This is a genomic window from Clostridioides sp. GD02404 (assembly GCF_045898275.1).
Classification (GTDB): domain Bacteria; phylum Bacillota; class Clostridia; order Peptostreptococcales; family Peptostreptococcaceae; genus Clostridioides; species Clostridioides difficile_A.
The window spans coordinates 57,672-173,014 of sequence record NZ_JBJOCA010000001.1; the positions used below are offsets into that span (position 1 = coordinate 57,672).

Annotated in this window: 93 protein-coding genes and 1 pseudogene (1 of these 94 only partly in view); 80 read left to right on the plus strand and 14 right to left on the minus strand. The window is 27.2% G+C overall.

Annotated features, from left to right (window positions below; translation table 11 throughout):
• The first annotated feature begins 374 nt into the window (after positions 1–374).
• From Q3287_RS00275 to Q3287_RS00285, 3 genes are all read left to right on the plus strand, one after another.
• The gene (locus Q3287_RS00275) at positions 375–2,495 is read left to right on the plus strand and encodes a DNA topoisomerase III (RefSeq protein ID WP_074178359.1); all 2,121 of its coding nucleotides are present in this window, start codon (positions 375–377) and stop codon (positions 2,493–2,495) included.
• Between the two features lie 103 nt (positions 2,496–2,598).
• Positions 2,599–3,048, plus strand: coding sequence for a hypothetical protein (locus tag Q3287_RS00280; RefSeq protein WP_407963296.1), 450 nt, complete (start codon positions 2,599–2,601; stop codon positions 3,046–3,048).
• A 62-nt stretch (positions 3,049–3,110) separates the two neighbouring features.
• Positions 3,111–3,749: a hypothetical protein gene (locus Q3287_RS00285; RefSeq protein WP_407963297.1), complete on the plus strand. Its 639-nt coding sequence runs from the start codon at positions 3,111–3,113 to the stop codon at positions 3,747–3,749.
• A 64-nt stretch (positions 3,750–3,813) separates the two neighbouring features.
• On the opposite strand, the gene ytvI is transcribed toward Q3287_RS00285, so the two are convergent.
• The gene (ytvI, locus tag Q3287_RS00290; protein ID WP_074178357.1) at positions 3,814–4,875 is read right to left on the minus strand and encodes a sporulation integral membrane protein YtvI; all 1,062 of its coding nucleotides are present in this window, start codon (positions 4,873–4,875) and stop codon (positions 3,814–3,816) included.
• A 276-nt stretch (positions 4,876–5,151) separates the two neighbouring features.
• On the opposite strand from ytvI, the gene Q3287_RS00295 reads away from it, so the two are divergent.
• From Q3287_RS00295 to Q3287_RS00585, 59 genes are all read left to right on the plus strand, one after another.
• Positions 5,152–5,892, plus strand: a complete 741-nt coding sequence (locus Q3287_RS00295) for a tyrosine-protein phosphatase (RefSeq protein WP_074178356.1) — start codon at positions 5,152–5,154, stop codon at positions 5,890–5,892.
• 11 nt (positions 5,893–5,903) lie between these two features.
• Positions 5,904–7,682 (plus strand): BglG family transcription antiterminator, encoded by a 1,779-nt coding sequence (locus Q3287_RS00300; protein ID WP_074178355.1) that lies wholly within the window; start codon positions 5,904–5,906, stop codon positions 7,680–7,682.
• Positions 7,683–7,854: 172 nt separating this feature from the next.
• On the plus strand, positions 7,855–8,772 hold the full coding sequence (pfkB, locus tag Q3287_RS00305; RefSeq protein ID WP_054270824.1) for a 1-phosphofructokinase: 918 nt from the start codon (positions 7,855–7,857) through the stop codon (positions 8,770–8,772).
• A gap of 36 nt (positions 8,773–8,808) precedes the next feature.
• On the plus strand, positions 8,809–10,728 hold the full coding sequence (locus Q3287_RS00310; protein WP_407814756.1) for a fructose-specific PTS transporter subunit EIIC: 1,920 nt from the start codon (positions 8,809–8,811) through the stop codon (positions 10,726–10,728).
• A 375-nt stretch (positions 10,729–11,103) separates the two neighbouring features.
• Complete coding sequence (locus Q3287_RS00315; protein ID WP_407963298.1) at positions 11,104–11,925, plus strand: transporter substrate-binding domain-containing protein; 822 nt, start codon at positions 11,104–11,106, stop codon at positions 11,923–11,925.
• Between the two features lie 13 nt (positions 11,926–11,938).
• Positions 11,939–12,607: an amino acid ABC transporter permease gene (locus Q3287_RS00320; RefSeq protein ID WP_223153156.1), complete on the plus strand. Its 669-nt coding sequence runs from the start codon at positions 11,939–11,941 to the stop codon at positions 12,605–12,607.
• A gap of 330 nt (positions 12,608–12,937) precedes the next feature.
• Complete coding sequence (locus Q3287_RS00325; protein ID WP_054277069.1) at positions 12,938–14,464, plus strand: FAD-dependent oxidoreductase; 1,527 nt, start codon at positions 12,938–12,940, stop codon at positions 14,462–14,464.
• A 26-nt stretch (positions 14,465–14,490) separates the two neighbouring features.
• Entirely contained in the window at positions 14,491–15,048 is a 558-nt protein-coding gene (locus Q3287_RS00330; RefSeq protein ID WP_407963299.1) for a hypothetical protein, read from the plus strand.
• Positions 15,049–15,522: 474 nt separating this feature from the next.
• The gene (locus tag Q3287_RS00335) at positions 15,523–15,792 is read left to right on the plus strand and encodes a hypothetical protein (protein WP_054270819.1); all 270 of its coding nucleotides are present in this window, start codon (positions 15,523–15,525) and stop codon (positions 15,790–15,792) included.
• A gap of 201 nt (positions 15,793–15,993) precedes the next feature.
• The gene (locus tag Q3287_RS00340) at positions 15,994–16,980 is read left to right on the plus strand and encodes a hypothetical protein (protein ID WP_407963300.1); all 987 of its coding nucleotides are present in this window, start codon (positions 15,994–15,996) and stop codon (positions 16,978–16,980) included.
• A 36-nt stretch (positions 16,981–17,016) separates the two neighbouring features.
• Entirely contained in the window at positions 17,017–17,253 is a 237-nt protein-coding gene (locus Q3287_RS00345; protein WP_065388404.1) for a hypothetical protein, read from the plus strand.
• Between the two features lie 16 nt (positions 17,254–17,269).
• Positions 17,270–17,482: a phage holin gene (locus Q3287_RS00350; RefSeq protein ID WP_054270816.1), complete on the plus strand. Its 213-nt coding sequence runs from the start codon at positions 17,270–17,272 to the stop codon at positions 17,480–17,482.
• Positions 17,483–17,565: 83 nt separating this feature from the next.
• Entirely contained in the window at positions 17,566–18,564 is a 999-nt protein-coding gene (locus tag Q3287_RS00355; RefSeq protein WP_407963301.1) for an immunoglobulin-like domain-containing protein, read from the plus strand.
• Positions 18,565–18,589: 25 nt separating this feature from the next.
• Positions 18,590–19,210: a hypothetical protein gene (locus tag Q3287_RS00360; RefSeq protein WP_407963302.1), complete on the plus strand. Its 621-nt coding sequence runs from the start codon at positions 18,590–18,592 to the stop codon at positions 19,208–19,210.
• Between the two features lie 21 nt (positions 19,211–19,231).
• Positions 19,232–21,823, plus strand: a complete 2,592-nt coding sequence (locus Q3287_RS00365) for an Ig-like domain-containing protein (protein WP_407963303.1) — start codon at positions 19,232–19,234, stop codon at positions 21,821–21,823.
• Between the two features lie 32 nt (positions 21,824–21,855).
• Positions 21,856–22,914, plus strand: a complete 1,059-nt coding sequence (locus tag Q3287_RS00370; protein WP_407963304.1) for an immunoglobulin-like domain-containing protein — start codon at positions 21,856–21,858, stop codon at positions 22,912–22,914.
• Complete coding sequence (locus Q3287_RS00375; RefSeq protein ID WP_407963305.1) at positions 22,915–25,809, plus strand: hypothetical protein; 2,895 nt, start codon at positions 22,915–22,917, stop codon at positions 25,807–25,809.
• A 52-nt stretch (positions 25,810–25,861) separates the two neighbouring features.
• Entirely contained in the window at positions 25,862–26,077 is a 216-nt protein-coding gene (locus Q3287_RS00380; protein WP_054270811.1) for a hypothetical protein, read from the plus strand.
• Positions 26,067–27,146, plus strand: a complete 1,080-nt coding sequence (locus Q3287_RS00385; RefSeq protein ID WP_054270810.1) for a hypothetical protein — start codon at positions 26,067–26,069, stop codon at positions 27,144–27,146. Before Q3287_RS00380 ends, Q3287_RS00385 begins: the two co-directional genes overlap by 11 nt.
• Before the next feature lie 13 nt (positions 27,147–27,159).
• Entirely contained in the window at positions 27,160–27,681 is a 522-nt protein-coding gene (locus Q3287_RS00390; protein WP_407963306.1) for a hypothetical protein, read from the plus strand.
• Positions 27,682–27,695: 14 nt separating this feature from the next.
• Positions 27,696–30,053: a LamG-like jellyroll fold domain-containing protein gene (locus Q3287_RS00395; protein WP_407963307.1), complete on the plus strand. Its 2,358-nt coding sequence runs from the start codon at positions 27,696–27,698 to the stop codon at positions 30,051–30,053.
• Between the two features lie 15 nt (positions 30,054–30,068).
• Positions 30,069–32,315: a LamG-like jellyroll fold domain-containing protein gene (locus tag Q3287_RS00400; protein ID WP_407963308.1), complete on the plus strand. Its 2,247-nt coding sequence runs from the start codon at positions 30,069–30,071 to the stop codon at positions 32,313–32,315.
• A complete protein-coding gene (locus Q3287_RS00405; RefSeq protein WP_407963309.1) occupies positions 32,308–34,134 on the plus strand; it encodes a hypothetical protein in 1,827 nt (608 codons plus the stop codon). Before Q3287_RS00400 ends, Q3287_RS00405 begins: the two co-directional genes overlap by 8 nt.
• Before the next feature lies 1 nt (position 34,135).
• On the plus strand, positions 34,136–36,148 hold the full coding sequence (locus Q3287_RS00410) for a discoidin domain-containing protein (protein ID WP_407963310.1): 2,013 nt from the start codon (positions 34,136–34,138) through the stop codon (positions 36,146–36,148).
• Positions 36,148–37,644, plus strand: coding sequence for a hypothetical protein (locus tag Q3287_RS00415; protein WP_407963311.1), 1,497 nt, complete (start codon positions 36,148–36,150; stop codon positions 37,642–37,644). The genes Q3287_RS00410 and Q3287_RS00415 overlap by 1 nt, the downstream gene beginning before the upstream one ends.
• 195 nt (positions 37,645–37,839) lie before the next feature.
• Positions 37,840–39,351, plus strand: coding sequence for a hypothetical protein (locus Q3287_RS00420; protein WP_407963312.1), 1,512 nt, complete (start codon positions 37,840–37,842; stop codon positions 39,349–39,351).
• Positions 39,352–39,355: 4 nt separating this feature from the next.
• The gene (locus Q3287_RS00425; protein WP_407963313.1) at positions 39,356–39,961 is read left to right on the plus strand and encodes a hypothetical protein; all 606 of its coding nucleotides are present in this window, start codon (positions 39,356–39,358) and stop codon (positions 39,959–39,961) included.
• Positions 39,962–40,032: 71 nt separating this feature from the next.
• A complete protein-coding gene (locus Q3287_RS00430) occupies positions 40,033–42,339 on the plus strand; it encodes a hypothetical protein (protein ID WP_407963314.1) in 2,307 nt (768 codons plus the stop codon).
• Positions 42,340–42,386: 47 nt separating this feature from the next.
• Positions 42,387–43,067 carry a hypothetical protein gene (locus tag Q3287_RS00435; RefSeq protein ID WP_054270800.1) on the plus strand — a complete coding sequence of 227 codons (681 nt, stop codon included), beginning with the start codon at positions 42,387–42,389 and terminating at the stop codon, positions 43,065–43,067.
• A gap of 114 nt (positions 43,068–43,181) precedes the next feature.
• On the plus strand, positions 43,182–43,799 hold the full coding sequence (locus tag Q3287_RS00440) for a hypothetical protein (RefSeq protein ID WP_407963315.1): 618 nt from the start codon (positions 43,182–43,184) through the stop codon (positions 43,797–43,799).
• Entirely contained in the window at positions 43,780–44,904 is a 1,125-nt protein-coding gene (locus Q3287_RS00445; protein ID WP_407963316.1) for a hypothetical protein, read from the plus strand. The genes Q3287_RS00440 and Q3287_RS00445 overlap by 20 nt, the downstream gene beginning before the upstream one ends.
• Before the next feature lie 21 nt (positions 44,905–44,925).
• Positions 44,926–45,408: a hypothetical protein gene (locus Q3287_RS00450; RefSeq protein ID WP_054277050.1), complete on the plus strand. Its 483-nt coding sequence runs from the start codon at positions 44,926–44,928 to the stop codon at positions 45,406–45,408.
• Position 45,409: 1 nt separating this feature from the next.
• Positions 45,410–46,477 carry a hypothetical protein gene (locus tag Q3287_RS00455; RefSeq protein ID WP_407963317.1) on the plus strand — a complete coding sequence of 356 codons (1,068 nt, stop codon included), beginning with the start codon at positions 45,410–45,412 and terminating at the stop codon, positions 46,475–46,477.
• Positions 46,470–46,835, plus strand: a complete 366-nt coding sequence (locus Q3287_RS00460; RefSeq protein ID WP_407963318.1) for a hypothetical protein — start codon at positions 46,470–46,472, stop codon at positions 46,833–46,835. The genes Q3287_RS00455 and Q3287_RS00460 overlap by 8 nt, the downstream gene beginning before the upstream one ends.
• A 38-nt stretch (positions 46,836–46,873) precedes the next feature.
• Complete coding sequence (locus Q3287_RS00465) at positions 46,874–50,515, plus strand: hypothetical protein (RefSeq protein ID WP_407963319.1); 3,642 nt, start codon at positions 46,874–46,876, stop codon at positions 50,513–50,515.
• A 38-nt stretch (positions 50,516–50,553) separates the two neighbouring features.
• Positions 50,554–51,330, plus strand: coding sequence for a hypothetical protein (locus Q3287_RS00470; RefSeq protein ID WP_054277047.1), 777 nt, complete (start codon positions 50,554–50,556; stop codon positions 51,328–51,330).
• Complete coding sequence (locus tag Q3287_RS00475; protein WP_054270754.1) at positions 51,323–51,736, plus strand: hypothetical protein; 414 nt, start codon at positions 51,323–51,325, stop codon at positions 51,734–51,736. The genes Q3287_RS00470 and Q3287_RS00475 overlap by 8 nt, the downstream gene beginning before the upstream one ends.
• The gene (locus tag Q3287_RS00480) at positions 51,717–52,532 is read left to right on the plus strand and encodes a baseplate J/gp47 family protein (RefSeq protein WP_054277046.1); all 816 of its coding nucleotides are present in this window, start codon (positions 51,717–51,719) and stop codon (positions 52,530–52,532) included. Before Q3287_RS00475 ends, Q3287_RS00480 begins: the two co-directional genes overlap by 20 nt.
• Positions 52,533–52,540: 8 nt before the next feature.
• Positions 52,541–53,215, plus strand: coding sequence for a hypothetical protein (locus Q3287_RS00485; protein ID WP_054277045.1), 675 nt, complete (start codon positions 52,541–52,543; stop codon positions 53,213–53,215).
• Positions 53,216–54,334, plus strand: coding sequence for a hypothetical protein (locus Q3287_RS00490; protein ID WP_407963320.1), 1,119 nt, complete (start codon positions 53,216–53,218; stop codon positions 54,332–54,334).
• A gap of 15 nt (positions 54,335–54,349) precedes the next feature.
• Complete coding sequence (locus Q3287_RS00495) at positions 54,350–57,721, plus strand: Ig-like domain-containing protein (RefSeq protein WP_407963321.1); 3,372 nt, start codon at positions 54,350–54,352, stop codon at positions 57,719–57,721.
• Between the two features lie 25 nt (positions 57,722–57,746).
• Positions 57,747–58,214, plus strand: a complete 468-nt coding sequence (locus Q3287_RS00500) for a hypothetical protein (RefSeq protein ID WP_407963322.1) — start codon at positions 57,747–57,749, stop codon at positions 58,212–58,214.
• Positions 58,215–58,780: 566 nt separating this feature from the next.
• Positions 58,781–59,188 carry an IS200/IS605 family transposase gene (gene tnpA / locus Q3287_RS00505; RefSeq protein ID WP_223153174.1) on the plus strand — a complete coding sequence of 136 codons (408 nt, stop codon included), beginning with the start codon at positions 58,781–58,783 and terminating at the stop codon, positions 59,186–59,188.
• Position 59,189: 1 nt separating this feature from the next.
• Positions 59,190–60,308 carry an IS200/IS605 family element RNA-guided endonuclease TnpB gene (gene tnpB, locus Q3287_RS00510; RefSeq protein ID WP_407963323.1) on the plus strand — a complete coding sequence of 373 codons (1,119 nt, stop codon included), beginning with the start codon at positions 59,190–59,192 and terminating at the stop codon, positions 60,306–60,308.
• A 194-nt stretch (positions 60,309–60,502) separates the two neighbouring features.
• Positions 60,503–63,637 (plus strand): hypothetical protein, encoded by a 3,135-nt coding sequence (locus Q3287_RS00515; protein WP_407963324.1) that lies wholly within the window; start codon positions 60,503–60,505, stop codon positions 63,635–63,637.
• Positions 63,638–63,755: 118 nt separating this feature from the next.
• A complete protein-coding gene (locus Q3287_RS00520; RefSeq protein ID WP_407963325.1) occupies positions 63,756–65,987 on the plus strand; it encodes a hypothetical protein in 2,232 nt (743 codons plus the stop codon).
• A 218-nt stretch (positions 65,988–66,205) separates the two neighbouring features.
• Positions 66,206–67,573 carry a hypothetical protein gene (locus tag Q3287_RS00525; protein WP_407963326.1) on the plus strand — a complete coding sequence of 456 codons (1,368 nt, stop codon included), beginning with the start codon at positions 66,206–66,208 and terminating at the stop codon, positions 67,571–67,573.
• A gap of 8 nt (positions 67,574–67,581) precedes the next feature.
• Positions 67,582–68,067 (plus strand): hypothetical protein, encoded by a 486-nt coding sequence (locus tag Q3287_RS00530; protein WP_054270746.1) that lies wholly within the window; start codon positions 67,582–67,584, stop codon positions 68,065–68,067.
• Between the two features lie 7 nt (positions 68,068–68,074).
• Complete coding sequence (locus tag Q3287_RS00535) at positions 68,075–68,953, plus strand: hypothetical protein (protein ID WP_054277039.1); 879 nt, start codon at positions 68,075–68,077, stop codon at positions 68,951–68,953.
• 35 nt (positions 68,954–68,988) lie between these two features.
• The gene (locus Q3287_RS00540) at positions 68,989–69,297 is read left to right on the plus strand and encodes a hypothetical protein (protein WP_074179676.1); all 309 of its coding nucleotides are present in this window, start codon (positions 68,989–68,991) and stop codon (positions 69,295–69,297) included.
• A 36-nt stretch (positions 69,298–69,333) separates the two neighbouring features.
• Positions 69,334–69,663, plus strand: coding sequence for a hypothetical protein (locus Q3287_RS00545; protein ID WP_169469974.1), 330 nt, complete (start codon positions 69,334–69,336; stop codon positions 69,661–69,663).
• Positions 69,653–71,845: a hypothetical protein gene (locus tag Q3287_RS00550; RefSeq protein WP_407963327.1), complete on the plus strand. Its 2,193-nt coding sequence runs from the start codon at positions 69,653–69,655 to the stop codon at positions 71,843–71,845. Before Q3287_RS00545 ends, Q3287_RS00550 begins: the two co-directional genes overlap by 11 nt.
• Before the next feature lie 10 nt (positions 71,846–71,855).
• A complete protein-coding gene (locus tag Q3287_RS00555) occupies positions 71,856–73,619 on the plus strand; it encodes a hypothetical protein (RefSeq protein ID WP_407963328.1) in 1,764 nt (587 codons plus the stop codon).
• A complete protein-coding gene (locus Q3287_RS00560; RefSeq protein ID WP_054277035.1) occupies positions 73,616–75,742 on the plus strand; it encodes a hypothetical protein in 2,127 nt (708 codons plus the stop codon). Before Q3287_RS00555 ends, Q3287_RS00560 begins: the two co-directional genes overlap by 4 nt.
• Positions 75,742–77,451, plus strand: coding sequence for a hypothetical protein (locus Q3287_RS00565; protein WP_407963329.1), 1,710 nt, complete (start codon positions 75,742–75,744; stop codon positions 77,449–77,451). Before Q3287_RS00560 ends, Q3287_RS00565 begins: the two co-directional genes overlap by 1 nt.
• On the plus strand, positions 77,452–78,690 hold the full coding sequence (locus Q3287_RS00570; RefSeq protein WP_407963330.1) for a hypothetical protein: 1,239 nt from the start codon (positions 77,452–77,454) through the stop codon (positions 78,688–78,690).
• Positions 78,691–78,932: 242 nt separating this feature from the next.
• Positions 78,933–79,295, plus strand: a complete 363-nt coding sequence (locus Q3287_RS00575) for a hypothetical protein (protein ID WP_054270737.1) — start codon at positions 78,933–78,935, stop codon at positions 79,293–79,295.
• 26 nt (positions 79,296–79,321) lie between these two features.
• Positions 79,322–79,582: a hypothetical protein gene (locus Q3287_RS00580; RefSeq protein ID WP_054270736.1), complete on the plus strand. Its 261-nt coding sequence runs from the start codon at positions 79,322–79,324 to the stop codon at positions 79,580–79,582.
• Between the two features lie 78 nt (positions 79,583–79,660).
• Entirely contained in the window at positions 79,661–80,572 is a 912-nt protein-coding gene (locus Q3287_RS00585; RefSeq protein ID WP_054277032.1) for a sigma-70 family RNA polymerase sigma factor, read from the plus strand.
• A 59-nt stretch (positions 80,573–80,631) separates the two neighbouring features.
• Here the strand turns inward: Q3287_RS00585 and Q3287_RS00590 are convergent, their stop codons facing one another.
• Positions 80,632–81,009 (minus strand): PadR family transcriptional regulator, encoded by a 378-nt coding sequence (locus Q3287_RS00590; RefSeq protein ID WP_054270734.1) that lies wholly within the window; start codon positions 81,007–81,009, stop codon positions 80,632–80,634.
• A 265-nt stretch (positions 81,010–81,274) separates the two neighbouring features.
• Between Q3287_RS00590 and Q3287_RS00595 the strand changes: the two genes are divergently transcribed.
• From Q3287_RS00595 to Q3287_RS00615, 5 genes are all read left to right on the plus strand, one after another.
• Entirely contained in the window at positions 81,275–81,709 is a 435-nt protein-coding gene (locus Q3287_RS00595; RefSeq protein ID WP_054277031.1) for a hypothetical protein, read from the plus strand.
• Between the two features lie 82 nt (positions 81,710–81,791).
• Positions 81,792–82,898 carry a hypothetical protein gene (locus Q3287_RS00600; protein ID WP_407811644.1) on the plus strand — a complete coding sequence of 369 codons (1,107 nt, stop codon included), beginning with the start codon at positions 81,792–81,794 and terminating at the stop codon, positions 82,896–82,898.
• A gap of 110 nt (positions 82,899–83,008) precedes the next feature.
• Positions 83,009–84,151 carry a peptidylprolyl isomerase gene (locus Q3287_RS00605; protein WP_054270731.1) on the plus strand — a complete coding sequence of 381 codons (1,143 nt, stop codon included), beginning with the start codon at positions 83,009–83,011 and terminating at the stop codon, positions 84,149–84,151.
• 454 nt (positions 84,152–84,605) lie between these two features.
• Entirely contained in the window at positions 84,606–85,997 is a 1,392-nt protein-coding gene (locus Q3287_RS00610; protein ID WP_054270730.1) for a peptide MFS transporter, read from the plus strand.
• Between the two features lie 235 nt (positions 85,998–86,232).
• A complete protein-coding gene (locus Q3287_RS00615) occupies positions 86,233–88,026 on the plus strand; it encodes an aminopeptidase P family protein (protein ID WP_054270729.1) in 1,794 nt (597 codons plus the stop codon).
• An 83-nt stretch (positions 88,027–88,109) separates the two neighbouring features.
• Here Q3287_RS00615 and Q3287_RS00620 read toward each other — a convergent pair whose 3' ends face one another.
• Positions 88,110–89,492 (minus strand): peptide MFS transporter, encoded by a 1,383-nt coding sequence (locus Q3287_RS00620; protein WP_054277028.1) that lies wholly within the window; start codon positions 89,490–89,492, stop codon positions 88,110–88,112.
• Positions 89,493–89,747: 255 nt separating this feature from the next.
• Between Q3287_RS00620 and Q3287_RS00625 the strand changes: the two genes are divergently transcribed.
• The gene (locus tag Q3287_RS00625; protein ID WP_054270727.1) at positions 89,748–90,095 is read left to right on the plus strand and encodes a cupin domain-containing protein; all 348 of its coding nucleotides are present in this window, start codon (positions 89,748–89,750) and stop codon (positions 90,093–90,095) included.
• A gap of 17 nt (positions 90,096–90,112) precedes the next feature.
• Positions 90,113–91,147, plus strand: coding sequence for a DUF6398 domain-containing protein (locus Q3287_RS00630; protein WP_407963331.1), 1,035 nt, complete (start codon positions 90,113–90,115; stop codon positions 91,145–91,147).
• A 48-nt stretch (positions 91,148–91,195) separates the two neighbouring features.
• Here Q3287_RS00630 and Q3287_RS00635 read toward each other — a convergent pair whose 3' ends face one another.
• Positions 91,196–92,245 carry a PTS transporter subunit IIC gene (locus Q3287_RS00635; protein ID WP_054270725.1) on the minus strand — a complete coding sequence of 350 codons (1,050 nt, stop codon included), beginning with the start codon at positions 92,243–92,245 and terminating at the stop codon, positions 91,196–91,198.
• A gap of 274 nt (positions 92,246–92,519) precedes the next feature.
• Here Q3287_RS00635 and Q3287_RS00640 point away from each other — a divergent pair, with 274 nt between their 5' ends.
• A complete protein-coding gene (locus Q3287_RS00640; protein WP_407963332.1) occupies positions 92,520–94,055 on the plus strand; it encodes a hypothetical protein in 1,536 nt (511 codons plus the stop codon).
• Positions 94,056–94,189: 134 nt separating this feature from the next.
• Here the strand turns inward: Q3287_RS00640 and Q3287_RS00645 are convergent, their stop codons facing one another.
• Positions 94,190–94,891 carry an aspartate/glutamate racemase family protein gene (locus Q3287_RS00645; protein WP_407963333.1) on the minus strand — a complete coding sequence of 234 codons (702 nt, stop codon included), beginning with the start codon at positions 94,889–94,891 and terminating at the stop codon, positions 94,190–94,192.
• 125 nt (positions 94,892–95,016) lie between these two features.
• Here Q3287_RS00645 and Q3287_RS00650 point away from each other — a divergent pair, with 125 nt between their 5' ends.
• Both Q3287_RS00650 and eam read left to right on the plus strand, forming a co-directional pair.
• On the plus strand, positions 95,017–96,420 hold the full coding sequence (locus Q3287_RS00650; protein ID WP_407963334.1) for a PLP-dependent aminotransferase family protein: 1,404 nt from the start codon (positions 95,017–95,019) through the stop codon (positions 96,418–96,420).
• A 379-nt stretch (positions 96,421–96,799) separates the two neighbouring features.
• Positions 96,800–98,068 carry a glutamate 2,3-aminomutase gene (gene eam / locus Q3287_RS00655; RefSeq protein WP_054277022.1) on the plus strand — a complete coding sequence of 423 codons (1,269 nt, stop codon included), beginning with the start codon at positions 96,800–96,802 and terminating at the stop codon, positions 98,066–98,068.
• A gap of 92 nt (positions 98,069–98,160) precedes the next feature.
• Here eam and Q3287_RS00660 read toward each other — a convergent pair whose 3' ends face one another.
• Together Q3287_RS00660 and Q3287_RS00665 are read right to left on the minus strand one after the other, a co-directional pair.
• Entirely contained in the window at positions 98,161–98,517 is a 357-nt protein-coding gene (locus Q3287_RS00660) for a hypothetical protein (RefSeq protein WP_054270721.1), read from the minus strand.
• Positions 98,518–98,667: 150 nt separating this feature from the next.
• On the minus strand, positions 98,668–99,762 hold the full coding sequence (locus Q3287_RS00665; protein ID WP_054270720.1) for an AI-2E family transporter: 1,095 nt from the start codon (positions 99,760–99,762) through the stop codon (positions 98,668–98,670).
• 467 nt (positions 99,763–100,229) lie between these two features.
• Between Q3287_RS00665 and Q3287_RS00670 the strand changes: the two genes are divergently transcribed.
• The 4 genes from Q3287_RS00670 to cspC all read left to right on the plus strand — a co-directional run bounded on the left by Q3287_RS00670 (position 100,230) and on the right by cspC (position 107,588).
• The gene (locus Q3287_RS00670) at positions 100,230–101,051 is read left to right on the plus strand and encodes a MoxR family ATPase (RefSeq protein WP_054270719.1); all 822 of its coding nucleotides are present in this window, start codon (positions 100,230–100,232) and stop codon (positions 101,049–101,051) included.
• 20 nt (positions 101,052–101,071) lie between these two features.
• Positions 101,072–102,268: a vWA domain-containing protein gene (locus tag Q3287_RS00675; protein ID WP_407963335.1), complete on the plus strand. Its 1,197-nt coding sequence runs from the start codon at positions 101,072–101,074 to the stop codon at positions 102,266–102,268.
• 241 nt (positions 102,269–102,509) lie between these two features.
• A complete protein-coding gene (gene cspBA / locus Q3287_RS00680; RefSeq protein ID WP_407963336.1) occupies positions 102,510–105,905 on the plus strand; it encodes a bifunctional germination protease/germinant receptor pseudoprotease CspBA in 3,396 nt (1,131 codons plus the stop codon).
• Positions 105,906–105,914: 9 nt separating this feature from the next.
• The gene (gene cspC, locus Q3287_RS00685) at positions 105,915–107,588 is read left to right on the plus strand and encodes a bile acid germinant receptor pseudoprotease CspC (RefSeq protein ID WP_054277019.1); all 1,674 of its coding nucleotides are present in this window, start codon (positions 105,915–105,917) and stop codon (positions 107,586–107,588) included.
• Between the two features lie 108 nt (positions 107,589–107,696).
• Here the strand turns inward: cspC and Q3287_RS00690 are convergent, their stop codons facing one another.
• From Q3287_RS00690 to Q3287_RS00715, 6 genes are all read right to left on the minus strand, one after another.
• A complete protein-coding gene (locus tag Q3287_RS00690) occupies positions 107,697–108,188 on the minus strand; it encodes a GNAT family N-acetyltransferase (RefSeq protein WP_407963337.1) in 492 nt (163 codons plus the stop codon).
• A gap of 13 nt (positions 108,189–108,201) precedes the next feature.
• Positions 108,202–109,128, minus strand: coding sequence for a hypothetical protein (locus tag Q3287_RS00695; protein WP_054277017.1), 927 nt, complete (start codon positions 109,126–109,128; stop codon positions 108,202–108,204).
• A 58-nt stretch (positions 109,129–109,186) separates the two neighbouring features.
• Positions 109,187–109,969 (minus strand): aminoglycoside 6-adenylyltransferase, encoded by a 783-nt coding sequence (locus Q3287_RS00700; RefSeq protein ID WP_407963338.1) that lies wholly within the window; start codon positions 109,967–109,969, stop codon positions 109,187–109,189.
• 155 nt (positions 109,970–110,124) lie between these two features.
• Entirely contained in the window at positions 110,125–110,745 is a 621-nt protein-coding gene (locus Q3287_RS00705; RefSeq protein WP_009897384.1) for a Crp/Fnr family transcriptional regulator, read from the minus strand.
• 87 nt (positions 110,746–110,832) lie between these two features.
• Entirely contained in the window at positions 110,833–111,732 is a 900-nt protein-coding gene (locus Q3287_RS00710; protein WP_407963339.1) for a conjugal transfer protein, read from the minus strand.
• Positions 111,729–111,899 (minus strand): prealbumin-like fold domain-containing protein, encoded by a 171-nt coding sequence (locus tag Q3287_RS00715; protein WP_407963406.1) that lies wholly within the window; start codon positions 111,897–111,899, stop codon positions 111,729–111,731. The genes Q3287_RS00710 and Q3287_RS00715 overlap by 4 nt, the downstream gene beginning before the upstream one ends.
• Between Q3287_RS00715 and Q3287_RS00720 the strand changes: the two are divergent.
• Positions 111,890–111,991, plus strand: a pseudogene (locus Q3287_RS00720) (zinc ribbon domain-containing protein); the annotation flags it as partial. The gene Q3287_RS00715 and the pseudogene Q3287_RS00720 sit on opposite strands and share 10 nt — an antisense overlap.
• Before the next feature lie 183 nt (positions 111,992–112,174).
• Positions 112,175–112,297: a hypothetical protein gene (locus Q3287_RS00725; protein WP_407963340.1), complete on the plus strand. Its 123-nt coding sequence runs from the start codon at positions 112,175–112,177 to the stop codon at positions 112,295–112,297.
• 83 nt (positions 112,298–112,380) lie between these two features.
• Here Q3287_RS00725 and Q3287_RS00730 read toward each other — a convergent pair whose 3' ends face one another.
• Positions 112,381–113,577: a pyridoxal phosphate-dependent aminotransferase gene (locus Q3287_RS00730; protein WP_054269822.1), complete on the minus strand. Its 1,197-nt coding sequence runs from the start codon at positions 113,575–113,577 to the stop codon at positions 112,381–112,383.
• A gap of 384 nt (positions 113,578–113,961) precedes the next feature.
• Between Q3287_RS00730 and galT the strand changes: the two genes are divergently transcribed.
• Positions 113,962–114,912 (plus strand): galactose-1-phosphate uridylyltransferase, encoded by a 951-nt coding sequence (gene galT, locus Q3287_RS00735; protein WP_407963341.1) that lies wholly within the window; start codon positions 113,962–113,964, stop codon positions 114,910–114,912.
• 123 nt (positions 114,913–115,035) lie between these two features.
• Positions 115,036–115,343: the 5' end (the start) of an exodeoxyribonuclease III gene (locus Q3287_RS00740; protein ID WP_407963342.1), read on the plus strand. 445 nt of this gene lie beyond the right edge of the window; 308 of the gene's 753 nt are visible here — the first part of the coding sequence; its start codon is at positions 115,036–115,038; its stop codon lies off the right edge, out of view.

Below are 115,343 nucleotides of genomic sequence, written 5' to 3' on the forward strand. Positions count from 1 at the left end.
TAGATAGCAACTCTTCTATAAAATCTTAACCGGATATTGATTTGTCATAGCTTATTGTATTAATAATATTAATATAAGTTTTTATGTTTTGTCAACTAAAAAATTAAAAAACAGTAAGAAAATATAAAAATGTAAGTCTAATTACGAATTATAAATTTAAAAATATAAGTAATATACGTGAAGTTTGATGTAATAATAAGCATATAAATTAGGTATAAAATAAGTTTTAGATAAAAAAATAAGAAAATCTTAAATAATTAATTAGATACCATTAAATTATGGTAATATTATAGTTACGATATTAAGAAAAGTTCTATTTATTTAGATTTTAAGTGCAATATGAGATTGAACATAGAGAAAGGAAGTATTTTTAGATGGGAAAAATATTAGTACTAGCAGAAAAACCTTCTGTTGGAAGAGATATAGCAAAAGTTTTGGGGTCGAAAAATGAAAAAAGTGGATATATAGAGGGGCCAAAGTATGTAGTTACTTGGGCATTAGGTCATTTAGTTACACTTGCAGACCCTGAAAGTTATGGAGAAAGATATAAATCATGGAACTTAGAAGACTTACCAATTCTTCCTAAGTATCTAAAGACTGTTGTAATAAAAAAGAGTGGAAAGCAATTTAATACAGTCAAGGCTCAAATGAATAGGAATGATATAGATGAAATAGTTATAGCAACAGATGCAGGTCGTGAAGGAGAACTTGTGGCAAGATGGATAATAGAAAAATCACAAGTAAAAAAGCCTTTAAAACGTCTTTGGATTTCTTCAAGTACAGATAAAGCAATAAAAGAAGGTTTTGCAAAATTAAAAAGTGGAAAAGAATATGAAAATTTATATTATTCAGCAATAGCACGAGCAGAAGCTGATTGGATTATTGGAATAAATGCAACTAGAGCTTTGACAACAAAGTATAATGCGCAACTTTCTTGTGGAAGAGTTCAAACACCTACTCTTGCCATGTTACTAAAGAGAGAGGAAGAAATAAGAAATTTTAAACCTAAAGAGTACTATGGATTGGAGTTAATTGCTACAAAGGGAAGTTCAGACATAAAATTTATTTGGAGTGATAAGAACAACAATTCTTCAACATTCAGTAAAGAAAAGATAGATTCTACATTAAAAAAGGTGAAAAATTTAGATATAAAAATATCTGAGGTAAGTAAATCATATAAGAAAAAATATTCTCCTGCACTATATGATTTAACAGAGTTGCAAAGAGATGCAAATAAAATGTTTGGATTTTCAGCAAAAGAAACATTGTCTATAATGCAAAAGTTATATGAGCATCATAAAGTGCTTACTTATCCTAGAACTGATTCTAGATATTTAACATCAGATATTGTTGGGACATTAAAAGACAGGATAAAAGCTGTAAATGTTAGTGATTATTCAAAGATTTGCAACAAATTATTAAAAAGCAATATTACAGCTAATAAATCTTTTGTTGATAATTCAAAGGTAACAGACCATCATGCAATAATACCAACAGAGCAGAAGGTATTTATGAGTGATTTTAGTGATAAAGAGCGAAAAATATATAATCTTGTAGTAAAAAGATTTTTAGCAGTATTATCTCCTCCATTTGAATATGAGCAGACAACTATAAATGCAAGTATAGAAGGAGAAACATTCAAAGCAAAGGGAAATAAAGTAATAAATTTAGGATGGAAGGAAAGCTATAAAGATATTGATGATGAAGATGAATATGAAAGTATACCAAATGTTTTAGAAAAAGACATACTTAAAGTTAAGGAATTAAAGGTAACTTCAGGTAAAACAAATCCGCCACCATATTTGAATGAGGGCACATTATTAACAGCTATGGAAAAAAATGGTCTTGGAACAGTTGCTACAAGAGCAGATATAATAGAAAAATTGTTCAATTCATTTTTGATGGAAAAGAAAAATAAAGATATATATATAACATCAAAAGGGAGACAATTATTGGATTTGGTTCCAGTAGATTTGAAAACACCAGAACTTACAGCTTCATGGGAAAAAAAATTATTGGAGATTTCAAATGGAAAACTTAATAAAAACACATTTATAAATGATATGAAAGCTTATTCAAAAGACATTGTCTTAGAAGTGAAAAATAGTGATAATAAATTTAAACATGATAATTTAACTAAAAATAGATGTCCAGAGTGTGGTAAATTCATGCTGGAGGTAAATGGTAAAAAAGGTAAAATGCTGATTTGTGAAGATAGAGAGTGTAATACTAGAAAAACTATATCACAAGTAACTAATTCAAGATGCCCTAATTGTCATAAGAAATTAGAACTTCGTGGAGAAGGTGAAGGAAGAATTTTCACTTGTAGCTGTGGATATAGAGAGAAATTGTCATCTTTCAATAAAAGAAAGCAAGAGGAAAAAAAGAAGGCATCAAAAAAAGATGTTAATCAATACTTAAAAAATCAAAACAAAACTCAAGAAACATTTAATAATCCATTTGCAGAAGCACTAGCTAAATTGAAAAATAAATAGTTTTTAAATTATTATTATACACAATTAGAAGTTTAACTATATATTAGTTATATGTACTGATATAATATAGTGTATAATTTAGGCATGAAAGTAGGGCTGTTAAATGGATTTAAATATTATATTTGAATATTATTGTAAAAAATGTGAGGATACATGGAATAATTCAAGTGTTGAATTATCTGAGAATATAGAAACATATAGTAAAAATTCACAAAAAAAGAGTGAAAAAGAATTGGATAAATTGATAGATACATTATCAACTCACTTAAAAAAATATCCAAGTGATTTTGTATTGAGAAGAATGTGGGTAAAAAAAGGCGAGGTCTTTTTACAAAATACATTAGAAAAAGACAATATTTTCAAGTTAGAAAAAATGGATGTTGAAGATAGAAAAAAGTTTTTAGGTATAACAAAACAGTTTATTAGAGATGCCAGAAAATTTGATGATGATTTGCCTATAAGTGATATTATGCAGGCAATGAGGAATGTATGGATTTCAAATGCATTACAATTATTATTTGATAAAGAAGTTTATTATTTAATAGCTGGTTAGAAAAAAGACTCTTGGGAGAACAAATTAAACCTAATAACTACCATGAAAGTAAAGTATCCCAAATGATTGATTATATTGAAAGTGTTTATCCTAGAGAACAATTTAAAGAAGTCTATGAGTCACTATTATTGATATTTAAAAGTCAAGTAAAGAGCTTAAAGCAACAAGATAGAAAAAGTAATTTGTGTAAAGAAGAATTATTATCTATTTCTATTGAAAAAGGTGGTTCATCTGTTTTAGTAGATGGACACTTAATAAGTGGTTTGATGACAAAGGAAGAAATAGAGTTTTGCATTGGTTATGGATTTTTATTGCAAGTATCTGACGATTTGCAGGATATAAAAGAAGATTTAAAATTCAATCATGAAACTGTTATGACAGAAACGATAAAAAATGGAACTTTAGATAAAATCACAAATAAATTAATAAATTTTACTATTGAATTGATAGATGGTTTTAAAATTAATAATAAAAACGAATCTGTAATAACTATGATAAAGAATGATTGCTTGATGTTAATCTTATTTTCTGTAGTGTATAATGCTGAATTTTTTTCTAAGGAATATATAAAAGTAATAGAAAAATTTATTCCATATACAATATCTTACTCATTAGAAATTAAAGAAAAATTTAAAAATGTAGATGTTTTAAATAATGAAGACGAATATAAAGAAATGATTGATATTATTTGTAAAGAGTAGCAAAAATAGTGAGATGTACAATACATCTCACTATTTTAAGTTTAAATAAAATGTAAAAGCTAATCTATTTAAATGCAGTGATAATACCATTATCGTGTAGATTTTTTATGATTGTAGCTGCTATGGGAAATCCAAATAATCCAGCTATTCCAAATAGTTGAGCTCCAACAAACATACACATTAGAGTTATTAAAGGGTATAGACCAATTTGGTGTCCTACTACCTTTGGTTCTAGTATCTGTCTAACTACAGTTATAATGATATATAGTATTAGAAGCCCTATTGCTAAGTTGATATTGCCATTAATTAATGAAATAATCATCCAAGGTGTCAAAATACTTCCTGTACCTAAGACTGGTAAAATATCAACAAGTGCTATGATGACAGATATAGCAAATGCATTTTCAACTCTTAGGATATTAAGTCCAATAAGTAGCTCTATAAATGTCACTGATAGTAGTATTGCATATGCTTTTAGCAGTTTTAAAAGAGCATTAATACTACTATTTTTTATATTTATTATCATCAGCTGACTTTTTTCTGGAAATTGTTTTAAGATAAAGTTTACTATTTTTTGATAGTCAAAAGTAAAGAAAAAAGAAGCAATCAAGGTAATAATAAGTTTTAGCATAAATGCAGGTGTTTTACTTGCAATACTTGCAATAGCATTAAGTGCATTTGTTGAAACAGAGGCGACTAAAGACATCATCGATTGACTTATATTATCCCAACCAAGTATCAATGCTAGGTTAACATTAGGTGTACTAGCATCTATTTTAGAAAACAGAGTATTTAGTGTTGGTTGTATATTTGATTTATATATTTCAGGAAGTCTAAAGAATATGTCACTTACACTCGTAAATATTTTTGCACCAAAACTAATTAATAAAAATATGCATAATCCATAAAAGGCTAAAAGTACTGTTACAGAAATAAATGTACGATTTAAATTCGTATTATTTGTAATAAGTCTTATAATAGGTCTTAAGATGGATGCAATTATAAAACTGATGACAAAAGGCATCAACAATGGTAATAAGAATTTTAACGCAATATATACAATACTTCCTATTAAGACAACATATGTAAACTTAATTATAAAATTCTTTTGCTTTTGAATGTCCATAATATAAATCCTCCAATGTATTTGATATTATTCTAAATATGGTCTTTTTACATAAAATATACTACTGTATATTGATTATAAACTATAAAGCTTCTACAAAGTAAATAAATTATGTAAAATTTAGGTTAATTTTGTATAAAGATATACTTTTATATTTTACAATTGCTAACTAAATACTAAAAAATATTTTAAATAAACAATATGAAATTGTGATAAAATTAATTTATAAATATTATTAAATATAAGTACAATAGATAGCTTTTAAGAGGTGGTAAGATGAAAAATTTTAGAGATTTAGGTGGTAATAAAACTGAAGATGGTAGGACTGTAAAGTATGGTTTATTTTATAGGTCTGCAAAATTATCAAATCTAAGTAAAAATGATATAAAAATTTTAAAAGAATTAAATATTAAATATATATTTGATTATAGAAGTGACGAAGAAGCTCGTAAACATCCATCAACAATAATATCAAATATAAAAAACATAAGAATTCCAGCTATGAGAGAGTTAGAAGAATCAGAAGGAAATTTTGGTTCTATTGAAGATATGATTGATGGTTTGTTTGAAAAAGATGGTGCATTTAATATGTTAAACAATAGTTATTATAATTTACCAATAAGAAATCCATCTTATAAAAAATTAGTAGAGCTTGTAAAGGATTATTCTAATTTACCAATATTAAATCATTGTACAGCAGGGAAAGATAGAACTGGTGTAGGGAGTGCTATAATTCTTATGATTTTAGGTGTATCAAGAGAGAACATAATGAAAGATTATTTGAAAAGTAATGAATTTGCAGATAAGGAAATAGAAAGGTTTGTTGAATATAAGCCTAAATTTAAGGGAATTCCAAAAGAAAAATTAAATTATATATTTGGTGTGAATGAAGAATATATGAAGACTGCTTTTAGAAGAATTGATGAAGAATACAGTAGTGTGGAAAAATATTTATATGGAGAATTTAGTTTAGATAAAGAAGAAATAAAAAAATTGAGAAATCAATATTTAGAGTAAAAGGTGATTTTATGAGTTTAAATATAACAGCAAGACAGATAAGTATAATAAAAATCCTGTTAAATTCTGAAGATACAATTAGTGGTCTTGCCTTGAGTCAAGAAATAGGATGCTCTTCAAAAACTATACAAAGTGAAATAAAAGATATTAATAAACAACTTAAAAAAAGTAAAATTCTATCAATACGAGGAGTTGGTTATAAGCTAGAGGGGAGCTTTGATGAGGTGAACCTAAATAGCAATCTATATGATGATGTAGATAGAGTAGAGTATATAATCAGAAAAGTGTTAACCTTGAGTAATGAAGAAAAAAATACCATAAGGCTTGAAGATTTAGCAGATTCCATGTATGTGAGTGTTTCAACAGTAAAAAATGACTTAAAAGAAGTAAAAAGAATATTAGAAAAGTATTCCATTTCGATTAAGTCCAAGCATAAGCAAGGTATCTGTATTTCTGAAAATGAAGATAGAATAGTAAATTGTATAATTGATTTGAGTAATAAGAGAGATAATCAATTGACTCTAAATGATTTTTTAAATGATGATATAAGAGAAAAAAAATTAATAATAAAAAAAATTTTATTAGATGTATTAAATGAAAATGGCTTGGTATTAACTGACATAGAATTTAAAAATGTGTTGAATAATATACTAGTTATGTTAAGTCGACACAAGTGCGATGAAAAAGAATTTATAGAAAGTTTTGTAGAAAATTATAGCAATAAAAGAAGTTCAATTTTGGAAAATGAACAAAATAAAGAAATTATAATAAGCTCAATAAAAACCTTTTGTAAAAATTTAAAATTAGCTACCTCAATAGATATAAGTCATGATGAGATATTTGAAGAATTTTTATATAAGCATATTAGTAGTCTGTGTAAAAAAATAAAGCTAGGTATAAATCAATCACCTATAATAGCTCAAGACATTAAAATAAAATATCCATTTGCTTTTGAGCTAGCTAGTATAGCTAAAAAAACAATAGAAAAAGACTTAAACATAGAAATTAATGAGGATGAGGTTGCAAACATAGCTCTACATATAGGCGGAGCTGTTGAAAGGGCTTCTTATAATAATAAAGATAAGGTTTTCAAGACTATAATAGTTTGCACATCAGGTATAGGGACATCAATGTTAATAAAGGCTAAATTGGAAAATGTATTTAAAGAAAAACTAGAAATATTAAAAGTTATTCCTTCATACTTAGTTGAATATATAAAAGTTATAGATGTTGATTTTGTAATATCTACTGTTCCTATTGAAATAGCAGATATACCAGTAATAAATATATCTCCTATTTTAAGTGAAAAAGAAATCAAATTAATTGAAAAATATATAGAAACAGGAAATATATATTTAGATTTAGATATAAAAAATCTTCTTGATAATGAATTATTTTTTACTGATTTAGATTTTAAAAGGAAAGAAGACGTTATAAATTTTATGGCAAGTAAACTTGTGCAAAAAGGTTACATAGATGATGATATGAAAAATTCTTACTTTGAGAGAGAAAAAATAGCTACAACTGAAATAGGAAATATGGTAACCATACCACATGGAGCAATTGGAAAAGTTTTTGAAAACAAAATAGCAATTGGAATATTGAAGACTCCTATTGCTTGGGAAATATCAGATGTTCGTTTGATAATAATGTTAGCTCTTGATAAGGATAAAATATTGGATTATGAAGTTATATTTTCAAATATATATAAAAGAGTAGATTCTATAGCAAAAGTTATAAGTATATGTGAAAATAGCAATTTTGAAAAGTTTGTAAACTTATTTAAGTAGAGAGATATCATATAGTATTGCATATACACTTGTAAGTTTGGATAATATAAAACTAAATAAAATAAAAACGATAAATTTCTCTTTTAATTAAGAGAAATTTTTTGACTTTCAGAGATATTAATATGAAGTTAAGATATAAACATAAAGTAAATAAATAAAAAGAGGTGGCAAGATGATTTATACAGTGACATTAAATCCATCAATAGATTATATAGTTAAACTAGATAAATTAAAGACTGGAAATACAAATCGTGTAAATGAAGAATACGTTTATCCAGGAGGAAAAGGTATAAATGTATCTCGTATACTAAAAGAACTTGGAAATGATAATACATCTTTAGGTTTTATAAGTGGCTTTACTGGAGAATATATAATAAAAACATTAGAAGAAAAGAATTTGAAGACAGATTTTATAAGGTTAAAAAGTGGTTTTACAAGAATAAATGTAAAAATAAAAGAATTGGAAGAAACTGAGATTAATGGGCAAGGACCAAATATAGCTGATGAATATATTGACTTGTTGTATAAAAAACTTGATAAATTAAATCAAGATGATATTTTAATATTGGCAGGAAGTATACCTTCTACTTTAGATGAAAAACTATATGAGAATATAATGTCTAGACTAGAAGAAAAAAATATAAGAGTTGTAGTAGATGCAACTAAAAATCTTCTTCTTAATGTTTTAAAATACAAGCCTTTTCTAATTAAACCTAATAGTGATGAATTAGAAGAACTGTTTAATGTTAAATTAAACTCAAATGAAGATATAGTAAAATATGCTAAGAAATTAAAGCAACTAGGGGCTAAAAATGTTTTAGTCTCAATGGGTAAAGATGGAGCACTGCTAGTTACAGAAGAAGATGAGGTACTTATAAGTAATGTACCTAAAGGGAAAGTTAAGAATTCTGTAGGAGCAGGTGATTCAATGGTGGCTGGATTTATATCTGGATATTTGAATACTGGCAAATATGATTATGCTCTTAAATTAGGAGCAGCATCAGGTAGTGCAACTGCTTTTTCATATGACTTAGCTAAAAGAGAATACATTGATGAGTTGGTAAATGAAATATCTGTAAATAGATTCTAAAATATCTAAAAATATATAGAAAGGAAGTTAGGAATTATGAAAATTATAGATTTACTAGATGAAAAATCAATTAAGTTGAATTTAAAGTCAAAAAACAAATCAGAAGCAATAGAAGAATTAGTTGAATTAGTTGCAAACAGTGGTAATTTAAAGGACAAAGAAACTTATAAAAAAGCTATTTTAGCTCGTGAGGAAATGAGTACAACAGGAATTGGAGAAGGTGTAGCTATTCCTCATGCTAAGAACACATCAGTTACTAAAGCTTGTATAGCAGCAGCAATATCAAAAGAAGGTATAGATTATGAATCATTTGATGGAAGCTTATCAAATCTATTTTTTATGATAGCTGCACCAGAAGGAGCTAATAATACACATCTGGAAGTGCTATCAAGATTATCTACAATACTTATGGATGAAGATTTTAGAAATAAACTTATAAATTCAACTTCTGAGAAAGAATTTAAGGAAATAATAGATAAAAAAGAAAGAGAAAAGTTCAGTGAGGAATATCAAGATGAAATAATTAAAAAAGAAAATATAGTAGATACTAAGGATAAAGATATTAATAAATATCCTCAAATTTTGGCAGTAACAGCATGCCCAACTGGAATAGCACATACATTTATGGCAGCTGAAAGTTTAAACAAAATGGCTGAAAGCAAAGGAATATCAATAAAAGTGGAAACTAATGGTTCAGCAGGCATCAAAAATAGACTTACAAAAGAAGAAATAGAAAATGCAACATGTATAATAGTGGCAGCAGATAAGAATGTTGAGATGGCTAGATTCAATGGGAAGAAAGTCATAAAGACTAAAGTTGCTGATGGTATACACAAAGCGGAGGAACTTATAGATAAAGCTGTAAATGGTGATGCTCCAGTTTATCATGGAGGAGAGGCAAATCACAACGAATCAAATGAAGAAAGTGAAAGTGGATTTAGAAAAGTGTATAAACATTTAATGAATGGTGTATCTAATATGTTACCATTTGTTATTGGTGGAGGAATACTTATAGCAATAGCATTTTTACTTGATGATTATTCTATTAATCCTTCAAATTTTGGTTCAAATACTCCAACAGCAGCATTTTTTAAGGGAATAGGAGATAAAGCTTTTGGATTTATGCTACCTGTACTTGCAGGATATATAGCATACTCTATATCTGATAGACCAGCATTTGTTGTAGGTTTTGTAGGAGGAGCCCTTGCAGGTGATGGTGGTTCAGGGTTTTTAGGTGCATTACTTGCAGGTTTTATAGCAGGTTATTTAGTAGAAGGACTTAAGAAGGTATTTAGTGTGTTACCAACCTCATTGGAAGGAATAAAACCCGTATTATTATATCCTTTATTTGGAACGCTTTTGATGGGGATTATAATGACATTTTTAGTAATACCTCCAGTTACAGCAATTAATAATGCAATGGTTGGATTTTTAAATGGCTTAGGAGGAACTTCAAAAATAGTTTTAGGATTGGTTTTGGGTGGAATGATGGCTGTAGATATGGGTGGACCTGTAAATAAAGCAGCATATGTATTTGGGGTTGCATCACTTGAATCAGGGCAATTTGAAATAATGGCAGCGGTAATGGCTGGAGGTATGGTTCCACCTCTTGCGATAGCACTTGCAACTACATTCTTTAAAAATAGATTTACAAAAGAAGAAAGAGATTCTGGTAAAGTTAACTATGTAATGGGATTATCTTTTGTAACTGAAGGAGCTATACCTTTTGCAGCTGGAGACCCACTTCATGTTATACCAGCATGTATAGGAGGTTCAGCAGTAGCAGGAGCACTTAGTATGTTGTTCAATGCAGCTCTTCGTGCACCTCATGGAGGAGTATTTGTTATACCAGTAGTTACTCATCCACTTGGATATATATTAGCTATAGCTATAGGTGCTGTGGTTGGAATGATGCTTTTAGCATTACTTAAAAAACCACTAAATCAAGAAGCATAGTAAATAAAGGTTATTTAATAATTAAAAATACTTTATTTTATAAAAATTAATATATTACTGCATTATCCTAGAGCAAGGAATTCAAAAAAGTGAACTTTGATATACAAAGTTCACTTTTTGTGTAAAGTTATTTTAAGAGCTTATAATTTTTAACATGTAAATTAAATTTTATAACTAAATTGTTAATTATTGATAGAAAATAAAAATAAATATAAATTTAACAAAATAGTATTAATTTCAAAAATAAATTACAAAGAAAGTATAGAAAAGAAGAATATCAGTGTCGAATTATATAGAGAAAAGCAATAAAAAACCTTTTCAAATTATGATATTATGTTTGAGTACACAAATATATAGAAAGAGGGAGTGTTATTTTTGAAATTAAAAAGTAAAAAAGTATTATCATTATTATTGACATTAGTTTTAGGGACAACAATGTTAGTTGGCTGTTCAAGTAAAGATGGTGAAGCTACAACACAAGATGATTCTCAAAAAGATAAAGGAATTTTAAATGTAGGAGTATCGGTAGAATATGCACCATGGTGTTATAAAGAAAATGATGAAAATAAAGGTTTTGAAATTGATGTATGGAAAGAAATATCAAAAAGAACAGGTTATAAAATAGAGTTTAAAACTGCTAAATTTAGTGGACTTATGGGTATGTTAGATGCTGGTAAAGTTGATACAGTAGCACACCAAATGTCAACTACTCCTGAAAGAGTAGAAAAATATGATTTTTCGGATACTTATGCATATAGTAAATATAAATTTATAGTGCCAGAGGATAGCACTATAAGTAAGATAGAAGACATAAAAGGTAAAAAGGTAGGTTGTGTTCTAGGTGGTAATGGAGAAAAAACTATAAGAGATTTAAATGAAAAACATAACTTAGGACTTGATATAGTTACATATGATGGAGTACCTATGGAAAAAGATGTAGAGAATGGAAGAATTGATATTGCATGGCTTTCAGAGGTTAAAGCTAAAACAACTATAGAACAAGGTAAACTTAAATTAAAAGTTGCAGATATAGATACTGGTGTATATGAAGTAAATCAATATCCATTTAGAAAAGAAGAAAAAAGTAAAGTTATAATAGAGGATGTAAATAAAGCTATAAAAGCAATGCATGAAGATGGAACATTTACAAAACTATCTGAAAAATGGTTTGGCTTAGATACAACTAAGGAAAATTAATTGGAGGTTAATGATGCAAGTATTTGATTTTGGATTTGCAGCAGGTATATTTCCGTTAATATTAAAATATTTGACAGTAACATTCAAAATGTCTCTGTTATCTTTGGTATTGGGAATTGTTGTAGCTTTACTCATAGCATTAATTGTAGATGCTAAAGTTCCTATTTTAAAAACAGTATCAAGAATATACATTTCATTTTTTAGAGGTACTCCTCTTGCTGCTCAACTTTTTTTCATATACTTTGGTCTAATACAATTAGTACCAGAACTTAAAACATTGGAAGCATTTTCAGCAGCAGTAATAGTAATTGGTTTAAATTCTTCTGCCTACTTTGCAGAAAGTTTAAGAGGTGCTATAACATCTGTAGATAAAGGTCAAATAGAAGCAAGTTTGGCATTTGGAATGACGTATGTACAAACAATGAAAAGAGTTGTCTTGCCACAAGCTATAAGAGTTGCAATTCCTCCCTTTACAAATACTTTTGCAGATATTATAAAAGGAACTTCTCTTGCTTTTACTATTGGGGTTACAGAAATTATGGCAGTTGCTCAATCAGAAGCAGCAGCAAGTTATAAATATTTGGAAGCTTTTACTTGTGTAATAGTAGTATATTGGATTGTAAATCTTATATTAGGCTTTGTTCAGACTAAGCTAGAAGAAAGGCTTAGTGAGGTATATTAATTTTATAGAAAGACTTATAAATTTGTATAGATATGTTTTGTTATTAAATATTACTGGAAAATTTGATTTCTAGTAATATTTTTTTGTAACTATAAAATGCTAATCAGAGATGTATTAGTTTTTATTTTGTAAAATTTGTAGATTCTATAAACTAAATTTTGGTATGTGTTATTAATTGCGTTGACTTAATTATATAGTTATTTCTATTTATACTAAGTAATATAACAGAGTACTCATTACAAAGAGATATTTATTTTTTATTCTATTTATAATAAATAGACTTGATGATGGGAAAACTACTATTATTTAATATGTAAAGGAGTATTTTATATGAACGAGTCGTATTGGTTTTCAAATTCAAATCCAAAGGAATATAAAAAATTAGGCGAAAATATAAAAGTGGAGTGTCTTATAGTAGGTGGAGGTATAACTGGATTAACAACTGCATATTTATTAGCAAAAGAGGGTAAAAAAGTAGCGCTTGTCGAAGCTGATAAAATAGGATATGGAACTTCAGGAAGAAATACTGGTAAAGTAACTTGTCAGCATGACATATTTTATTCTAAGATAGAGAAAAAATATGGATTAGAGAAAGCAAAATCATATTATAATGCAAATAATGAAGCTCTAAACTTAATTGAACAAATAATAAAAGAGAATAATATCAAATGTGATTTTAAAAGAGAACCATCTTTTGTGTTTACAGAAAAAGAAGATACTATAAAGGATATAAAGGATGAATATCGCACATGTAAAAAAATAGGAATAGAGTGTGAATATCATGAAACTATAGAAGATATTCCATTAGATATAAAGGGAGCTATTAGTTTTACAAATCAAGGTCAATTTAACCCCAAAAAGTATATTGATGGATTAGCAGAAATAGCAGTACACTTAGGTCTAAAAATATATGAAGATACACCAGTAGTGGATTTAGAAAAAGGGAAAATATGTAGAGTTAAGACAAGAGAAGATAATATAATAGAAGCTGAGAATGTTATAATTTCATCCCATAGTCCATGGTATGATGGATTGAATTTTTATTTTGCAAAAGAATACGCAGAACGTGCTTATTTAATGGCAGCAGTTTTAGAAAATAAATTGCCAGAAGGTATGTTTATAAGTATAGATGACCCATCCATAACTTTTAGACAATATAATGATGGAAATGAGAACTTACTAATCTTTGGAGGAGGAGACCATAAAGTTGGTCAAGGAGGAACTGAGAAAGAAATATTTAATGACTTAGAGCATTATGGAAAAAAGGTCTTTAAGGTAAAAGATTTTAAGTGTAAATGGTCAGCTCAAGATAATATGAGTTTTGATAATGTTCCTTATATAGGTTACATTAATAAAAGAGAAAACAATATTTATGTAGCTACAGGTTTCTCTAAATGGGGGATTACTAATGGTACTGTTGCAGGAATAATAATAAAGGATTTGATAGTAAATAATAATTCAGCTTATAAAGATACTTTTAATCCATCAAGATTAGGCAGTTATTTCTCGAAGGATTTTATAAAGGAAAATGCAAATGTAGCAATGAATTATGTAAGTGGAAAATTAAAAATAGGTAGTGGAGATATGCCTAAAAATAATGGAGAAGGAAAGATTGTTAATATCGATGGGAAAAGATATGGTGTGTATAAGGATGATATGGGGGAATTTTATATTGTAGATACTACATGTACTCATTTAGGATGTGAACTGAATTTTAATAGTGAAGAAAAAACATGGGACTGTCCATGTCATGGTTCTAGATTTGACTACAAGGGAAATATACTTGAAGGACCAGCTCTTAAACCACTAAATCTTTATGGTTATGGCGATAATGATGTTAATCCTAAGCTATTATAGACTTGTTTTAGAAAGGTAAAGTGTGTATGAATAAACTTTTAAAACCAATAACTATATTATTATATATAGTTTATATTTTTTCTGCTATATTTTTTGCAATCAACAAAGAATTAGGTAACATAGGATTAGTAGCAATAAGTTTAGTTGGTACTTTTATACTGAGTTTTATAAATAAGCAAAATCAAAGGTTGTTGAGTAAAGAGCTATATATAGTTCTTGCTTTATTTATAATGTTTTCAGCATTGTTAGGTACTTGTTTTAATTTTTATGATATAAATTATTATGATGATTTTTTACATTTATGGTCAGGAATAATATCTGCTATTGTGGCATTTTCTATAATCAAATATTTCTATACACAAAGAGATATAAGCAAAATGAGTAAAATATTTTTAATCATATTTGTATTTATGTTTAGTATGGGAGTAGCTAGTTTGTGGGAGATAGGTGAATTTTTAATGGATACTTTTATTGGTACTACTACACAAGCTGGTGGACTAGAAGATACTATGATTGATATGGTAGATGCTTTAATAGGTACAATTGTAACAATTCCTTTTATAATAAAAAAATCAAATGAATAGTTTCACAATTGATGATAATGGATTTAATTTTATTCATATTAGTTTTTAAGAAATTATATGATAAATTAAATCCATTTTTTGGTAGATATATTAGTATAAGAGATTGTATAATTTCTTATATTATGAAAATTAATTTGAAATATTTAAACAAGTATATAATTATAAAGACAATATTTTGCTCTAAATACATATATTCTACAAAAAGCATAATATAAATTTTGTTTTTTTGTTACAAAATGCAGAACTGTATAGGTATATATATAGATGATAAATATTCTTTGACATTTGACGAAAATTAAGCTCTTTTACTATTGTAATGTAAAAATTATATTTAATAATGTAAATTTTAATAAATTAAATAGTATGGTAGGTAGAATATTTTTTATATAATATTAATTTTGATGATACGAAAATTAATCATTGTATACATGTATATAAATAAATATAAAAAGTTAAACATAATAGGGGGAGAAAATGTTAAAAAAAATCAATTTAGAGAGTTGTTTTAAGCATGCCATAGAAAAAGGATATAACTATTTAGGTGTAGTTGTAAAAGTAGATGAAAATCATAGGGAGTTAATAATAAATACAAATAACAACTTTCAGAGTAAGCTTAAGTATTATAAGTTAGCTTATGATGAAAATTTGAATCATAATGTAGCAAATAATATGAGCATAACTGATTTTACATATGGAAATACTTTAGCAGATATTGAAAGTAAATTAAAAAAAAATTTTATATAAAAGAAAAAATATACTTTTTAATTTAACAAAGTATATTTTATATAGGGTATATTACCAAGTGAATAGAAAATATGTCCACTCAAAAAGCCACGCAATACCAACAAGTCTAATAACCTCAAATAAGCTTGTTAGCATTATTTAAATGCTAACAAGCTTAAGTATGCAAATCTAAGATATTTAAACAAGGGAGGTTTAAGGAATATGAATAAAAGTATAAATGAAGAAGATGTATTGAGCTATAGACCTAATTTAAAAGTAGGTAGATTTGATGATTTTGAATATAAATCAACAAAGTGTACAAGTGAATCTATTACAGCTGAGAATTATAAAACTAATATTTTAAAATCATTTGAAATGTATCATCCATCAATTGTAGTATCAAAATTAAGTAAACTTATATCATTATCAAAATCATATTTGAGTTTGATAGAGAATGATACATACCAAGGTAAAATTATGAAAAATTATTGTTTTTCCATTACAGAAAATGAACAAGACATACTAAAAGAAGAAAATTTTAATAATTTATATGGTGACTCTAAGTTTGAAAGTTACTTAGAAATTTTAAATATAAAAGATGAACTATTGAATATAAGAAAAGTCTTTATAAATGGAATTTATACAACCAAAAAGAATGATTATTTATTTGATGATGTAGATTATTCATTTATTGATAAATTGAATCAATATGAATATGAAGATATTAATCATAATATAAATTATTTTTCTTTATTTTATGATGTCCAAAGTGCATTTATTTTATTAGAATACTGTAATGATATAGAAAAAATAGTTAAAGAGTTATATTTGATTGAAAATAATAAAAAAAGGCAACCAATAAATTCAGAAACTTATACTATTCTAAGCAAAAAGTTTAATCTTATAAATAAAACTATGAAAAATGATTTATTTAATGACAAAAGTGTTTATGGGAATATAGAGACTTCTTTACATAATTTGTTTTTAGCTAAACATGATGTAAATACATTTATAAATGGTTTTATGAATTTAGATGTTTTGACAGATGATTCCAATTTAGTTAATGAAATAAAGGAAGATAATTTAAACGATATAGAAATTAGAATTGACGAACTGATAAGCGCTTGTATGTTATCTGTAATTTATAAAAGAGATATTTACAATTCATTATGGAATAAATCAAAAATAAGAGAATTTTTTACTAAATAACTTACAATAGAGAAAGATAGTTGGTATATTCAGAAAATGAAAAGTATTAATAAGGAAGGTGAATATGTGGCTGTTAAACAAAAAAATATTAAAAAGAAAGATAAAGAAGAACTTTATTCAAAAGCAGTAAGAATAAAATGTTGTTATTGTATTAAAAAAGAAGGTTGTTTGTATCAAGCAAGAAAGGAGTCTAGTGAAAGTTCAGGTTATATAACTTATTGTACATTAACTCCAAACATTCCTAGAAAACAACGTAAAAAAATAAAACGCTAGTCAAAGGAGAGAATATATGAAGAACTATTTAAAAAAGAGATTAAGAAACAGAGGGTTTTGGGTTTCTCTATCGGCGATGTTAGTACTTACAATTCAATCTTTTGGATATGTCGATATACTACCAAAAAATTATTCTGATACAGTAAATTGTTTTTTAGCTTTACTCACAGCACTTGGAATATTGAATGATAATTCTACAGAGAATAAGTGGTATTTAGATGACAAGTAATAGATTTTCTTAAATAGCTAATATATTTATATTCTAAAAAACTTTTCAAAAATATTTATAATAAAAATAAAGGAGAAAATATTATGATTTTTAATGATTTGAAGATACCAAGAGGTAGTTCTTTTGACCCAATGCAAGGAGTTAGATCTATAGACAATATAGATGGAGATGTTACAGAACTTGTCACAGTTGAAGGGGAAGTCAATGTCAATGTAATAGGGCAATATACTTTGAAGTATTCAGCCCCAGATAAATCTGGAAATGTAACAACAATAAATAGAACAATAACAGTTGTAGATACAGGTGCTCCTATAATAAGTGGTGCTGATGATAAGACTATAAATTTATTGGAAGAACTAGATTTAAGAGCTGGAGTTACAGCAATGGATGATATAGATGGGGATTTAACTGATTCTATAGTTATAGATGGAACAGTAGATAATGTTATACCTGGAGAGAATAATATTGTCTATACTGTAGAAGATAAATCTAAAAATAAAAGTGTAGTAAATAGAATAATAACAGTTGTTGATAATATAGCTCCTATATTATTTGGTGTTGAAGATTGTACTGTAGAATATGGCTCAACATTTGATTCAAAAGCTGGAGTTACTGCTAATGATAATATAGATGGAGATTTAACTTCAAAGATAGTAATAGAAGGAGTAATTAATACTTCTATTTTAGGAGAACAAATATTAACATACAAAGTTACAGATGTAGCAAATAATGAAGCAAGTGCTATAAGAAAAGTTACTGTTGTTGATACTGTTAAGCCAGTGTTTTCAGGTATAGATGACTTAACATTAAATTTAAATGAGAACTTTGACGCTTTAGAAGGGGTAACAGCTGTAGATGAAGTTGATGGAGATTTAACAGATTTAATAACTGTTGAAGGTGGAGATTTAGTTGATACATCTGTTGTAAAAGAATATCAAGTTACTTATAAAGTATCTGATAAATCATCAAATGAAACTATAGCAGTTAGGCTGATATCTGTAATAGATAATATACCTCCAGTATTAACTGGTGTTGAGGACAAGACTATAGAAGTAGAACCAGTGCCTAAAGAAGAAGTTTAATAAATAGTATGATAGAGGTGAAATTATGAGTAACTTTAATGTCGCTTATAGTGCTGGTGGGAATTTAGATAAAATAAAAAAAGTTGGAAATATAGAAGAAATAAATAACATAGAAAGTATAGATAAAATAGATAGCCTATCTGAAATAGAAAAAATAGAGACTCTTAAAAATATTGAAAACTTGGAGCAAGTTAAACGCGTAGAAAAACTTGAATCTGTTTCTAATATAGATAACCTCAATGAAGTTAATGTAGTAAAAGAAATAAAAGCGATAGGGAGTATACGAGGATTTGCATCAAAAACACAACCATATAATTATATGAGGCTAATAGAAGTTCCAGCACTTAGAGGAGTATTTGAAGAAGAGATAGTTTTATCTCCATCTGAGGTTGAGATTCTTGCTATATCTGTTACATGTAGTGGATATGGAGAAAATGACCACTATAATTTATATTTTAATGGACAATTGTGGTTTAAAGATTGGTATTTAGGAGAAGTAAAAGAAGGTCTTTTCTTAGGTTCATCTACATATGTATATCTAGCACCTCCAGATTCAAGAGTAGTTTTAAAATTTCATAATGATAGTGGAACTTCTAAGAAATTATGGTTTGGGATAAGAATGTTAAAAGACCCAGAACCAATTTAGGGATAGAAAGGAAAATTAAATATGTTAAGTAATGAAATAAAAGACTTTGTATTCCATGAGTTTAAAACAGATGCAGATAGTTTTGTAAAAGATTTAGCAAATGTTTTAGCCTTAGGAAATTATACTAAAGAAGTAAAAGATGTATCTGGAAATTTAATGAGAAAGTCATTGCCTTCAAAAGAAGATTGTTGGAATATAGTATATCCAAATCCAAACTTTAAACTTATAAAAGATAGAGAAGTCTCTTCTTTTGATGAGGTAAATGCAAGAGAATATGAGATAATAACTAAAGATCAAATTTCTAAAATAACTGATTCTGTTGTTGTAAGAGCTGTTACAAGACCAGTTGATAGAATTACTCAGCAAACAACAAAAGTTGGTTCTGATGAAGTTTCAAAATATGGACTTTTGGATGAAGCTATAGAAGAAAATGCAGTTATGTATATGGAAGTGTACTTTCCAAAGTATTTATGTGATACAGAATTGGATGACCCTACTCAACAACGAGATGGAAAAACTGTACCAAAAGTTGTAAATCTAAAAACTGGTGTAAAAGATGCACAAGCTAGAAACTATCATAACTGTTATATGAGAATTTTTGATAACCCAAATAAGGATTATTCTGGTCCAGCAGAAAATGTTATAGATATGGTAACTGGAGATATAGCTGAATTTAACTCTGCTTCATCTGAATGGTGTAAACTATCTTGGTTTACAGACTTTGATGAAAAGTTTAAATCTGAGCTTGGTATAACTGGATCAGATGCTCTTTTAAGAATTCCTATTACATCTTCCTTAAACAATAAGACTAAGATAAGAGTACTTGCTAATATACATCCAAATAGAGTACTTATAAATGTTACAGGTAATCCAAATGTAGATTATGAGGATAATAGATATTTAGTTGGTCAAGCATATATAGGCTCTATTGACAGTTTTGATTTTGCTAAAAAGGATATAGCTGGAAATTTTGGTATATTTGCAACTTCTTCATCTGTACCTTCTATACCAAAGTTTAATATTAAGTACAGTGAGCCTTTCAATGGAGTTAATACACTTGGCACTGATGGTGGCAAAACATCAGGAAAGGCTGTTATATCAAATGCAGGTGCTAAGTCAGCATGGGTAAATATAGGTACATTTCCTTGGTTAAATAATTCACTACTTAGTAATAGACCAGCAGATACTGTAATAAAATATACCTATAATAGAAGAGATATACCAAGAGATTTTGGATCAAATATTGCAGGTGGGAAAACGACTATATATGAACCTAGTTTACAAGTTACAATAGGTGCATCTGTAAACAATGAATTTGCATCTGAGTTTGGATTAATGAATCCAAACGTAAAATATAGTAACGGATATGGAACATCTTATATTACACCTAATGCAAGAACATCCATATCAAGAGAAAAAATTACTTTTCCATCTGAATTGCCAATAACTATAGATAAATCAATAGTAAAGGATATGACAGTGGAAGTTCAGGTAACTTATAATGAACAAGACTTATACAACTATATAAGAAAATATGTAGCACAAAATGATGGAAAAGGTCTCTTAAATGACTTAAGTTATTATATCTATGGTTCACAAGATGGAATGGTTGAAAAACCAATTTATTTTTATCTAGGTTTTGATGAGGTAGAAGAAAGAACTACTCAAGAAGGTGGTTCAAATAGAGATAAGTATGGAAATCTTGTAGATATAAAATACCATCAGACTTACGGTGTACATACAGCAAATGGAACAACAGATTTTGCAATGTATAAGACAGATTCTGCTGACTATTTCCAAAGTCACTATTTTATGTTCTCATCAACAGAGCAATTCATGAAAAAACATATGTATGGCAAATCAGTTTATACAAACGAATACTTCGCAGATAGAATAAAAATTGTCCATAGTGCAGAAGGTGTTCGTGGAGCTTTATCAGGTATGATAGTGATAGATGCTGAATCACTCTTCCCATTTGATGAATTAATAGTAAACAAATCTTTTGAGAAATACGAAGATAAACCAGAAGAAACATATATATACCTTCCATTAACTACTCCTTATACTCCTTTTGCAAATTCTCCAAATGAAAGATATGGTGTTGGAATATTAAAAGAACTTAAATATAATGAAAGTAATGATGATTCTAAGTGTGAAGCTGCATTAAGAGAAATACAAGATATGTATAAAGATATTTATTCTTGTACAAACAATACAGAATCAGTTTATTTTGCTGATAAAACAAATAATGGATTAGAAATAATCTGGGATTCTTCTGACATGAATATAGTAAGTTTTTCTAAAGGAGCAGATGTTGAAGAACCTACATTAGAATTAAAAATATCTCCTGAAAACCCAACTATAACAGTTGGAGCAAAAAAAGCTCTTTCCCTACTTGAAGGAGAAGAAGTAGTAGTGGATGATAAAGTAATTTGGATTTCATCAAATGAAAGTATAGTTACTGTTTCTCAAAATGGAGAATTGGCAGGAATAAAAATAGGTGGAGCCGTTATAACTGCTAGATATAAAAGCAGAAAAGTCCAAACTGAAGTAAATGTAAATTCTACAGATGAGTTGGATGAATCAGATTTACAAGAGGAACCTGTTATATAAAATATGATTAGAAATAGAAAGGATGAATATTAATGTTAGGTATAATTAATAGACCAGATTTCTATGAAGGAGATAAGGAAATATACTTATCTGCTAACGTAAAATCTGGAGAAGTCTCTAAAACTAAAAAATTTAAGGTGCTTGTAAAAGCATCAAAGCGAACTGATTTGCAAAGTATCCTAGAGGATATAGGAAACATATCTATACCAAGTATAGTTACAGAAAATCTAACATTCATACAAAAAGGTAGTTGTGGTTCAACTATAGTATGGTCATCTTCTAGTCCGAATATAATAGGACAATCAGGAAGAGTAACAAGACCTGTATTTGGAGAAGCAGATGCAAAAGTTACTATAAATGTTATTGTATCAAAGGGAAGTGTAAGTAGAAGTAAAGAATTTAAAGTTACAGTACCAGCATGGACTCAAGAAGGTGAAGTTGAATCTGCAGCTAATGCAATAACTTGGGAACTTATTAGAAATAAAAATTCTGATATAAATAAGGTTACAACTGATTTAATACTTCCAACTACTATAGGAAATGAAATAGCAATAACATGGACTACAAGTAATTCTGCTTGTCTAAGTGATAAAGGGGTAGTCACTAGACCTGCATATAAAGATGGCGATAGTATTGTATCTGTTACAGCAACTCTTACTAAGGGTGAACTTACATCTATTAAGACTATAACTAATATTAGAATACTTAAACAAGACCCTACTAATCAAGAAAAGGTTGATGATTTTGTAAAAACTTTTGATTTTGCTTCATATATTGCACCAAATAAATCATTAACAGAACTTAGCAATAATTTTACATTACCTGCTAAAGTTGAAAATATGTCATTAACTTTTTCAGCACTTGATAATGAAGGTGAAGATTTAACATCAGCAAATATAAAATTAGAACTTGATAGTCAGTCTCTTTCTTATAAAGCTATAATAGTAAGACCTAGTTCTAGCATTGGTGACTTTAGTTTTAATTTAAAAATAGAAGCTAAAATCACTGTCTTATCAGGAGAAGAAACTTCAGAAGAAATTAAGGCCTCTAAGATATATTCAGCTAAGATATTAGCTATGATTGAAGAATAGATGATTGCAACTTTTAAGTTTAGCACTGGCGTTTTCGTCAGTGCTAATTTTAAATATAATCTTTCTGGGGATGAAAACTCTATAAGTTTATTTTATAAGATAGAGTGTGAACACACAGAAAGCAATATAGGCAATACTTTGTTGAGGTTAAAAAATGATATAAAGTCAATGAATATTAGTAAAAAACAGAAATTTTTTATAAAAAGTAAGAAGTCTTTACAACCAGTATCAGTTAAGAATATCTGTATAAATAAAATATATAAAAAGCTATATGATAAAAATAGTGATGAATGTATAAGTTTTTATAAAGGTCTTAAGGAATTTAGAAATTTTAATGATGCATTGAAGTATTTAATTAGAGAAGAGCAATATTTAGATAAATCAATTATAGAATATCTACTATTTGTAGAATATAAAGATACTAGAAATAAAATTCAAATAAATAATGATTATAATACATTTCGGACGAATCAAAACACATTATCTTTCCAAGACAATATAACAGAAGTAAGTAATATTGATAAGTATCTAAAAAATTATGATTATGAGGATATGATAGGCACACCAAGTAAACAAATTTTTAGAGACAATATAGATGTAAATATAAGTGAAACAGAAAATGATACATACATACTTGATTTTGAAAAAAATATTAGAGATTTAGACAAAAAAATAAATATAAATGATTATATAAATCTTAAAAGTTCAATAAATAATAAAATCTTTATGGAAAAACCAAAGTTGGTTGAAGGTTATACTGAAAATCTATCTATAGATTTACAAAAACTTATAAAAGATGGAGATTTGAGGAATGTTTTTATTGAAGAAAATAAAACATCTACATCAAATTCTTCATCTAATATATATATTAATTTGCCCTATTTTATTGATATGCCAAACATGTCAGAGATTTTAATAAATGAGAATATAAAACTGAGAAATAATTTTAATAAACAAATACTTATAGAAGATAAAAAGTATTTATCAAAGGGATATTCAAGTAAAATACAAACATTTTTAGAATCTAAATATAAATTATATAAAGGTGAAGATTATATAGCGTTATATAATTTAATAGACAATATTGAAAAAAACATAGATGGTAGTCTTCATGTTGTAGATAATATTAAAATTTTTACACATGCAGGTTCAAATATTCAAATATATGAGATACTCGATAGTTATGATTTTATAAAAGGAAAACCTACATTTAATTTATATAACCTAGATATGAATACAAGAAAGGCTGACAATCGAAAAATTTATATTTCTAGTACAGATTTATTTTCCAAATACTACAATCCAAAGTTTGATTTTAAAAATGATGAATATAACTTATTAATATCAAAATCTAACAATAAGGAAACATCAATAACTAAGTATGAGTTGTTTGGAAAATATCAAGAGGGTAATTTGTATCTTATTGACTCAATTATATCACCAGAATATCTTTCAAAATCTTCATTGTATGTATTTGAAAACTATATATATAAGCTATTAGAAAGTAGCAAATATACACTTCTAATAAATAAAGAATTTGAAAAAGGAACAATACAAAAAAATGACTTTAAGATATTTTATGATTCAAATCTGACGAATTTTTATAAAGAGGGTAATTTATTAAGTATTCCAAGTTGTATAGACGAGTTATATAAATACAATACTAATCTCTATAATATGTATCAAATTCAATTTGGAATAATAAAAAAAATTAAAGGTGTATCATCTAATGAATCGCCAATTGAATTAAAATTTTCAAAGTTACCTACATATAAAAATAATGATGGCTTCTTTGGAGTTGCAACAGAATATTTTCCTGAATTTGTGGTTATTGATGGAAGTCAAGATGAATTGATTCTTCCTAAAAACGGTTTTGATTATAATATATATAAAGATAAGATATTTGGTGATAACCTCATAATATTAGATAAGGACAAGTATGTAAAAAAATATACACAAGCAGGAAACCAAGTAATTGAATTGCCTATAGAAAATCCAGTAGATTATTTTGCAAATATAGCAATAGATGTTATAAATATTGATGTTTCTGTTATGAAGTATGTTCTTGACACACTATACAACCAATGGAGGCATAATATTTATAGATATGCTGGTATAGAGCCTGAAAAAGCTATAAAAGATTTAATAGATTCAACCATGAAATATATAGGTGAAAAATACTATTGGGATAGATGCAAAATACCACATCTTGAAAGAACATTGAAACTTTTCTTGTGGTATGCAGAAATGAGTATATTATGTAATTCAGAGTATGAAGTTGTGTATATAAGAGAAGATTGTGAGATTGATTATTCTAAAAAAACGCTGGGAAATTTAGAAAAAAATATACTATATATTGATAACTTAGTATTGACTGATGATTTTGTTTTATCAAGTCAAGAAAAAGGTGTAAACTCTGGGTTAAAATTTAAAGTTAATCAAGAATTTGATTTACAATTAAAATTTAAAGCTTATATGGAAAATAGTGGCGTGTTAGAAATACATATAGGAGAAGCAATTTATACGTTTTTAGGAGATGAAAAGCCCTCTTATAATATAGATTTGACAATTCCAAAAGAAATTAAAGAAGTAGAAATTTTGTTTTTTTATGATAATGAGGAATCTTTCATAGATATAGCAGTTTTTAAAATAAAAGATATGTTCAATAAATCTGTTAATATAAAGTATCTTGGAAAGCTTGGAAAAACGAATAAAACTGTTGAATATTTGATAGATATGTTAACTATTGCAGGTGAATCTATAGAGGATACACAAGTTAAATTGGGAATTCAAAACTCAGTACAAGTTGCATATGCACTTGATACATTTAAAGATTACATGTTTAAACATCATGATAATAAAGAAAAAGGTAGACGAAGAGTAATCAGGAAATAACAAGTATAAATTACTAAGTAATTATCAAAAATGTTAGAAGGGAAGAGATATTATGGTAAATTATCAAATTCAATACAAAGAGAAAGTAAATCAAAATGTATTATCTGGACCACCAAATGAAGCAAATGAATTTTGGAGAGTAGTATGTGACATGCCAACTTTACAATCAGCAATAGCAACTACTAAATCACTAGTGAAAAAATATGGGTATGAAAATTTTCAGATATGTAAAGTAACTAGTATAAGGGTTGAAGTTCATGCAGAGTAAAAAAAAATTGAATAAAATATCTACAGGACATATATTTAGTGAGGAATTCAATGGTGCAATGAATCCTCTATGGGATATATTTCCAAGTGATAATAATAGAATCACCTTTACAGGTGATTCTATTAAAATACTTGAAAATGCTGACAAAACAGAATTATTGATACCATGTCCAAAAGAGTCTGGATATGTATTTCAAACACATATAAGATATGAACCAAAAGAATCTAATAATGGTGGCTGTATAGTAAAGTCTATTACAGAAAATTACATAGAATGTGAACTATCAGCAGAAATGGAATTAATATATTATTCATATTTAAAAGTAATATATTCTGAGAACTTTGTATTAAATCTTAGAGCATCAAAAGATGGATTAAATTGGGAAGATTTTGGAAGTACAAAATTACTTGATTCTAATTCTATAGGATATTATCTAAATGACAATAAAAATTCATTAGAAATATTTAATTGTGAAATGTATAAGAGTAATTTTATAACACTTATAGGAATTGATAAAACACAAAATATTAAAATATATGATGAAAATAATGAAGAAATAGTTACAAAGATAGATATGAAATATACTAAAGATTCTGTTGTAGTTGATTTATCATCAAAACTTTTTCCAATAAACAATGTAAGGATAGAAGTTGAAAGTGAAGGTAGATTATTTGACAGTGTAACTATAGATAAGTTGTATGGTGGAGATGTGTATTCATTTGAACCAGAAATTAAATTTATTGTAGATGAAGCTAATATAAATAATGGTGATTTTGATTTAGGATTAGTACAAGGTAAAGATAGAGTTTATGAGTTAAAAGTAGTAAATGAAGGAAATCTTACTAAAACTGGAATTTTAAAAATAGTAGGAGTTTCTAGTTATGATAAAGGCAATAGCATGGCTTATTTGATGCCATATGGGGATTCAAGTGGAAATTCTGATTTATTTAAAGAACTAGAGGTTAGTTTGTTGCCTGGAACTACAACTAAGTTTTTGATTAAAATAATAAAGGACTCTAGTTGCATAACAATTGATGATAAATATAGTTTTAATATTATATTCATGTAAGGTGGTAGGTGAGATGGGTGTAAAAATAAAAAGATATGGAAAAACAGAATATTTAAATGACCATAATCAATTAAAAAATACGGATATAGAAGATCAACATCCAATAAAAGCTATTACTGGATTGAATAAAAAATTAGATGATATAGACAACAATATAAATATTAATGTAAATAATATAAGAAGTAACAGAGAAGATATAGATATTATTAATAGAATGATAGAAAATGGGGAGATTGGTGGAGGTTCTGGTGGTGTAGCTGATATAACTCCCCTTATTGAAAGAGTAAAAGTGTTAGAACAAAATGTAATTATACTAAATGGTAATAATTTGGAACTAAAAGAGTTTGTAGTTAATGTATTGGGCGAAGTGAATCGTTTAGAAGATGAACTTGCAAAAACAAAACTTATTGTAGATGAGTATCATAAAAACACCAATTTGAATAAAAATAGTTTTACTGATACTTTGATAAATGATGACTATATACAAAATCTAATTGATTGTAAGATTGATATAAATAATGACAATGTTACATAAAGTGAGGTGATAAGATGCAAGGAATAGATAAATATACTTTGGTGTACTTAAAAGCAGAAGATTTTACTGATAGCAGTTTTAATAATATAGAGATAACTTCTGGTGGTGCTCAAATTATAGATGATGGTTGTTTTGGAAAATGTTTTGATTTTACAAATGTAAACCAACGATTGAGAGTCCCAGATGGTTCATATAAATTAAATGAGGAATGGACTATCGATTTTAGATTGTATATGAATTCATTGAACACTCCTACAACTTTTGATATTTTAGGTAAAGGATACTATCAGGGTGGAGTTAACAATGGATTTGTTATTAGAATAGAAGATAACGGTTCAATTCGTATTATGCTAACCAATGGTTCAACAGTAAGAAACCAATTATTTACTTCAACTAAAGCCATAAAGGTCAATTGTTGGCAACATGTGTGCTTTATATACAAAAACTATAATTTAAGCATTTATATTGATGGAAAATTCGCATGTTCTTTTATTGATTACAATGTAGATATAAATGGAACAGGTAGAGATTTAATCTTAGGTGGTGGATGGGAAAATGATTCTACTAGAACCTCAAACCATAGAATAGATGAATTTAGAATTTCTAATGTGGCAAGATGGACAAACGATTTTGAAGTGCCAATAGAGCCGTACGATTATTCTCCTAATATTGAGATAGTGGAACAAACAGAACATCATATAAGTTTTAATGTATTATCAAATACAACTACTGTAAATAAAGTTAAAGTTTATATAAATGATGAAGTAGAAAAAGAGTATATTGATATTTTTGAAAATCTAATATTTGATATTATATATGATGAAAAATATATAACTGGAGAAAATGAAATAACATTTGTTATTGAATACAATAATATTAAAACTGTAGAAGAAAAAATATATCATTATAGACAAAGAATTGATGAAAATACAGTGTTCTTCCTAAATGGAATAGATATAGTGGATAGCAGTTATAATCCAAAAGTTATAAATAATAATGGAGTAACAATGTCTGATGGCGGTAAATTTGATAAGTTTTATAATATGAGTTATGGGTATTTGCAAATACAAAATTTTAATCCTCACTTTAGAAACTTTTCAATAGAGTTTTATTTGAAGTTTAATGATAAAAGTACACAAGATATATTATTTGATACTAGAGTTTCTTCTTATAACAAAGGATATTTAATTTATACAGAATCTAAAAAATTAGCATTCTACCTTAGTGATCATTCATATTCTTCTATAGATTATTCAAACTTCGATAAAAATGTTTACCATCATTTCGCTTTTGAAATTAAAGACTACAAATATATAAAGATTTATCATAATGGTATACTTAAAAAAACAGATACTTTATCTGAAATACCACAAGAACATGCAAGCAATAACATATATATGTCAAAAAGATGTGATGGAGGTAATTATCGTTTTACTAATGAATTAAGCATGTTTAGAATTTCTAATGTGAATATATACAATGAAAATTTTACACCAACAAATATTCTCTATTGTTACGAACCTATATTGAAGGCAAACCAAGCATCTGAAAATCAATTAATATTATCAATAAATGATAAATCGAATGTAATGAATAAGCTTGAAATTTTTATAAATGATTCATTAAAAGAAACTATAGTAGATAATTTCAATAATATTTCTTTCAATTTATTGCTAGATGATTATAATAATGGCTTTAATGAATTTGAATTATTAATGACATTTAACAACGTTAGGCGTATTATAAAAAGATTTAAAATTTATAAAGCTGATCAAAGGTTAATACTTGCAAGTAAATGTTTTGAGGTAAATAATATTTTATTTGATAAAATATATACTCATTTTAAACCTTTCTTTTTGGGTCACGGTAGTATTAATATTTTATACTCAACAGATGATAATGAATTTACTTACTGCGATATTAATACTTTTACACAAATAAATTCAAATAATATAAAATTAATGTTCTTAATGGATTCGGGTGCTATAATTGATGCCTATAAAATTTATGTTAAAGATTGTATTGATACAAGTATCATTAACTTTGATAAAGTTTTACCTCCACCAAACAACATAGATAAATTCCCAATAGCTGGTGGAGGAGGACTTAGTGAAGAATTATTTGATGCAATAAAAAATAATTTTTATATTTTAAACAATAAAATAATGGAAGAACAAAAATATATAAAAGATATAAATGATAGAATTATCTCAGTAGAAGATAAAGTATATGATATTGAATTTGATGTGGACGAATATCATAAGAGCTCTGGTTTAAAATATAATCGACTAACTGATACTCTTATTGATGATAGATATATAAAACAATTAATAGATTGTGAATTAGATATTACTAATGACAGTGTTACATAGAAAGAAGGTGAATAAATGGCTACAGTTGGTGAACAATTACTGCAACCAGAAGAGGGCTGGAAAAGAATTGATAATATTAACAATAGTTTTAAATATATAGGGTTATGGAAAAAAGACACAAGTATAGGTCTTTATAATAACACAGGAATGTTCATACCAGAAAATGCTACTGTAGAAGAAGTAAATTCAAGCTATATCAAATTTGCTTTTTATGGCTCAAAAATAAGAATTTTTCATTCTAGATATCCCAGCCATTCCTCTAATATAAAATGCACTATAGATGATATTGAATATGAACTTTATTCTATTCATGGAGAAACTATAAGGCAATATCTTGCTTTTGAAAAAATGAACTTAGAAAAGAAAACTCATCTAGTAAGGATTGAAAGCAATGATAGTGTTAGGTTTGATTTTGATTGTATAGATATAGATACTGATGGACACATTTCAGAGTTAATTGAAGCTAAATTAACGAAAAAATCTACATTAGAATCTATGGAAATAGGAGATATAATTCCTTGTAAATATACATCCCCAATTTCTGGGAAAGTAGGATATTTTTCAGAACTTGGGATTTGTAATTGTGATGGAATAGATGTAGACACTTCATCAGATACACCAGATGGAAAGTTTTATTTTATAAAAGTTGACAATAATAAATTTATTGCTGATAGAAATGTTCAATCATCTATTTCATGGAATGAATTAAATAAAAGTAAATTAACTTGTAAAATGTTTTCTCCAAATGCGTTAGTATTTGATGGTAAATCATCATATGTAAGTATCCCTATAGAAAAAATTAAGACTACTAAAGAGATAACAATAAAAATAAGAGTATATTTAGAAGACTGGACAGTTGGAGAAGAACATAGGTTTTTTAGTTGTACACAACTTGGAGGTTATGCATGTTGTTATGTTCCAAAAGATAGATATCTTAGAATAGAGATTGCCACAGATCATCCTAATTCTCCAACTTTATATTTTATTTCTGGATTTAATATTGATTCATCTAACAATGGATGGAAGACTTTTTATATACTATATAATGGAGAATCAGTTAAAGTATATGACGAAATAACTTTAAAATTGGATGAAAAACGAAATGGTACTATCATATATGGAAGTACAAATCATTTGGTATTAGGTGCAGAACCAGGAAGAGGTTTTTCTGTAGAATCAGGTACTCGTTTGACTGGAAAAATATCAGAGTTTGCAATATGGGATAAAGCAATAGACCCAGCAACTATAGAATATAATCTGACTGGTAGTGAAGAAAATCTAATATGTCTACTAAAATCTACTAATGCAATTGGAGACAATCTTTATGATTTATCACCAACTAAAAATACTGCAACTATTAGTAATTGTGTGAAAGAATATGATTATATTAATAACTATTATTATACTATTCCAAATGGAGGTATAGCCTATAATGATGATACAGTTGTATCTTTTCCAAAAAAAGTTTTAACATCAAATGAAAGTGATGACTACATTCTAGAACAAAGTTCAACATACAGTGCAGGATACCTTGCGTATTTAGCTTTCAACAAAACAAATATAGATTCTTATGACTGTTGGCATAGTAATTCTGAAGCTAATCCATATATAAAAATATCATCAAAAAAAGAAAAAATACTAACTTGTGGATTTATGTTAACCAACAGAAATTGTCCTGGCTCCATCCAACCTCCATCCTCTTGTACTGTATATGGAAGTAATGATAATACAATTTTCGAAAAGATATGTGAAACATCAAATTTGCCTTCAGGAAATAAAGCAACTTCTTGTCATTATTTTAATTCGCAAGTAGAATATTTACATTATAAGTTTAATTTTCAACGTGTAGATTCATATGTAGCTATAGGTGAATTAGAACTATTTAAAGAAGATGAATATAAAAATACATCTCCAGGTCTAATTAATAAAAACCAAGGTGGTTGGCCAATGGAAAACGATTGGGATAAATACATAAGAAATAGTGATTTAAAAGAAAAGATAATAGCAGGTGATAATGACATATGGAACTATCACAATATAGTTTCTTTATGTAAAGAGAAAGTTATTACAGGATTAAAAGATATTAACAATGAAAATATAGAACCTACAAGTGGAAATATATTAATACCAATTCGTGGAAAAACTGAAGATGTTGATGATTTGTCAGCAAAAAGATTTAATATATGTTTATCTTCATCTGTCGCTAAAAATATAGGTTTCAGACCTATGTTAATTACAGAGAGAGGTGGAAAAAATGGCTAATATAGGAAGTTCTTTGTCACAACCAGAGCAAGGATGGAAACGATATGATAATGCAGATAGCAGAATAAAATATATAAATAAATGGACTATATATAATAATAATACATCTGCTTATAACAATACATCTTGCATATCCAATTATAAGCATAATGAGAATGGTGCATTAGAATTTAGATTTACTGGTACAAAACTAAGATTAATGGATGCTGCATCTGATGCTTCCCACACTAATAAATGTACTATAGAAATAGATGGAGAGAAATTTATAGCTAGTCAATGTACACCAAATCTTGTACATCCTAATTACATTTATCAAATGTTATTTTTTGAAAAGCTTGATTTAACTGACGGCATTCATACGGTTAAATTATATATAGAGCCTGGAACTCCTCCACCTCCAAGTGCTCCTTATGGAGATCACTACTTAAGTCTAGATTCAATTGATATTGATACAAGAGGACAATTACTACATTATAAACTAGAACCAAATAAAATAATCAATGATATTCAAGTTGGAGAATATATATCTTGTGATTATACTTATGATAATGGATTTTCAAATTTTGGTGATGGAAAAAGATTAAACTTTATCTGTGTTAAAAATAATTTTAATCAGCATATCTTAATTTCTGATATAGTAATTCCAAACTTAAGCTTTGATGAAATAAACAATAAAGGTTTTATTTATGGAAAAGAATTGGATAATAACCCATATAAAGGTTACTCATGTATTATAAAATCAATTACAGACAGTCCATATAATGACAGTTACTTACATTCAGAATATGATAAATATATTTTAAATTCTACTTTAAATGACTTAATTGTTTCTGGAAATAAAGATATATGGCATCACAATTTAGCATCTATAACTGACACTTTTTCTGATTCAGATAATACTAAAGTGATAATTAGAGGTGGTACAAGTTCAAATTTATATAATGTGGTAAATACATCTACTAAAAACGACACAATCGGGTTTAGACCAGTTTTAATTATAAATAATATATATTTATATCCAGAATTTGATATTGATTATACTTTTGGAGAATGTGATGGAATTATAAACTTAACAAATATATTATTAGATAAAACAATAGAAGTAACAAAAATAAAAGTGAAAATAACAAATAAAAATAATACAGAGATGTTATATACAAATTTATTAGATGTAAATGAAGGTAATTTAAATTTAGATATAAGTAATGCTGACTTGTCAAATGGATTAAATCTCTTAGAAATAATTATAGAAGATGAAAATGGCTATGTTTCAAATACTAAGAGTATAAGTGTATTTAAACACAATGAAGGTCTTATTCAATATTCTAAAATAATCTTGACTGAAAATATATCATTTGATAGAGAGTATAAAAATATGAAAGTTAAATTAAAATCTACTGGTGCAATTATTGGAATTTACACTATAGATAATATTAACTATAATGTCTTTGACATAAATTCTATTTTTAGTATAAATTCAAATAACGTTAATCTACTATTATTAATGGATAAAGATACTGTTTTAAATGCATATAAATTAATCTGTGATGATATTGAACCAATTAATTTTGATAATACTGAATTAAATCCACTTCCTCCATATGGCGAAGGAGGCTCAGAGTCTGTAAACAAAGAAGAGATAGTGAAAATAGTAAATGAAATTGTAAATCCGAAAATTGATTTAATAAATAAAAATCTAAATATATCTGATTTAAAAATTCAATTAAAATATGATAAAGAATTAAATCTTTCAGCTAATTATACATCTAACTATTATATAGACACTAAGCTCGATACATTAGAAAGAGAAGGTGAATAATATGACTAGCACTGGAAGTATACCTATTCAAACAAAAACTGGTTGGAAAAGATATGACGATAATCATATAAATATATTGTATTCTAAACATTACAAGAGAACATCTTTAGGTACATGTTATGGTGGTTCATGTTCATATGTTATTGATGCACCTCATGATGAAACTAATATTAATTTTACATTTATTGGAACAAAGATAAGATTGTTTTGTGTTAAGTTTAATGATAGGTCTGATGTAGTTGATATCGATATTGATGGTGCAATTGAACAATTCAGTACAAAAGACAATAGTGGCAATATTTCTACAGCGGTATATGAAAAGTTAGGATTAGAAAATAAAATACATAATGTTAAAATTTCTATAAATAAAAAAAGTCAATCTGTTCATTTCTTATTTGATTGTGTAGATATAGACGAAGATGGATATATCTTATCACCAATAGAAGGTAGATTAACTCAACGAACTTCAATAGAAAATATGGAAATAGGAGATATAATATCTTGTAGATATACTGTTTCTACTGCTGGAAAAATAGGAGATTTTTCAGAATTAGGAAATTGTAACTGTGAGGAAATTACAAGGGATGTATCAAGTTCAACTCCAGATGGAAAATTCTTTTTTGTTAAAGTAGATGATAATAAATTAATAGCAGATAGAAATATACAAAATAATATATCTTGGAATGAGATTAATGGTAATTTAGATATCTTTTATAGAGAAAAAATATTTCCTCTGAATATTTGTGAAAGTGATGAGACAGATGAATATGTTTTAAAAGCGAGTAGTGTATATGCAAATAGGTATGCTTACAATGCATTTGGTAACAAAATAGGATGGCACAGTGGATTATATAACTATCCACATATATTACAAGTTAGTTTCAAAAGAAAACCTCAAAGAATAAACTCATATAAGTTTCACTTTGGAAATAACGAACAGTTTCCACAGTCAGCAACAGAATGGACTATAGAGGCTAGTAATGATGAATTAAATTGGATTATTTTACATACAGTTAAAGAAAATCCAGCTCCAAAACATGATCAAATTAAAAATTATATCTTTAGAAATGAAATTTTTTATAATCATTATAGAATAAAAATAACAAATTCAAATTCTAACTCTGGATGTGTAACTATAAAATGTTTAGATTTTTTTTATAAAAAATTTTCTATGTGTTTACCAGATGGAGGAGTGGCTTACAATAATAATATAACAATATCTTTTCCTAAAAAAGCTTTAAATGCAAATGAGACTGATGAATATATACTTTATGCAAGTGGGTCTCTTAGTGACGCACTTCTTACGTATAAAGCATTTAATAAAACAAATATTGACTCTAATGATTGTTGGCATAGCCCTAATGAAGCAAATCCATATATAAAAATATTTTCAAAAAAAGAAAAAATAATTTCAAATGGATTTATATTCACTAATAGAAATAGTGATTCATTCCCTCAAGCTCCTAATTTATGTATCGTATATGGTAGCAATGATAACGAAAAGTTTGAAAAGATATATGAATCATCAAGCTTTCCTCAAAATGCTAGGGCTGTATCTTACCATTATTTCAATTCTCAGGTAGAATATTTATATTATCAATTTAATTTTAGTGGAGCAACAGGTTATGTAGCTATAGGAGAATTAGAAATACTTAAAGAGTACGAATATAAAAACTCTTCTTCAAGTTTAGTCAACAAGACTCAAGGAGGTTGGCCAACTATCAATGATTGGGATACATATATATGGAAAAATAACTTAAATGGAAAGATAGATACAGGTGATAATGACATATGGAATTATAAATATATTGCCTCTTTAGCAGATAACATTGCGATTTTATCAGTTGTAGGCACAAATGGACTAAGACCTTCTGGAATTTGGATTGTGGTTAGAGGGTATAAAGATGAATATATAGATGATTATAGCCCTAAAAGATTCGACATAGTTCCGCATAGCCACACATCTTCTATTTTAGGATTTAGACCCATGTTGGTTATAGGTGGTGACGAATAATGGCTATTATAGGTGAACAATTACTTCAACCAGAAGCAGGTTGGAAAAGATATGATGAATCAAAAATACGAGCTATAATAAAGGGAACATTTTGGGGTAAAGAAGATTTTAATGGTTTTTATGGAGGATCAAACATTTGGCTTAAAAGTATTGATAGTAGTTATAAATTTAAATTTTATGGAAACAAATTAAGACTTATATCAGATAGAAATACAAATAGACCTCAAAACAATACTAAATTAATAATAGATGGAGTTGAACATATTTGTAATACATATGGTCAAACAAGCGGTCAAATACTTGTTATTGAAGTAGTTAATTTAAAAGATTCTATACATGATGTCATAATATCTCCAGTTAAAGAGGGTCTTGTAACTATCGACTGTGTAGATATAAATGAAGATGGATATATTGCTGATTTACCTTTAGAAAAAAATAGAATTATTAATGTAATAAAAGTTGGAGAATACATTTCATGTAATTACACTTATAATAATGGTTTCACAGATTTTTATAGTGGGACAGACATGAATTTTATTTGTGTAAATCATACAGATAGAGAATCAATATTAATATCTGATAAAGTCTTTCCTAATTTGTCTTTTGATGAAATAAATCAAAAAGGATTTATATATGGTAATGAATTGGATAATCAGCCTTACAAACATAATTTATTAATAGTGCGTTCATTAACTGGTGGCTCTAACAATAATGGTTTATCTGAATATGATAAGTATATTGTAAATTCAGATTTAAATGGACTAATAACTCCAGGAGATAAAACTATTTGGAATTGGGACATTTGTAGTATAACAAGCTCTATATCAGCATCTGATAATTCTAAAATAATAACTAGAGGGTATTCTAGTTTAACAAACTATTCAACAAATAATACTTTTAATAACAAGGGACCAACATTTGGGTTTAGACCAGTATTAATTATTAAACATTCATATATATTTCCAATATTTGATATAAATTATTTTGGAGATTTTAATAATTGTTTTAATATAACTAATATAATTTTAGATGTCTCAATAAAAAAACCTAAAGCAATAATAGAGATAATAAATATAAATAATTCTCATACTTTAGTATCTACTGATTTAATAGATATTGTAAATGGTTCCTTAAGTGTAGACTATGCGTTTAATAAAAATGATTTTATATTAAATGAGAAAAATGAACTAAAGATTACTTTAATTGATGAAAATAATTTTAGTTCATTTATAAGAATAAATACATTCCCTACTGAAGATAAACTTTTTATATTTAATAACTCAATAACTTCTACTATTATTGAAAATAAATATAGCAAAGATAGAATGATTATTTGTGCAAATATAAAAGACAATTACAATGTTTTATATTTAAATAATGATAAATACATATCAGTAGATCTTGAAGAATTTATTGATGTAAGCGAAAGTACAAAGTTAAAATTCTTATTAGATAAAAATTCTAACTTAATTTCTTATGGAGTAGCATTTGTATAATAAGAAATGAACATTATAATGAATTAAGATTTAAATAAGAAAATAATTATTAATAGATAGTAAATAAAATTTAATCTAAAACTTACAAAATGGATATAAGTAAGAGTATATTAAATAATGTCAAGATACATAGTGTATTCAACTAATCTTAAAGAATCATAACAAATAAAGATGCTTAAAAGGAATTAAATAAATATGGACACATCAAAAAAGCTATTTAATGAACATGAATTTTATGGTAAAAATATTTATCTATTAGGAACTTCAGAATTTGGACCAGTGAACACTCCAATAAAAATAAACTCAATTTCTCATATGAATTCAAAATTTGGAAAAACAGGCTCTTTAGTTAAAGCATATAAAATTATAAAAGAATCTAAATTAGACTGTAAAGTTTATCTATGCAAAGTTACAGGAGCACATGCAGAAGTTTTTTTAGATGCAAAATGTACTAATGGTGAAGTAATAAAAAACTGTATACATATTAAATCAAAGTATGCGAATGAAATATATAATGATATAGAAATAATAGTAAATCAGGATGATTTGCAGGTAATCTATCCAAAAAGTTTAGGGGATTATGTATTAAAATATCCATATAAAAATTATCCTACACTATATGACCTATCAGAAGCTATAAATAAAGATTCTCAAAAACTAAAAGGGATGATAATTTGTAGTATTTATTGTGATTCTTATATAGAAACAAAGGAATCTATAAGTGAAGTAAATCAAAGTATATACAAACTTAGTGGAGGATATAGTGGATTAGATTGCAATAAAAATACAATGTACAATAATTTAGATAGCACATACACTATTTTGGAAGGGCTTGACATAGATATTATTATGCCTTTAGGAGTATACTATGATGATACATTTACAGATGATATAGAAAAAATAGATAAATATTATGACCTAACTAGAGAATATCTAACTCTGAAGGATGGAGAAAGATACGTAACTTTTTATGAACAATTACTTAATTTCTGCATAGTACAAATGAAAACAGGTATTATAACTCATGGTGTAATTGGCCTTAATCCAACTAATGAGATTTGGATAGATGAGAAAGAATATATTGGTAGATTAGAATATTTTAAAAAAATAAATGAAGTGTCAAAGTTTGATAAAAATTATGAACAATTGATAAGTGTAGTAGCTGGTGACATATATACCACATATGGTACTAATATTGTAAATGCAAGTATTGTATATGCTCCTCTTATAGCCAGTTTAAACATAATAGAAAATACTACAAATAAAGAAATTCCAGAGTCATTTTCATTATTTAATACTTTTGATATTTTAACAATAGAAAAAATGAATGAGCTTGGATATGTATCATTTAGATTCAGTCAGTTACTTAGAAGAGTAGTTGTATCAAACGGAATTACAATGAGTGAGCATACAGAATATAAGTATCTATGTAATGTAAGAATGATTCAATTGACTATGTGCTATATAAAAAAAATGATGTATTCATACATAGGTGAAAATATAGATGCTTTGCTATCATCTGGATATTTAAAAGAAAACTTAACACAATTGTTAGATGAATTAATAGATAAAGAAATTATAAGTGAATATATAATAAATGAATTGTTTAAACATAAGTCAGGAGAATTATTTTTAGATTTAAGTTTAAAGACAGTATATATGTTAGAGTATGTTAAAACCTATAGTGGATTAAGTATAGGTAGGTGAAAAAATGGATATGGAATTTATGCAAAATAATAAAAATATACTTACAACTGAAGAATATATTGATAATTTTGAAAAAATGGAAGAAATATTAGAAGACATTTTAAAGGTAGAGTTAGAGGATACTTGGGGAGCAATTTCCTTTGACACAATAAAAAAAGATGAAGCAAATAAAATTATACTTCCACAAATAAATTATATTGTAAAATTAAGAGAAACATCTAAAGGAAAAAGTCATAAACCAATGTTGACTGATGTAATAGATGAATCAAATGAAAATAAAGAAAAAACAGGTAAGGTCATTAAAGTATATAGACAAAGTTTTGATTGTATATTAGAATTTAGATTTCTAACTAAAACACAAAGAGAATGTAGAAAACTCATGGAAGATTTCGAAGATATAATAGTGTCTTATACAGGATTTCTAAAGAAAAAAGGTCTTGGAGAGATTTTCTTTTTAAAGGAGATGTCGACTGAAGATAACATAGGTTTTGATAAAGATATTTCAGTCAAAATATCTGAATATTTTATACGATTAGAGAAAGTAAAGACTTTAAACGTTAATAAACTAAAAGGTATAGAAATGAAATTTTCTATACAGGATAGAATTTAACCAAGAATAATGTGAATTTTACTTGGTATAAAATCTGTAAAATCTACAAGATTTAGAGGAGGAAAACCTTTATGGCAAATTTAGGAAATTTGTATCCTAATCTTCCAGGAATGTTAGTTGAATTTAAAGATGGTGGTTCTGCACTTAGATTTAGCTCAGATGAATACAATACTGATAGCATGTTGTTACTTGGTACAGCAGTTGATGGACCAGTAATGGAGCCAGTAGCTATAGATGATTCTTCTATAGAATTACTATTTGGCTCAGATATTAATTTAAATGGAATTCCAAATGGTGCAACATTAGTTCACTCATATAAGCAAGCTAGAGAGGCTGGATGCCAAGATATAAGAGTGATGAGAATATCTGGTACATGTTCAACATCAAATATAAGTGCACCATCACAAGTGGTTGAAAGAAATAAAAAAATAGATGAGGATTTATCCATTATTCAAGGTTGTGAGAAAACTGATATAAAACTAAGTGGAAAAGGAATTGTTCCAAGTTCGATTAGAGTGTATGTAAAAGGAATTGAGCTATTATCTGGATTTACATATAATGAATCTACAAAAAGTATATCAATAGAAAAAAATGCTTGTGATGCAGGAGTACCTGTTTCAGTATCTTATAGTTATAGATATTGGGTTGAGCAGAAACCAGAATATTTAACTTTAAATAAAGATAAAAAAATTTTTCTATCTAATATACCAAATGGAGCTGCTATAGTAGCTACTTATGATGGTAAACCTATAGAGGATGACATTGAAATGAATGATAATGTTATAACAATGCCATCTTTAAGTGAAGGAGAAAAAGTAGCTGTTGGTTATAGGGTAGAAGTTGTTGGAGAAGATATAGAAACTCAATTAGATGGAAATATTTTTATGACAGCTACAACAACTCAAAAACTACTTTTAAGCAATACTCCAGTAGATGGAACACTTATATTATATGTTGGTGGAAGTAAAGTACTCGATTTAAACTCTTTTTCAATAGATAAAAAATCAAAGACTATAACTCTTAAAAAAGAATGTTTTGAAATGGGGCAAGTAGTATCAGTAAGTTATTATATGCCATTTAAAGAAAATATAGAAAGAAAAATAAGATTAAAATCTAGGTTTGCTGGAGATATATATAATTTAGGTCAAGTGAAAGTAGAAGATTTGAGAGATACTTTTGGCAATTATATAGGAAAATATGTAAAAATAATTAAGCCAGAATCTAAAATGAGTATTGGTGAAGAACCATTGATATTGTCAACTCTTGACTACATAACCTTTGGAGAGTTAGTAGATGCAATAAATACTTTACAAACAACATATTTTGCAGAAACAGATATACCAGAAGTACTAACAAAAGACTTGATAAAATCAGCTACATATTTTATAGGAGGCTCTAATGGTTTAGACATGAATAAAGAAGATATGTTTAAGGCATTATCAGGAGAAAGGGATAGAAATGGATATATAGTAAAACAAGGTGCTTATCAGTTGCTTGAAAATTATAATGTAGATTGGATAGTACCCTTAGGTGTTTATGCTGATGATAAACTGTTTGACAGACATCAAAATTTTGCATATGAACTTGCTTTATTTTGTGCAGTCTTATCTTATAGAAATAAATCTACATATGGCGTGATATCAATGAAGCCATTAAAAGACACCTCTTTGTCAGGTGTTCAATTACACTCTAAATATTTAACACAATATAATAATGAGTTTTTAATGAAAGATGATAAAGGCTCTATAATTACTGATGGACAGGGAAATTGTATAGACCTTGGAAAGTTTATATCAGTGGTTGCAGGGCCTACACCTATAGTTGAACATAAGGTAAGTTCACTTAGAGAAGGAAGTGTGGCAGTGCTTTATGCTGCTTTAAATACGAATATCTTACCATATTCATCTCCAACAAATAAGATATTAAGTGGTGTAAAATCATTAAAGTACTCTTTTTCAAATGCACAATTAAATGATATAACAGGGAATAAATTTGTTTCATTCAATTCTAAAAAATTAAATAGCAGAACTTGTTTAAATAAGGTTTTTGTAGTGGATGCTCCAACAGCCGCAAAGAAAGATAGTGTATACTCAAAATTATCTACATTAAAGGTTATGAGAGCAGTAACTGATAATATAAGAGAAGTAGCAGACCCATTTATAGGGGAAGCAAATACAATAGAGCAGAGAAATGCATTAAGTGCAACAATTGCAAAGAGATTAGATACATTACTATTACAAGGAGCTATACTAGATTATAGTTTTAACCTAATAGCAACGCAACAAGATTTAATATTAGGACAGGCTAAGCTAGAAGTTGGTATAGTAGCACCACAAGAACTTAGAAAAATAATCACTATAGTAGGTTTAAAAAAATAAAATGGAAGAAAATATCCATTTAGATTTAATGGTTAGGAGATATCACTATGGCAAGCACGAATATAAACACACTAACAGCATTTTCTGGAGCTGATTTAATTGTAAGCTTTGCAAATCAAGTTATTGGAGAATTACAAAAAATATCATGGAGTATAGAACGTGAAAAAAAGCCAGTATATACATTAGGAAGTCCAGATGCACGAAGTTTTTCAAGTGGAAAAAGAGAGATTAAAGGGTCATTAGTATTTGCTATGTTTGACCAAGATTCTCTAATTAAATCTATGAAAAGCATTTTAAAATCATCAGAATCTACAGTATTTACAACTTCAGGAACTTTAGCTATAACTGAAGAGGAAAATTTTATAAATGCAGTAGAAATGTTGAAGTGGAATGTTACAGCACAAGATGCTATGAATATGAATAGTAAGTCTAAGTATAATGAAAATAATTCTAGAGTAAGTGATGAAAACTTTAAAGTACCTAATGGATTTAGTCCAATAAGAGATAATAGAATAGTTTATTTAGATTCTTTGCCACCATTTGATATAACAATGACATTTGGAAATGAACAAGGTCAATGTGCATTTCAAAAAATATATGATGTTGATATAGTAGATGAATCTAGTGAGGTATCTATTGATACAATCGTCTTAGAGAAAAAGCTAAATTATAGAGCTAGAAAAATATCACCACTTATACAAGGTGTGTACTCAAAAGATGAAAAATAAAAATAAATCATAAAATTAAAAAACTCATGTAGTTAAATCTTTGTAAGTATATTTTGTGTATTTAAAAACTACATGGGTTTTTTCTAAATATAAATAAAAAGAGAGGTAAATAAAATGGATTTAGATAATACTTTTTACAAAGCATTCTCAAGTACAGATTCTCTCGCATTTATTTTATTTCCAGAATCTAAGCCAATTCTTTTAGGTAGCTTGACAAGTATATCCTACTCAATTCAAAGAAATAAAAAGCCAGTAGCATCAATAGGAAGTACACATGTATCTGGATATACTCGAGGACCTAAGATGATTTCTGGGAAAATGGATTTTACTTTAATAAATCAGAATCTAATAAGTGATTTGACAAATAAAGTTTCAATTTTATCTAATAAAAAAAAGATTAGTTCAGATGAATTGCCCTTATTTGATGTGATGATAGTATCTTTAAATGAATACAAATATGCCACACAAATGATGATATATGGAATAGATATTACCAATGATAGTCAAATTATTTCTATTGAGGATGTTTTTATAAAAAATATAATTCACTTTGTAGCAATGGATTTGAAGGATTTTGCAAATTTAGAAACTCATAAAACAGTATCAAATAATATAAGTAATTCAAATATATACTCAAATTCAGTATTCTATTATGATTTTACGCTTGAAGGATATGAATATTCAAAAAAAAGCAAATTGAAAGGCGTTAAATATGACAAATTTAAACTTTGATGATGTAAATAAAAAAAGGAGAGATTATAGTACATATAAAGAAGAGTTTTATGGTAGTTCGGATGTATTGATTTATATAAATGGAAAACATAATAAACAAATATCTGCAATAAAATTTTATGTCAAAGAACAAAGTAAACCTATTTATGGATATACATCTAATACATTTGATAATATAGCTATTGGAAATAGGATAGTATTAGGTTATATAAAAATCCCTGTCAGCAATGCTTTAAAAAATTTCTCTAATTCTTTAGAACAAAATATAAATACTTATGATGAGTCTATTTCAAATAAAGAAGAAAAAATATCTATACCAGATTGGATATATGGATATGATTTAAGAAATCTAAATGATAAATGTATATATGGAGAATATGACAATGTCTTATATAAAAATCAATGTAATGTATATGACAATGATGTCTCATTTCTTTATGATAAATCTCTGTTCTATGTTAATTTTGGTAGCAAATATGATATTAGAGTACATTCTGTTCAAACAGCTTTAGTATATATGGGATATATGTATGAGGAACGAAGCTTTAGTGAATTAAAATATGGTTATTATTGTGTGTGTACATATGATATGATTAAGGTTTTTCAAAAAGAACATAAGATAATACCAACTGGAAGATTGTGTAAGAAGACCTGGAGTTTGATATTTAGAAAATTATATTCCAATTATAATATAATTATTTTGAAGAATAGTGAAAAAGAAATCTGTATTAAAGATAAACAAGAAGAGAATCAATATAAATCGCCTTGTAATCTAAAAGCTATAAATTCTTTTATATATAATGAAGTAGAATGTGATTATAATTTGATTGATGCTTTAATAGATGATTGTTATTATGGAAAGAATAAGCAAAAGTTTGACTTAGAAGATTCAGACTATCAACTTTCTTTTAATCCTAATAATATAAATACACTTAAAAAGAGTAAGTTTTCTATAAGTCTTATATATGGAGACAAAAAAGAAAAATATCGAAAAATTATTGGAGTATCACCTATATCAGTAAGTCAAGAAATAGATACAACAGGAAATCCTGTATACGATATTTATGAATTTATAGCAAAAGATGTAATTGAAATTAACAATTAAATAGTGTTTGGAGGAGATTAAATGAATTATGATGAAAAAGAAATAGATTTATTGGCAAAACAGGCTAAGTTGGATTTAGAATCTCAATATGGAAAAAATATAGATGAAATTGATTTATATGCAGATGTTTTTAATGATGGCAGTAAAAATGAAAAACTGAAAGATTTAGCGTTAGAAGATACACCATTATTTAAAGATGGACCAGGGACAATTCAATTACAAACATGGAAAAAGAAATGGTCTGATTATGATATATATATGATTGATATTTTAAAAAAAAGGTTTATATTTAGAACTATTAATAGATTTGAATATAAGCAGTTATTGTCTCTTCAAAATATTGATACTTTAGAACGTGAAGAAATTATATGCCAAACTGTGACATTATGGCCAGAAAACTATGATTGGAAAGATAATTCTAAGGCAGGATTAGCAACTTCATATTCTGAAGTTATTATGGAGAAGTCAGGTTTTACAAAAGATTTTGTAATAGAGGTAATATAGAATGCTTTCAATACAAGATATTATAAATATAAAAGAAAAAATGGGTTATAAAAAATTAATTCATATCAAATTTGGCACACATGAATATATATTTAAATTGATTAATCTAAATATATATATGAAAGCTAGTATTATTTCTAATACATACGAAGAGTTTAATGATTTTATATGTCAATCTGCATTAATATATCCTGAGGAATTTATTTTTTCAAAAAGTTCAGTGGCAGGATTAGCAGATGAAATTTCTAAAAAACTAATTTATGAATCTCATATTTTAGATGAAAGTTCAATAGTAAATTGTTTTGAGGAAAGTAGAGGAAAACTTAATACTTTTTTAGAACAAAGTAAGCTATTTGTAAAAGCAGCATTTCCAGATATTTCTTTTAAAGAAATATGTAATTGGGATTATGAGAAGCTTATGGATATGACAGCTAAGTCTGAATATATTCTTAAACTAAGAGGTGTAGATGTAAATCTTGAATATGACAAAGACTATTTAAATAATAAATCTAATAAAGAATATATGAATAGTCAAAATAAGATAAAAAGTTTAAACAAGAAAAACCTCAAAATTAATTATATAAAACCTAAATACTATCATCTAAATTCTAATAAATTTATAAATACAAAATGGGATACTCCAGATAAACTAAAAGTGATAGAGAATAAAAATATACAAAAACTAAATATAGAAACTAAATATATAGGCTCAAATGTTTTGAACATAGGGAATAAAAATAATAAAGATAATATTACTTATTCAATATATAAAAAAGATAAGAATAAAGACTCTACTGAAAATGAAGATGACTTTAAAAATGGTAATTATAGAATTAATTCTAAAATAAATAATTTTTATATCGACGAAAGTTTAAAAGATTATAACAACATATCAAAGATTCATTTAGAAATAAGAGATATTTTAAATAGAGCAGGATATAAAAATATTGATATAAATTATATTTTAGGTGGAAAAGATTCAAATATAGATTTAAATTTTTATGAAAACAGACTTGAAAAACTTAAAATAAAGATGTTAAAAATGATTGGAGATATTATACATGAATAGTATAAATAATATTGAAGAAAAATTTTATGAAGAATATGAAAACTTTTTATTAGGAAGAGGAATAAAAGCTAAGGTAGTTTTTAATAATATTAAATCTAAATTAAATGACGAATATTATAATTCAGAAAGTAAAGATAACATAATAGAAGATGATATTTTGGTAAACAATGATAAAGCATTAAATATGAAAATATCTGCTCAATCCCCTTTAGATGCTAATATAGATTATGGTGAAAAGATTATAAAAAAATTATTTAAAAATATAAAAAATTTAAATATAAGAACTACAATACAAGATGATAGAAAAGATATAACAAGCGATGAAATTGAAAGCATAATATCTAAAATCATTTTATGAATTTATAAAAGTACTTATGAGCTAAAGAGGGTGAATTTATGGGTAATGAGTCTAATAAAAGTTCAAATCAATCATATTATGGAGCTATTGCTCAGGAAATAACAGATAGAGATAGTCAAGAAATAGTTAATATGCTATATAAAGAAGCAACACTTAGAAACTTAAGTAATAAATATAAACCTTTAAGTTATTATGAATATATTCAGTATGAACATAGACTCAAATATAAAGACAATGTTGATAATATTTTTAGAATAGGAGATTGCTGTTTTGAAATACCTCCAGAATATATAAGTGTAACTTCTACCAATGATGGTGAAAGTTTTAATGAAAATAGGTTTGCAAATATAGGACAATCTAAAAAACAGAATATAAGAAGAGAAATATTTGTAAACTTAATGACAAATGGTATAAATCAAGTTAATGGATATAAGGTGGAATCACCATTTGATTTCAAATATTATGTAGATGGATTAAGAAATTTAATTTGTCAATTTAAATATACTCCATTTGTTCCAATTGAATGTAAAGTTGTGAATAATGCAAATGGTATAAATAATGTGGCCTTAAAAAGTATGTCAGTTGAAACTGTAGAAGGTTTTTCTGAGAGTCTAAGAATTAAAATAATTATGGAAGAGCTTAATGTAAATCCTTATTTTAATAAAGATTATGTCTCATTAGATAACCATATAGATTGGGATTTGTATAGATTTTATACTCAAAAAAATCTTGAAAATTCTAATTTATCGAGGATTAATAAGATAAAGTCAGTAAACTTTACTGGTAAATTTACATTTAAAAAATTACACTCAAAAAATATAGATTCCAATAAAATAAAGAGCAAAACCACAACAACAAATAAAATTTATTTTGATGAAATATTAAGTGATAAAGAAAATGTGTATCTTACATATATCAATTTTAATTTAAATAATATATTTTCTAACATAAAACTAAATAATGGTGAAATACCAACAAAACAATACATGGGATTTGATAAAATTGACTTTGTGTTTGTATTTAAAACTAGTGATGAGAGTATAATAAAAAAATTCAACAAATTAAATAATAAAAATAGAAATTTTGAAAATGAAAATATAGATATTATAAAAGTGGAAAATGAACTTGTTAATTTGACTGGCGCAGAATACATAACGATAAAAGATGTTCAAGTAGATACTGTTTTAGGATTTTCTGGACTATACAATATAACTATTAAATGTAGAAGTTATGATATAGATAAAATCCAAAAGACTAAACCAATAGGATTTAGACCATTCGATGAAGTTAAGGAAACAAATGGATATGAATATAATGAAATTCCTGAGGGTAGATTAGGTACAAAAGAGGATTTTATAGATTGTACATCTAGAGGCATAGATAGGAAAACTATGCAAGATATTTGTGTTAACAAGAAAATTATGTATTTAGAAATGTATCCAACTCTAAATTTACCAAAATATTACGAAATAGACAATGCTATACAAAATATAAGAGATTTTAGATTTAAAAATGGAGTTAAACAAACATCTCTTATAAAATATCCTAGAACAGATATTGTTATGAATAAAATAGAAGAAAATGAAAAATATAATGGTTTTGTAGAACCAGATTTTTATATTATATATCCTGATAAATTTGAATTTAATAAAGTTAATGTACAACTAGAAAATATTAAATCAGATACAGTTATAGAACCAGAATATAAATATGGATATGAACCTCAAGATATAAATAAATTGGAGAACGAATTTAGAAAAGAGCTACATTCTGATGAGAATTTAATATTTAAGAATGAAAATTTTAATAAAATACATGGTAATGAGATTGGAAAATTTAATATTGAACAAGTAAAACCAAAGCAATCCTTTAAAAAACTTCCTGAGAATAATCCAAGTACAGTTGTAGAAAATATGTTAGTGGATGAATTTTTATATTCACAAAAAGGTACATTTACTAGAGCATTTCCAAACTTTATATTTATGTTATGTGATGAAGATGTAGACTTTTTAGAGGGGAAAAAAAGTTGGACAAACTACTATATATACAAATCTGTTGTAGATATAAAAATATCACAAAATGTTGATTCTCCCATATCAAGTGCAAAAGTAATCATTTCTAATGGTTTTAATAATGATAAAAATTTAGATGATAATAATTATATAAAAAATGATGTTTTAAATATATTTAATAAAAATCAACCTATATCATCAAAATGTTCAGAGGAATATAAAATAGATTCAAAATCTGAAATTGATTTAGATATAGTAGAAAAGAGAAATAAATTAGACAGTCAAAAAGTTTTAAAAGAAGGAACCAGAGTACATATTCGTATGGGGTATGGTTCAAATCCTTCAAAATATCCAGTTGTATTTAATGGAACTATAGTTGAAATAAATATCTCAAAAGATAATATATCAATAGAAGCAAAATCAGATGGTATAGAGCTTACAGATAAATATCTAGATGAAAAAATGAATTTTTCAGATGATAATATAGATTTAAAAAAAGATGCAAGTAATATAATATTAGATTTAATAAGTAAGAGAAATTTAAAAATAGAATACCAAAACGTTGAATGTAATGAAAAAAATCTTAAGAGTAAATACGGTGTAGAGCATTTTGGTATGTACGATTCTAACTCTATAGGAACTTACAGAACAATTCAAAATGACATATCTAAAAATATATATTTAAGTACTTATAAAGGAATATACTTCAATGATATTCAGAATATTGATTATATAGGAGAATCGATTTATGAGTTTTTACCAATAGGTAAAAAGATATGGGATATATGTAAAATGAGTGAAAAATCTATGCCTGAATTTGTAGTATATCCAAGACCATTTTTATTTGAACATAGATTGTTTTTTGGTTTACCTATTTGGATGTATAAATTTAATATAAATAATATAAAAAATGATATATATGAGTATTCTAAGGCTTTTTCACAAATGCATATAGTAGATTTTTACGACTCAATTATAGATAATAATATAATTATAGATAATAATAATTTAATAACAAATGTAAAAGGAATCTATAATGTATTAGGAAATTTAGAATCTACACCTTTTATAATAAGTGATAACAATATAAAATGGTCAAACCAAAAGCTTAAAGTATTGGACAATTCAAGAATACAAAATTTTAATGTATTTTCTAACCTAGAGGATAAAACTTTAAAATACAGAGAATTATATGCAAATAATAGACATATGGCCATAAGAAATTGTATATCAGAAATTCAAAACTCATGGAAAGAAGCTTACGATGGCGAGTTGATTATTACAGGAAAACCGCAAATAAATGTATATGATTTAATAGCAATTAATGATTTGTTTGGAGGAATGGTAGGTGTATGTTTAGCAAAGAAAGTAACACATTCACTAAATATGAAAACTGGATTTACAACATCAATTACTCCAGGTTTGTTAACTACAAATTCATTAAAATATAGTGGTATGAGTAATGTACTAAAATCATGTAATAAAGTATTATTTTCTGTATCAAATATATTAAATAATGAAAGATTAGCAAATCTAAACGATACAACTGATAAATTTAAACGGACAAGATTATATAATTATGAAAATCTAAATAATATGCTTACTACACAATATGAAATGTTTAATTATAAAAACACTATAATTACATATCCATTATATAAAGTCTAATTCATATATGAAGTTTAATCTAAAGTAGGGGGGATTATGTGAAGCTCAAAGATAAATTAATAGATAACATCATAGATCCATATTCAAATACAATATTTACAACTTCTATAGGAAAAGTCATAGATTTTAATATGCATAAAAATACAGCAGATATATATGTAGAGAATGTAAAAGGTAATAGTGCCGTTTTTTCAAACGTACCTTTTCAAAATATAGGAGAAGGAGTTCATCTATTACCATTAGAAAAAGATGATAAAGTCTATATACAATTTAATAATGGTTCTGTATTTCAGCCTAAGATAACAGGAATAGCAAATGAATCTCACCAATATCTATCAAGAAAAAGAAAAACTCACATTAGAGATGGATGTCTGTTATCAAATATAAAGAGAGACTCAAGAGAAATAACTAAGAAAATGAGTGAGACTTGGTTAGATTATGATAATAAAGATAAATCAAAATATAAAGACTTTATGGATAAAAATCCTATTGATAGTGTTTTAGAAAAAATAGAAGGAAAAGGAAGTTTTGCAGGTAATGAAGTTGGTATATATCATCCTAAGAAATCTTCAATTGTAAAATTAAGAGATGATAGCAGTATAGACATATTTACAGCAACTAATGTTGGATTAAGGATAAATGCTGAAAATAAAACTATAGAAGTTTTTGGAGATTTTTCTACTAAATCAGAAAACTGGTCAATAATCTCAAATAATATAAATATATGTGCTGAAGATAAAATTATTTTATCTGGAAGTGAGATAGTTATTGATACAAAAAAGATAGAAATAAATGGAGTAGATAAAAATGTTTGATTTTTGCATAACAGATAGTGGAGAACTTATATATGATAATAATTCCAACAATTTGCTGTATTTAAATTCAGATGATTTACTTAGACAAAAATGTATTTGTAGAATAAAATCTGTAACAAAAGATTGGTTTAATGTGGACTATATAGGTTCAGATATAGAAAAATTTTTAGGAAAACTAAATAATAAAGATACGCTAGATTCAATTATAGCATCTATTGAAAATGCATTATTTTATGACAGGTTGGTTGGAGAAAATAATTTGTTTTTTATACCTAAAATACACAGAAATAAGATAGAATTATTAATTTTCATAAAAGAAAGAAGAAATAACAATCCGATTGTTATTAACATGGAAATTGACATAGTTAGTGGGGTGAAAATCAAGTATGATATTAATACACAATAAAAATTTTGAATCTCTGGTTAAAGAAACAGAAGTTGAGTTAAATAAAATTGGGTTTGACACAAGCCCTGGTTCTATAGCTAAACTTTTTTCTGACATAATAAATAAAAATATATCAGAATTTTATGATGTACTTACAATGAGCCATCTTCAAGCTTTTGTAACTACAGCTACAGGCAAATTTTTAAACGCTATAGGTTTATTAGTGGGATGCAAAAGATTATTTGAAGAATCAGATGAAGATTACCGAAAAAGAATTACTCATCAAACATTAACTTTGGCTAAGGCAAATGAAACTTCAATAAGATTAGCCGTTTTAAGTATAGAAGGTGTAAAAGATGTAATATTAAAAAGATACTCTTATGGTCCAGGCAGTATGACTATTGTGCCAATAGCTGAAAATATAGGTGATGAAGATTTGCTTTCAAGTGTAAAAAAAGCATTATTAGATATAACATCATTTGGAGAAAAGGTTGTAGTAAAGTTACCTAATTTTAAATATCTAAAGTTAAATATAGATTTAGTTTTTTCTTCATATGTGGATGAAATAGAGAAACAGTCTATAAGAGTGTCTGTAAGAGAAAAAATTATAAGCTATATAAATTCAATAAATATAGGAGAATCACTATTTATAAATGAACTGACGCAAAGAATAATGCAAGTTAGTGATTCTATACTAACTTATTCTTGTAACAGTATTAAGATAAACAATAAAAATTGTTTGTTAATTAATCATGATTGCAGATGGGATGAGAAATTTATTGTTTCTCCAGATGAGGATTCTGTAGTAATTATATAGGGGACATAATGACTGAAAACGTATATTTGGAATTAATAAAGAGTTTTGTAGCAATTATAACTGCAATTATCACTGTAGTTGGAGCTTACTTAGGTAGAAAAAAATATAAGATAAAGAATAAAGAACAGTATAGAGCCAAAAATAATCAGTTAATGTTGTATTCGCATCCAATATTTAAAAAAATAGAGCTAAATAAAAATATTATAAAAATACATTTTACACTTGAAAATAAGGGAAAAGAGGCTGTTTTTAGAGAAATATTAATTAATCATATGAATATATTTAAAATTCATGCTTTAAAACTATGTAAAAAAGTGGATTCTGGAAAGATTGTGGATACAGATGAATTATATACAGAGAGTGTTTACACATTAAATAATATTATTGCTGATTTGAAAAGTTTTTATAAAGATAGCAATTGCTATTCACAAGAAGAAGTAAATGTACTTGATATAGTAATGGATAAGTATAATCATTGGAATTCAGATAGGCAACAGGAAATAGTTGCTAGGATTCAAGAAATTTGTGTATCTGCTTTTTATACAGATATATACAATAAGTCTATAACAGTATTTGACACACTTCTATTTGTAATGAATGATATTATGTTTGATGCAAATAAAACATTAAATAATTTAAATGGAGATTTAGTAGGGCTTAAGTTTAGAGGAGTGATTATCTAAATGAAAGAAAGTGATTTTGCAAGATATACAGAAAAAATAAGATCAATGCTTCCCTTTTGGTTTGAAATGAAGAAAAACCCTAACAAATCTATTGGGATTGAGTTTTTAAATATCTTTGGCATGGAGTTAGATGAAATAGAAGAAATATTGCTTTATGCTTCAAAGCAAATCTATATTGAGTCAGCAGATGAGGATTTTATCGATTTGGTATATAAAGTTTTATTACCAAGCAACTTTAATGTAAATAATATTTCTATGGTGTATACAAATCAACTTATACTTGAAAGAAGTTGGGATTTGTATACTTTTTTTGGAATAAAGAAAAATGAAAAAAATTTAGAAAACAACATAAGTCAGCCAGATTATTATTTTATTGATAAAAAGAAAAAAGTAATTTATGTTAGAGAATCATATGATAAAGAAGAAGATTTGCCTTTTGGGAAAATAAAAGTAAAGTGCAATAATAAAGAATTTTTATTTGAGTTAAATTTACATCATGTATGGAATTTTTTTGATGAGTTTGGTTCTTTAGTAGGATGTTCTAGGCTTAAAGGAGAAAAGAACCATGAATATAAGCTTAGAATTCTTGATGTTTTTAAAAATCCAGCTAATTCCACAAAACGAGGTCTTGCCAATGGAATTTCAAGAGAGCTTGGAATTAGAGAAGTAAAAGAATGGAAAGATATGAGTAAAGATTTTGTTATATCTGAAAAGATGGTTTTGGTAAATACTATATTAGTAGATAACAATTTAATAACTTTAGATGATGTTTACATCACTTCTACAGGAGAAATTCTATTAAAAGGAAATCCTGATAAAAAAAATCATTCATCAGTTGTTTCTTTTATAAAGAGTCTTGAAATGTATGAATTAGTAGATATAAATAATAAAAAATTAAGTATAGAACTATATAATTCAGATGCAACCCCAACCAAGTTATTAATTGATTATGTAACAAAGATAAAAGAAGATACTTCAATTTTTTGGAATGATTTTAAGTATGATGAAGATATATGGGTAAGAGAAGATGAAGATTATGACAATAGTTTTTCGTTTTTACCAACATTTCTTGACTCAAGTATAAAAGGTTTTTCAAAATATGGATATTATAAAAAGTAGACTGGAGGTGAAAAGATGGAAGAAGAAAAGAGTACAATTATGAAAGAAAATGAAATACCAAATCATACTAAATTTGAATTGCCAGAAAGAGTGGAAATGGTTCCACATATAAATACTAATATAGCAAGTAGAATGAAAGCTTTTCAATCTGGAATAGGAGATTATAATGATTGTAAGTTATATAAATCAGAAGATACTACATATAAAAAGACATTTAAACTGTTAAATAAAATATATGGAATAAGAGCAAGTAACAAAGTGAAATACAACACTATAAAATTTTATTATAGATATAAGATGGAAGCAAAAACTAATTATATAACTTATGATTCTAAAGTAAGAGTGAAAGTAAGTGCAAGAGAAGTATCTTCAATTGGGGAAAAAATTGAAGGAGAACCATTTGGACCAACTTACACATCTGAACTAACTTTAGATTATATATTTGATGAATATACTCAAGTAGCAGATATTTATTTATATAGTTTGATGCCAGAATTAAAAAATAAGGATTATTCAAAGCGATATAAATTTGATATAGAAGTTTATGATATAAAAGGACCAGTAAGAATATATTCATATACGCATGGATATAGGGATTTTTTAGAAGATAATGAAAATGATAATAGGGTTGAATTTAGTGAATATGGTTATTTTGACCATAAGGTGTGTATAAAAGCTATAGAAGTTACAAGACAAAAAGAGTATATAGAGATATTTCCACCATTAGAATATGATTCGCTTGTTGGAGTTATAAATGGAGATTTTCAGGTATCAGAAAATGGTAAAAAAGATATGATGGATACAGCTCCACCCTTTGAAGCTTCTATTGATGTTTATGATAGAAAATATTATTGTATCATAGAAAAATTTAGCCCAGAAGAAGCTTATGTTTTATATGAATTTGAAAATCAAGTAGACGAAGAGAATTATACTCTAATCAATGGAGATAAAATAAAATTTTATTCAGATTCTATAATTGCAGATTCAACTGAATATAAGGAGTTTTTAGGACAAGTTGATAGAGGGGAATTCATAATTGATGATAATAGAAAACACACTTATATATATGGTCTTACAGAATTTAATTTAAATTCAACTGAGTATAAGAGGTTTGAGCTTGTAGTGGAAGCTAGTATAAGTGATGTGGTGATTTTAGATTATCCCAAAGTGCTTACTATAAGATATGGTCATATTGATGATATTATAATTGTGTCTTTAAGGACATTACAAAATGCTTTAGCACGTTGGTGTCCAAGTATACATAATGGATATTATTATTATAATCAAGATGAGTATTATTTATATAATAAATGCAATATGAATGGTCAAGAAAAAGTATTACAGGATGCTTTTAATAAATTTAGAGTATTAATAAAAGTTACATTGAATGTATCAGAGTCAGAAGGAAAATTTGAAAGATACGATATTAGAAAAACTAATAAAAAAGACTTATTACTTGACAGTTCAAAATTTTTCTACAAAGATAATATGCTGTGGCCAAAACCAACAAAATGTTATAACGATTATTATTATGACTTTCTTGATGAATATATTTATGAAACAACACCATTTGTATTCAACAAAAAACCTACATCCATTCAAGAAATATCATGGATACAAAAATCTAGTCTATTCAGTACTGTAGATGTATATTATGTAGGGCATAACGATATTTATGGAGAATGGATGCAACCAGTTAAATTGATTTATGGACAACCCATTCCTCAAAATTTAATACTATGCAAAGTATTTAAATTAAGATTTGTACTCAAACCGTCTAAAATGCCTAAACTACAACATCGAGAATTAATTTATGAATGTGAGTCTGATTGGAGAAATTTTATTGACTCTTTCTTGAGTTTCAATTTTTATTATAGAGAAGAAGTATTGATGCCATTATCAGATAATTCTATTTCAGTATCTATAACTAATATAATTGATTTAGGAGATACAGTAGAAGAATCAGCAGATTTAAGATATATAATGCCAGCAATGAAGTTTGATGGAAAAGTAGAATTTTATATACAGGATGATAATGTGTTGATTAATCTAGAAGGAAAACTAAACTCAGATAAATGGATTCAAGTAGAAAATAATACAAAGATTGAAACTAAGAGATTTGTGAGATTTAAAATTGTTTTGAAAGAGGGAGCAAAATTATATAGTTTAAATCTAAAAGTTGGAAGATATGAGTATACAGGAATGAATTTAGAAACATTTGTACCTGCGATAGGAAATATACAAGTTAAAGCCACTTATAATCCTACAGAACACTCATCTAAATATGAAAATATAACATCATATAATCTACCATATGATACCCAACAATATACAATTATAAAAAATATTGAGGAATATGCAGAGGCAGTCGCAAAAGCAAATGATTTCAAAGTAGAAAATATTCAAAGTATAAAATTTACCAAAGTAGATGTATATTCTGAAGAATATAATCTTTTATATGATGGTGAAGGTAAAATAACTAAAAAACCATTAAAAGCACAATCATTATATGTATCTCAAAATGATTTTATAGCAGAATTAGACCAAGATGGAATAATATTTAAGGTTCCATATACTAAAACTATAAGAATGTCTCCTATACCACAACAATATTCACCTATTATTATATATGAAATTGGAATAGAGGAACCATATACTCAAGTATTTTTTATAAGTAAAACAGGAGAATATTCACTTGAAAATGAAGAAAAATTTGAATCTCTAGGATTTAAAACTTTATACTTACAAAATATAGGTATAGATGAGACAACCATAGAGATTACAATAAATGATATATCAATGAATAACTATAATATTGAAAATAATGTTGTAGTTTTTGAAAAGGAAATTCCTAAAGGAAGTACAATAAATGTTAGATACAAAATGAATAACTCTTTTATAGCTTTATATGACTATGAAAAAGATGAAGTTGAAATAAAATTGCATAAATTTGAAGAAAAATACCCAACTAAGGTGAAGGTATATTTTGAAACTCATAAAACATCTTCACTAAAAGAATTAAAGCATATATCATTAAATCCAATCTACAATACCCTATACAATGGATATATATACATATCAGACTATACTTTAGAACCTTACTTTTTAAAGATTTACTCAGAAAACAACTTTATATTTGCAAATGGAAAAGATGATATAAGCATCTTAATATCAGTAACAGATAAATATAATAATCCAATTGAAGGTGCATCTGTAAACGTAGAAGCTGCTCTTGGAACAATAGAAAAATTAAATGATAGAACTGATATTAATGGAATAATTGCATGTATTTATACAAGTTGGACAGGCAATTGTATAGATGTTATAAAAGCAATTGCCAATGAAAATGCTAAAGATGAAATTAATATAGTAAATAGAAAAATATAGATAAGTTACAAAAGGGGAATGTTTTATGGATATTAGTAAACTGAAAACATTAAATTATAAGATTACAAATGGGTCTAACCTTCAAGGAGCTATTCTGATAAATGATGGTCAAATAAATTCTTTAGGAGATGCATATAAAAAAGGCTCTATTGAAGAAGAGACTTTTTTAAAATTAGCTGGAGATGTTACTTTTAATATTTCAAACAATATAATTTATTTTAATTATTCTGCAAATGATTTATACATAGGAGAAGACTCTTTTGACTTTGTTGTGAAATTAGAAAATGGTATGACATATATTCAAACAATCGATATTTTAATTGAGCAAAAAATAGTACCTATAAATTCAAAAGAAAGATTTATAGAAATATATTTTGATGATGAACAAGAAGATAGAGTAAATGTGAATATATCAAGCAATGTTGACCAATCTATAGAGTTACCAACCACAGTAGTTTATAGTTCAACAGATAAAGAATTTAATATTGATTAAAAAATAGCTACGCACACTCGTGACTTTAGTCATGAGTTAGTAGCTAAAATAGTCAGCATATAGGGAAACTTATATGTAGAGATAGGATAGAACCTATCCAATACTACTTGAATTGCTGGAAACCCCTAAAGCTAACCAAACTAAAACATAAGGATGAAATAAACCTAAGTGTGAAAGTTACGAAAGTAGAAAAAATTGGTTAGATGGTATAAGGTTAAACCCTAAGTACTTTAAAATGGGCAATCAGCAGGTAAACTCCGAATAGGAGAAACTTCAACGACTATTCCTCTTGAGGGAAGTACACTACAAGTTATTGGTAGTGGAAGTGGGTAGACCTTAACGGATAATGCCGAAGGATAAGATATAGTCTGTGCTTACATGAAAGTGTAAGAAGTTCATAAGAGAACTGCATAGGTAGTAGCGAACTTATGTGAACGACAACCTCAAAAATGATAAAAGTTAGGACTTACGGTTCTTACATATGTTATTTAAAAATAAATATAAAAACCTTAAAAATACTTGTTTTAGGTAATTACATATGTTAATATTATGGTGGGTGATGAAAAATGGAAGTGACTCATGGTAGAGGGTATGTGTATTTAGTACAATACCATATAGTATGGTGTGTAAAATATAGACATCCAGTATTAACAAATGAAATTGAAGAAGATTTAATTAATATATTAAACAAAATAGCTAAAGATAATAAATTTCAAATATTAGAATGTAATAGCGATAAAGACCACATACATTTACTAATAAATTGTTCACCACAACACTATATACCAGATATGATAAAAGCATTAAAAGGTGTATCGGCAAGGTTGTTAATGAAAAAATATGGAGAACAGTTGAAAAAGAAATTATGGGGAGGACATCTTTGGAATCCTAGTTATTTCGTTGCTACTGTATCAGAAAATACAGAAGAACAGATAAGAAGATATATTAATAATCAGAAAAAGCAAGTAAAGTGAGGTGGTAGTAGTGGAAAAAGCATATAAGTTTAGAATGTATCCAAATAAAAAACAGCAAGAGTTAATTAACAAAACTTTTGGATGTTGTAGATTTGTATATAATAAATATCTTGCTAAAAAAATAGAAGTTTATGAAAGCGATAAAGAAACTTTTACTTATAAACAGTGTAGTTCTGATTTGACCAATTTAAAAAAAGAATTAGAGTGGCTTAAAGAACCTGACAAATTTTCACTACAAAACACCTTAAAAGATTTAGAAAACGCATATAAAAAATTCTTTAAAGAAAATGCAGGATTTCCTAAATTTAAATCAAAGAAAACTAATAGATTTTCATATAGAACTAACTTTACAAATGGAAATATTATGTACTTTAGTCAATATATAAAATTACCTAAACTTGGTATGGTTAAAGTAAGGGATAAACAAGTACCTCAAGGAAGAATACTTAATGCTACTATATCCAAAGAACCAAGTGGTAAATATTATGTATCATTATGTTGTACTGATATAGATATTGAAGCATTTGAAAATACTAATAATCAGATAGGTTTAGATTTAGGAATTAAAGAATTTTGTATCTCAAGTTGTGGAGAATTTATAGAAAATCCTAAGTATCTTAAGAAGTCATTAAATAAACTTGCTAAATTACAAAGAGAATTATCGAGAAAAACAATTGGTAGTTTAAATAGAAATAAAGCAAGATTAAAAGTTGCAAGACTTCAAGAACATATAGCTAATCAAAGGAAGGATTTTCTACAAAAACTATCTACTAAATTAATACAAGAGAATGATATTATTTGCATAGAAGATTTACAAGTAAAGAATATGACTAGAAATCGTAAACTATCTCGCTTAATTTCTGATGTGTCATGGTCAGAATTTATTCGTCAATTAGAATACAAGGCTAATTGGTATAGTAGAAAAATTGTAAAGGTAGGTAAATTCTTTGCAAGTTCACAAATATGCAATAAATGTGGGTACAAAAACGAGGAAGTTAAAAACTTAAATATAAGAGAATGGATTTGTCCTTGTTGTAATGAAACTCATGATAGAGATATAAATGCAAGTATAAATATATTAAAAGAAGGATTAAGACTAATAACAGTTCAAAATAAATAACTTATGTAAGAACCGTAGGAACTACGGGGATAGCTTGTGGAGAATTGGTAAGACGTATTTTATATGCAAAATTCTGTGAAGCAGGAACCCTGTGACTTTAGTCATGGGAGGTTCAGAAATGTGTTGAAACTAATGATGCTATAAATAACTTTAGTGTAATACCATACCCTTTATATGATTGTAAGGTTGAGATAGTGACTAAAGTTAAGAACGATATAGTAAATAATGGAGCAAGTATAAAAGTAATTAACAGTGCCAATATATCCTTTATAAAAAATAAGAAGTTTTTAGGGAATGAATATGGAAAAATTATATTTAAAAACTTTGTAAATAAAGAATACAATATTGATTCACCTACAAGAGAAATAGTTTATATAGTTTGGCATGCAAGAACAATTGCAACCGAATATAATCCTAAAGATGATATTGTAGTAAATCAAAGACCTGATATAAGTACGCCTGATTTCAAAATACCTACTATAGATTATCCGCAAGCACCAAAATATGAATCTATTTTGGAAAAAGAAGAATGTATATCGGGAGATTTATTTTCCAATACAAAAGTGCATAAGGAAATCGATAATAAAGGTAATAAATCTATTAAACTTGGAAGAAATATTCCAAATGGAGCAGTAAATTTAGCCTATTATTATAATACAACAGCATCTCTAGATGATACTGTTTCTGTAATAGAAACCAATACCAATAATGTAACATTGCATTTTGTTGATGATTGGATTCATAAAAGAAACTTAGCTACAAAAAATGAAGACTATTTTCCAGAGACTATTGAGTTTGATGGTGAAAAAGGTACAGAATTAGAAGGATATTGGGGAATTTTATACAGAGACTTTGTTATGTGGGATGAATCTACTATCACTGATTTCAAGCCAGAACATAAAGTTCAACATGAGGAATTTCAAGGTCTATTAGCAAAAAGAGTGCCTATAGATAAGATATACAATGATGGTGACAGATATGGTGTTTTAAATCTGACAAATTCGATATTCGAAGCTGTAAATTTTGTTGAAACTGAGAATGAATTGATTGACTATAATCCCAAAACTTATAATGCATATACGCGATATGAAGGTTTAGTTAGGAAATTAAAGGTATTATATAATGGGTCAGCTAAGTACAGTGGTGTTGTAAATAAAAAAGATGAGATATCAAATCTATATCCAGAACAGGCAAAGGAAATAATAATGTATCCAGATGAAAGTGGTCTTTTACATAAGATTAATGGAGAATATTTGGTAGATGATGATTTATTTTATATAACAAATAAATTTAAGGACAATGTTCCATTGTATTACAAATATAAGTTAAAGTACAAAATTTATGATAATGTTGGATTAGATATAAATGGTCTGTATAATTCAGAAAACATAAGTCTTGTTTCAGGAAATAATTATCCAATAGATGAAAATAAATTTAAGTATAAGGTCTTTATAGAAGAAACTAAATATGAAAATGTATATGATACATATATATATACATCATTTATTCCAACTATAGAAAATCCTATATATGTTATGTATGATGGTTTGTCAGAAGAAGCTTATAGAAAAGACAGTGTAAATCCTTTAGAAATCAAAGTAGGAATACTTGAAAAAATAAATCCAGTTCAATGTTGTGACTTAGAGTCGTATAAAGTGAATAGGTTTCAAGGCATAACAAATAAGTCTTCTATAGAAGTGTTCGAATATGAAATATTAGAGGATAAAAGAGCCAAAATACAAATTGAATATATTATAGTGGCTGATGATTTGGAAATAGCACCTATTACAAAGGAAATAATAAATAAAAAATATGCATTATATTCAGAACTCGATAGTTTTAAGAATGAAGATATGATTATATCTGAAAAGGATACAAACGGATATATGACAGCAAGAGATATATTTATGAAGTATTCATCTGATGAAGATAGAGACAAAATAAATGAAAATTCAACTTTTAGAGTTAAATATAATATTCAAAATTTAAATACCATGTATTCAAAGGATAAAACTTTGATATATACAGCATCAGATGGAAATGGATTTATATATGGGAGAACATATGAAGATACTGGATTTCCAGAACAAAATTCAAGTATTATTGGAAATAATAAAAACACTAGAACCTTAGATAAAGATTCTATATATAAGTCAGCTAATGGAAAAGTTTATAAAGGATATTCAGTAGTATGTAGAAACATAAATCAAATTATTGTGGGAACACCTCTAGAAAAAGAACCTTTAAAAGGATGGTTCCCAACCATTAAATATGCTTATTTCAGTAAAAAATACGAAAGAATTGATAAAACAATAGAACTTATATATTCTATACCAGAATACGACTTACAAATATTTGGAAAATATGGGAAGCCATACATTGATATATCTGAAGAAAAGGGAAGTTTTGTTGGAAATAATACTATTAAAGTAAAGAATACTCCAATGTATATAAAAGTAGATAATAGTTGGAAACCAACTAATTTAAGAGTTTATAAGATATTAAGTGATAACAATAAAAAAGAACTTGAAATAAAAGGATTTAATTTCAAGTATGGATTTATAGAAATTAATGATTCAATAAGTGACAATGATAAAATACTAGTAGATTATAGCTATGAAGAAAAAAACCTTCATTATAGAGGCTATTATAAAAATCAAGATAAAAATAGTAAAATTATAGATTTAAATTTAAATCCAAATATGTATAGTTTTTATACAGACACTTCAAATGAGATAAATGAAATGAGAAACTCATATGATTTATTTAATCGAACAATCCATTTCTTTTTAAAGCCGATGAGAATAATAGATAGAGGGACAGGTGATATTCTAAAAGACAACTATTTTTGTGTATATCATAAATTTGATAATCAAGAAGCCTTAGAACCATTCGATTTACATATAGGTAGAATTTTTGTAAGACATCACACCTCGCTAAAGTCTACAAATCTAATAGATACTAGATTAAGAGGTGGAGGTATTATCAAAGAAATGGAAGATAGACTTCGTCGAGATTTAGAGCCTGAAAGCGATTATTATTTAGATATTGGTACACTTGATGGTAAACCATATCAAGAAAACTCTGTAATTATAATAAGAATAGATAGTAAGTTACTTTATAAAAATGGTGGAAGGTTTTCTGAAGAAGATATTAAAAAAGCTGTTCAAAAATGGGCTGCCTATGGTAGTTATCCTATTATTGAATTTGTAGATGTAATAGGAGATGAGGAATTGCCTCAAACTAGCATAGAAGTCCATAAAAATATAGACAATCAAAAACATATCAGACCAAGTATATGGATAGAAAATGTGAACTATAATGTATAACATAATTTGAGATTCATAAAAAATATATTTAAATGAAACTCGTTAAAAAACAAATAAATTAGATGATTAGTAAATATAACTTTAAAAATGTATTACTAGATTAAATGAGGTGATTTTATTGGGTGTTTTACCTTCAGCAACACTACTTACAAATGAATTGAAGTTGCATGATTTCAAAGGTGTTAAGTTATCAGTTACATTTGGAGATGCTGACTTAAATGATGGATATTCGTATGCAAAAATGAATTTTAGAGCAAGTGATATTAAATTCGATTGGTGGATAGATAAACCAAGATTAAATATTATAACAAGTGAATTAACTTTAAACGATAAAAAAGTTTGGAGCGAGTTAAATCAAGGACCTAATAGTGGATTAAATGCAGATTGTCTAGATGGATATCATGCTGTTGATTTTAAAGATAGATTAGGATACAACCATTTCAAACATGCTGTAATGGTTTCTAATAAAAGATATATCAAAATAGCTACATTTACTCCGAGAAGAGTTGGAAATGCTCCTGATTTTTCTACAGATGGTAAACTTCCATATCAAGGTATATTTGCAAATAGCATGGTAGCTAAAATGAAAAATGAAGATTATATTGATGAATTTGTTAAATCTACATCTGATTACATAGACTACACAAAGCCTAATATAGGGAAGTTTGACCATACTGATATGATGACAGAAGGAATTTACAACTCACTATTTAGAGGTTCCATAACTCTTCTTAAAGGAAATAATCCAACTACTATGGATATTCATATTGGTTTGTTTGAAGACCCTACAAACAAAAATAAGGATGGATGGACTTGTACAAATAAGTTTTTTTATGTGTCATTACATGATGAAAAATTACCATTTATAAACGAAGATTTATCTTCTGAAGAAACTTTAACAAAAGAAGATAGAATAACAACACACAAAAATAATGATGTAAAGAATCATTTAAATAACAATATAGAAGATAAAGAAAAAGCAACTATAGAAAAGTTAAATATAGAGGAAAGTGTTTCAACATATTCAAGTATGACACCACCAAGTGAAAATCATGCACATGAAAGACCTCTTGATTTAAGTGGTTATAAGACTCCTCCAGACCCTAGTAAAAATGACTATAAAGCGGAAAAATTTCCACCATATAAACATGAAGGAGATAGTTATCAAAGAGATATAGATGTATTAAGATTGTATCATGTGAAGTCAGACTCTACTACAGTTGATGGTGTGGAAATAGTTACTCATAAGTTTGAATTATATTTAGCTATAGATGAAAAAACAGAAGTACATATACAACCATATATGTCTAGTTCTTGTATAGTTCATCAATATCAAAGTCCAATTACAATATCTGGACTTCCTGAGACAAATCATTTTATAAAACCAAAATCGATTTATGATAATAGATATTCTCATATTAGACATAGACATTATGATTATGAGTCTAGATTGGATAAGATTGATAATGAAGTAGAAGAAATTTGGGATACTTTTGATTATTATGTTGTAATAGCTCAAGGAAGTGATAATGCTAAAAAAATTCTTATGACAGATGATAATGGAAATGTTTTTTGTTCAAATGATAATATGGAAAGACATACAGATTATAGAAGAAATGGCTCAAGAGTTTTAGTTAGTGATACTAATAAGTGTATTAGTGAAAGTTCAGTTACAACTAGAGAACTTGCTCAACTTAAAGAGGTAAGAACTAATGTTCAAGAGCAGTTAGATGAACTAAGGGATGATATTGATGATATAAAAAGAGACATAATCAATATAGAAAATGAAATTAAAAATATTAAAAAAGATTATGTCAAAAGACGAGGGGATTCCATGTATGGGGATTTAACCATGATTCAGAATTCTAAGATAGTTATAACTGATGAAGGAGATAGAAAAATATCATTACGTGGAGACATTAAGGATACTCAACATCCTGATAGTGATGGAGAGGTTGACCATTTTTGTTTATATGATGAAGCTATTGAGTATAAAGATAATACTGGTACTGAGAGGAAAGGTAGACGAATATTATCATATAGACCTCAAGATGGAAATGGTGGATGTGTGTGGTTTTTCAATAACGCTATTCGTTTTGGAGATGGAGAGGGTATGCCAGGTCCTAGACTTATACTATCTTTTTGTCCCCCTGGAGATTATAAACCATTTAAAAAACCTAAAGTAGGTGATATATGGATAAAACATATATTGGATACAAAAACAGAAGATAAAGATGCGGAGAATGCTAAATACCCTATAGGTCTTTATGTTTGTACTAAAAGTGATGGTAATACAACTATTGGTGAAAAATATCTAGCAGAATGGACTCCAATAGCACAAAAAAAATAGTAAGTATATTAGGATAAAGGGATTGTTTTAATTAAAATTGAAACAATCCCTTTTATAGTAATCTTATATATTATTTGTGGCAAACTTAAATTGCAAAATTTATTTGTATAAAAAATTGATAATATAATAAAAAATGTTGAACAAATTCGAGTATAAGCAAGGTATATTAAGAGTGAAAGTGGTTTTACAATAATAAAATAGAAAAGAGGTGAGCTTATTTGGAACATCCCAAAATAAATATATGTAAATCTACAGAAGGAAATTTACTACACTATATTTATAGATTTAAAAATATTTCATCAGAAACAGAAATAGAAGAGTACATAAATAATCAAGACCCAATTATAGAAATATTAGAAGAAAATGCTGACATAGAATCGACTAACATCAAAGATTTTTTACTTAGTAGAAATGATTTTCCAAAAGGATATAATGGATATACTGAATTTACGCTACCATTTGAAATAGTAATTCCTTTTAAAAAATTAATTGTAAATTTAAAAAATGATTTATCCTCAGTTCCTCAAGAAAAAATAGAAATACAATTAAGTTCATATCAAACTATATCAAGAATTTTATTTAAGAAAAAAACTGATTATAATGGATATGAGACATATAGAACTATAACAGAACAATATGAAATTGACGACATAATAAAGATTAGAAATAATAATGGATTTCTAATAAAAAAATCCAATGCTGAATACAATAAAGTTACCTTAGATTTTTCTATAGATATAGTTACATATATAGATATACATGCACATGGAGTATTTGACCCAGTAGTATCTACAATAGAATGTAAAAACTACATCTTATTTTACCAGAAAAAAGAAGAACAAAAGAATAAATATGAGTATAGAGTAATAAGTAAATTTCAAGATGGATCTATCTCAGAACTATCAAATGTAGGAGTTTGTGAATTATATGAAAATCCAGATGAAATAATTCAAGTATTAGAAGTAAAAGAGGATGACATTAAAATAACCAAATGGCAAGAGATAAAGAGAGAAAAAGTTTCAAAAGATATAAATATCAATAAGGATGACTTATATAGTAAAGTAATAAAGACTATAACTAGTCAAGAGATACATTCAGATGATTCCACTTTAATAACTGATGGAATAAGATATGTGAAATTACCAAATATATGGCATAAGAATAAAAGAGAATTATTTTATAGAAAATCTAGAGCTTTTAGGATGAAAAACATATACAAAAACATATCAACAGACTATTGTAAACCAATAATATTTCAAGATAAATTTGAAATATTAATTGATAAAATGCTCATTTACAGAAAAGATGTAACAAATTTAAGTATAGATGAGCAGAAAAAACCAGTTGACATGAAAGATGAAAATGCCACGATATTTAAAATATACATAAGGCAAGGTGGCAAATACTATAATGATTATATAAATAATATAGAAGATAATGATACAATTGAGATGGTCGTATTAAATTCTAGATATCCACTTTTGTCAATAAAGGATTACTGCTTTTATTCAAATAAGTACAACTACACTATATATTTATATGATGAGAAAGGAAATATATCAGACCCAGTAGTGGCTGTATTGTAGGTATACATATGTATGAAAATATCAATAATCTTACAAAGATATATACGGAAAATACAATAACTTTTTCAAGGATAAAAAATTTAAAATGTACAAGTTATAAATTATATGTAAATGAAAAAATAGGAGAAAAGTGGAAAAAATATTTATTAACAGAAATACCGAATCCAAAGGTTGAAGTTTTGTTAAATGAAAGTAAAATGCTAGAGTATAATTCAAATCAAAAGTGGTATGTATCCAAGCAGATAAGTGGAGTAGTAAGTAAATATATAAGAGTTAGTGTAAATAATATAGAGTTAGATAGAAATAGTTATACATTTAATTCTAAATTTAAAATTTTATATATTCATATGGAACTTTCTCCTACAGACTTTATTGAGATACAATATCAAGTTGATAAAATAAAATACGTGCATAAAACTTTAAATAAATGTGAGTATAGTGTAATACCTGTTTTTAATAAAGAATATTTGACAGGGCAACACTCTATATTATAGGTGAACTATGAGTGAAAAATTTACTAAGGTTTCAAGAAAAAATATAATAGATAAGTTATGTATTGATAAAGAAATAGTTAAAAATTCATCTAAAAATGATATATCTTACTATTCAGATAATTTGTTTTTTGATAGAATTTTATTTAATTTTGATAATAATAGATATGCAAATTCCTTATTTATAAATGAATTTAAAAATAAGGAATTTTCTGATGTACTAAATAGTATAAATATAAAATTTGATTTTGATAAAACGTGTATATCTTTAAATGAAGGTAGCAGTTTTGGAGAATATAATTCAGTTGATATTTATACTCATGAACATAAAAGTTCGTCATTAAATAATTTTTTTCTACTGGTGGACCAAGATATACCAGAAGGGTCAGAAGTAATATATTATCTAATAACAGATAAAAAAGAAGTATTTCAGATAAGAGCAAATAATACTGTACCATATACTATACAAAAAGAGGAAGATATACCTAAAACTGTAAAAATAAGAGCTAAGATATGGTCAAATTTGGCAGGAGAATCCCCTGAAATTAATGCAATAGCACTTTTATATAATGATGATTTTACAGAAGCTCAAATGGGTTTAATTAATCCAGATTTAGGAAGACTTCCAAATACTGAATATCCAGATTTAAATGATGTAACAACTATATTAAGAGATTCTAAAAATGATGATAAGTTAATAAAAGTAAGCAGTGCTAATGAAGATGTACTGCTTAATTATAGTGAAGAAGGAAATTTAGATACAATAAATATTTATGAAACAGTATCAGGAGATAAAAAAGAGGATATTTATCTTATATATGATGATTATGAAAATAGTGATAAAGAAGTCGAAAAAGTATTAATGCAAGTTATAAGTAAGAAAAAATAGTAACACATATAGACAATATAGTGAGTTGGTGAAATATGAGAATACAACAGAAAAAAGATAACATTTATGTAAAAGGGCTAGATAAAGTTGATGCATATCTAATAAATGTAATTCAAAGATATTTTGAATATGATGGTAAAAAAGTTCTGGGTTCTAAAGAGCAAATTATAGATGAGGTCATACAACGAGTTAAAGAAGAATTTATATTACCTCAAACTCAAGATTTATTGGAAGCATTTTTACTAAAAAAGGGAATATCATTTGAGGAAAATAAAGTTATAATAACTAATAAAGATTTAATACTTATAAATGGAAAAATAAAAGAAGATAAAAATACTGAATGAACATAAAGTAACAAAATAGATAAAGGAGGAAATTTTGTGCAAGATTTTGAGGAAGATAGATATTTCATTTCAAAAGAAAGTTTGGAAGGGTATATTATGGAAAGCGGTGTTATCATAGGAAAAAAGTTAACTAGAGAACTAGAACTAATGGATGAAAATATGTATGAAGTTCATAAATTATCTTTGTGGATTAAGTTGATAAAGGAAGGTATTAGACCAACTAATTGGAAAAAATCAGAATGGGATGGTACCAGAGTAGAATTTGAAATAATGAAAACTAAGGAAGATGTACAAACAGCTATAAATGAATTAATTGATATACTTGATAAATGTTGCGAAAAGTATAAATTAAAGGTTGGAATATAATATGCTAGGTACTGACTTGAATATAAATAAAATAAAAGATGAGATTATAGAAGAAATTGTAAGTCAAATAGCTTCAAATTGTTCAACTGATGAAGAAAGAAAGATTTTAGAAAATGAATTTAAGACGAAAATTAAAAATAATACACTAATATCAAGTCTAAATGAGCATGAGGTAAATATTAAATCTCAATCAATCAATAAGACTATGAATGAACTATATATAGATTTATTAACCAGTTTTGGTGTAGTTAACTCAATGAGTGAATTGATATCAAAGTATGATGGTATCAGTACATCATATATAAATAGCATAACAACTAAGATAAATCAAATAAAAGATAAATTAGAGAGTTGTAGATATTCTACTTCATTTAAACATATGTCTAAATTTATAATAGAGAGGTTTAGAAATTCAAATAACTTTGATAAAAGTAGAAATATTCAAAAAGATAGAGCTGGGCAATGGATACTAGAGAAGTGTTATGCTAATTTTGATGAAAATGAAAACGTGTTAACATTGCCATTTTTAAAACGGGATAATATGTTGAGGTATGATAATAAAGTATATACAGCATGTTTAAATTATAGCTTTCAGCTAGGGGAAGGATTTATACAATCTTGCAATAACGAAACATCTCTTGAAAATGCTATAGATGGAAATCCAAACTCATTTTGGAGTGATACAATACTATCTGATGCTCCATTAAATGTTTCATTTGAAAATAGTAAACCACAAGCTATATATGTAAGAGATAATTATTTTTATGGAATAGACTCTGGTGCAGTTTGTGATCTTGAACTTAATTTTGAATCTATCAATAAAATAAATGAGATAAATCTTACCCCATTTACAAAATATCCTATTGATATAGTAGCTATAAGATATAAAATGACGGATGATGAAGATGAAGCATTGATAGAACTAGTAACACCAGATAATAAGGATAAAACATTAAAAAGTGTTTTTACAAAAGATAAGGTTACATTTAGGTTTCCAGATATAATATGTAAGAGAATATACATATTATTTACACAGAAACATTATATAAGAGAAACATATGTATATAATCCAACTGAAATAAATAAAAGTTTACTTTGGTTTAATAATAAAAATGATAGAAAAGAAGAAGTAACTAAAGCTATATTTAAACCAGTGTATTATGATAGGAATATGGTTAATTCTTTATGGCGAAAAATGAATGATAGAGTACTGTCTTATTCTTATGACGAGTTACTGTCTAAAATAGTCGGAAATGACAAGTTAAATCATATGGTCTTAAAGTATGAATACAACTATGGTTTATATAATATAGGATGCTATAATAATCATTTTGATAGGACAGGTATTTATACAAGTAAGTCTATAAATTTAAATTCCAATATAAAAAATGTACAGATAGTAACTGATGAATTACATCCTAGAAATTCATTTGGAAAAACCGTTACTGATATAGAATATTATATTACTGCATCTGATAATCCAGAAACTAAAGACTGGATTCCTATATTACCAACTAATAAGGATATTATAGAATCTGAACTTTTATTTATAACAGGGAGTACTAGAGCTTATTTTAGATTTGAGGCAGAAATTATTTATAAAGTAATGAAAGATGGAGAAGAGATACCTTTAAATAGTGAGGAGTTTCATATACATAAAAATCAAAAAACTGGATTTTTTTACTGTATTCAAATATTTAACTATGATTATAATGCAGTATATAGTATAAGTTATAAACCTGTTGCTGGTAGTGATTCTGTGGATTTATCATCAAAGTTAGAAACAACTATAGAATCTTTTAATGGAAAAAATAAATCAAATTTTGAACTTAAATATAGGCCATTTACAGAATATGATGCTGATTATTGTGATGTAAAAGTTACAGATACATTAACTAGTAATATTAACTATGAAATAGAAACTGTAAATGTAACAGATATATCAGAAAATGGTAGTAGTTATAAGAATTTTAATAATTTAGATGATAAATTTCAATTTTATATATTTGAGAATTCAATCTATTTTAATAAAGAGATAGAAAGTAAATATATGATAGATATATCATATAAGCATTTAGTATCAAAAATAAAACTAAAAGCATTATTTAGAAGAAATACAGTTAAAGATGGCTGGCTGACACCTGTTTTAAAAGAAATAAAATATATGATAGATACATTTTAAAGGTGATAATATGAATAATTATAAATATAAAAGGCCAAGTATATTGTTTGAAGAAAGAATTAAAATTTTAATAGAGGATTTAAATAAGGATTTTGATTCTGGGAAAATCAAAACAAAAACAGAGTATTTTTATGAATTTAAAAATATGATTATCGATTTTTATAATAAACTTGGAAAACCATTATTTGAATTCCATGAGGCAATAGATATACCATCCTTTTCAAGCTATAGTGATATGTTGAAAAAAGCCAAATGTGATATGAATATTTTAATATGCAGTTATAAGGAAATCGGAAATAACTTACAAATATATTTTAAAGATGTTAAAGAAGAGAATGAACTATTAATTAACAAATTAAATTGTATAGAAATAGAGATAAATGAACTAGATAAAAAAGTAGACTCCTTGAAAACCGTCAGCAATATGATTTATTCAGATGATTTTACAAAAATTAGTAATATAAACAACTTAAATAATGTTTCTTGTAGTGTATTAAATAGAGCATTAACATTAGCAACAATATCGAGTAAATGTGTAAATGATAATATAAATATACAAATTCTAGATGTATCAAATGGCTTTCCTGGGAATACACATGAAATATATTCATCTTACAATAAAATAAAATATATTGGAGAAGATGATCCTCATATATATTTATCAGACATATTAGATGGAAATGATGATACTTGGTTTGAGTTTGAAATGTATAATTTAGAAGATGATATAAAAATAAAAACTGCAATGGTTGGATTTAAGTATAAAGAAGGTATAAGTTGGATAAGTGATGATAAGATTTTAAAATTACATTTTAAGATTGTTTTAGATATTCCTGTTAATATAAATTGGTTTAAAATTTCTGGAATACCAAATCAAAATGTAAATCTACATAACCCTATAATAAAAAGGATAGTTGTAAGAGATAAATATGAGAATGTTCAAATATTACAACCAAACGAATCTTTAAAGGAAGAAAATATAATAACCTTTAAATCAAGTATAGTTAAAGAAATTGTAGTTGAATTAGAGCAAGAAGATAGCAATTTTACTAAAGTATGTAGAGAGTATTTTTTAAATATAGATCCAACTAAAATTCCATATTTTTTTTATGACAATAATAAAGATTATATACAATTTGATAAACCTCAAAAAAGTATAGAGATTATAGGTCTTAAGTATAACCATGATAATAAAAATATAATTTATCCATCTACAAAGTCAACAAACAAATTTTCAACAAGAGAGTATGTGAAATCTCAATTATTTTATAAAAAGATAAGTGAAGATAGTTATAAGTTTCAATATGAAGAAGTAAATGCAAAGAGATATGTTATAGGTATAAAAAATATTGAACTTAAATACAAGGTTTATGATAAGTATGGAGTATATTTATCAGAGAAATTTTTATCAACTGAAAGTATAAGGTCAATTACTTTGAATTCTAAAGATTACATACCAAGAAGATTTATGGAATATTTAGATGAAAATAAAAAAATTGATGACTATATTAAATACTATATAAGTTTTGATGATGGTTCAGTATGGACTAGAATAAGACCAAGACATAGAGCTGAATATGGCTCTTGTGCAATAGTTATAAATAGTAATATATCAACTATAAATAGAAACAAAAATATTACATATGTTGACATGCTTAATGATGTGAATGAATTTAGGTTGAAAATAGAGTTAGATAGACCAGATGAAATAATTGATGAGTCACCTATAGTATATAATTATAGGATAGATGTAGGTTCGGAGGAAATTATATGATGAACATTCAAGAGTATCAATTAAAAATTAAAGAAGAAGAGATAATAAAAAGACTTCTGAATAATGGTTATTTAGTAACTTTTTACGAAGTAAACAAGTTTATAAGTGAGTTTTTTGAGAAAAAAATAATTGGGTTGCCATATTTTAAGCCATTTACATTATTACCATATCAAAATTCAGATAAAGAACAATTTAATACTATGTTTAAAAATATAGAATATGATTTGAAATCTATTTATGAAGTACATAATAATCAAGTAGAATCTTCTATAGAGACTATAAATAAATATGACTTAGAAATGATAAACATATATAACGAAGCAAATAAGATTATTGCTTATTCAGAAATAGCAAATGAATTTTCAAGCAAAAAAAAATCGTATTATCCTTATGTTATAACTTTTAATACACTTGAATATACGAACACCATTAATTTAGTAAAAAATAACATACCTAAGTCAACTTGTGAAATAGATTACAATACCTCTACACTTAGAAATGAACTTCATTCAATCCCAAGTGATAAAATAGATTTGAGTAAGTCAAATTTGAAAGTATTGTTAAATGGGCAAGAGATAGATTCAAATACAAATATAAATTTGGTATTAAATGAGGCTCTTAATGAAAATATATCATTAGACATAACACCAATTAAAAGTGAAACTCAAATAATCACTATAGATTTAGAGTTAGATACTATTAAAACAGTATCTAGAATTGAACTTAGTGGTTATTCACTACAGGATACCACTATAACATTATTAATTTCTTCTGACAATAAGAACTTTAAAGAAAAGTTTAAATATAAAGGAGAAAAAAATAATATATGGAGATTTAACAAAGAAGATATATTAGTAATTAAATTTATAATAGAAAAATATGAGATTGGTCAAGAAGAACTAGATAACTTAGGTTCATTATTTGTATTAAATAATATTTCACTTTATAATGATAAATACTCTAAAACCAGTGTGTACACAAGTAATAGAATTAATGTTGATGAACCTATATCAAAAATAACTTTAAATCCTCAAAATAAAGTGCCACCTATGACAAATATATCGTATTTCATAGGTATAGAAGACAAAAATAATAGTGTAGAATGGAAGAACATAAAGCCAAATATTGCCTTAGATTTAAATCTCTTATACGAAGAAGAAAAAATACTTAATTACTATACATCTGATTTATTTGGAAGACGCGATTTTGATATACAATTAAAAAACTTTTTATTTTATGTGCAACAACTTCCAAAGTATGTAAATTTAAATTCTATTGAAATGAGAACAGGACATTCTCAATGGCTTATTGAGAGGTTAGATGTAAGTGATAAATATAATCAAGAATATCCAAGTTCATTGAGAGTATCTATAAATGATTATGCAAAGCATAGAGTCACTGGAATAGCTCCAATGGATGCAAATACAATGGAGATAATGTGTAAAAGTAAATGGAATTATATAGTGATGAGTCAGTATGTTAATTGTCTTGAAGAAACTATAATAGAAGATAAATACTTTAGTTTTGAGAAAGATAAAGAAGTATTTGATGTAGTTGTACTTGTAAATGGAAGACAAGTATTTAAAAAAGATAATAAATATGCATTTAAGTTAAAAAAGGGAGAAAATAAACTTCAAATAATGTTTTTACTTGGTGAATTAGATTTATCAAAATCAGTAAAAACCATTAAGCATAATTTTAACTTAATGTCTCATAGTGATTCTATATTTGCTGGTTCAAAGATGGAAAGAATAACCTATAATTCTTTAGTGAAAAATATAAGTAATAATTCTCTTAAGTATTATGCAATAAAATCTATAGATAATGTGGATAGTATAGTTATAAAGTTTGACCCTAATTATGTAATTACTCCAAACGACCCTATAAGTATTGAATTAAAAGAAAAAAAGATTCCACAATATCAAAGACCAGATATAAAAATTAATACAGCTGAATACTTTAGAATATTTGTAAAATATAAACATATGTTACCCTCAACAATTGAAAAGTTAAAATCTCTGGATGGTAATAGTTTAATAAGATGTAGAGTAATGGCAAAATTATCTACATCAGATATATCTGTTACTCCTGTAATCAATAATATAAAGGTGGTGGCTGAATAATGTCAATAACATTATATACGAAATCATCTGATAGAGAAAATAAAGTTAGTTTAAAATGGGAGAATACATCAAATTCGCCACATTTGTATAGAGTATTTAGAAAAAAAATAGGAGATGATTTTGGGAATTCTGTTGACGAAGTATTTCAACCTATTTCTGTATGTGAACTAGAAAGAATAGAAAGTGACATAAAGGTATTAAATATACATCCAAATATAGGAGAAGAGATTAGTTTTAAATGTTATAGAGGTATTACATGGACCATTAAGAAATCTGCTTCTTTAAAAAAATGGATGGAAGAGCCTTGTAAAGAAGATGCAAGAGGGTATGGTTTAGCTAAGATAAATGTAACTCCTGTATCAAATAGAGAATTTTGTGAAAATCCAGATGATTTTTTAAAAGATAGTAGAGGGATGTATATTTATGATGTAATAGTTATCGGATTTTCTAGTGGTGAAGATTATATTGTTGAAAATAAATTAAACAAAAGAGCACTAGATGCTATATTTGAGTTTATGAAAACAAATAGAAGTGTTATTGCGAGTCATGATTTAATTTCATCTATATTTAGAGAAGATGAAAGTTTGAATAAATTAAGAGAGTTTTTTAATATAAAAGTTGGAAAGTGGAATGACAATAATATATTTTTTGATGAAGGTCATGGATTCACAAGTTCTGTATGGGGAAATGAAGTAGTTGTAAATAAATCAGATTCAGTTACATTATATCCTTGGAATATGGTGAATAATGAAGAAAAAATAAAAATATCATATACTCATACTACATCAAATTTTGCTTATGGAGATATATGGTTTAATATAGTACCACAAAAAATAGAAGGAAATTCAAATTGGTCTGCTTCACAAGAGAAAGCATCTTCCTATTATCTTACAACATGGAATAATACAGCTATGATTCAAATAGGACACAATATAGATGATATTGAAGATATAGCGGAATATGAAAAGAAGATATTGGCAAATACTATTTTTAGAATGAAACAATTGACTGAAAATATGTCTGTTGAAGACAAGCCAGGAGATACATCTATTCCAATTAAACCAAGTATAACAAATCAGTATACTACTGAGGATAGAAAGGTCATTTTGGAGTATACTTCTACAGATACAGGAAGTATATATCAATATTATGTAGAAGGAGTAGATTTAAACTCAAAGGTAGTAACAGAATCAAATGTAGCTACAACAATAGTTACAACAGGTATTAAAGAGTATAATTGGTGTTTACATACTGTAGAAAGTGATATTAATCCAATCACCTTAGATAATTCACCAATTATATATAATAAGACTCAAAGAGAGACCATTATGACACAACCCCTTCAAAAAGGATATTATATGTTTAGAGTTTATACAACTGATTATTCAGGTAATAAATCTAATGTAGAAAGTAAGATTTTTCATGTAGATGGTAAAGTATATGACACTTCAAATAGAGTATTAGATGAAGTTCCAAATGCTGTAAGGTTTAATAATAGGTATAGAGGAGCACAAGAAAGTTATAAGATAAGTTCAATGTACCATCAAGCAGAGCATAATATAAGAAAATTAAGTGATAAGATAGATAGGTTAGATGTAATGAAAGAAGACGTATCTATAGACTCTAATTGCAGTTATGGAAGTTTTGCAGATATAATTGGAAATATACAAGAAGAAATAGACACATTCTATGATGTAAGGGGGGATTAGGTGAATAAAGTAGTTATTAATAATTTACCAGTATCAAATAGAAAAGATTTTGGATATAAAGCTATAAATACAAGTTCAATGCATAATGATAATCAAAATAACATGCTAAATGATATATTAGATTTGTTTAATAAAACTAATGAGATAGAACGTATGTTAAATGATAATATAAATTTAATAAAACTTGAAAATGCTCAACTAGAAGCTGTAAACTCAAACTTGATACAAAAATATAATCAGTTATTAAATAAGTATATTGATATACAAAAGTCTAATAAATTGAGAAGAAAAATAATCTTACCACAAGATTGTAAGTCTGATGAGAGTACTTTTGGAGCCATAATAAACAATATAACATCAGATATAACTATAAGACCTTCAAAAAAAATTTCAAAATTAGCTGTTTTCGATGATGTATCAAATTCCATGTTTATTCCAAAAAGTCTATCAGTTAAAACTAAAATTACTAGTTTTGGTGTTATATCAGAAAAGGACAACGATTTGTATGCTCCTTTTTCTAAAGATAATAACCTATATTGGATAAAAAGAGTAGTTACAGGTAATTCTGTAGATTTTTTGGACACAGAATATGAGATTACTCTTCCAGAAGATATTATGACTACATTAGAAATGAATGAAATATATATACATCCGTTTTTATGTAGTGTAAAAAATGTATATATAAGGTTTGGAGATTCTAGTTATTGGGAAGAAGTAGAGGGAATTGGATATCATTCAGCAATAACACAAAATAATTCAACAAATGAATTTTCAAATTCAGTTAGAGCATTTAGAATAAATTTTCCTAATAAAAAAGTTAATCAAATAAAGATAGTTTTAAGAAGTTATAATTATGAAGAATGTGAGACAAATCTAAGAACTTTCGTTTATGGTATAAAATCATTAGGAGCATATATAAATTATTATAATAATTATGAATCTTCTACATTTAGTTTTAAATGTAATATTGATGAAAAGAGAGATGTAATGATTACAGGTATAACGCCCCATTTTAATAATAGCAGTGATGGTGGAAAGTATTCTAAAGATTTTATATTTGATATATATTATGAAGATAAAGGTGAATATTATCATAAAATAGTTGATGCTTTTCCATTTAGACCTCCTAGTCAAAACTTAATGTTCAAATGTAGAATAGGAGAAACTTATAGTGAAATGAATATAAAGAGTATTGATATAAATTATACCTACTCTGGAGAGGATTCAGAGCATTTTTAGATGTGAATAACTGTATTTAATATTTTGCATGTGATATAATTAGTAGTACAAATTTGGAGGTGGTACTTTTGATAGTGTTTGTGTAGGTTTATAATAAAGCTTTTTTTAACTTTGTCTTTTATAGAAGACTTTTTTTTTGTTTATTAGTTGTCGATTGTGACAAGTGACCTATATACTCTTATACTTAGATTTATTATTAAAATAGTAGGCAGAGTGAGATTGAAAATTAGGAGGTGAAAACTATGCATTTATTATATGAAAATAAAAGTGAAATAAAAACAGTAACTAAAATAGTTAATCTTATCTTTAAAATCATTGATGAGTTAAAGTTATTTATTAATAATATATTGATATGTAATATAAGTAAAGAAGATTTAAACTATTATTTCTTGAAGTTTGATTTACAAAATAAAAACTTGTTATTTAATATAAAGCTCTACAATTCAATTACAAAGACAGTTGTTATAAAGAGTTATGTATTAACAGATTTAATAAGAGATTGTGAAACTAAAAAAATAGAATTGAAATTGAACTATGATATTAAAACTATGATATTAAAATCAAAAGAGAATGTACATAAAGATATTACAGAAGTTTATATATGATTTTATCAAACTTATGGAGGGGAAATATGAATTTTACTATTGATAAAAATATAGAAAATTATATTACAAAAAGAAGTAAAGTACCAGAGCCACCAAGAAAAGGAGAGATAATGATATGCCAAATATGTAATAAGCCAATACTGCCAGAACAATTTTCTATAGATGAATATAAAAGAAAGAGAGAATTTAAGTGGCATATACATCCAAAATGCTTTGAATACATAGAGAAACTGGCAGACAAGTCAGTTCCTGGTTTACTTAATGAAAGAAAATATTTATTTGATTAGATATTTTTAGTATAAATGTATAGTTTTATAATCTTAATAGATAAGAAGTAATAATATAATGCTAAGAAGGTATATAATATGAAAAAAAAAATAACTTATAAAAATAATTTGCAAAAATATGGAATGAATGAGTATCAAAAAATACATGATTTGGTATATGAATTACAAGCTGGATCAAAGGATGCAGCACAAGAACTAATTAATTCGTTTAGAGCAATGTTAAATAAGTATATTTCTTTAATAGTATATGGACAATATTCTATAGAGGATTACTCAATAAGAAGTTTTATTAAATTATTTGTAGAAGAAGAACATGAACGATTGAAAATAAATTCGTATTTTGTTAATGGTCATGGTCAAATGATTGCAGATAAGACAGTTGCAAAAATAGTTGGTATATTCTCAAATAATGATAAAGAAGATATACAACAGGAGATATGTGCTATTTTTTTATCTATGTGTCATAAATATAAAGATACAAAACCGTCTTTTCACAATTATGTAAAGCGAAATTTTCATTATTATGTTTTTAGACATTTAGAAAAATTATCTAAAGACCCTATAGCAAGGGGTCTATACTATCAGAAAAAGATATTTAATATATATGATTCTGAACAACAATTACCGATAGAAGAAACTATTTGTGATAAAAATGCACAAAAAGAAATAGATGAAGTGCTCGATTATGTCGAGCTTTTTTATAATCTACAATTGTCGATTGCGATAATTGAAAAGGATATGACTATAAATATATATGATGAAGAATTTTTAAATAACAATTGGATTGATGGAATTACATGCTCTAATATATTTAAAGATCTTACAACATTTGAAAGACGAATACTAGTGATGTGGTATATGAAGGATAATACTGATTCAGAAATAGCAGAGATGTTTGGACTTTGCAGAGGAACAATAAATAAAAAAAGAGCTTGTGCAAAATCTAAATTGAAAAAGGCTGTTAGATTAATTAATTACTTAAGTGAATGAGAAGTATTATTGATATGAAATTTAGACCACTCTAACTTGAAGAGTGGTCTTCTTTGGGATTATTCTAATTCACTTGCAATGGTATTATAAAAGTTTGCCGATTCTATTAGCATTTGTTTAAATTCAGCAGCCCTCTCATTGTAGTAGATTCTTCCTTTTTCAGTTATCTTATAGAGTTTTTTGCGTTCTTTTTTTGTTGCAACTTCAATAAGACCTTTTGTGAGCATTTTTTCTATTATTGGATACATGGTTCCGTTACTAGGTTTCCAAGACAAATTAAAACTACCTATGTAATCTGTAACTTCTTTCCCATAAACACAATCGTCTTTTTTTATCATTAAATTTAACGTGTACAGCTCTAAAAATATACCACTAGAAAATTTATTGTCATTTTCTTTTGTATTTACTGCTTTCATACCCATTGTTGAATATTTCATATATTTTCTCCTTTTAAATATTATTTTTATAAATTCTGATAGAGTATTAATAGACAATTTACATGATAAATAATTTACATTATGTATTTGAATAATATAATTGAATCTACACTATGAATTTTAATTTATATATTTTATATAACTTTTATATACGCTTGATTATTATTATATAACATCAAACAGTCGCAAACAACAATTAATAGGTTATAAAATGTTTAGTTTTATGCTATAAGCAAAATTTTAAATAAAGGAATGGTGAATAAATATGTGTAATAAAAATATACAAGAAGAAACTATTTTAGAACAAATCAAAAAGATAAATGAAGAAGATAACAAGATAGTTACTAATATAGTAGATAATATTATAAATAAGATTTATGGTGAAATCAATAATAATGAAAACTTTAGTCTAAAACATGGTTTTTTAACTGTGGGAAGATTACTAGTTATTTTAGCACAATCATTATGTGATAATGAAGAACATTTTTCGAAAGAGTGTGATTTAGCAAAAGACATGGTTTTAAATAGGATTATGGAAGCTATTATGCCAAAAAGTGATTATGAAAAAGTCACAGAAGATGATTTTGATATAGAGAATTTATCAATAAGAAGGATAATGCTTGCACTTGGAATAGCTGTAGATTATATTATATGGAAAACTGATTTAGCAAGAAATTATCAAGAAAATAGTAACAAGTAGTTATATACTAAATAAGAGTTTTGACAAAGTAATATTTTATATGGCAATATAAGGGTATAGAAAGTATTAGGAGGAACCTTGAGTGTTAAAAAAGTTGTTTGGTATTATGAAAAAAAGACAAAAATTTGATAAAGCAGAAGAAGAAGGTGAAATAGTATTAAAAAATGAAGAGGGATTATATAAAGAAGAGTTAATCGAAAAGGAACAAGTATTAACTGATAAAAAAGAAATTGAAAATAAAGAAGTTAAAGTTTTAGAACAAGAAATATTTTTGTCTAATGAAGATGATAAAATTTTAGACAAGGAAGATATAGTATGTAATAATGAAAACGAAGTACCGTGTATAAAAAAAACAAATGTTAATAATGATAATAAAATATTGAATAAAGTGGAAACAGTAATTATTGATAAATATATAAGTGATGGAGATAAGGAAACATTAATTGAAAATAAAAAAGATGATTCAAAAAAGGTTGAAGAACTTGACCAAGGAGAAAGTTGTGTTTTATTAAAAAGTCGTATTGAAGAAAAACAAATAAGTGAAACAAGTGAATACTTAACAGAAGAAGATTTAGAATACATAAAAGAAATAAAAATAAAAAGGGGAAAAAGTATAAAAGCAATAAACTTGTATACTAAAGAAGAAAATATTTTTGATACACATATACAATGTAGCAAAGCTCTTAAAGTACCATTAGGATATATAAGAGAAAATTTAAAATATGGATATATGGATTATTTTGGAGATGCCATAAAGTATTTAAGTAAAGTGTTAAATATAGAAGAGTATTGTAAAAATGAATGGAGCTATTTAGAAAATAGTAAATCTCCATCTGAGATATTTAATATTCTAAATGATAAGATATTTAGTACAAGACTTTCTGATAAAAAGAGAAATGAAATTTTAACCAATGATAAAATTGAGGCATTAAAAATGAATTATAAATTTGAATGTATCGATGAGGAGTATGATGAATATTTTAAAAAATATAAGTCTATAATCAAAAGAGGTGGAAAGAAAAAGATTGAATTAGTAAATAAAAAAGGCGAAGTATTAGAGATATTTAAGTCTTTAGAAGAATGTTCTATTTATTTGCAAAAAGAAAAAAATGAAGTTATACAGATGTTAAAGTATGGAGATACAAAAGTAGGAAGAAATTTTATAAGATATAGTTTGAGAAATATTTAATTTCATTTTAAATTCATGAGAGTTTCATTTCTGATTCACACATTTAATATTATTTTAATGTAAAATAATAAAAGTGAAGTATTGTACAAACAAAATTAAGGAGGATATTAATGTCTGAAGAAAAAAATCCAAAAGAAAATTCATTAGATGAAATTAAAAAGTCAGATAATGTAAGTTCTAAAAAAGATGATGTGTCAGATGAAAAAAACACTGACAACAAAGTCAAGAAAAGAGAAATAAAACTAAGTAACAAAACAATTAAAGCAGTTGTAGCAATTGTTGCAGTAGGAGTTATATGCTTAGGTGGAGGTTATGTTTTTGGCAAAGAAGCCGGAAGAAAGTTACCAGCCACTTCAAAGCATTATAGTAGCAATGAAGCAGTGGCTACTATTGGGGATAAAAAAATAACAGGTGAGATGTTGAGAAAAAGAATGGAGCCATTATTTTATTTAAATGCAAAAACTACTATGAGTGATGATGAAATACGTTCATATGAATCAAATATGATTGAGACTATGATTACGTCTGACATATTATCTACTGAAGCAGCTAAAGAAAAAGTAAGTATAACTAATGATGAACTAGATGCTCAATATAATAATTTAATGACTAACATAGAATCTGCAATGGGCATGACTAAAGAAGAATTTTTAAAACAGTTTGATTTGACTGAAAAATATATAAAAGCTGATATGAAAAAAGAACTAGTAGCATCAAAATACTTAAGTGAAAAAGCAAAAGTGACTGATAAAGAAGCTGAGAATTATTACAATAAAAACAAGAGCAATTATTTACAGGTTAGAGCTTCACATATTTTAATAAAAACTGTTGATGATAAAGGTAAACAAGTTAGTGATAGTAAAAAAGCTGAACTTAAAAAAGAAGCTGAAGAGATACTTAAAAAAGCACAAGCTGGAGAAGACTTTGCTACTCTAGCCAAAAAGTATTCTGAAGATAGTAGTGCAGAGTCAGGTGGAGATTTAGGATTCTTTGGTAAAGGTCAGATGGTTGAGTCTTTTGAAAAGGCTGCATTTGCATTGAAAAAAGGTGAAATATCTAGTAAACTTGTAGAAAGTGATTATGGATATCATATAATTAAGAAGACAGATGAAAAATATCAACCATTCGAAGAAATAAAATCAGATTTAGTAAGTAGTCTAACATCAGAAAAACAAAATTTACTTATAACAAATTTAAAAGAAAAATATAAAGTTAAAATTACAGATAAATACCAAATGAAAGCTAAACAATAATTTAAGTCAATTTATTAAAAAAAGAAAATCTTGATATATAGATAAAAGCTATTTTTGTTCTCAAATAGAGAATTTAAAATAGCTTTTGTTATTTCATAATAAAAACAATTTACACACATGAATTGATAAAAAAATAACTTGCAAAAAAAGGTTAATAAAAAATATTTCGGAATTGAATTATTTAAATAAAAATAAATGAAAATCAAAAAAATAAATACAAAAAAAATTAAATATTAAAGGTATTATTTAAATATATATATATTAATATTTTTAGTTTAAAATACTGGAAAAATAATATTTTTCATAATTTTAAAAATAATAATAAAAAAATGAAAATACTGATGGTAATCTATTGAGTAAACATAAAAAAGATGATATTATAAGTATGTACTAAAATGATTAATGTAATCTTAGTACTAAATTTAACTATAAAAACAATGAGGGGGCGTTTTTTATGTCAAATACAGAAAGCGTATCTAAAAAAGTTGGTCATCCGAAGAGTTTCTGGCTTATTTGCATGACAATTTTATGGGAGAGATTTAGTTATTATGGTTTAACAGCTTTATTGGTATTATTTTTTACAGCAAGTATAGCTCAAGGCGGTTTAGGCCTTTCTACACAAGAAGCAACATCTATGTTTGGATTATTTACAGGTCTTATATATCTTACGCCATTAGTTGGTGGCTGGTTAGCAGATAAAGTTTTAGGTCAACAAAAATGTATTTCTATAGGTGCACTTTTAATAGCAATAGGCGATTTTGTACTATTTGCTTCATCAACATCTATTGCAATGGTTTGGGTAGGCCTATCAATAATCATTTTAGGAAATGGTTTTTTTAAATCAAGTTGTTCAAATATAGTTGGGGATATATATCCTAAAACTGATGTATCAAGAAAAGATGCAGCATACAGTTTATTCTATATGGCAGTAAATGTAGGAGCATTTATAGCTCCAATAATATGTGGATTGCTTTCTGATAATGTCTTTGCAGTAAGAGGAGCAAGTGGTGATATAGTATCTTATGGATACAAGATGGCGTTTTTAATTTGTGGTATAGGTATGATGTTAGGTATGATTATATTTACACTTCTTGCGCCAAAATTACTAAATGAAATTGGAAAACATCCTGTTACTAAAGGAAATAAAGGTGAAAAAATTGAGTATGGACCACTTACTAAATTAGAGAAAAATAGAATAATAGCAATGGTTGTTTTATTTTTATTTGTGGTCTTATTCTGGACAGCATACTATCAAACACAAAGTTCATTTATGATTTATGTAAGGGATAATGTAAATAGAACTGTATTTGGATTTGAAATGCCAGTAGCATGGCTTACATCACTAAATGCTATATTATGTGTAGCTTTATGCCCAGTATTAGCTGCTTTATGGGTTAAATTATCTAATACTAAAAGAGGTGACTTTTCTATTCCAGTTAAAATGGGTTTAGGAATGATAATAATGGGTGTTGGTTTTATAGTGATGGTATTTTCTACATTAGCTAACGGTCCAAATGGAATGGTAAAGGCTAGCATGTTGTTTATAGTAGTAACTTATATATTTACAACAGTAGGTGAATTATTTTTGTCTCCTATAGGACTTGCGATGTTTAATAAATTAGCTCCAGCTAAGTATGCTACATTATCTATGGGAGCATGGTATTTAACAAGTTTCTTTGCAAGTTTATTATCAGGAAAAATTGCTGGTTTTACAGCTACACTTGGTTTTTTACAGATATTTGGAGGAATAGCATCAGTATTAATAATATTTGGTTTAATATTATTAGGAATAAGAAATATATTAACAAAATTAATGGCTATGGATTTATTAACAAAAGAAGAATAATTCATACTAAATTAGTGAAAATAAAGGAAATTACATTTAAATATAAAATAAAAATGTAATTTCCTCTTTAATTATGAAAAAAAGCTTTACACAGATACATAATATAATTAAAATTATAATTGTGATAATTAGAGTGTATAAGATTTATATAAATTATAAGAAAAATATTTATGTAATAAACTTTACATACTTATATATTTAGTTATTAAAACTATTATTTTGAGGAGGTCTTGTTGTGAATATAAAAGACAGATTAAGTGAATTAAGAAGACTTATGGAAGAAAAAAATATAGATGCCTATATGATTCCATCTTCTGATAATCATCAAAGTGAATATGTAGGAGATTACTTTAAATCAAGAGAATTTATATCAGGATTTAATGGTTCAGCTGGTACAGTTATTGTTACTAAAGATGAAGCTGGATTATGGACAGATGGAAGATATTTCATACAGGCAGAGTCTCAATTAGAAGGAAGTACTATAAAATTATTTAAAATGGGACAAGAAGGTTGCCCAACTACAGATGAATATTTATATACAAATATTCCTGAAGGTGGAACTTTAGGGTTTGATGGTAGAGTTATATGTGCTAGAGAAGGAGCTACATTAGCTGAAAAATTATCTAAAAAAGGAATAAAGGTAGAATACCAATATGATTTAATAGATAGTGTATGGAAAGATAGACCTGCTTTATCAGATAGTAAGGCATTCTTATTAGATGTTAAATATTGTGGAGAAAGTTTTAGTTCAAAATTAAGTAGATTAAGAGAAAAAATGAGTGAAAAGGGTACTTCTACTCATGTAATAACTACTCTTGATGATATAGCATGGTTGTTTAACATAAGAGGTGGAGATGTTAAATACAATCCAGTTGTACTTTCTTATGCAGTAATAACTTTAAAAGAAGTTTACCTATTTGTTGATGAAAGCAAATTAAATGAAGAAATATTAAATGAACTAGCTAAAGAGAATGTTCAAATAAAGCCATATAATGATGTATATGAGTTTGTAAAATCTATAGACAAGGCTGAAAAAGTTTTAGTAGATGGAACTAAGCTTAACTATGCGATTTACAATAACATACCTTGTGAAGTTGAGAAGGTTGATGAATTTAATCCAGTAATGTTCTTTAAAGCACAAAAAAATGAAATAGAATTAGAAAATATAAGAAACTCACACATTAAAGATGGTGTAGCTTTCACTAAATTCATGTACTGGTTAAAGACAAATGTCGGTAAAATTGAAATAACTGAAATAAGTGCTACTGAAAAATTAGAAAACTTAAGAAGAGAACAAGAAGGTTTCTTTGAGCCAAGTTTCAATACAATTGCTGCATATAAAGAGCATGCAGCTATGATGCACTATAGTGCTACTCCAGAATCAAACTATAAGTTAGAAGCTGAAGGGTTATTCTTAGTAGATTCAGGTGGACAATATTATGATGGAACTACTGATATAACTAGAACTACAGTATTAGGACCTATAAGTGATGAGTTAAAACTACACTTTACTTCTGTGGCAAGAGGTATGATAAATCTTTCTAAAGTCAAGTTTTTACATGGTTGTAGAGGATATAATTTAGATATATTATCTAGAAGTTGTATGTGGAATATGGGAATAGATTATCAGTGTGGAACTGGACATGGTATAGGATTTGTGCTAAATGTTCATGAAGCACCAAATGGATTTAGATGGAGAGTAGTACCTGAAAGATTTGATAGTGCAGTTCTTGAAGAAGGAATGGTAACTACTAATGAACCAGGTATATATATAGAAGGTTCTCATGGTATAAGAACAGAGAATGAAATAGTAGTTAGAAAAGCTGAAAAGAACTTCTATGGTCAATTTATGGAGTTTGAAGTTGTTACATTAGCTCCTATTGACTTAGATGGTATAGTTCCAGAGTTAATGAATCAAGATGAAAAAGATTATTTAAACTGGTATCATAAACTAGTTTATGATAAAATATCTTCTTTCTTAACTGATGAAGAAAGAGAATGGTTAAAAGTATATACTAGAGCTATATAGTTTGTAACTAAATATAATAAAAAATCGAGGTATTATGTACCTCGATTTTTTATTATATTTTTTACTCTATTTAGAAAAAGTTTTTAATTTGATAATTCTACTAATTTTTTGTTCATTATAAGCAATATAATTCCAAATAGTAATAAGAATGATGGTATTACTATGAATACTTGTAACATACCAAGCTGGTCTATAATAGCTTGTGTATAACCAGATAATTTATTTGCTGCAAATTTACCTAAAAACCAAACACCCATTAGAAATGAAATATATTTTTCAGGTGAAAGTTTATTTACCATACCATATCCAACTGGAGAAAAACAGATTTCTCCTATACTTTGGAATGTTAAAAATCCAACTACCCAAAATACACTTGCCTTATGAATAGAATTAGGGTCTGTTCCTGTTTGCATAACTGCTACTATCATGAATAAAAATGCAATAGCTAATAGTATAAATCCTAGACTCATCTTCTTAGGTACACTTAAATCACCTTTTTTAGTTTGAGATAGCTTTACCCATACTAGAGCAGATATAGGTCCAAGGATGACACAAAGAAGACCATTATATGAGTCTATCCATGAAGTTGGGATTTGAAAATTACCAACAGCAAGATTTATGTGTTCCTTTGTATATAAGGCAATAGACATAGAGGCTTGATTGTATGCTATCCAAAAAAATACTGTAAAGAAAGCTAAGACTAATATTACCACTATTCTTTTTTTCTCAACTAAAGTTAATGGTTTGGAAGCTAACATCTTCTTATATTCAAGTGATTTCTTTATAGATTCTCTTCCATTACTAAATTTATTATTTGAAGATTTATAAAATTTTTTGTTGCCAAGGATAAAAAATAATAAACCTATTAGAACAGTAATTGATGAAAATAAGAACACATATCTATAACCATACATGTTTATAGAGGCACCACTTTTCATAGCAAACCATTCATTAGCAACTAAACCACATACTAAAGGTCCAAATAATGTTCCTAAATTGGTAGCCATGTATGTAATAGAGAAAGCTCCATCTTTTCGTGGGTCATCATTAGTATATAGATTTCCTACCAAAGTGTGTAGGTTGCCTTTATAAAAACCTATTCCTAATCCAGATAAGAATATCATGATATTTATATCCATTTTACTATCTGCTAAATATCCTAAAAAATAACCAATTGATACCATTATCATTCCAAGTATAATACAGTTTTTGGGACCTAAAAATCTATCACTTACCCATCCACCAATAACTGGAGAAAAATAAGTCCATGCCAAAAAAGATGCAAGCATTGATGCTGATTCTGCTGGTGTTAATCCTAAACCACCTTTGGATACTTGTTCAGCTAAAAATAATAATAATACCAACTTCATACCATAGTATGCAAGTCCTACAAAGGTAAATATTGAACAGCAGAAATATAAATCCTTAGGTTGTTTAAGTTTTTCTTGAGTTTTTGAAACTGACATATGTATAGAACCTCCAGATAAAAAATTTAACAAAAATTTCCCATACTATATGAGTATATGTTTTTTTGTTAGAGACGTCAACTTATGGGACAATTTAATTAAATTGCAATATATGTAAAAATAGTGTCATTTTTATATATTCAGTAATATTTTTTTATGAGAATATATGTTATTATTATATTAAAATACAACATATTATGGAAAGGATATGCCAATTTAGTAGTTAGATTGATTGTTTGGCAGGTGGGATGAGCTATGATAAGAAAGAAATCTGAATTACAAGTAGAATTAAAAGAAAATTTGAATGGTGGTATTGGAAAAGTTAGGCTTGAAAACATAATACAAAATGAAGAGCTTAAAGGAAAAGGAAGACTATTTAAAAGAATAGCTTTACCAGCAGGAAGTTCAATTGGTGTGCATGACCATACAACAGATTTTGAAGTATACTATATATTAAAAGGAAAAGGTAAAGTATTTGATAATGGGGAGTTTATAGAAGTTAATGAGGGTGATGTAGTGTATACAGCTGATGGTGCAAAACATTCTATAGAAAATATAGGAGAAGAAGAACTTGAATTTGTAGCACTAGTTTTATATATGTAAAATATGGAGGAGAAGTCATGACAAGCAAGATAGAAGAAATTAAAGACAAGATAAATAGATTTTGCAACTCCAATTTGAATCAAGAATATAAAGATATAAGTTTTAAAATTTTGCAAAACCTTTTGGATAATAACAAAGAAACAATTCATTCTTCTAGAGCTGATATATGGTCTTCAGCTATACTAAATATAGTTTTGGAGCAAAATCTTTTATATAATAAGAAGCATCCATTACATATAACAAAAAAAGAATTTTCAAAACAAATAGGTGTTTCTTTAAACACTATAAATAATAAATCATCTTTGATAAAAGAAGTTTGCAGTATTGACTTTTTAAATCAAGATACTATAGCTATCTCTAATGTAGAATTTTGGGTTAAAGAGACAAATTATAAATCCAATTCTATAGACTTAGATTTAGAAAAGAAGAAAATATTGTATAAAAGATACATTAAGCTATCACAAGATGCTAATAGCAATATTGAATCAATTAGATATATGGAAGAAGCTGTAAATATAGGGAAAAGTATGATTACAAAAGAAGATAAAGAGCTTGGATTTTGGAAAGGTCTATCTACTAGAGCTTATATGATAGCGCTTGAATCTCTTGCTAGGAAGCTAGAAAGTATTGACAACTTAAATGAGTCCAAAAAAGTATTAGAGTATTTAATAGCAATTAATCCTAGTGATGAACAAGGAATAAGATATAAGTTGTTAAATATATTGATTAGATTAAATGATAGAACTTCAATAAATAAATTATTTGAGCTTTATAAAGAAGAAAAGTCTGCTACATGGATGTACAGTAAAGCTCTTTATTACTTTAAAAATAACAGTATGTTTTTAGCAAATGACTCTATTAAGGTTGCTAAAAGTAAAAATAAATATATTGGATTATATTTATTAGACTGGAGAAATGCTTTTGGTAGAGAATTTGTTACAGAAGAAGAAAAGGCTGAAGCTGTATATTACTATGATGAAAATATAGTTCTTTGGAATGAAGTAAAAGGTTCAATAGACTGGTTATTAAAAAAGATGTTGGAATTTTCATAAAAAAAACTACTCCTTACTTTTATACAAGTAAAAGGAGTAGTTTTTAATTTATACATCTAGTTTTAAATCTCCTGGTTTTATTAAACCTTTTTTTCTCATAAATTCTGAAATTAGCAAAGTTACAATAGCAGGAAGTATAAAGTTAAGTAAAAGTATACCAACCCACATAGTTATACCTCCTTTTCCAGCACTCTGCATAGCAGTTACTGTCCCAAATTGGCCAACCAATCCACAAGTACCCATACCAGAACCAATAGGGATATTCTCCATTTTAAATATTGTTGTAGATAATGGTCCAAGTAATATTGAAGCAACAGTAGGTGGAATCCAAATTTTCCAATTTTTTATTATGTTGGGAACCTGAAGCATAGATGTACCAAGTCCTTGTGCAACTAGACCACCTACCCCATTTTCTCTAAAGCTCATAACAGCGAAACCTACCATTTGGCAACAACAACCAACAGTTGCTGCTCCACCAGCAAGACCTCCTAAACTAAGCATCATACAAATAGCTGCACTACTTATAGGTAATGTAAGAGCTATTCCAACCAGTGCAGAGACTAGAGCCCCCATTATGATGGGTTGCATAGTTGTAGCTTGCATTATTATGTTTCCAAATGAAGTCATAAATGCAGAAACAGCTGGACCAATAAGTTGAGCTACAAGTACTCCAATTAGTATTGTTACAGCAGGTGTAACCAATATATCTACTTTTGTTTCTTTTGAAACTAATTTACCAATCTCTACAGCAAAAAGTGTAGCGACAAATGCCCCAACAGGACCCCCTAATTCATTACCACAAGCTCCAACAAGTGCACAAGAAAATAGCACAAGTGGAGGTGCTTGAAGTCCATACGCAATAGCCACTGCTATAGCTGGACCTGTAACTTGTTTAGCAAGAGGGCTTATAACTTCAGTAAAAAGAGAAATATTGAAGTTGTCTCCTAATGTGTTAAAAATTGTTCCAATTAAAAGGGAAGAAAAAAGACCGAGTGCCATGTAACTTAACGCATCAATAAGATACCTTTGAACAGAAATTTCAATGTTTTTTCTTTTAGCAAATGATTTGAAATCTTTTTTTTTGTAATTGATTTCCAATTTAAAGTCCTCCTCATATAATACAAGTATAAATTTCTTTTGAATTAATTATATAACTTTTTAGCTGACAAGACAAATGTTATTTCACTAAAATTAGACTATTGTAATAGTAAGAAATTAACACTAATTTTAGTTTTAAATTTTAAATTTATGGTTTATAATTAGTATAGGGATATTCTGAAATATAATACTTTTCCAGTTTATCCCAATATTTAACTTAGGTAGATTGCTTACAAAACAAATGATTATATATTAGGCTAAAGGAAGTGGATAGATGAGATTTGTAGAAAATAAGAAATACAGAAAAATTGCCATAATTATATCTATTCCTATATTGCTTGTTGCGCAGTACTACCTTTTTAAATTTGGAATACTTAGACCAATGGTAAAGGGAGTAGAAATCGAAATTGTAGATGGGGAATATGTTAAAGATTTAGATAAATATGTAGTAAAACTAAATGAAACAGTTACTTTATCTACTGGCGAATATATCAAGGTTCCTTCATATGCTAAAGACCCAAATATTTGGTTTAATGTGTTGGATAATTCAGGGACTTTAAAAATAGATGGAAATAAGATGACAGCATTAAAGGTTGGGTATTCTTCTGTGGGTATTATGAAGAATTCAAGAGTGTTGAAAAAGGCTACTATAAAGGTAGTAGACCCAGAAGTAGAATCACTAGATATGGAGATTAATGGAGATTTAAAACATGTTGGTGATAGTGCTACTATAGAAAGTACAATAGAGGTTGATTATGACAAATTTAAAAAGTCATATAAACCTATTTATAAGAGTAGTAATGATGATGTGTTAAAAATTAAAGGAAATACAGTAAGTGCAGTTGGAGTTGGAAAAGCCACAATATATGCTAAGTGTGGAAATAAAGAAGTAGAGAGAAGCTTTAGAATTCAAGCTAGAGTTGCTGAAATAAATATGAATGATGTAAAAATAGAAGTTGACCAAAATGAAAAATTAAAACCAGATATAATAACTTCTCCACCTGGTTTAGAGCCACCAAAAATATATTATGAGTTAGCGGATTCAAAGTTACCTGTAGAAAGAGCAATAAGTCTAAGTAGTGATGGAAATATCGTAGGGCTTAGAGAAGGTAAGGAAAGAGTAAGGATAACTTGTGGAGATAAATCTAAAATAATAACTATAACAGTAGTTAAAGAAACTATAACGAATGACTATATACAAAATTTAGTAGGGTCACATAAAATAGTAAATAATAAAGTTATTATTAAGCTTGAATGGGATTATATGAAAGATGTCTTTGATTATGATATATATCTTAAAGACAAGTTGTCAGGAGAATCATTTAAGAAAATAAAATCTATAACTGTAAATGAAAGTGATTTAGGAAAATCACAAAAAGTATATGTTACTATAGAAGTAGATATAAAAGATAATCAAAATTTAGATTTTGATATTTATGTTGTAGGTAAGAAAGATTCAGATACAACTAAACCAAGTAATGTCATAAATATTACTAATGGAAATTCAAATTCAAATGATGATAATAATATTCAAGATATGAAGGTTGAAAACATATCAGCTAATGTTGACAGAGAAAACAATGTTATTAGGGTTAATTGGAGTAGTGTATCTCATAAGGGTTGTACCTATAGTATATATGTAAAAAACAATACTAATGGAGAGGGAGATTTTACATTGTATCAAAGTGATATACAAGGTAATGAGCATACTATAAGTATTCCTGAAGGAGACTTAAATATGGATATCTATGTTGTTGCAAATTACGATGGGAAAAACTCTCAAAATAGTGATGTTATAAACGTAAGATAGATTTGTATACAGATTAAGAGTACTAAGTTTGTGATTTATTGAAAAATTAAATTAAAAAAGGATAGTATAAGTAGAATTATACTATCCTTTTTTATATAAGGGTTTCAAGTTTTTAGTTTAAGAAATATTTTTTATTAATTTAAATAATCTGAAATTGACTTTAATGCAGCTTCTATTGCATGTATTAGTGTTGTATCAAATAGTGGAATAGAAGTATCATTTTGTTTAATTAGAAGACCTATTTCTGTACATCCTAATATAATACCATCTACACCTTGCTCACCAAGCGTATCTATAATAGCTAAGAAAGCTTTCTTTGAAGATTCAGATACAATTCCTACACAAAGTTCGTTAAATATTGTATTATTTATTATTACACGTTCTTCTTCAGTTGGAACTAAAACCTCAATTCCATTATTAATAATTATATCTTTATAAAAATCTTGCTCCATTGTATATTTAGTACCCAATAAAGCTACTTTTTTTATTTCTTTTTCTTTCAATACTTCAGCAGTTACATTTGCTATGTTTAGTAGTGGGATGTGTATCTTTTCTTGTATTTTATCTGCTACTTTATGCATAGTATTAGTGCATATAACAATAAAATCTGCCCCTGCATTTTGTAATTTAATTGCAGCATCAGATAGAATTTTAGCACTTTTTTCCCAATTTCCACTAGACTGGCATTCTTCAATTTCTTGAAAATCTACACTGTAAAGTATACATTTAGAAGAATGTAGCCCACCTAATCTTTCTTTTATTACTGTATTAATAACTTGGTAATATGTAATGGTACTTTCCCAACTCATTCCTCCAATTAAGCCTATAGTCTTCATATTGATACCTCTCTTGTTCTATGTATTTGGAAATAGCTATTTACAAATACAAGTATAGCATCTAGAATAAAAGCATACAATAATAAAATTGTATGGAGGACAATTATATTAAAAGGAGTAATTATATGCCAATAAATTCATTTGAAAACTATCCTATGACATGGAAGCCAAAATTAAATAGTCGAAAGCCACCAATATATAAAACTTTGGCGATGTTATTAGAAGAAGATATTAAAAGAGGAAATTTAAATCCTGGAGATAAATTACCTCCACAACGAGAATTAGCAGATTTTCTCGATTTAAATTTGAGTACAATAACACGAGCATTTAAACTTTGTGAAGAGAAGGGGTTGATATGTGCAAAAGTGGGAAAAGGAACTTTTATTTCATCTGATGTAAATGTGAGCAATACATTGTTATATCAAACAGAATCAAAAGATATAATTGAACTAGGAACAGTGCATCCTCCCTATGAGCAAAATACATATATTGTTGATTTTATTAAAAATGTGTTAAAACAACCAGAAATGGATAGGTTTTTGCAATACATGTCTCCGTCTGGTACATATATGCAAAAAAAATCAATTGCAAAATGGTTAGAAAGAAATAATTTATATACTAATGAAGAAAATATACTACTATCTGCAGGTGCTCAGAATGCTATATGTGCAACTTTACTAGGGTTGTTTAAAACTGGTGATAGGATTGCTACAGATTCTTTGAGTTTTTCTGGAATTAAATCAATAGCTAAAATGATAGGTATTCAATTGATTCCAATTCCTCAAGAAAATAATGAAATGTCAGCAGAATCTCTTGAAAGTTACTGTAAAAATGAAAATATAAAAGGCATATATCTTATACCAGACTATCATAATCCAACAACACATTCTATGTCTAACTTGTCTCGTCAAAAAATAGCAGATATAGCAAAAAAGTATAATATAATAATTATTGAAGATGCAATAAATAGTATTCTTAGACCTAATATACAAACGCCTATATTTTCTTTAGCTAGTAACAATACTGTATATATTTTTAGCACGTCTAAATTTTTATGTGCTGGTCTTAGAATAGCATTTGTAGTTGCTCCAAAAGGCTATATGGAAAATCTAGAAAAAGCACTATATAACATGAATTTAATGGTATCTCCATTTATGGCAGAAATAGTACACCGTTTACTATATTCTCCTATTATAGATAAGATTATAGAAGAGAAAAAAGATGAGATTGTAAAAAGAAATGAAGTTGCTGATAAAATTTTATCAGATTACAGTTTAATTGGTGATAAAAATTGTAGTTTTCGTTGGTTACTTCTTCCTGACGAATTGGATGGAAAGTCATTTGAAATATGTGCAAAAAATCTAGGAGTTCAAGTGTATTGTGCTGAACGTTTTTCTGTTGGCAATTCTACAGTACCAAAAGCAATTCGTATTTGTGTAACAGCTCCAAAGGATGTAGAAGAATTGGAAAAAGGTCTGAATATAATAAAGTCACTTCTTAAGAATCAGAGCTATTTTACTATGATTTAATTAAATAAATAAAAAAGCGGAGAAATTTATTATAATAAGCCTCCGCTTTTATTATTTAATGAAATACTTTATTTTCTATTAAAATTTTAACTTTAATAATCTTGAAAATATAATCGTTTTATGGTAAAATAATTCTTAAAAATAGAAAAAATTAATCATTTGTTAAAAAAAATGCATAATATATTGTAATTTATTGACGAAAGTGGAAAAATATTCACAAATGTGTAAAATAACAGAAAAAATGCAAAAATAAGTTCAATTTTATTTGTTATAAAATCTATATGGCAAAGTTAAATTTGCCTATCAGAATGATATAAACACATCAGAAAGGAGGATGCTATCAAATAATATGAGTAGTTAATTTTGATAGCGAAGAATTATGAATGAACAAACTAGAATATCCTTAGAGAGAGCTGCTGAACTAAAATCAAAAATTGATGATTATATTCAGGCTAGAAAAACGATTAACAGAGGGCTTGAAAAAGAAGAAGAGATAAATAAACGAAAACAGAAAATATTAAATTTATTAAATGGAACAGAAGAAGATTGGAATAACTACAAATGGCAATTATCAAATAGAATAACAGACGTAGATACTTTATCAAAAATTATAACTCTAACTAAAAAAGAAAAAGAATATATAAAAGAGGTTGGTACTCAGTTTAGATGGGCGATATCCCCGTATTATTTGAGTCTGATAGACCCAGAAGATATATGCGACCCAATAAAATTACTGGCCATACCAACACATATAGAATTGGAAGATGAACAAGAAGATTTAGACCCAATGGGAGAAGAGTACACAAATCCAGCAGGATGCATAACAAGAAGATATCCAGATAGACTGATAATAAATGTAACAAATGAGTGTGCTATGTATTGTAGACACTGTCAAAGAAGAAGAAATATTGGTCAACAAGATTCTCACAAGTCAAAAGCTATTATACAAGAGTCTATAGACTATATTAGAGAAAATGAAGAAATAAGAGATGTGTTGGTGACTGGAGGAGATGCTCTTACATTAAAAGATGATTATTTAGAATGGATTCTTAGTCAACTTAAAGAAATACCACATGTTGATTATGTCAGATTAGGAACTAGAACTCTTGTTACAATGCCACAAAGAATTACAGATGAATTTTGTAATATGCTAAAAAAATATCATCCTATATATATAAATACACATTTCAATCATCCAATGGAAATAACTAAAGAATCTAAAGAAGCTTGTGAAAAGCTAGCAAATGCAGGAGTTCCATTAGGAAATCAAGCAGTGTTATTGAATGGTATAAATAATGATAAATTTGTAATGAGATGTTTAAATCAAGAATTATTAAAAATAAGAGTAAAACCGTATTATATATTCCAAAGCAAGCATGTAAAGGGAACAAAACATTTTAACACATCAGTGGATGATGGTCTTGAAATAATGGAGTATCTAAGAGGATATACATCAGGAATGGCTATACCAACATATATAGTTAACGCTCCAAAAGGAGGAGGAAAAACTCCATTACTTCCACAATACCTTGTATCAAAAGGAACAGATTATGTTATGCTTAGAACATGGGAAGGTAAAGTTGTAAAAATGGAAGATGAACCTGCTGTAGATATAAAGAAACTTATAAAAGAGCAAGCTCAAGATTAATAAATATTTAAATTGCAAAAAAAAGAAACAACTTTAAAATAAAAATAAAATGGATGCTAAATTTATATCAATTTGCATCCATTTTTTATTAGTTATTTATTATTTTGTTGTTGATTAACTAATTCAAGATATCCACTTGGGTGGAAGTAATATATCTCAGAAGTATTTTCATTTACAAAGTAACCGATGTCACCATCTGCATCTGGTAAAAATACATAACCGTTAAGATTTTTAGCTTTTAATGCTTCGAAATCGCTAGCATTTCCTTGATATATGTAATCAACTTCATTGTTGTATTTTATTAAAAGTTCTTTAGCTTGTTCTTGAGTCAATTTAGTATTTTGGCTTACAGGAACATTCTTTTGTGAATCAGCATAAGAAGATTCATTTACTGGTGCAGTTAATAACAAACAAGATAAAACTAATAAAGATATAAGTGCTTTTTTCATACTAAAACCCTCTTTCGTGTTTAATTATATAAGATTCATTACTTAATAATATTGTATGTTTCCTATAATTAAATATTACCATTAAAGAGAATAATATTACAGTTACACAGCTGTAACCTTTGATTACAAAATCGTAATTAAATTGTATTTTTATTCCATCTGTATTTTATCATGTCTACGATTTACAAATTCACAGAAATATATCTTTATAACACCCATCACAGGGGCTGATAGAATCATGCCTGGTATACCAAAAAATCCTCCTCCAACAGTAACTGCTAGTATTGTAAAAAATGGACTAAGACCTAGTTGTCCACCTACGATTTTTGGTTCTATAAATGTAACTTCAACTTGCTGAATTATTATTAAATAAATCAAAGAAGTTAGTGCAGTTGTCGGATTAGAGAATAAATTAATTATTACAACTGGTGCCATACCTATTACTGGACCAAAATATGGAACCATATTCATAACACCCATAAGCGTACCAAATAACAGTGCATATTCAGATTTTAAAAAGTAAAGACCAATTCCAGAAAGTACTCCAACTATAAAAGAGTCTAGAATCTTTCCTGTAAAGTATTTACCAATATTCATGTTTAAGCTCTGACATAATTCTATTATAAAATCTCCATACTTTTTACCCAAAGAAATATAAACTATCTTCTTCGTAAATAATAAGAATTTTTCTTTTTCTAATAATATATAGAAACAAATTATAAAACCTAAAAGAAATTGTACTATAAATTTTCCAACAGAGAATGTAGTACTAAATATTCCTCCAAGTGAGCCAATAAGCAAGTTACTAAACTTAGGCATTACACTCATAATTTTGTCACCGTATTCTTTTAGTGTGTTAGGGTCTACTGATTGTAAACTTTTACCTAAATCAAATAAAAACTGCTCTGTTTTATCTATATATGTAGGAACTTGAGATACCAAATCAGCTAAACTATTTACTATGGATGGAACTGTAAATAGTATAAAGGCAATTAGTATAACTATGAGTACACCATAAGTAAGAAGTAATGAATATATTCTCTTAAAATTTAGCTTGCTTTCCAAAAACTTTACTAATGGATTGAATATATATGCTAATATAAATGCTATTATAAATGGTGTCAATAGTGACATTAATAGACTTACCATTCCAAAAAAGTATTTATAATTATCAATAACTTTAATTAAGATATATGAAACAACCACCGTAAGTACAATATTTAAATAAATTTTTTTATCTTGCAAAACAACACAACCTTTCTTATATTTGTTAAATTTTAAAATATCTAAATTTAAGTTCAAGTTAATATTTATAGCTTATTATACAATAAAAAGCGGTATTAATATAGTATGATTAATATGAAATTATAAATACATTAAAATTTTATATTTATGATTAAAAATGATGAAAATTAATTAAGTTATGTTTATATATAACTTAATTCTAAAAAAAGTGATATTCTCGGTTAAAGTAAGTTTATTATAATTTAAATTTTGTATAAGATACTCTCTTTTCATGCTTTTTTAAATATATATTTCATTTAATTATGACAAATAAAGATAAAATTTAAATATTTTAGAGGTAATTTTACTTGGATATAGAATTTTAGAATAATACTATACATGTATTGTCTTATTATTTTTTATATCAAAAATAGTAATAAAGTCTCTATATACATTTAGAAAATTATTGTTTAAAAGGAGTAGAACTTATGATAAAAAAAGAAATAGGTAATTTTAAAGGTACTAGTGATTATGTGGTATCACCAGAATTAATGGCATCAGTTAATGTTGCTATTGCTCTTGAAAAACCACTTTTGATTAAAGGTGAACCTGGAACAGGTAAGACCATGCTTGCACAAGCGATTTCAAATGAACTAAAAAAAGATTTAGTAATTTGGAATATAAAGTCAACTACAAAAGCTCAAGATGGTCTTTATGTATATGATACTGTTCAAAGACTCTATGACAGTCAATTTGGAGGAGAAGGAGTAGACGATATTAGTAAGTACATAAAATACGGTAAATTAGGAGAAGCATTTAGTTCAAAGCAACAAGTAATTCTTTTAATAGATGAAATAGATAAAGCAGACCTAGAATTTCCAAATGACCTGCTTTGGGAATTAGATAAAATGGAGTTTTACATAAATGAAACAAAAGAAACTGTAAAGGCTAAACAAAGACCGATAGTTATTATAACTTCAAATGCAGAAAAAGAACTTCCAGATGCATTTTTGAGAAGATGTATATTCCATTATATAGAATTTCCTGATAAAGAGATGATGGAAGAAATAGTCAAAGTACATTTTGATAAGGTAGAAGAACATCTATTAGAACAAGTAATGACTACTTTTTATTGGATTAGAGGGCTAAAAGAAATACAAAAGAAACCTAGTACATCAGAATTAATAGACTGGATACAAGCATTAACTTTGAGTGGAATTCCTATCGAAAAAATAGAGAAAGAAGTTCCTTTTGCAGGAATACTACTTAAAAATAACGAGGATATTGAATCTATGCAAAGACGTTTATAGTTAATAGGAGCTGGATAATTATGTTTATTAAATTTTTTTATTTATTGAGGGCAAGAGGATTAGATATATCTTTAAATGAGTGGATGACTCTAATCGAAGCATTGGACAAAGGTCTCTGTTATTCAAATTTTTCAAATTTCTACTACCTTTGTAGGATGATTTTAATAAAAAGTGAAAGTAATTTTGATAAGTTTGATGCAGTATTTTTAGAGTATTTTAAAGGAATAGAACATCAAGAAGAAATTCCAGAAGAAATTATGAATTGGCTTAATAAAAAAGATATAAATTTAGAAGAATTTGAAAGACTAGAACAAAATCCCAATATAAATCTTGATGAATTAAGAGCGAAGTTAGAAGAACGTATAAAAGAACAAGATTCTCCACATAATGGAGGTAATTATTGGATAGGGACAGGAGGTACTTCTGAATTAGGGCATTCAGGAAAGGGACAAACTGGTATACGTATAGGGGGAAATTCAACCTATGGGAGAGCTGTTTTGGAAGTTGCAGGAGAAAGAAAATATAGAGACTTTAGAGATGATGAAGTTCTAAATATGCGTCAGTTTCAAGTAGCACTAAAAAGGCTTCGTCAATTTTCCACTAGAATAGATACTCCAAAAACAGAGCTTGACTTGGATAAGACTATTGAAGAGACTTGTAATAATGCAGGGTATTTAAAGTTGTTTTTTGAGAAGCCAAGAAAAAATACAGTGAAGCTTTTATTACTTATGGACTCAGGTGGCTCAATGAGAGGATATAGCACTCTATGTAATACATTATTCCAGTCTGTAAGTAAATCAAACCATTTTAAAGATGTAAAAGTATATTATTTTCATAACTGTATTTATGATAGATTATTTACAACACCTGAATGTTGGCTAAGTAAATCTATTGATACTGAATGGATATTACAAAATATAGATAAAAACTATAAAGTTATAATTGTGGGAGATGCTTCCATGTCACCTACTGAGTTACTTAATATTGGTGGTAATTATCGTGGACCATACAATTATACTCCTGGAATAGAATGGCTAAAAATATTTAAAAGAAAGTATAGTAAAATAGTATGGGTGAATCCAGAATTGAGAGATGGATGGGATTCAATTAGTTATTGGTATCAGACTCAAAGATTAATACAAGGTGAATTTAATATGTTTCCATTAACTGTAAAAGGCTTGGAGAAAGCACTAAAAAATTTAATGGTGTCAAGGTAAAATAAATAATAATGAGGCTGTCTCAAAATAGAGATAAGCCTCTTTTTAATTGTTGAAATAATAAAAATATATCTGATTTCATACAAAAAAGGGTGTAATGAACTAAAAAACTAAAGTATTTCTAAATAGTATATACTATTTAGAAGATATGTTTGCATAAATGAAATTTAAAAATTATATACTCTGATACATTTTAGAACTACAGAAAACATATACATTAATAATAATTTTAGAAATCGAGGTGATTATAATAAATTATGAATTAATTGTAAAATACAATGGAGATATATTGAAATTAGAACAAGAATTAGGAGTTTCAGTAGAGATACTTAATTCATCATATGCGATAATAACATCAAATAATGAAGAAGATGTAAATACACTTTTGACTTATCCAGAAATTGAATTTATAGAAAAACCTTTCATATTACAGACTCAGGATGTTCAAAGTTTTTCAAGCACAGGAATAACAGGGTTTAAGAATAGAACTGGATTAACTGGAAAAGGAACTATAATTGGTATAATCGATTCGGGAATAGATTATACTCTACCTGTATTTAGAGATAGTGATGGAAGGTCTAAAATATTATATTATTGGGACCAATCTATTCAGGGAAATCCACCAGAGGGTTTTAGAGAGGGGACATTATATACTAATGAAGATATAAATAATGCAATAGATGGAAATATGTATATACCTATTTCAACAACCAGTTTACATGGGACACATGTTGGAGGTATCTGTGCAACCATTGCAAGTGATGCTAGGATAATAGTGGTGAGAGTAGGAAATATACAGACAGATGTTTTTTCAAGAAGTACAGAGTTCATGAGGGCAATTAAATTTATTTTAGATAGAGCATTAGAATTAAGAATGCCTGTTACGCTAAACATAAGTTATGGAAGTAATGAAGGCTCACATAGGGGAACATCCTTATTTGAACAATATATAGATGATATGTGTTTATTTTGGAAAAATAATATAGTTGTAGCAGCTGGAAATAATGCAGATAAAGGTGGTCATAAAAGGATTAAACTGCGAAATAATATTACAGAAGAAGTTGAGTTTGTAGTTGGAGAAGGAGAACGTATATTAAATATAAATATATGGCCAGATTTTGTTGATGACTTTAGTGTACATTTGGTAAGTCCATCAAATACTCAAACACAATCAATTTCTCTGACTTCAGGCGAAATAAGAAATACTTTGGGAGAAACTAGAGTAACTGGTTATTTTTATCCTATAGCACCATATTCTCTCACAAGGAGAGTGACCTTGCAATTAAGTTCAAATACACAAATAAATCCAGGTTTATGGAGAATTATATTTGAACCAATAGACATTGTAACTGGTAATGTAAACATATATTTGCCAACTTCTGAAGGATTAAATAGAAATACTAGATTTCTGATTCCTACTCAAGAACTTACTGTAACAGTTCCTGGGACAGCAAGTAGAGTTATAACAGTAGGTAGTTTTAATTCAAGAACAGATATAGTATCCATTTTTTCTGGGGAAGGAGATACACAATTAGGTGTATTTAAGCCAGATTTATTGGCTCCGGGAGAAGACATAATATCTTTTTTACCAGGAGGTACAAGTGGAGCATTAAGTGGAACTAGTATGGCTACTCCTCATGTTACAGGTGTCTGTTCATTATTTATGGAGTGGGGAATTGTAAATGGAAATGATTTATTTTTATACTCTCAGAAATTAAGGGCATTACTTTTAAAAGGGGCAAGAAGATTAACTAATCAATCTTACCCAAACAATTCATCAGGCTTTGGATTTTTAAGTTTAGCAGATATAGATTTATACACCTTATCTAATATAAATCAAGACTTGGAGACTGATGGTATTGTATATAGAAGTGTTAACAAATCATTTAAAGATGAAGAAAATAATTATAAACTTATAGATGGTTATAATAATATAAAAAATGATATTAGCTTAGACAGTTTTTGTAATGAGGATATGAATAGACAAACTGGGGTTCTGGCAGGAATAAATATAATTCATACTCCTGAATTTGAAAGTGAATTAAATGCTTTAGGTATGGGCTCTAATTTTATTAAATTAAGCGATTCATTAGGCATATTACCTATAGATGCTTCTGATTATAATAGTATACAAAGGATATTGGAACTTCCATCAATTATAAGGTCAGAATCAACTATAAAGATGTCATTACTTGGAACTATTAATCAAGGGACTTTTGGTGGTATAGTTGCAACAGAAGAGATAGGTGTAAATTTCTTTAAAAACAATCCAAATATTACAATAACAGGAAGGGGTACTCTAATAGCGATTGCAGATACAGGAATAGACTATCTACACAAAGATTTTATTTATCCAGATGGAACTTCAAAGATAGTATATTTATGGGACCAAACCAAAGAAGGAAGTCCACCTGAAGGTTTTTATATTGGAACAGAATATACACGAGAAGATATAAATCGAGCTATTGCAAATAATGACCCTAGTCTATCTCAGGATGAAGTTGGTCAAGGAACAATGCTTAGTGGTATATGTGCAGGATTGGGAAATGTAAATAGTGAATATGCAGGGATAGCAGAAGATGCAGAATTAATAATAATAAAACTTGGCAAGATAGATGGTTTTTATAATAGTGCGATGCTATTTGCTGCGTCTCAGTATGCATATAAAAAAGCTTTTGAACTTGGAAGACCAGTAGTTATAAATGTATCTTTAGGTAGCAGTAGTCTAGCTGGCCTAACTAATAGGAGTAATAGTGAAAAAGCTTTCTTTACAAGGGGTCTATGTATAACAGCAGGGGCAGGAAATGAGGGTAATACACAAACACATACATCTGGAAGAATACTACATGCAGGTGGCTCTGTTGATATTGAGTTAGAGTTAAGTGAAGATGAAGAAGAATTATCATTAGAACTTTGGTTAAACAAACCAGATAAGGCAGATGTAATAATAGTATCACCTTCAGGTGAAGAAAGTAAAAGTGTAGGTGTATCAAGTTACAATAGAGTCACTGGTCTATTTGATTTAGAAGGAACTTATTATTCTATAACATATGTATATCCAACTACTTTTTCAGGTCAGCAGTTTACTAATATTACTTTGAGAAATGCTAAAAGAGGGGTATGGAAAATCAGATTAGTTGGGGTTTATATTATAAATGGTATATATAACTTGTATTTACCAAATAGAGTGCTTATAAAAAGTGGAACTAGATTTAGACAAGTTGACCCTTTTTTTACTATAAATTATCCAGCTATTCAAGATGATTTAATAACTGTAGGAGCGTATAACACTATTAATAATAGTTTATGGCAAAGTTCATCAAGAGGACCAACTATTGAAAATAGATTGAAGCCAGATTTAGTAGCACCAGGAGTAAATATAATAGCAGCTTATCCTGGAAATAAATATGCAACTATAACTGGCACAGCAGCAGCAAGTGCACATGTTGCAGGAGCTGCTGCAATGTATTTTCAATATACTTTTGCTGATGGTAGATATCCAAATCAAGCATATGTTCAAAAAGTAAAAACATTTATGCAAGCTGGGGCTAAGAAAAATTTAAATACAGTATATCCAAATACAAGTGCCGGATATGGTTCTTTAGATGTTAGGGGTATGTTTGATGTGTTAAGGTAGGAGGGAGTTATGGAAAAATCTTATTGTATAATTTATCAAGGTGATATAGAAACTGCACTCCAAGAAAATGGTATAAATAGGTATATGGTTTTGAATAGCCAGCTTGCAGTAATATATGTACCTATGGATTTTGATGAAACTATTTTAAATAACATATTGCAAGTAGCATGGTGGGAAGAGTCAGCTCCCATGAGTAGTTTGATTGATATAACTAACAATGTAAATAACGGAGAAACTATCACTAAAGCTGCCGAAACTGAATATATCTATGAAAATCCATACAATGATATAACAGGAAGAGGAATCTTACTGGCAGTTATAGATTCAGGCATAGATTACTTACATCCTGACTTTATAAATGCGGATGGAAGTAGTAAAGTTTTAAAACTATGGGACCAAGAAGCAAATACAAATCCACCTCCAGAAGGTTTTATTTTTGGAAGTGAATTTACAAGAAGTGAGTTAAATATAGCTATAAGTAGAAATGATGGTAGTTTAAGTCAAGATAATATAGGTACTGGAACTTTGGCTTCTGGTATATTGGTTGGGAATGGAAGGGTAAATTCACAGTATAGAGGTATTACTACAGAATCAGACTTAATAGTGGTTAAATTAAAATCATATGTGGATACTTATTATGCTGGAAGGATAAATTACAGTGTTTCAGATTTTCTAGCTGCTATAACATATGTTACTAATATAGCAAGAACAGAAAATAAACCTATAATAATAAATTTAACTATTGGAGTTAAATCAGGTGCTGTAGCAACTACTTCGATATTAGATACTTTTAATCTGTTGAGTAGTGCTGGTGTGGTAGTAGTCAGTGGTGCAGGTAATCAAGGCAATACAGATATTCATTATTCTGGCAGATTTAGTAGTGTAGGTGAAGTACAAGATGTAATAATACAAGATGGGGATGACTATGCACTTGATATAACACTAAATACAAATGGTCCAGATAAAATAGGAGCACAGATAATATCTCCTTCAGGTGAAGTTAGTCATGATATAAGATATTCTCCAGACTTTTATGTATATAGAGGAAAATTCAACTTAGAAAATACTACTTATGCAATGCGATTTATTTATCCATATATCACTTCTGGAAAAGAAAACTTGGAGATAAAGTTAAGAGATATAAAACCTGGAGTATGGACTTTAAGATTGACTTCAGAACTTGTAATAGGAGGAGAATATGATATATATTTACCGAATAAAAACCTGATAGCTCCAGATACAAGATTTCTAGACCCTGATTCAATTGCGACAATAACGATGTATGCAGCTAGTGATGATGTAATCACAGTGGGTACATTTAACAATAAAACAGATAGTATGTGGATTGGTTCTTCAAAAGGTCCAATTAGAGGAAGAGGAATTAAACCAGATATAGTAGCACCAGGTGTAGACATAATATCTACATACAAAAACGGAACATATAATACAGGAACAGGAACAGGTATTAGTAGTTCTATAGTTACTGGTGTCTTAGCTTTATTAATGGAATATCTAGAAAAACAAGATAATATACCAAGGTTATCATTATTTACACAAGTTTTAAAAACATATTTAATATTGGGAGCAACAAAACTTGATATATATACATATCCTAATGTATCACAAGGATATGGGATTTTAGATTTGAAAAATACAATTCAACAGATAGCAAATACTTTGTAAATAAAAAAGTATCTTTAATTAGTAGTTTAATTTTATTGTATAGTTTGTCATAAAAAAAACTTATATTAAATTTGATTATTTTTTCATAAGTTGGTAAATGCCGATATATCATGTATCTACAAGGAGTATCGGCATTTTTCTATTCTTTATTATGGAATTGTGACAGTATTCTTCAATCTTAAAACCACATTTTTCCAATACTTTACTTGACCCTCTATTGTAGGAATATACATTAGCATGAATTTTGTTAAGGTTGTATTTTTCAAAGGCAATTTTGCATATTTCTTTTACTGCATTTGTTGCTATCCCTTTGCCCCAATAGTTCCTAGAAAGCCAGTAACCTAATTCAGCATTTTTATTAATAGAGGTATCTTCTTCAAATGTTAGGCAGATACTTCCAATAGCCCTTTCTTGATAAAAAATAGCATAGCTAAGTTGTTTAACATCTGGAGTTGCCAAACAAAAACTAATAAAATCTCTAGCGTTTTGCTCCTTATAAGGGTGGGGGAAGTTGTCACGAAGATTATTTGCAATTTCTTTATCATTCGCAAACTCAACTAAATCGGTAATATAAGCATAATCCCACTCTATAAGTTCCATTTTTCTTCTCCTTTTATGAAACAGCTACAAGAAATCTTTCTAAGCCAATACCACTTATCAAACAGCGTTCTTTTTTATTTCCAAGCATTTGATAAGTCCAGTCAACAAATCCACCGTCAACTATTTCAATGGTTTCATTTCCTTGTTTGACCGATAATTTGAAATTGATACCTTTATAATAATTATTATCAACATCATCATTATGAATTGATAACTCTATATTAGGAAAAATAAGTTTGATAGTTTCAACCATTCTGTCGAAAAATCCGTCATTATCTTTGTATCCGTTTCTTTTGCGTAGAATAATAGAGAAACGAACATTTTCTATTTCACTTAATATATCTTTATAATAGTTTAAGTGCTTTTCTAACAACATTTTTTCACAAGTGTAAGACCCTGTATCTATACCAGATGAAACCATACAATATAAGCCAAAATGTGAATATAGACCTTTACCTACAAAATTTTGTGCTCTTATTGCCCTAGCAGTAGTAGCCATGTGGATAGGTATGGTATTATTTTCTTCTTTTCTTTTTAATTTATCAGCAATAATTATTGCCAACATATTTGAGGGGTCTGCAAGTGTTTCTGTCCCTCGTAGAGCACTTACTACGTTATATTGATCTACGGAGCCAAAAACGCTACAGCTACCTAATGGAGCAGAGGGAGAAAGCATAATCGTCTTGATATCCATATTGAATGCTTTTCTCAATAATTTTGATTCCAAAGCATGAATTTCTTCTGGATCTATACCACTAGGGATAGTAAATCTATTTAGTTGGTATGACTTTAGAATATCAGTTGCAGTTAAAGTATTTGCTTGTCTATCAAACACTTCTAATAGAAGTGAGTTCAAATCTGATTTTGATAGAGCTGATAACTTATCAACTATATTCTTATCCCCAATTTTATTTGTAATTCTACTTAAAATATCACTCATAGTTATCCTCCATACTGTTACTTTCAAATTTACTATTCAATGTTTTTTTACTTTGGGTTTATTTGATTAAATCTTGAAAATACTGTAATGCAACCCTTTCAGCTTCAACCTTTCGGATAATAGGACTTTGTGATAATTCCTCTCTTAACTCAAGATACAGGTTGATAGTAGCCTGCAATGCATTAACACAGCTTTCATATTCATGGGTAGCAACCGTCTTTTCTAATGATTCAATATATTGGGGTGCGTCCAATTCAATTTTTCTAACTCCACGAGGTAATTTACCTAAGAGAAGCTGTATTAATGGGGCAAGTACTGATTGTCTTAAAAAAGATAAAAAATCAATTGTTTCAAATAGTTCTCTACGTCCAATCTTAGTGCAAGCGTAATGAACCCAAATCCAAAATCTATCTTCAATCCACTGTAAGTCTGGAGTTGGGAAGTATGCTTCTTTTTTAGAATAAATTTCTGTTATGCAGTTGTTTTCTTCATAGAGAATAGCTGAATCTTCAACCCTATCTAGTAAACCATCTAAGGTTGTAAACTTAAAATCAACATGAAGAACAGGGGAATCATAGAGGGAAATTATCAATCGAGGTTCTCCAACATGTTCGCCAGTAAAAGCAGAAACTAATGTTCCAAACTGTTCCGCAATAAGTAATCTCTCTTCGATAACTTCTTCATAGGATTTATCATCTGCTACAATCAGAAAATCCAAATCAGAATATTCATCTAACGATTTTGTGATATAAGAACCGCTAATTGCAAGTCCTATTATCCTACTATCTCTTTTTGAAAATTCTAATACGTTTTGTATCATTTCCTGTTGTGTTTTAGTCATAATATAACACCTCTCACTTTCTTTTATTAGCTATCAATCCAACATAATTATGCATAGGAGTATTATATAATGAAGAAATAAAAAAAAATAGGTCACTTGACCCGAAATAAAAAAGTATTGAATAATTATTATCCAATACTTTTTTGAAATTATACTTATGTTGTAGGAAGATTCTTTAATACCTCTCGCTGATTAATTACACTAAATCTTTTGTTTTCATAAGCAATTAGATGTTCTTGTACACATTCATTTATAGCACGATTAATGCTTCTAATTGGAGCGTTTACTTCGCTAGCAAGCTGTTTTTTGGTAAGCAGATTTAATTCACTTCTATAATAGTGTAAGGATATACACCTCAGAAGTCGTTCTTTAACACTTAAAGATGATAATTCTTCAATTAATTCAGCATTTACAACTAATTTACTAGATATTTCTCGAATCAGAAATTTTGTAGCTTCAAAATCTCCCCTTAACCAGTTTAAAAAATCATCTCTATGAAGTTTATATACATTACAATCTGTGAAAGCGACAATTTCAACGGGTTTTTTCCCATCATTAAATTGTTCCATTTCTCCAAAAAAACTACCACTTCTATAAAGATGAATAGTTGAGATGTTTCCTTTCACATTTAAGATGAATGCTTCTGCAATACCGTCAATCATAAGAATTACATATTCATTTTCTTGCTCAGCAAAAAGAATAGTCTCTTTCTTTTTATACGTTTTTTTAACAAGCTTCTTTTTAATATCTTCATTCATAAAATCAATTAAATGTATATTCATCCCTCCTTACCAAATCTTTGATTAAATTATATCATCTTTCAATTAGTTAGGTAAGGTAGTAAAAATATATTTACATAGAAACTATTCCATTATTATTTTCCAGTTGTCATTTTTCTGCAAAGTAAGCTCAAACTGGGAAAACTGTGTAACTTTGGTTTCCTTATCAAGGTATTTCACTGTTACAATAGCAGTCACTTGATTGTTAACTTGTGTATAAACAGGATTCACAAGTTCCACAAATACATAATCTTTATTAATTACATCAAGTGCTTGATTACTTACATAGTAAGATAGCTCTTTTTCTGTTGCAGTAGGATAGAGTTTGAAGAATGTGTCTAGGAAACTATTAATTTCATCTGTTGTATTTGCGTCCACCGTTCCGTCACTATCAGAAAGTACAGGCTCATAGCTTGCCTTTTGTGGCTTGCTGTCAATGGTAGGGTTCTTAATAATTACCATATTGCCTACTTCATCTACATAGACAGTAACAGTATAGGTGGAAGCGATATTCTTTTTGTTCTCGCCCTCTGAAATCTGTTGTCCTACTGAAAAGAGTACATCATAGGCATTTTCTTCATTGTTCTGTGTCACACTCCATACTTGAAAGCTGTTGACAATAGAACTAGTAGGAATATCCGAGCGAACCATTTCAGTATTCAACTGTTGTAGGTTTTCAGTCAGATAATTCTTCAAACGTTCAATTCGTTTGTCCTGTGAATCTTGCGACTGTTGCCATGAAAAATATTCCTTGCTAAAGGATTCTACAAAACTCTCAATGCTATTCGTATCAACAACCTGTTTCTCAATGATTTCTTTTGGATTTAAGATACTAGCTAATGTTGTTTGCCAGTCATAGTTTCCAAACTTCACAAGGTCAAAGCCACCAGTGATAACGACTTCTTTTACAGTAGTAGATTGAACCGCAGTATCTACGGTTTGACCTGCATATTTTAACTCAAATGGAATCTTGTTTTGATTCAATACATAACCTGCTGGAGCTGTTTTTCAAGAGCATAGTATTTTCCTAGCTTAATATTTGAAGAAATAGCTTTTCCGTATTCGTCTGTTGTGATGGTGGTAACTTTCGTACCATCTTCTTTATAGATTCCATAGACTGCACCTTTTAAGGAGTAGTATTGTAAGAGAATGGATTTGTCCTTGTTGTAATGTAACTCATGATAGAGATATAAATGCAAGTATAAATATATTAAAAGAAGGACTAAGACTAATAACAGTTTAAAATAAATAACTTATGTAAGAACCGTAGGAACTACGGGGATAGCCTGTGGAGAATTGGTAAGACATATTTCAGTATGCAAGATTCTATGAAACAGGAACCCTGTGACTTTAGTCATGGGAGGTTCAGAGAAGAAAGTATTTAATTGATATTACTGAAGAAGGGGGCAATATAGCTTCTGATTTTATGGATAAATTAAGTGATGGTCTAGGAGAAAAGCTTTCTAAATTGACTGAAGAAGATAGAAGAAAGTATTTAGAGGCAATAAATACTCTTCAATATATATTAAATAAAGAAGAATTTAAATAGAAAAAATATCCCCTCTTCAAATAACATCTGAAAAGGGGATATTTTTATATCATTAAATTTATATAAATTAATATTTCAAGAATTTATTTGTGTAAAGCTACATATTGCTCTAAACCTTCTTTTAATAATGTAGCAGCTCTATGAAGGTCAGTTTCATTTAGGATGTAAGCCAATCTTATTTCGTCACGTCCTAAACCTGGAGTAGCATAGAATCCTTCAGCAGGGCAAACCATAACTGTTTCATTGTTTTTGTTGAATTCTTTTAACATCCAGATTGTGAAATCTTCTGCATTTTCAACTGGTAATTTAGCAACTATATAGAAAGCACCAGTTGGTTTTTTACATATAACGCCATCAACTTTCATTAATTCATTGTATAATACATCTCTTCTTTTTTTGTATTCTTCATTAACTTCTTTGAAATAAGAAACTGGAGTTTTGTATAATTCAACAGCTCCTATTTGCTCTAATGTAGGAACACAAAGTCTTCCTTGACATAATTTAAGTATTTGAGCGATAAGACCTTTATTTTTACAAGCGATAGAACCAATTCTAGCACCACAAGCACTGTATCTTTTAGAAACACTGTCTATTATGATAACTCTATCTTGTACACCTTCTAAGTTACCACAGCTTGTGTACTCAAGTCCATCATAAACAAATTCTCTATAAACTTCATCTGCTATTATCCATAAATCTTTTTCTTTAGCTATTTCAGCTAGGATATTAAGTTCTTCTTTTGTATAGATTGCACCAGTTGGATTTCCTGGATTAGAAAGAATTATAGCTTTAGTTTTATCATCCACTTTAGACATTATTTCTTCTTTAGATGGAAGGTGGAAACCGTTTTCCGCTTTTGTTGTAACAGCATTAACTTCTACATTTACACATTGACCAAATCCATTGTAGTTAGTGTAGAATGGTTCTGGAACTAATAGATTATCCCCTGGGTCACAAACTGCCATCATAGTGAAAAGTAAAGCTTCACTACCACCATTAGTTACTAGTAATTCATCTTTTTCAAAATGCATATCATAAGTTTTATAATAGTTTTGAAGTGCCTCTAATAATTCTGGAATACCTTCTGATGTAGCATATTCTAAGACTTCACTATCAAAGTTTTTAACAGCATCAAAAAACCCTTTAGGAGTTTTTATATCTGGTTGTCCTATGTTTAAGTGATATACTTTGATTCCTCTATCTTTTGCTGCTTGTGCAAATGGAACAAGTTTTCTGATTGGAGAGGCCTGCATTGCACTAACTCTGTTTGAATAATTCATTTTAATACCCCCTATTTAATTTAAATACGTATATTGTATTATGTAAATTGTATGTTTGAATACAAGACATCTTTACAAGATAATAATAACATACTTATAGGTAAAAATCATCAAAAAAAATTAATATAGCTCTAAAATAAACTTTTAACAAATTACAGTGAAATACCTGTGTCCATGCCAATAAATTATACATCGGTAAATTAATTTATGATAAGATAATGTTTTGGTGTATAGATAGTAATTTTTTGTTATAATCCTCTATTTATAGATAAAAATATATAAGGGTAAATACGCAAATTTATAAAAAATATTATAAATTTATTTAACAGATACGATAAATATCATATAATTATATTAAAGGCTATTAACTAAGAGGTGTTAATTATGAAAGAATTAAGAATAGATCCAATTACTAATGATGTTGTTATATTTGCTACTGATAGATTGAAAAGACCTTTGGATACAGCAGATATACCAAATGAAGATGAAGATACTAAGGAATATGAAGAAGGATGCCCATTTTGTAAGGGAAATGAGGCTTATGCAACTGATACACTATTTGAAATAGAGGGTGAAGAAGGATGGCTTGTGAAGTCTATTTATAATAAATTTCCTATAATTGATGATATGGCAAGAGATGTATATGGTATTCATGAAGTGATGATAGAGAGCGATAAACATAATAGTAATTTTTATAACATGAATCAAAAAGAATTTGAAGATGTTTTTTTTATGTATAGAGACAGATTTAGAGAAATGTCGAAAAATGACAAAGTAGAGTATGTTAGTATCTTTAAAAACTTCTTGAGAAAAGCTGGCGCATCTTTAATGCATCCACATGCTCAGATACTGTCTATGTCCTTTATTCCTCCTGAAATTACTAATGAATTATTAGTTTCAAAAGAGTATTATGATAGTAATAATAGCTCTTTGTATGATGATTTAATAGAAAATGAAATAAATTTAAATACAAGAGTTGTTTATAATGGAGAAGCTTTTATAGTGCTTGTTCCATATGCAACTAAATATAGTGGAGAAGTAAGAGTAATATTTAAAGATAAAATAAAATTTGATGAGTTAAATGATAATAATGTAAAAGAACTTTCCATGATATTTGAGAAGTTATTTAAGAAACTGTACAATGTCAATGGATATATGCCATTTAACTTATGTATTCACACTCATCCAACAAATATTGAAACAAAATCATATTTTAATGTTCATATGCATATAATCCCAAGAAAATATAATTTTGGAGGATTCGAGCTTGGAACAAATATGTATGTTTCCTCAATAATCCCTGAAGAGTTAACAAAAAAATTAAAAATTGATTAAAATATATATTTTTAAGGTATTAAGTAAATAGTAATTTTTAGATAAAATTATAGTGTCGTGTTGTTAAAATAAAAACAAATGAAAAAATTAAAAGAAATTTACTGTTTAGATGAGGAGTATAATATGAAATTTATATCATGGAATGTTAATGGAATAAGAGCTTGTGTTGGGAAAGGATTTTTAGACTTTTTCAAAGAGGTTGATGCAGATATATTTTGCTTACAAGAAACTAAATTACAAGAAGGACAAATAGAATTAGATTTACCAGGATATTTTCAATACTGGAATTATGCTGAGAGAAAAGGTTATTCAGGTACTGCTATATTTACAAAAAAAGAGCCTTTAAAAGTAATGTATGGAATAAATATAGAAGAACATGATAAGGAAGGTAGAGTCATAACTTTAGAATTTGAAGATTTTTATTTTGTCAC

Excerpts from the sequence above, each read along its gene's own strand:
- Q3287_RS00275 (WP_074178359.1), top strand. The coding sequence starts at position 375 with ATGGGAAAAATATTAGTACTAGCAGAAAAACCTTCTGTTGGAAGAGAT.
- Q3287_RS00280 (WP_407963296.1), top strand. The coding sequence starts at position 2,599 with ATGGATTTAAATATTATATTTGAATATTATTGTAAAAAATGTGAGGAT.
- Q3287_RS00285 (WP_407963297.1), top strand. The coding sequence starts at position 3,111 with ATGATTGATTATATTGAAAGTGTTTATCCTAGAGAACAATTTAAAGAA.
- ytvI (WP_074178357.1), bottom strand. The coding sequence starts at position 4,875 with ATGGACATTCAAAAGCAAAAGAATTTTATAATTAAGTTTACATATGTT.
- Q3287_RS00295 (WP_074178356.1), top strand. The coding sequence starts at position 5,152 with ATGAAAAATTTTAGAGATTTAGGTGGTAATAAAACTGAAGATGGTAGG.
- Q3287_RS00300 (WP_074178355.1), top strand. The coding sequence starts at position 5,904 with ATGAGTTTAAATATAACAGCAAGACAGATAAGTATAATAAAAATCCTG.
- pfkB (WP_054270824.1), top strand. The coding sequence starts at position 7,855 with ATGATTTATACAGTGACATTAAATCCATCAATAGATTATATAGTTAAA.
- Q3287_RS00310 (WP_407814756.1), top strand. The coding sequence starts at position 8,809 with ATGAAAATTATAGATTTACTAGATGAAAAATCAATTAAGTTGAATTTA.
- Q3287_RS00320 (WP_223153156.1), top strand. The coding sequence starts at position 11,939 with ATGCAAGTATTTGATTTTGGATTTGCAGCAGGTATATTTCCGTTAATA.
- Q3287_RS00325 (WP_054277069.1), top strand. The coding sequence starts at position 12,938 with ATGAACGAGTCGTATTGGTTTTCAAATTCAAATCCAAAGGAATATAAA.
- Q3287_RS00330 (WP_407963299.1), top strand. The coding sequence starts at position 14,491 with ATGAATAAACTTTTAAAACCAATAACTATATTATTATATATAGTTTAT.
- Q3287_RS00335 (WP_054270819.1), top strand. The coding sequence starts at position 15,523 with ATGTTAAAAAAAATCAATTTAGAGAGTTGTTTTAAGCATGCCATAGAA.
- Q3287_RS00340 (WP_407963300.1), top strand. The coding sequence starts at position 15,994 with ATGAATAAAAGTATAAATGAAGAAGATGTATTGAGCTATAGACCTAAT.
- Q3287_RS00345 (WP_065388404.1), top strand. The coding sequence starts at position 17,017 with ATGAAAAGTATTAATAAGGAAGGTGAATATGTGGCTGTTAAACAAAAA.
- Q3287_RS00350 (WP_054270816.1), top strand. The coding sequence starts at position 17,270 with ATGAAGAACTATTTAAAAAAGAGATTAAGAAACAGAGGGTTTTGGGTT.
- Q3287_RS00355 (WP_407963301.1), top strand. The coding sequence starts at position 17,566 with ATGATTTTTAATGATTTGAAGATACCAAGAGGTAGTTCTTTTGACCCA.
- Q3287_RS00360 (WP_407963302.1), top strand. The coding sequence starts at position 18,590 with ATGAGTAACTTTAATGTCGCTTATAGTGCTGGTGGGAATTTAGATAAA.
- Q3287_RS00365 (WP_407963303.1), top strand. The coding sequence starts at position 19,232 with ATGTTAAGTAATGAAATAAAAGACTTTGTATTCCATGAGTTTAAAACA.
- Q3287_RS00370 (WP_407963304.1), top strand. The coding sequence starts at position 21,856 with ATGTTAGGTATAATTAATAGACCAGATTTCTATGAAGGAGATAAGGAA.
- Q3287_RS00375 (WP_407963305.1), top strand. The coding sequence starts at position 22,915 with ATGATTGCAACTTTTAAGTTTAGCACTGGCGTTTTCGTCAGTGCTAAT.
- Q3287_RS00380 (WP_054270811.1), top strand. The coding sequence starts at position 25,862 with ATGGTAAATTATCAAATTCAATACAAAGAGAAAGTAAATCAAAATGTA.
- Q3287_RS00385 (WP_054270810.1), top strand. The coding sequence starts at position 26,067 with ATGCAGAGTAAAAAAAAATTGAATAAAATATCTACAGGACATATATTT.
- Q3287_RS00390 (WP_407963306.1), top strand. The coding sequence starts at position 27,160 with ATGGGTGTAAAAATAAAAAGATATGGAAAAACAGAATATTTAAATGAC.
- Q3287_RS00395 (WP_407963307.1), top strand. The coding sequence starts at position 27,696 with ATGCAAGGAATAGATAAATATACTTTGGTGTACTTAAAAGCAGAAGAT.
- Q3287_RS00400 (WP_407963308.1), top strand. The coding sequence starts at position 30,069 with ATGGCTACAGTTGGTGAACAATTACTGCAACCAGAAGAGGGCTGGAAA.
- Q3287_RS00405 (WP_407963309.1), top strand. The coding sequence starts at position 32,308 with ATGGCTAATATAGGAAGTTCTTTGTCACAACCAGAGCAAGGATGGAAA.
- Q3287_RS00410 (WP_407963310.1), top strand. The coding sequence starts at position 34,136 with ATGACTAGCACTGGAAGTATACCTATTCAAACAAAAACTGGTTGGAAA.
- Q3287_RS00415 (WP_407963311.1), top strand. The coding sequence starts at position 36,148 with ATGGCTATTATAGGTGAACAATTACTTCAACCAGAAGCAGGTTGGAAA.
- Q3287_RS00420 (WP_407963312.1), top strand. The coding sequence starts at position 37,840 with ATGGACACATCAAAAAAGCTATTTAATGAACATGAATTTTATGGTAAA.
- Q3287_RS00425 (WP_407963313.1), top strand. The coding sequence starts at position 39,356 with ATGGATATGGAATTTATGCAAAATAATAAAAATATACTTACAACTGAA.
- Q3287_RS00430 (WP_407963314.1), top strand. The coding sequence starts at position 40,033 with ATGGCAAATTTAGGAAATTTGTATCCTAATCTTCCAGGAATGTTAGTT.
- Q3287_RS00435 (WP_054270800.1), top strand. The coding sequence starts at position 42,387 with ATGGCAAGCACGAATATAAACACACTAACAGCATTTTCTGGAGCTGAT.
- Q3287_RS00440 (WP_407963315.1), top strand. The coding sequence starts at position 43,182 with ATGGATTTAGATAATACTTTTTACAAAGCATTCTCAAGTACAGATTCT.
- Q3287_RS00445 (WP_407963316.1), top strand. The coding sequence starts at position 43,780 with ATGACAAATTTAAACTTTGATGATGTAAATAAAAAAAGGAGAGATTAT.
- Q3287_RS00450 (WP_054277050.1), top strand. The coding sequence starts at position 44,926 with ATGAATTATGATGAAAAAGAAATAGATTTATTGGCAAAACAGGCTAAG.
- Q3287_RS00455 (WP_407963317.1), top strand. The coding sequence starts at position 45,410 with ATGCTTTCAATACAAGATATTATAAATATAAAAGAAAAAATGGGTTAT.
- Q3287_RS00460 (WP_407963318.1), top strand. The coding sequence starts at position 46,470 with ATGAATAGTATAAATAATATTGAAGAAAAATTTTATGAAGAATATGAA.
- Q3287_RS00465 (WP_407963319.1), top strand. The coding sequence starts at position 46,874 with ATGGGTAATGAGTCTAATAAAAGTTCAAATCAATCATATTATGGAGCT.
- Q3287_RS00475 (WP_054270754.1), top strand. The coding sequence starts at position 51,323 with ATGTTTGATTTTTGCATAACAGATAGTGGAGAACTTATATATGATAAT.
- Q3287_RS00480 (WP_054277046.1), top strand. The coding sequence starts at position 51,717 with ATGATATTAATACACAATAAAAATTTTGAATCTCTGGTTAAAGAAACA.
- Q3287_RS00485 (WP_054277045.1), top strand. The coding sequence starts at position 52,541 with ATGACTGAAAACGTATATTTGGAATTAATAAAGAGTTTTGTAGCAATT.
- Q3287_RS00490 (WP_407963320.1), top strand. The coding sequence starts at position 53,216 with ATGAAAGAAAGTGATTTTGCAAGATATACAGAAAAAATAAGATCAATG.
- Q3287_RS00495 (WP_407963321.1), top strand. The coding sequence starts at position 54,350 with ATGGAAGAAGAAAAGAGTACAATTATGAAAGAAAATGAAATACCAAAT.
- Q3287_RS00500 (WP_407963322.1), top strand. The coding sequence starts at position 57,747 with ATGGATATTAGTAAACTGAAAACATTAAATTATAAGATTACAAATGGG.
- tnpA (WP_223153174.1), top strand. The coding sequence starts at position 58,781 with ATGGAAGTGACTCATGGTAGAGGGTATGTGTATTTAGTACAATACCAT.
- Q3287_RS00530 (WP_054270746.1), top strand. The coding sequence starts at position 67,582 with ATGTATGAAAATATCAATAATCTTACAAAGATATATACGGAAAATACA.
- Q3287_RS00535 (WP_054277039.1), top strand. The coding sequence starts at position 68,075 with ATGAGTGAAAAATTTACTAAGGTTTCAAGAAAAAATATAATAGATAAG.
- Q3287_RS00540 (WP_074179676.1), top strand. The coding sequence starts at position 68,989 with ATGAGAATACAACAGAAAAAAGATAACATTTATGTAAAAGGGCTAGAT.
- Q3287_RS00555 (WP_407963328.1), top strand. The coding sequence starts at position 71,856 with ATGAATAATTATAAATATAAAAGGCCAAGTATATTGTTTGAAGAAAGA.
- Q3287_RS00560 (WP_054277035.1), top strand. The coding sequence starts at position 73,616 with ATGATGAACATTCAAGAGTATCAATTAAAAATTAAAGAAGAAGAGATA.
- Q3287_RS00565 (WP_407963329.1), top strand. The coding sequence starts at position 75,742 with ATGTCAATAACATTATATACGAAATCATCTGATAGAGAAAATAAAGTT.
- Q3287_RS00575 (WP_054270737.1), top strand. The coding sequence starts at position 78,933 with ATGCATTTATTATATGAAAATAAAAGTGAAATAAAAACAGTAACTAAA.
- Q3287_RS00580 (WP_054270736.1), top strand. The coding sequence starts at position 79,322 with ATGAATTTTACTATTGATAAAAATATAGAAAATTATATTACAAAAAGA.
- Q3287_RS00585 (WP_054277032.1), top strand. The coding sequence starts at position 79,661 with ATGAAAAAAAAAATAACTTATAAAAATAATTTGCAAAAATATGGAATG.
- Q3287_RS00590 (WP_054270734.1), bottom strand. The coding sequence starts at position 81,009 with ATGAAATATTCAACAATGGGTATGAAAGCAGTAAATACAAAAGAAAAT.
- Q3287_RS00595 (WP_054277031.1), top strand. The coding sequence starts at position 81,275 with ATGTGTAATAAAAATATACAAGAAGAAACTATTTTAGAACAAATCAAA.
- Q3287_RS00605 (WP_054270731.1), top strand. The coding sequence starts at position 83,009 with ATGTCTGAAGAAAAAAATCCAAAAGAAAATTCATTAGATGAAATTAAA.
- Q3287_RS00610 (WP_054270730.1), top strand. The coding sequence starts at position 84,606 with ATGTCAAATACAGAAAGCGTATCTAAAAAAGTTGGTCATCCGAAGAGT.
- Q3287_RS00620 (WP_054277028.1), bottom strand. The coding sequence starts at position 89,492 with ATGTCAGTTTCAAAAACTCAAGAAAAACTTAAACAACCTAAGGATTTA.
- Q3287_RS00625 (WP_054270727.1), top strand. The coding sequence starts at position 89,748 with ATGATAAGAAAGAAATCTGAATTACAAGTAGAATTAAAAGAAAATTTG.
- Q3287_RS00630 (WP_407963331.1), top strand. The coding sequence starts at position 90,113 with ATGACAAGCAAGATAGAAGAAATTAAAGACAAGATAAATAGATTTTGC.
- Q3287_RS00640 (WP_407963332.1), top strand. The coding sequence starts at position 92,520 with ATGAGATTTGTAGAAAATAAGAAATACAGAAAAATTGCCATAATTATA.
- Q3287_RS00645 (WP_407963333.1), bottom strand. The coding sequence starts at position 94,891 with ATGAAGACTATAGGCTTAATTGGAGGAATGAGTTGGGAAAGTACCATT.
- Q3287_RS00650 (WP_407963334.1), top strand. The coding sequence starts at position 95,017 with ATGCCAATAAATTCATTTGAAAACTATCCTATGACATGGAAGCCAAAA.
- eam (WP_054277022.1), top strand. The coding sequence starts at position 96,800 with ATGAATGAACAAACTAGAATATCCTTAGAGAGAGCTGCTGAACTAAAA.
- Q3287_RS00660 (WP_054270721.1), bottom strand. The coding sequence starts at position 98,517 with ATGAAAAAAGCACTTATATCTTTATTAGTTTTATCTTGTTTGTTATTA.
- Q3287_RS00670 (WP_054270719.1), top strand. The coding sequence starts at position 100,230 with ATGATAAAAAAAGAAATAGGTAATTTTAAAGGTACTAGTGATTATGTG.
- Q3287_RS00675 (WP_407963335.1), top strand. The coding sequence starts at position 101,072 with ATGTTTATTAAATTTTTTTATTTATTGAGGGCAAGAGGATTAGATATA.
- cspC (WP_054277019.1), top strand. The coding sequence starts at position 105,915 with ATGGAAAAATCTTATTGTATAATTTATCAAGGTGATATAGAAACTGCA.
- Q3287_RS00690 (WP_407963337.1), bottom strand. The coding sequence starts at position 108,188 with ATGGAACTTATAGAGTGGGATTATGCTTATATTACCGATTTAGTTGAG.
- Q3287_RS00695 (WP_054277017.1), bottom strand. The coding sequence starts at position 109,128 with ATGAGTGATATTTTAAGTAGAATTACAAATAAAATTGGGGATAAGAAT.
- Q3287_RS00700 (WP_407963338.1), bottom strand. The coding sequence starts at position 109,969 with ATGACTAAAACACAACAGGAAATGATACAAAACGTATTAGAATTTTCA.
- Q3287_RS00725 (WP_407963340.1), top strand. The coding sequence starts at position 112,175 with ATGGATAAATTAAGTGATGGTCTAGGAGAAAAGCTTTCTAAATTGACT.
- Q3287_RS00730 (WP_054269822.1), bottom strand. The coding sequence starts at position 113,577 with ATGAATTATTCAAACAGAGTTAGTGCAATGCAGGCCTCTCCAATCAGA.
- galT (WP_407963341.1), top strand. The coding sequence starts at position 113,962 with ATGAAAGAATTAAGAATAGATCCAATTACTAATGATGTTGTTATATTT.